Here is a 111,638-nt window from a genome sequence, read left to right on the forward strand (position 1 = left end):
GCCGCGCATAGCGGCGTGCATGTCTATAAATGGGATGCGGGCGATTATGACGCCTGCCACAAGGGCCTGACCCAGGTGGCGCGCGAATTGGGCCGCGTGGACGTCTTGGTGAACAACGCCGGAATTACGCGCGACGCCGTGCTGCACCGCCTGACCCCCGCCCAGTGGAACGAGGTGATCCAGACCAACCTCACCTCGTGCTTCAACATGTGCCGCGGCGTGATCGAAGGCATGCGCGAGGGCGGCTTTGGCCGCATCGTCAATATCAGCTCGATCAACGGTCAGGCGGGGCAGATCGGCCAAACCAATTACGCCGCCGCCAAGGCAGGCATGATCGGCTTTACCAAGGCCCTGGCGTTGGAAAATGCCGCCAAAGGCATCACCGTCAACGCCATCGCCCCCGGCTATATTGACACGGAGATGGTCCAAGCCGTGCCGGAAGATGTTCTTAAAAAGATCATCGCCAAGATCCCCGTAGGCCGGCTGGGCCAGCCGTCCGAGATCGTGCGCGGCGTGATGTTCCTGATCGCCGATGACGCCGGATTCATCACCGGCTCTACCTTGTCGCTCAATGGCGGCCAATATATGGACTAAAGGCGATGTGCCGCTGACTCGTATTTTTTAGACACGGCCAGCAAGCCTTGATTGGGTGCGAAGGCAGATTCATTCTAAACCAAAGCACCCTCGGCAAGGACAGGAGATGGACTCCCGCTTTCGCGGGAGTGACGCATAAAGAGAGGCTCGCTCACAACAAGCCATGCCGTGTTTCTATGCGCCACACTCTCGACAAGTCATGCCCGCGCAGGCGGCATCCATCACATGTCGTCCGTGCTGACGCTGAATCGCAGACTCTTTCCCAAGATTCGTCATACCACCACTTCATCAATTCTCGCCGATGATTCCTAGGCGGTGATGCGTCTGGGGGCTGGCCATTCCAAACTGGGGGCGGCTAGATTTTCGAGGGACTCGCTGTGCGGCGCTGCTGCCAGCCGCGCCATCTCACCGCGCATTTGCATGCACATATCGGTCAGGCTGTCATCGCTGGCCTGCATCAGATTCTGTGCGCCGCCGGCCCAGTCCAACAGCGCGCTCAAATGACGTCCTGGGCGATCCGATGTCGAGGCCATGGCTTGATCCTGCGGGAACAAGTCCATCACATCGGCGGCAGGAGTCATGTGTCGCACCAGGACATGCAGCAATTCGCATTCCAGATACGCCGCGCGCAGATACGCGATATCGGCATGGACGGGATCGCTGGGTTCTTGCAGGGAGGTCAGAATCTCGCCGATGGCCTGTGTGGCCATGACAAGCCCCGTTTCAACGCAAGGATCCGCCGCGCATAAGCATGGCGCGCCGAATTGGCGCGTGGGCGTGGCCACCGGCTCGCACGCATAACAGGCGTCTTGCACCGCGCTTTGCCAACGGTTCTGCGCGATCTTGGCCCGCGCTTGCAGATAGGGCAGCAAGGTGCGCGGGCTTAACGCCACCCGCTCGCTCTCGGTCAAATGCCGCGCCAATAACTTGGCCAAGGACGGGCCGTAATGGGTCTGCAAAACATTCATATCCATGGTCGTGATCCTTTCGGTGAGGATGGATGCATGTATGAAGAAGATCAGCGAGACTGAGTGCCCGTTCTTTTCGATGAGTGGGCGGAGATGTCATGCGCCCGACCATGTCCAAGCTCTTCCGCCAAGGCCAGAACGGCCTGGAAAAGGGCGTCGGCATCGTCAAAGCGTTGTTTGAGAATCTGGATGTAATCCTCGCGCGCCGGCCCCATCTCGCGGTTGACGTAGCTGTTGTGGAGCCAGAGACTCAATATCTTCCAGGCGGACTCGGCCAGGCCGCGCAGGAAGCTCAGCAGATCAACAACTGATCGCGGCTCCGCCGCATAAACGCGAATAGCGGTCTGCAGTTTCGACGCGACCTCTTCGCCCAGCCGCGCCGAAAGCGTCTCGTAGAATTGCTGCAAAGTTTCGCGTTCGTCGGCCTGTGCGGAAATAGGGAGAACGGCGTTGTCATTCCCTTGCTTGGGTAAATATGTCTGGCACACATCATGCGGCACATCTGAAAATCGCCTATCTCGTGAATGAACCATGGGCATGGCCTTGATCTCCCCGGTGCAATGACAGCAGGACAATCCGCTCTCTAGGTTGCAATCTAGCGCCAATTCGTTAAGAAATGGTTAACGAATATGCTATTAGAATAAAAAAAGTACGTTATTTTTGTATTCTGTTTCGAATGTATAATATGACGTATTTATAATAAAATATAACAATTACTTGCAAATATTGACATTTATATGTGTAGGAAATAGCGTTTTATTTGAAGACTCTTCGACTTACTCGCGATGGAGAGATCGCCATGATTAATGCCGGACAGGTCCGAGCCGCCCGGGCACTTGTCGCGTGGAGTCAGGATGTGTTGGCTGAAAAAGCCAATCTTTCCAAATCGACGCTCCAGAAAATCGAAACCGGCCTTATCGCGTCACCTCGGGCGGCGACGATGGAAGCTGTCCAGAAAGTGTTCGAATCTGCGGGAGTAGAGTTCTTGCCCAATTCGGGACTGCGGATGCGCGACTCGATGATTGTCACGTTGGAAGGCGATAGTGCGGGGCAGAAATTATTGGATGATGTTTACGAAACGCTGCGGGGCACGGGTGGCGAAGTCATTATATTTGGAGTCGAAGAAGATATCGCCAGCAGTGTTCTTGAAGAAGATTCTAATAAGAAAGGACAACATGATAAGTTAATATCTCATATTGATAGATTAAGGAAGGCAAAAATACGAGAGAAACTACTAATTAAGGAAGGTGATACGAACTTTATGGCACCTCAGCATTGGTATCGCTGGATGCCAGCCGAGTATTTTGCGCCCTATCCTATTTACGTTTATGGAAACAAAATCGTCATTGTTTATTGGGGGCCTCCATTCAAAGCGGTCATCTTCGAAAATTCCGAGATAGCCATCTCCATGCGTAAAGTGTTCGATTTTGTTTGGTCGAAATGTGAGCCGGCGCGAAAGCTTGAAGAAGATGACGGCTGAAAATGATGTTACCTAACATGAATAATTCGTTACGAAAGCGGCCCTATACGGCTGTTGTGTGCTCTGAAAGTATGTTGGAAGTGGGGCCAGATACGGACAGGGAATCGTGGGAAATGCAATTTGAGTCCTTGCCTAATGTCGAGCGCGTAACTCCAGAGCTTTGTCAGCCTATCAGGAAGTATTTGAGCAGCCTTTCTTCGGTCGATACTTACAGTATATCAATGGCTTATTATCTCTTTACTGGTCGCAAGGGTTTATGGGTTTTCTATGGTGATAGGGGATTCGGATTGGTGTGCTGGCATCCTAATGTTGAAGGTAGAATTCTTGTCTTCCTGCCAGGTGGCCTAGATACTGGAATTATTCATCAAATAATGGACTGTATGCCCCCTCCTCCAAAGGGAGCGCAGCTGTCGCGTGTACTACCTGAATGGTCTGATGCTTTGAGAAGGGAATGCGGCCTGCGGCCCTGCAAGGAAGAAATTTTAGATTGGATTTTCCCTTGCCATTTAATCGATGTCAAAGAAGTGGCTGGCCTGCAAGGTGGTCAATTTAGCAGTGTTCGTCTCTGGGTAAATAGAGCCAAGAGATACGGCGTTCAATACATGCCTTTTAGTTCTAAACTCCACGGAAGTTCCTGTGCCGACGTCACCTTGTCGTGGGCAAAGAACAGAAATGATTCCAGCCTCAATTTAGAAGACTATTGCAGCCCACATCTATACTTGCTTAAATTAAGCGGAACGCAAGAGCTATCTTTAGAAGGGCTAGCGTACCATATCGAGGGACATTTGAAGGGCTATGCCATATGGGAGAAATCGGCAGGTAAGATAAAAATTGCTAACTGCTTCGGGGGCGTTGTTGATCCTGGAATTAAAGGACTCATGGATTTTTCCGTATATGCTTTATGCCAGACCTTAGCCCGTCAGGGAGTGGATTTTGTGAACTTGGGTGGATCCGAAACCCATGGCCTTGATCAATTTAAACGCAAATTCCAGCCCAGCACCAGCTACCAGCTGTGTTCGATGGAGATAAGCAGCATCTAAGCGACGCTGATAGCCGCCTAACGGCCAGGCCCCCTTATCCCGCCGGACTCACCCTCACTGCGCCGCCGGCCCCGTCTTTAACGAGTCCGCCACGGCGTCCAGAAGTTCTTGCATGGAGAACGGCTTGGCCACGATGCGGTGGACCAGGACGTTCAGGTTATGGGCGCGCATGCGCTCTTGCGGATAGCCGGATATCATCACCACGCGCAGATCGGGCCAGTCGCGCGCCACGCGCAGGGCCAGGGCGATGCCGTCCATTTCGGGCATCACGATATCGGTCAGCAGCAGGTCATAGGTATTGCGCGTCAGCAGGGTCAATGCCTGCTGGCCGTCGCAAGCGGTGGTCACCTGATACCCGGCGCGGTCCAGACAGCGCGTGATGAAGGCACGCACCGAAGGCTCGTCCTCGGCCACCAGAATGCGCGCGATGCCGGGTTTGGGCCCAGGCTTTGGGGCGGAAAAGACGGGCGCGGCAGGGGGCGGATCAATGGGCGACAAGGCTAAGGGCGACACTCGCCACGCGCGTGTCCTCCGAGGTTAGGGCAAAACGAAACGGCATCTGCGCGCCTGCAGGCATGTCCTTGGCGTCTTGGGTCACGGCGCGATCTTCTTGGCGCAGGCTTTGGCCGCCGGCATCGCGCCACTCGATCTGCAGGCTCGGCACGGGCCGCGCGTCCTGGCCTCCATTGACGATCATTCCTTGGATCAGAACGCCTTTTCCTTCGCGTTGTATCTTAACGTCCTTTAGGCTCAGCCCTTGCAAGCGTGATGCGGTGGGCACACCCGCCAGATGGTACAGACCGGCCAAAGGTGGCGCGTTCGCAAAGGCGGTGTTGCGCAGCAACAGCAGACCCACGACCGCCGCCAGCAGCACGCCGATGGCGACAGGCAGCCACAAAGGCGAATGCGCCTCATGGCCACCGCCCATCAGGATATGGGAATCGTGCCGGGCGCGCGGCTGGCCCATATCCGCATCCACCCGCAGACCTTGCGGAATGGGGGGCATCTCGTCTTGCGGGATGTCCAATGACGGTTCTTCGGGCACATAGGAAGGCGGCGGGGCGGGCGCGAAAGCAGTCGCCGATTCGGCGCGCGACACGCCGCCGATCTCGCGCCATTTGAAACCGCAGCGCCCGCAGACCACCACGCGCGGTTTGCTCATCTTGTCGTCTGGGACAAGGAATTTCACCGCGCAACTGGGGCAGCGAATGATCATGTTCGAAGCGACTCGCCTGACTGCGGGAACAACAAGATAAAGTAAAGCACAGGCCAAGCCCCGATGAAAGGCGTCACCGCGCCGAGGCCAAAACCGATATAGGACGTTGACAGTCCAGTTTCATTTTGAGAGTATGGCGGGATGCCTATGACCAAAGACGATATTGAGCAGTCCATCCGCGCGGCGATCCCCGATGCGGTGATCGAGGTGCGCGATCTGCGCGGCGATGGCGAGCATTACGCCGCCAAAGTCTTGTCGCCTATGTTCCAAGGCCTGCCGCGCGTTCGCCAACACAAGATGGTCTATGACGCCTTCAAGGGCGGCATGGGCACCCAACTGCACGCTCTGTCTTTGACCACGGGCGTTCCCGATCCTTCCGCCGGAGGCTGATTCGCATGACCGAAGAAAACCCCCTCTTCGCTGGCTTTCGTCAAGATATCGCCGCGCATGACGTGGTGATGTATCTGAAAGGCACTCCCGAGACGCCGTTTTGCGGCTTTTCGTCGGCGGTGGTTCAGGTGATGAAAAAGCTGGGCGTCACCTTTCACGGCGTCAATGTGCTGGACGATCCGGCGATCTTCCCGGCCCTGAAGGAATTCTCGGATTGGCCCACATTGCCCCAGATTTATATCAAGGGCGAATTCGTCGGCGGCTGCGACATCCTGCGCGAAATGGCCGCCACGGGCGAATTACAGGCCATGCTGAAAGAAAAGGCCATCCCCTTTACCGCCGAGGCGGCGTAAGGGCGGGGGTCTCGACAGCGTTCACAAAGAGTGGAAGCGCGATTCAACCCCAGCGTAAACGGCGGGTGATGGATGCCGCATGCGCGGGCATGACTCGTCGAGAGGGGCGTTTTCATATGAATAGGGCACGCTTTGTTGTGAGCCTCCCTCCCCTCATGCGTCACTCCCGCGAAGGCGGGAGTCCATCTCCTGCCCTGGACGATGGTGCTGGATTCCAGAATAGAGTCTGCAATGTGAACCGCGCCTAAAGCGCGTCAACGCGGGAAAACAATTTCAAGAAATTGGCGGTGGTCGCGCTGGCCAGTTCGGCCAGGGGAACGCCTTTAAGCTCGGCCAGGGAGGCGGCGGTGTGGATGACATAGCCTGGCTCGTTCACCCGGCCCCGATGCGGGATGGGAGCCAGAAAGGGCGCGTCGGTCTCGATCAACAGGCGGTCTAAGGGAATGTCGCGGATAATCTCACGCAAAGCCTGGGCGTTGCGGAAGGTCAGGATTCCCGAACACGAGATGTAAAAGCCCATCTCGAGGGCGGCCATGGCCAAATCCCGGCCCGAGCTGAAGCAATGCAGCACGCCTTGCAGATCATTGCCGCCTTCCTGCTTCAGGATATGCGCGGTGTCGTCATCCGCCTCGCGCGTGTGCACGATGATGGGTAAGCCCGTCTCGCGCGCGACATGGATATGACGGCGAAAGCTTTCCTGCTGCACCTGGCGCGGGCTGTGTTCATAGTGGTAATCCAGGCCCGTCTCGCCGATGGCGGCCACGCGCGGATGGCGCGTCAGGGTTAGCAAATCTTGCGCCGAAGGCGACTCGCCCGCCTCGGCGCAGTGATGCGGATGCACCCCCACGCTGCACCAAACATCCGCCTCTTGATCGGCGATGGCCTGCACACCGGCATGGCGGCTGTAATGGGTGGCGATGGTCAGGAATCGCTGGACCCCCGCCGCGCGCGCGCGTTTGAGCACATCTTGGCGTTGCTCGGCCAGTTCCGGAAAGTCCAGGTGGCAATGGCTGTCGGCAAAAATCATCGGGGCAGCCTTTATTCCTCAATACGCGGGAACAACCCTTGCGGCGCGGGCAAACGGGTTCCGGGCGGCACCGTATGCGCCGGGTCCAAATGGCTAAAGCCGCGCGCATCGGCGGGCACGCCCAGTTGATCCAACAATCTTCCCATAGTCTCGGGCATGAAGGGGATCAACAAGATGCCCAGAATGCGCAGCGCCTCGGCCGAGGTGTTCAGCACCGTGCCCATGCGGGTGATATTGGTCTTACGCAAGGCCCAAGGGGCCTCTTGATCCAGATAGCGATTGGCCAGGCTCACGACATGCCATATCTCGTCCAGGGCCTTATGGAAGGCCAGATCGTCCATGGCGTCGCGCACGGCGGGCAGCAGGCCATAGGCAGGCCCTAAAAGGGCTTCGTCATGGGTGTGCAGCTCTTCGGGGTCAGGCATCACGCCATCGCAATTGCGCTGAATCTGCACCAAGACGCGCTGCGCCAGATTGCCCAGGTCATTGGCCAAATTGCCGTTGATGCGGTGGATCAACGCCGCTTTCGAGAAATCGCCGTCCTGGCCAAAAGGTACCTCGCGCATCAGGAAATAGCGCACGGGGTCCAACCCATAGCTGCGCACCAGCTCGATCGGGTCGATGACATTGCCCAAGGATTTAGACATTTTCTCGCCCTCGGCGGTCCACCAGCCATGGGCGAAGATGCCCTTATTGGGCAATTCCAAGCCTGCGGCCATCAAGAATGCCGGCCAATAGACGGCATGAAAGCGCAAGATGTCCTTCCCCACCACATGCAAGGCGTTGGGCCAGAAATGGCGATAAAGCGGGGCTTGCGTGTCGGGATAGCCCAAAGCGGCGATATAATTGGTCAAGGCGTCCATCCAGACATACATAATATGCCGTGGACCTTCCGATTTCTGATCGGGAACGGGGATGCCCCATGTGAAGGTGGTGCGCGAGATGGACAGATCGCGAAGTCCCGATTTCACGAAGCTGATAACCTCGTTGCGTCGAAAGGAAGGGCGGATGAAATCGGGGTGCTTTTGATAATGCTCTAACAAACGGTCTTGCCAAGCCGACAGGCGAAAGAAATAACTGGGTTCCTCCACCCATTCGCATTCCGCGCCGCTGGGCGCGATCTTGCGCCCGCCGGGTCCGTCACGCAATTCGTCCTCGGTATAGAACGCCTCGTCGCGCACGGCGTACCATCCGGCATAACTGCCCAGATAGATATCCCCCCGCTTTTCCAATTCGTTCCACAATGCCTGAGCCGCTTGGATATGGCGCGGCTCGGTCGTGCGGATGAAATCATCATTCGAGGTGCCCATGGCCTTGGCCAAAGCCTGGAAATTCTTGACCAGGTCGTCCACATAAGCCTTGGGGTCTTGCCCGGCATCCTGCGCGGCCTTGGCGACCTTTTGCCCGTGTTCGTCCGTGCCGGTCAGAAAACGGACGTCATGGCCATCCATGCGCATAAATCGCGCCAACACGTCGCAGGCGATGGTGGTATAGGCGCTGCCCAGATGCGGCTGGCCGTTGACGTAATAGATCGGGGTGGTGACGTAGAACGGCTTCTTGCTCATGGCTTTTTCAAGATTCCAAGGACATCCAGATCGGCAGCATAGCGCAACCCGACGCATCCGGCCAAATGCTTGTTAGACGCGACGAAAAACAGCCTGTTCTTAACTACGGCTCACAAATATTGGGGAATCGGCATAACATGCTGCGGGTTAAAAAGAATCTGCCTTTCAGCCTATGCCCGAAGGCGGAAGCCAACCCGAACAGGATATCCAATAGGCCAGCGGCATCCACGCCCCGTTGAAGCTGGAAAGTCAAAAGATGGTTCGGCAACGACAGGGATGAGCTGCCATTTTTAACTAACGCGCCATCAGCACGACAAAGAAGAAATAATAGGTTGCAGGCCAGGATGTTGGTGATAGAGGTGTTTTTTCTACACACCCCATCACCTTTCCCTGTGGCCATGCTCCGCCATCATCAACAGAATAATGGTCATGAACGTATTGGCCAGTAAAGCGGCCCCTGGTTAAATCTGATGGGTTACGATAAAGGTCTTGACCAAGATACCCCCCCAATCCAAGGCCCGTATTTAGCTGTTTGCACAGATCCAGCGAATCAATGGGCAAATACCCCACTAAATCCGGGATTAATTCGCCAAGCCCATGAAAAGTGGCGCTACCTTCAAACACAAATTTCCCACCGTCTGTTGTGTCAGACGTTGATGCCGTAATTGTTGGAAAGTTTATCCCGCCGCCGTTGACATCAAAGACATGGCAAGATTTATCGGATGGGGCATTTGAGTTTACATAACCGCTGACCATAGGGTTTTCAAAGCTGATTTGGGTATCTGTACAGCCATGCCCCACTACGCGCTGAACGGCGATGGTCAGTAAATTGGCTTGTTCAAGAATGGCGGATGCTTGGGCTTTGGCTTTGACGGCAGAGATATCGCCATTGAACACGCCCGACCCCGCCGCAATGGCAGCGGCCAAGACGGCCAGAATCGCGACCACCCACAGGATCGGCCCAATGGCTATGCCTGATTCAGACGCCGATGCCCAGCGCGGGGGGATGACGGTTTCAGCGCACACATCGGATCTCTGCAGGGATAGAGGTGACTTGGATATCCTAATTTGACCTATGAAAATCAATTTGTACAGGGACTTATGCTCAGGCTTGCGTGGTATTTGGGACGGGGTTTGCTGTGCGTGTGCTGCAGAGACCAACAAGAACGCCTACGAAACACTTTGCCATAACGCTCCCTCAATCCCGGTCCCCTGTCTTGAGCACCGCGATAAACGCCGATTGGGGGATTTCCACTTCGCCGAATTGGCGCATGCGTTTCTTGCCCTCTTTTTGCTTGTCCAGCAATTTGCGTTTGCGGGTGATGTCGCCGCCATAGCATTTGGCCAGCACGTCTTTTCGTAGAGCCGAGACGGTCTCGCGCGCGATGACGCGGCCACCGATGGCGGCTTGGATCGCTACTTTGAACAATTGGCGCGGGATCACGTCTTTCAGTCGTTCGCACAAATTGCGGCCACGCCGCTCGGCGGCGGTCTTATGGATGATCGAGGCCAGGGCGTCCACCGGCTCGTTATTCACCAGGATGTTCAGGCGCACCAGATCGCCCGTCTCGAACCCGTCCAGATGATAATCGAAGCTGGCATAGCCCCGGCTGATGGATTTCAGACGGTCGTGAAAGTCGAACACCACTTCGTTCAGCGGCAAGCGATAGACCAACAACACGCGGCTGCCCGTATAGGTCATCTCCACCTGCGTGCCGCGCCGCTCGGTGCATAGGGTCAGCACCCCGCCCAAATAGTCCGAGGGCAACAGCAAGGTGGCCTTGATCCATGGCTCGTCGATATGGTCGATGCGCACCGGATCGGGCATGTCGGCGGGGTTGTGCAGCTCTTGAATCGTGCCGTTATTCAGATGCAGGTGATAGACCACCGAAGGGGCGGTGGCGATCAGGTCCAGATTAAACTCGCGCTCCAGGCGTTCTTGAATGATCTCAAGATGCAGTAATCCCAAAAAGCCGCAACGGAACCCCAGCCCCAAAGCGGCGGAGCTTTCCATCTCGTAATGCAAGCTGGCATCGTTCAGCTCCAGCTTGGCCAGGCTTTCGCGCAGACGTTCGAAATCGGCGGCGTCGGCGGGAAAGAGGCTGCAAAACACCACCGGCACCGAGGGCTTAAAGCCGGGCAATGCCTCGGCGGCGGGGCGGCGTTCCTCGGTCAGCGTATCGCCCACGCGGGTGTCGCTGATGGTCTTGATGCCGGCGGTGATAAAGCCGATCTCGCCCGGACCCAATTCGTCTTTCAGCACTTTCTTAGGCGTAAAAATACCCACGCGATCCACGTCATGCGCCGCGCCGGTCGAGATGAAGCGGATCTTCTGGCCGACCTTAAGCACCCCGTCCACCACCCGCACCAGCACCACCACGCCCAGATACGGATCGTACCAGCTGTCCACCAGCAGGGCCTTTAGCGGCGCGTTGCGCTCGCCTTGGGGCGGCGGCAATCGCGTGACGATGGCTTCAAGCAGATCGTCGATTCCGATGCCGGTCTTGGCCGAGATGCGCAAGGCGTCCTTGGCGTCCAGGCCGATCACTTCTTCGATCTGCGCCGCGATGCGATCCGGCTCGGCCGAGGGCAAGTCGATCTTGTTCAGGACCGGCAAAATATCATGATCGGCGTCAATCGCCTGCCAGGCATTGGCCAGAGTCTGCGCCTCGACCCCTTGGCTGGCATCCACCACCAAGAGCGAGCCTTCGCAAGCCGCCAGGCTGCGGCTGACCTCATAGGAAAAATCCACATGGCCGGGCGTGTCCATCAGATTCAGCTGATAGGTCTGGCCATCTTTGGCGGCATAGGCCAAGCGCACCGTCTGCGCCTTGATGGTGATGCCGCGCTCGCGCTCGATATCCATCGAGTCCAGCACCTGCGCCTTCATCTCGCGCTGCTCCAACCCGCCGCACCGCTCGATCAGCCGGTCCGCCAGAGTGGACTTGCCATGGTCGATATGCGCCACGATGGCGAAATTGCGGATCAGAGATTGAGCGGACATCATGTTAACCTTTGGACACGGCGAAGCTTATGCGAGGAACCACGGCCTTCCTAGCAACTTCGTCCTGTAAGGTCGAGAAAAACAGGAAAAACGGCCCAGGCACGGCACGAAGCGGGCCGCCCCCCATCGCTTAGACCAGGAACCGGGGTCAATGAAGGGCCTCTTACGCCTGTTTTATTCCGCAAAGTTAGCGCGCCGCCCGGACGATAGCGAGCAAGGCATCGTCGATGCGGGTTTGCCAGCCCGATCCCTTGGCTTTGAAGAAGTCCAGCACTTCGGGCGATAAGCGCAAGGTTTGCGAGCGTTTGACGGGCGCCTTTTGGGGGCCGCGTTGGCCGCGATATCGCAACTCGCCGCGCTCATATGCCGCCACAAGATCGGGCATCGCCTCCCGCGCGGGACGCATCCGCTTGAGTTCCGCCTCGGTCAGGGGCGCATCGTCGGCGTACCGACGTGGTTTTTCAGCTTTCGACATAGGCTTTCTCCTCGGTTGTGTTGGCACGGCGCAGGCTGATAATCCGAATATTCTTGCCCCGGATAGTAAAAATCAGCGTGAAAAGCTTTCCGCCGAGATAGCCTGTGGCGGCGAATCTGGCCTCGCCATCGGTATGACGCGAACGATCCGTCAAGTGCGCACCACGCCAGTCAAAATCCACGGCAGAATCAAAGTCAATGCCGTGCTTGACTTTGTTCCTGGCGTTTTTGCCTTTGTCCCATTCGTATTCCATCAAGGACCATGATGCGTGAAATCGCGGCCCCGTGTCAATTTTTTTGTTGTAACTAAAAAATACTTAACATGTTGTGTTGTTGGCGACCCCGGCGGGATTCGAACCCACGACCACCTGCTTAGAAGGCAGGTGCTCTATCCAACTGAGCTACGGGGTCGCGCAAGGCTGGATCGGTTTATCGGCGGCTATTGTGCCTCAGTTGTCTTGAAATTCTGCAAATAATTTTTAGGGCCGATGGAAGAGGCCTGATGGGGCTGGATTTCATAGGTCCAGCCTTGGCGGACAGCGAAATCAACCGCTTGTTCGGCACTGGAAAAGCGCAAACGGCCATATAATTCGCCCATTGTGGTGCCCGATTGAGGCCACCCCATCAAGGGATCGGGCGGGGTGGGGCTGGCGGTGACGGGCTGGATGGTCCAAAAAACGCTCCGGCCGCGTCGGCCCGATTGCATGGCCGAGCCTGTCGGTTGCACAATGCGCACAGACAAAGCGGGGGAATCGGGCGTGATGCTCATGGCCCGCATGATAGCATAAAGGTCTTAAATGAACGAGAGCCTGGCCTTTCATGTGTTGGTGGTGGATGACGACGCGCGTTTGCGCGCGTTGATCGGGCGTTATTTGGAGGAACAGGGCTTTCTGGTCACCGCCGCCCAAGACGCCGCCGCCGCGCGCGCCGCCATGGAGCGCATGGCTTTTGACGCGATGGTGCTGGATGTCACGATGCCCGGCCCGGACGGCGTGGAACTGACCGCCGCCTTGCGCGCGGAGGGCCAGATGATTCCTATCATTTTGCTGACCGCGCGGGGCGAGCCGGACGACCGCATCCGAGGCCTCGAGGCGGGGGCGGATGATTACCTGTCCAAACCCTTCGAACCGCGCGAATTGGTGCTGCGATTATCGGCCATCTTGCGCCGCCTTGGGCCGAGCGTCTCTGCCGAGGCCGTCCCTGTCGCCACCTTTGGTGGTTGGCATTTTGACGTGCGGCGCGAAAGCTTAACCCGAGGGGATCAGACGGTGCGCCTGACGGCGGGAGAAGCCGGTCTATTGCGCGCGTTGATGGACAGCCTGGGGGTTCCGGTCAGCCGCGACCAATTGGCCGAACGCAGCGGCCAATTGGTCAATGTCCGCACAATCGATGTCCAAGTCACGCGCCTACGCCGCAAGATCGAAGCCGATCCGCGCCAGCCTCGCACCCTGCTAACCATGCGCGGTGAAGGCTATGTGCTGCTGCCGGACGACACAGCGATGTGAGGGGACTTTTCACCCCCCCAACAATCTGCCATGATGCGCACATTCATACCCTGCTTCATAAAAAGGGACGATACGCATGACCTCTCCGGAACAGGATAAGGAATCTTACCGCAAAGTTGTGATTCTGACAGGCATGTCCGGCGCGGGAATTACCACCGGCATGCGTGCTTTGGAGGATTTGGGATTTGAGGCCGTCAGCGGATTGCGGCTGGATTTGATCGAACCCCTGATCGAAAACGGTGCCGCCGATGGCAAGCCTTTGGCCATCAGTCTTGAGGCCCGAGTGCCGGGATTTTCCGCAGACCGCGTCGTCGATCTGATGAAGCGGTTGCGGGAGCGGAGAGATATTGGCCTTCATGCGGTTTTTCTGGACTGCCAAGATCCCGTATTGATGCGGCGCTATACTGAATCGCGTCGCCGCCATCCTATGACCGCCGATGGTGTCCCCGTGGCTGAAGGGATCGTCCGTGAGCGCGATCTGCTTGAACCTGTGCGTGAGGCCGTCTCGCGTACCATCAACACCTCAACGATGAGCTGCCATGACCTGCGCGGTAGCTTGCATGGCATTTATGGCCATCCCGGAGTACCGGGCCTGCATGTGCATGTGATGTCATTCTCTTACCGCCAGGGCCTGCCAGGCAGCGCCGATATCGTGCGCGATGTACGTTCGTTGCGCAATCCGTTTTGGGACCCGGAATTGAAGAAACTGACGGGACAGGATTCGCGCGTGGCCGACTATGTCAAGGAAGATGCTCTGTATCCGCCTCTTTTTGGGAACATGACATCGATACTAACCCTGGAATTGGAACGCTTTGACCGCGATGGGCGCGGCGACTTAACCGTCGCATTCGGCTGCACCGGCGGTCAGCATCGCTCGGTTTTCCTGGCCGAAGAACTAGCCAGATGGCTGCGTCAGAACACACAATATCCCGTCAGCCTACGCCACCGCGAATTGGATAGAGCCAATTAGTCATTGTCTAAGAACATCATCCCCCTACGACCCATCCAGAATTGCAGTTATTTATCGCTTCTTCGTCTCTGGGAGCATCGGAGCGGAAGAAGGCATAAAAAGAGCGATACGCTCTTCTCTATGACAGTGTGGGCGGCCATCTTTATACGCTTGCGAACAAGGCACTTGGCGAGTCGTCCTCGCTTTCCGCGTCCAGGCCTGGCAGGGCCAGGGCTAAGCCTGTGGGCGGGGTGCGGCCCAGATAACGCCAGCCGGGGGCTGTCAGCATGCGTCCGCGCGGCGTGCGCTGAATGAATCCCTGCTGCAGCAGATAAGGCTCGATCACGTCTTCGATCACGTCGCGTTGCTCGGCCATCGCGGCGGCCAACGTGTCCGCGCCGACGGGACCGCCGCCATAGGTCTCGGCCATCAGTCCCAGATACCTCCGGTCCAGGGCATCCAGGCCCAATTCGTCCACCTCCAGGCGGCGTAGGGCCGAGTCGGCTTGGGGGGCGTCGATGGGGCGGGGGCCTTCCAGGCTGGCAAAATCACGCACGCGGCGCAGCAAGCGCATGGCGATGCGCGGCGTCCCGCGCGAGCGACGGGCGATCTCCAACGCGCCGGCCTCGGTCATCTCGATGCCCAATAAGACCGCGCCGCGCGTGACGATCTCGCGCAGTTCCTCCGGCTCGTAAAAATTCATGCGCAGGGGAATGCCAAAGCGTTCGCGCAAGGGGCGGCTGACCAATCCCGCGCGGGTGGTTGCGCCCACCAAGGTGAAGGGCGGCAGGTCCAGACGCACGGTGCGTGCCGCCGGTCCTGTGCCGATAATCACGTCCAGGCGGAAATCCTCCATCGCCGGATACAAGATTTCCTCGACCGCCGGGTTCAGGCGGTGGATCTCGTCGATGAACAAAACATCGCGCGGATCCAGATTGGTCAGCAAGGCCGCCAAATCTCCGGCGCGGGTGATCAGCGGGCCGGAGGTCGCGCGTAGATTGGCCCCCATCTCCGCCGCTACGATATGCGCCAAAGTGGTCTTGCCCAGGCCGGGCGGACCGGCCAGCAACACATGGTCCAAAGCCTGGCCGCGACCGCATGCGGCGGTCATGAAGACGCGCAAATTCTCGCACAAGGATCTTTGGCCGATAAACCCGCCCAGGCGATCGGGCCGCAAGGCGGGCGAGACGGGGCCGGTTTCCTCGCCCGTTTGGGCCGTGGCGGTCACCAGGCGGCTGGGAGAGGCGGGTTTTTTAGGGCCGCTCATGCCGCCAACCTCTTGAGGCTGGCGCGCAGCACGTCATCCAACGCCGCGCCTTCGCCAAGGCTGACATAGATGGCACTGGCCGCCGCGAAAGCCTCGGGCCGCCTATATCCCAGCCCCACCAGGGCCGAGACGGCATCCGCCAAGACGCCTTGGGCGGCGGATGGCTCGGTACCGGCCAGCCCCACACGGGCGGCAGTCGATATGGGCGCGACCGAGACCAGGCCCGGCAGTCTTTCCCTCAATTCCGTCACCAATCGCGCGGCCAATTTGGGGCCGACGCCTTCGGCCATGCTCAGCGCGGCCTTGTCCTCGGTTGCCACCGCCGTCGCCAATCGCGCCGGGGGATGGGCGCTCAGCAACGCCAAGGCCACCCGCGCCCCCACGCCTTGCACGGTTTGCAACAGACGAAACACCTCGCGCTCGGTGGAGTCGGCAAAGCCATAAAGGCTGATGGCGTCCTCGCGCACTTGGGTTTCGATCAACAGGCTGACATCCGCGCCCGCGCCGCCCAGCTCGGCCACCACCCGCGCCGGGCATGCGACCACATACCCTACCCCGCCCACATCGATCAGGGCCGTGCCGCCTTGGGCCGAATCCAAACGTCCGGTGAGTTTGCCGATCATCCCCATTCCTTGCTGCGACGGTGGTGTGCGTGGCAGATGGCCACGGCCAGGGCGTCGCTGGCGTCCTTGGAGTCGATATTGGGCAGGCCCGGCAACAACAGGGTCACCATGGACTGAACCTGCGTCTTGTCGGCTTGGCCGTTGCCGGTCACGGTCTTTTTGACCACGGTAGCTGCATATTCCGATATCGTAATGCCAAGCCGGGCCGGAACCAACATGATCGCGCCGCGTGCCATGCCCAGTTTTAGGGCCGAGGACGGATTGCAATTGACAAAAATCTCTTCAACCGCCGCCTCGTCGGGGCGTAGGTCGCGAAGCACTTGGGTAAGCTCGTCATGCAGATGCTGCAAACGTTCAGCCATCGGTGCTTCGACACCGCCGCTGATGACTCCGCAATCGACGGGGCGCAACTGGTTGCCGGCCAGCTCCACCAGGCCCCATCCGGTATGGCGCAGGCCAGGGTCCAACCCAATGATGCGAATGACGGCGCGCTTCATGTCTAAAGACTCCACGGAATAGGGTATGTCCCCAGTGTGCGGGAGGCTTGCCCCGGAAGCAAGAGGAATGCGCCCCTTTTCAGGCGTTTAACCTTTATCCCGCATCAATCTGTTCTTTTCGCGTGACCATTCACGATCGCGGACGGAGGCGCGTTTGTCGGCTTTGTTCTTGCCTTTGGCCAAAGCCAGGATGACCTTGGCCAGGCCGCGCTTGTTGAACTGTATGGACAGGGGCACCAGGGTCATGCCATCGCGCCGCACCGCGCCCAGCAGCTTGTCCCTCTCGCGCCGATGCACCAATAAAGCGCGGGGACGGCGGGGTTCATGTTGTAGATGCGCTCCGGCCTGGCCGTATTCGGGGATATAGGCGTTGAACAGATACAAAGCGCCCTTCATCTCGCCCGCGAAGGCATCGGCCAAACTGGCGCGGCCTTGGCGCAGGGTTTTGACTTCGGTGCCGGTCAGGACGATGCCCGTCTCCAACTTTTCCTCGATGACATAGTCGAAAGTCGCGCGGCGATTTTGGGCCGCTTGCTTCTGCGCCTTGAAGCGCGTCGTTTTCTTGGGGTCAGCGGCCATGACGCGATCTTTCACTCCCGGCTTTTCCTAAGAAATGGCCAGGATGATTGACGTTGAGGACCACACAGGTCACAACAGAAAAGGCATTCTCTGCCATCGGGGCTTTCCCTGTTCGTAAAACGTATCGCCCAGCGGAGCGCATGACACCATGATCCTGGTCAGAAAGAACGTGATCCTACGAGCATTAGGCTTTTCGCATCATTTCGGCAAGGCGTTGCTGGCGGTTTTGTCTTTGCCTCTGTCTTTGTTCGTGACTGCACCAGCCATGGCGCAAAGCCTCTCGGCCCAGGATACGGCCATATATCGTGAGGCTTTCGCGTCTTTCGATGCCGGACGGCCCGGCGATGCCTTGGCTCAGGCCGCGCGCGCCAGCGATCCGACCTTGGCCCAGGTTCTGGTTGGTTTCGATATGGCCCGTCCGGAAACCCAGGCTTCCTTTGCCACGATGCAGGATTTCCTGGACCGGCATTCCGATTGGCCCTGGGCCGACGACATCCGGCGCGAGGCCGATCGCCGTTTGCCTTCGGGATTGCCGCCGCAACAGGTGGTGTCTTGGTTCGCATCGGCGCCCGCACAAAGCATGACGGGCCTGAACCGCCATGTCGACGCGTTGCGTCAGTTGGGTCAAGACCAGGCGGCGCGTGATCTGGTGCGCTTGCGCTGGGTGGATACCAATTACGGCCCCGAGGAAGAACGAGAGCTGCGTCAGCGTTACGGCGCGTGGCTGCGTCCATCCGATCATGCCGCGCGTTTGGATCGCCTGTTATGGGATGGACGCTCGGATGCGGCGCGTCGCTTGTTTCCCCTCGTATCATCGGGGTTGCGCGCCGTTGCCGAGGCGCGTCTGGCTTTGTCTTCGGAAAGTTCGCGGGCGATCAAGACTCTGGCCAAGGTTCCTGCCTCTTTAAGCAACCAACCCGGCTTGGTGTATGAGCGGGTGCGCTGGGCGCGCCGTAAGGGGCAGACACGTCAGGCCATTTCGTGGCTGGCACGGCAACCCTCTCATACCGATCACGAAAGCGAGTGGTGGACCGAAAGACATATTCTGATCCGCCGCCTTCTGGAGCAAGGCTCACGAAGCGAGGCCTATCGCTTGGCCGCTGCGCATGGCCTGACCGGCGGCGAAGATATGGTTGAGGCGGAGTTCCTGGCCGGATGGTTGGCTCTTCGCAGTCTGAACCAACCCAAAGTGGCATGGCGGCATTTCGATCGTCTGCAACGCGCGGCGGGTAGCACCTCGGCCCAGGCCCGGGCGGGATATTGGTTGGGGCGCACCGCCGAGGCCATGGGCAACGCCGATTTGGCGATGGCTTGGTATGGCAAGGCGGCGGCTTGGCGGGTGCTGTTTTACGGACAATTGGCGGGGATGAAGCTATCGGCCAATCCTGTCCTTGTCGCCGGGCAAGACCCCATCACCCAAGATGACGTCAACGCCTTCCAGGGCCGCTTTATGGTACGCGCCGTGCGGCAGCTGCAGCAGATACGCCACCAGCCTGACCGCGCCCGCACTCTGCTGCGCGCGGTGGGGATGAGCAGTCGTGACCGGGCCGCCTATGTCCAGGCGGTCGCCTTGGCGCACGAAATGGGTGTGCCTGAATTGGCCGTGCGCATCGCGCGCGATGGCGGACAAAAAGGCATGATGATGCCGGTCGAGGGCTATCCTACCTTGCGTATTCCTTTGCCATCTCGCCCCGAAGCGCCTTTGATCCACGCGATCATCCGTCAGGAAAGCGGCTTTCAGACCGATGCCAAAAGCCACGCCGGTGCGCGCGGTTTGATGCAATTGATGCCGGCCACGGCGCGTCAAACGGCCAGTCGCAACGGGTTGGATAACGACGTATCCGACCCCTCCGACAATATCCGTCTGGGCAGCGCCCATTTGGCGGAGCTGATCGATTCCTATGGTTCCTATCCGCTGTCCATCGCCGCCTATAACGCCGGTGGAGGGAATGTTGGTTCCATGCTGCGCCAATTTGGCGATCCACGCGGACGCGGCCTTGAGGCCATGGTGGATTGGATCGAGTCGATCCCTATTGGCGAGACCCGCAATTACGTCCATCGGGTGATGGAATCCTTGCAAGTGTATCGCGCGCGTTTGGGCGGAGGTCGTTCGACGTTGGGCTTAGAGCGTGATTTGACAGGAAAGTAAGGTAAGCATTGAAACTCGGATTAATTGCGCGTTAAACTCGTTCCATGATCAATGCGACCCTTCTTATCATTATTCTTGCGGCGATAGCCACCGGTGCCGTGGCTGGCGTGGCGCTGATGATGCATCTGCAACGTCGAGCCATGGCGCATGTTTTGTCAGATATGGCGCAGGCCGTAAAAAACCAGGGAGAATCTTTGCACAAAGTGGCGCAAGGCCTGGAAGCCATGCATGGCAATCATGGCCATTTGCAAGAACAGGTCAAGACCCTCTCACAGATCGTGCTGAAGCAAAAAAAGGAATTAGACACCTTGCGCCATGTGGTGTTGGACGAAGAAGTCTCACGCCCACACATGGCTTTGTTGAATTAAAATACCCAGGCTGAACCGCCAAAGACAGCCCGTTGTTTATAGACGCTCATAATGCCAGGGATGGCTGGCGTGGATCATTATTATCGCTTCACAAGCTCAATCCTAATAGGCCTTCCGGACGTTCCTTCTCGAGTTATCGAAAAAATAAACTCTGTTCCTTCTGCACTTCCTAAAATGGGTTCAGCCAGAGTAGACAGCAAACGATGATCAATGATCCGTCCCCCTCTAACGAGGAAAAGATGGCCTGTTTCAGTCATGTTGGTCTCAGCTTCCATCTCTTTCACGAGCGCAGGAGTAAGTGCCTTATCCGTAAATTGAGACAAGGAGGCATAAGGCGGACTCATGAGCAAGAAGGAGTGAGATGACGTCTTGAAAGAAACTTCCCCTTTTTGTCCGGTAAGATGGGTGGCTTCAACCTGGCGATCTATATCCCTTTGGGCCAGAGCCATATCTTCGATAGGCCAATGGGTCTTTCCTTTTATGTATCCTATGCCTACCGCCGCGAATAAAACAACGGCAGCCCAGATTTTAAACGCTTTATTCTTCATGTCCCGTTCTTTCATTCAGAGTATGGGAGAAGCCATGCTGCGATAGACGACGCACAGGCGTTCTTGGCAGTTCCGGCATCGACTGCCTACCATGCGAGATACAATCGCAACACTTAGCCTGTTAACTAAATACCCAGTACCGAGTCATCAGCGCTGATGACTTTTAGAGGATTTTCGTATATAGTCAAGCCACATAATTTCCATAACATTTGACGATGTGATCGAGAGGTGTGAGAGGCTGAGCATATTGTCGGCGTTTTTTGATATTGGCGAAGTCACGCTCGACGGGATTGAAGTCTGGACTGTAGGGCGGCAGGAAAAGGATGTGATGGCCATATTCGGTGGCGATGGCGGCTAGGTCTTTCTTTTTGTGGAAGGCCGCATTGTCCCAGATGATGGTTGAGTTGAGGTTCAACTCTTTGCAGAGCATATCGCGCGTCCAGTGATTGACAAGCTGGGCGTCGGCTGTTCCTTCAAACAGCATCGGCGCAAGAAAATATTTGCCGCGATGCGCCGCGATCAAACTTGTACGCGGACGGCGATGGCCCGAGTGATCGCCATAAACCTTCTGTCCTTGCCTGGTCCAGCCATAACGACGACAGGTTTCGGGAGCGAAGCCGGATTCATCGACATAGACGATGTTCTGCGAGCCCCGCATGGCGATGATCTCGCGCAAGGTGCGAAGATAGGCAATCCGCTTTTCCGGATCGCGCTCCTTGTATTCCAGTGTCTTTTTTTATGCGTGATCTTCATGGCTTTTAGAGCCATCCACACCGAATTGCCGTACACGCCAAAATGCGCCGCCCGTTCGCGTATGAGCGCATCGGGAAAGTCCCTCACATGCGCGCGCAAGGCCTCTTTATCCAGTTTTCTTCGTCGCGGCACACCTTTCTGCCGGGGCGCAAGATCGGACCGCGCCAGCCAGTCTCGAACACACCACAGGCTGATGTCGAAACGACGTGCCGCTTCACGCTGGCCGCCGCCGCCTCGTACATACGCCACCACCTTCTTCCGAAAATCAACGCTGTAGGTCATGTCTCAGACATACACCAATCCCTCATAAAATGTTATGGAAATTATCTGGTATGACTATAGTTGGCAATCGCGAGTCTTATAGCCCGCCAACGCGCGGCAAAGCCGACTCGCCGTAGCGGGGGGCGGCGCTTTCGGCCACTAAGCGTCTATCGTGACGAAACGAAACGATATCGCGCATCAGGCGACGTCGCATCATCGCCAGATACATGGGGCGTCCTTCTGGCCCCAGCGCCGCGCCGATATAGGGGTTATCCCTCCATAACTTGTATTCGGACAGGTCATGCAAGATGCATTCACGTTCAGCGCGCAGATCAAGAGAAGTTAACATGACACTGCCTCCTTTGTTTGTTCGCCAGTGTCGGGCGCGAACCCGGCCATCGTAACTATCGCAATCCAAAATGGTTAAGAAATCATGAGCAGCCATTGCGCAACAGTAAGAGATCGGGTAATGAAGAAATCGGTCATGGATCGTCCCTACAACGGGGGCGGGGGGTATTATTAGGAGTTTGACTGATGGTCAGCACGGATCTGCACGCAAAATACAACGCCTACCGTCATTGGCCCCGGCGCAAGACGCGGCCCGTTCGGGTGGGTTCGGTGATCGTGGGCGGAGATGCGCCGATCAGCGTTCAGACCATGACCAACACTCTAACCTCGGACGCCGAGGCCACCATCGCCCAAATCCGCGAGGCCGAAGAGGCGGGCGCGGATATCGTGCGCGTGTCGTGCCCGGATGAGGATTCGACGGCGGCCATGCCCAAGATCGTCAAGGCGTCGAAGGTGCCGATCATCGCCGACATTCATTTCCATTATAAGCGCGGCATCGAAGCCGCCGAGGCGGGCGCGGCCTGTCTGCGCATCAATCCGGGCAATATCGGCGACGTGTCGCGCGTGCGCGAAGTCATCAAGGCTGCCAAGGACCATGGCTGTTCCATGCGCATCGGCGTCAATGCCGGTTCGTTGGAACATGATCTGCTGGAAAAATACGGCGAGCCATGCCCCGAAGCCATGGTCGAGTCGGCCATGAAGCATATCCATATTCTAGAAGACAACGACTTCTTCGAATTCAAGATCAGCGTCAAGGCATCGGATGTGATGCTGGCCGTGGCCTCGTATCGCGCTTTGTCCGAGGCATGCGACTATCCCTTGCATATCGGCATCACCGAGGCCGGCCCCTTACGCGCGGGCACCGTCAAATCGGCGCTGGGGCTGGGGTCTTTGATGTGGCAGGGCATCGGCGATACGCTGCGCGTCTCGCTCTCCGCCCCCGTCTCGGAAGAGATCAAGGTTGGCTATGAGATCCTCAAATCCCTGGGTCTGCGCCGTCGCGGCGTGACCGTGGTGGCTTGCCCGTCTTGCGCGCGCCAGGCTTTTGACGTGATCAAGACCGTCACGGCCCTGGAAGAGCGCCTGTCCCATATCACGACACCGATGACTGTTTCGGTTCTGGGATGCATTGTGAACGGCCCGGGCGAGGCGCGGGAATCCGATATTGGCTTCACCGGCGGCGGTCGTGGCGTGCATCAGGTCTATATCGCGGGCGTGCCCGATCATCGGTTGGAAAACGGCGACATTGTCGAGCATCTGGCCGGCCTGGTCGAACGCAAAGCCGCCGAGATCGAAGCCCGCATGGCCATCGAGGCCGCCGCTGCCCCGGAAGAAGCGCGTAACGCCGCCTAGAGCCGCCTAGAACATTGCAAACAGATGGATCCCTTGGGATGCACGATTGCTCAAGCTGCGCTTGATCTGTTTGCAGACCTGTACGAACGGATTTTCGTACGGTAGATTAGGGGCTTGGAATTACCTCTATCCCTGCAGAGATCAGATGTGTGCGATGAAACCGCCTCCCCCCCCCCGCTGGGCATCGGCATCTGAACATGGTCCTGAATCAGGCATAGCCATCGGGCCGATCCTGTACATCGTGGCGATTCTGGCAGTCCTGGCCTCTGCCATCGCGGCGGGGTCGGGCGTGTTTAGTGGTGATAATTCGGCCATCAGCGCCAAGGCCCAGGCGGCAGCCATTCTCGAACAGGCCAATGAAGTGAAATTCGCCGTGGATAGGGTATTGGCAAAGGGCTGCGCGGACACGCAAATCAGCTTTGAGAACCCTATCGTCAGCGGCTATGTGAACCCCGATGCGCCGGCTGATAAGTCATGCCACGTTTTTGATGTCAATGGCGGTGGGATTGTATGGAAGAAACCCAGTGCCGATATTTACAGCGCAGTTATGACAGGGTTTACAAATGGATTATGGGTCTATCATGGGCATCTTTGCGTTGGTGGAGTTGGCTCAGCCACCAGAAACTATTCTGGGGGCGGTACGACCTGCAGGGGTGATGCAAGCCCTACCTCTCTGGTCATGGCTACGCATAGCATAAAGCCCAGTGTGTGTGACGCGCTGAATACGATGCTTGGTGTAGAGCTATTAAGCTCTGGGCATAATGACTCGAGCGGGGTTGGTATAGCCGGGAGCCAGTATTTCAAAGGGGCATACACAAAAGATGTCACCGGTGGCTATAACTCCCAAGCGACCATCGGTAAGATGATGGGATGTGCGCAAACGACTTCGAATGGTGGCTATACCTATTTCTATGCGGTTCTTATTCCGCGCTGAATTCTGCCGAACCGTCTTTTGGCTCGATGGATATCCCCCCTTCACAGGCGTCACCTGCCGGGTCCATCTTCGATTCTTGCCGATGACACTTTGATTTTAGAATGGGCTTCAACTTGCCCGCTAAAATTTTCCCTTGGCTTCCCCTACGCTCATCCTCTAAGATGATCGCCGGAGCGCGGGATGTTGCGCCGTCATGATGTGGGGGGTTGAGAAGGGCTGAAAGGCCACTCCCTCCGGCTTCTTCTGGCAGCCCGATCGTCCGCGCCCCCTGGTCCCTCAAGTGATGTGCGCGCCCCTTGTTCTTCAATGCCGGTCGCAGCGCGTGCTTACCAAAGGTCCGACCAGGCCCGTCAAGACGCTTTTTAAGGAATATCATGTGGTTCGGGTCGCACTTACTTCGCCCCAATCGCTGATCGAAAACACGGTTCCCGCGCGCTTGCAAGTGGCGCGCGTGGATTTTCGTGCCTTTTTTCCGTCATCTCCCTCACCCCATCTTGGCGCGTCGAGCACGCGTTCCGCCCCGGCAGGCGGGACAGGCGTACGGCGCACGCGCCCCATAAGGAACACCTATCATGACAAAACGCATGTTGATCGACGCCGCGCATCCCGAACAGACGCGCGTCGCCATCGTATCGGGCAATCGGCTTGAGGATCTCGATGTAGAGACCGCCAGCAGACGGCCCAACAAGGGCAATATCTTTCTGGCCAAAGTGATGCATGTCGAGCCGTCGCTGCAGGCCGTCTTCGTGGAATATGGCGGCACCCGCCATGGCTTTTTGGCCTTCGCGGAAATCCATCCCGACTATTACCGCATTCCCATCGCCGACCGCGATACGCAAGGTTTCGCCGAGAGCGAGTCGTTTGGCCATAGTGCCGCGCCTCACCTGTCCGCGCCTATGCCCGCCCCGATCGAGCCGACCGCCGCGCCCTTGCCGGGTGAGCGGGTGGTTCATGACCTGCCTGTGGCTGGGTTGCCGCCGGTGATCGAGACGACCTCGGCACCGTTATGCGGACATACCGGAAACTTCGTGCCGACCCAGGCGCAAAGCGAGATGCTGGCCGATCTTCTGCCCGTCGCTCCCGCGCCGTCTGAGCTGGAAGAGCAAATGAACGGCATGGCCACCTCACCCATCGAGACCGTGGGCGGCGGCGAAGAAGAGGAAGCCGAAGAGGTGCGCCGCGAGGCGCAAAGACGCCCGCGCCCGCGCGATTATAAGGTGCAAGAGGTGATCAAGCGCGGCCAGATCATGCTGGTCCAGGTGGTCAAGGAAGAGCGCGGCAATAAGGGCGCGGCCATGACCACCTATCTATCTCTGGCCGGGCGCTATTGCGTGTTGATGCCCAACACCGACGAAGGCGGCGGCATCTCGCGCAAGGTGATGCATCCCAACGAACGCCGCGCGATGAAGGAAGCGATGGAATCGCTGGGCGTGCCCGAAGGCATGTCGGTGATCCTGCGCACGGCGGGGGTCGGTCATCCCATCCCCGAGGTTCGGCGCGACTTCGAATATCTCGTGCGCTTGTGGGACAACATCCGCCAAGAGACGTTGCGTGCCATCGCGCCCGCGATGATCTATGAGGAAGCCAATCTCATCAAACGCGCCATCCGCGACATGTATACCCAAGACATTGATGAAGTCCTGGTCGAGGGCAAGGCCGGGCACGAGCTGGCCGAAGGCTTTATGACTTTGTTGACGCCCGGTGCCGTCCAGCGCGTGCGTTTGTATAACGAGCCGGAAATGCCACTGTTCTACCGCTTTCAGGTGGAAAGCCAGATCGAGGCTTTGCATGACCCGGTGGTGGCTTTGCGCTCGGGTGGTTATCTTGTCATCAATCCGACCGAGGCCTTGGTGGCTATCGACGTCAATTCGGGACGCGCCACGCGCGAACGCCATATCGAAGAGACGGCGTTCAAGACCAATTTGGAGGCGGCTGAGGAGGTCGCGCGTCAGTTGCGCTTGCGTGATTTGGCCGGATTGATCGTCATCGACTTCATCGATATGGAGGACGGGCGCAACAACGCCGCCGTCGAACGTCGTTTGAAGGAATCCATGCGCGGCGACCGCGCAAGGCTGCAAATCGGCCGCATCTCGCCCTTTGGTTTGCTGGAACTGTCGCGTCAGCGTTTGCGCCCCTCTCTGCTTGAAGCCCATTACGAGAAATGCCCGCATTGCGCGGCCTTGGGTTATGTGCGGTTGGTGGATTCGGCGGCCTTGTCGATCCTGCGCGCGGTCGAGGAAGAGGCCACGCGCCACCGCGCCGCCGAGATCGTCGTGCATGCGCCCGTGCCGGTCGTGATGTATCTGCTGAACCAGAAACGCTCGGCCGTTATCAGCGTCGAGGATCGTTATGGTTTGTCGGTGACGATGATCGGCGAGGCAGGTATGCCGCCTTCGCAATTCACCCTGGAGAAGCTGAAGACACGCAGCTCGGGCGAAGGCCGCGCGGCGGCGGTTTCGGCCGTGACCCAGGAAAGACTGCTTGCGGAAATGGAAGACTTCACCGCCGCCGCCGAAAGCGTGGAAGGCGAGGCGGCAACGTCCGAGCTTGCCGCCCCCGTTGGGAATGGCGAACGGCGCGGCTATGGGCCGGGATCGGCGCGCGGTGGTCGTGGCGGCGGTCGTTCAAGTGGCGGCAGTCGTGGCGGTCGTGCCCCTATGCGCGGTGGCGCGCCGGGCGAACGTCCCCCGCGCCCCGAAAGCTCGGGCGACTTGTTGCCCGTGGCCGAGGATCTTCGTGGACCGGATTCTCCTGTGGCGATTGAAGGCGCACAGCGTCCCAGCACTCAGACCGATGAAGGCGACGAGAATGGCGATCCGCAGCGTCGCCGTCGCCGTGGCCGCCGGGGCGGTCGTCGTCGTCGCAATGGTGGCGAAGGCGGGTATGAGGGATCATCGCCCAATGCCGAGGGCGTGCCGGGCGAAGCCCAGGCCGCAGGCGGCGAGTCTCAGTCTCAAGGCGTTTCTCGCGCAGCTCCCGCTTTGGCTCCTGCGCCGATGCCTGTCGCCGCGCGTCCGGCGCGTGTGCCGCCGCCGACGGTCCGTGCGCCGATGGCTCCACCGCCGGCCGCGCCCATCAGCGTTTTTGATTTGGACACCACGCCCAGGCTCGATACGCCAGGATCGCCGGCGTCCGAATCTGCGGATTCACCCTCCGGTCCGCCGAAAACGGGTTGGTGGCGTCGTCTGACGGGTGTTTAGGGGACGAGACGACCATGAAATTCCTGGCCGGATTGTTCTCGCTGGCCGTCTTGGCCTTGGTGATCGGTTTGGGGGCCGGTTTGTGGCTGCTGAATGATTTCAGCCGCGATTTGCCCGACCACTCTTTGTTGGCCGATTATCGTCCTCCGGTCCTGTCGCGCGTCTATTCGGGCGACGGTCGGCCTGTGGCCGTCTTTGCCGCCGAACAGCGGCAATTCGTGCCCATCAGCGCGATTCCGCGTCCGGTGATCGCGGCTTTCTTGTCCGCCGAGGACAAGGATTTTTATCATCATCAGGGCATTGATCCCTCGGGCATCGCGCGGGCGGTGTTGATCAATCTGCAAAATCTGGGCGGCGCGCGCCGTCCGGTGGGCGCGTCCACCATCACCCAGCAGGTGGCCAAGAATTTCTTGTTGGGCAACGAAGTCTCGATGAAACGCAAATTGCGCGAGATGCTGCTGGCGATGCGCATCGAACAGGCTCTTAACAAGGATCGCATTCTCGAGCTGTATCTGAACCAGATATTCTTGGGGCAGCGTTCCTATGGCGTGGCCACGGCGGCGCTGAATTACTTTAACAAGTCGCTCGACAACCTGACGATTGCCGAGGCGGCCTATCTGGCCAGCCTGCCTAAGGCTCCCAACAACTATAACATTCAGACCAACCACGATGCCGCTCTGGCGCGGCGCAATTGGGTGATTGGCCGCATGTTGGAAGACGGCGCCATCACAGCCGCCGATGCCGCCACCGCGCGGGCCGAGCCTTTGGTGCAGCGTCAACGCGCGCCCGAGGAAACCGTCTCGGCGGACTACTTCACGGAAGAGGTCCGCCGCATCCTGGTGGATCAGTTCGGTAGTAAGGCGGTGCTGGAAGGTGGCCTAACGGTTCGCACCAGTCTGTCGCCCGATCTGCAAAATGCGGCAGCGAAAGCCTTGCGCAAGACGCTGCTGGATTACGACCGCCAGCATAGCGGTTGGCGCGGCGCGGTCGGACGTTTGACCAGTTTCTCCAATTGGACGCAGCAATTATCGCGTCTGACGATGCCGCCCGGCGGCGAGATATGGCGTCTGGCCGCTGTGTTAGCGGTTGATGCCAATGGCGCGGCGATCGGCTTTGCCGATGGCTCGCGCGGCGGCATTCCCTGGTCCGAGCTGACCTGGGCGCGGCCGCGCCGCTCCGATGGCAGCTATGGTGCCGCGCCGCGTCATCCCCGCGAGGTGTTAAGCGAGGGCGAAGTGGTGATGGTCGAGGCGTTGCCGTCGCCCGAGCCAAACGCCAAGGCTCCGGCTCCCGTGGCCGGTTTGCCGCTTTATACCTTGCGCCAAGTGCCACTGGTGCAAGGCGCGTTGGTCGCCATCGATCCGCATACGGGGCGCATCCTGGCCATCGAAGGCGGGTTCAGCGCGCGCATCAGCAGCTTTAACCGCGCCACCCAAGCCTGGCGTCAGCCCGGTTCGGCCTTTAAGCCTTTCGTGTATTTGGCCGCGTTGGACAGCGGCTTCTCGCCTGCCAGCCTGGTTATGGACGCGCCGGTCAGTTTCGAGCAAGGTCCAGGCATGCCGTTATGGCAGCCGGAGAATTACGGCGATAAATATTATGGACCGACCACTTTGCGCGTCGGTCTTGAAAAGTCGCGCAACATCATCACGGTGCGCTTGGCGCATCATCTGGGCATGAACAAGATCGTCTCCTATGCCAAGGCCTTTGGTATCGCGGACGACATGCCCGAATTGCTGTCTTTTGCCCTGGGCGCGAAGGAAACCACGCCGCTGCGCCTGACCACGGCCTATGCGATGCTGGTCAATGGCGGACGCCGCGTGCAGCCCAGTTTTATCGACCAAGTGCAAGATCGTGACGGCCGCACGGTGTGGCGGCAGGATTCGCGCCCATGCCCCGATTGTAAGGCGGCCACCTATCTATCGGGCGCGATGCCTCCGGCTCTGCCCGATGCGCGCGCGGCGGTGGCCGATCCGCGCACCGTGTATCAGATCGTCTCGATGCTTGAAGGGGTCGCTTCGCGCGGGACGGCGGCGGGGGCCTTGGCCTCTTTCGGGCGACCGATCGCCGGCAAGACGGGCACCACCAATGACAGCAAAGACGCCTGGTTTATCGGATTCACCCCTGATTTGGTGACGGGCGTCTTCATCGGCTATGACGAGCCCAAAAGCCTGGGCGGACATGAAACGGGGGCCAGTCTGGCCGTTCCGGTCTTTCGTGACTTCATGGCCGCCGCCACGGCAGGCACCCAGCCCGTGCCGTTTCGTGTGCCTCCGGGCGTGCGCTTGGTGCGTGTGAATTCGGCGACGGGGCGTCCCTCCAAACCGGGGGAAAAAGGCACCATCTGGGAAGCCTTTTTACCCGGAACCGAGCCGGACCCCACTATCACCCCCGCCATCTTGGAAGAGGGCATCACCCCCGGCCAACCTATCGGTGGCGGCTTGGGCGGCGGTCAGCCCAATGCGGCCAGCCCCGACATGCCCTCGGGCACGGGCGGGCTGTATTAGGCGCTTCCCTCTCGGGATGCGCCAAACGCCGTAGCCCAAGCTTGTCCCAGCGCCGCATCGGCCTGGTCCATGGTGCAGGGAAGTCCCAGATCGGCCAGCGATGTCACGCCGTATTCGTCAAGGCCGCAGGGGACGATGCCGCGAAAATCGTCTAGGTTTGGGGATATGTTCAGCGATATGCCGTGCAAGGTGACGCCGTGGCGGATGCGTACGCCCAAGGCGGCGATCTTAAGCTCGCTGCGAGGGGTCTGGACCCAGATTCCGATGCGGTCTTCCCGGCGTTCGCCCTGCACTCCAAGCAATCCTAAAGCGGTAATCAGCCAGGTTTCCAGGCGTCTCACATAATCGCGCGGGTCGATGCCGCGCGCGCGTAAATCCAGCATCACATAGGCCACGCGCTGGCCGGGGCCGTGATAGGTCCATTTCCCGCCGCGTCCGGTGGTATGGATGGGCAGGCGGTCGGGTTGGCGCAGGTCTTCACGTTTCGCGCCGGTTCCTGCGGTGTATAGGGCCGGATGTTCAAGCAGCCAAACCATCTCGGGGCCTGTTTGCGCACGGATCGCGGCCACAACCGAATCCATGGCCTCAAGCGCGGCATCATACGAAACAGGCTGGGCGCTGCGACACCATAGGGTGTTTTCTTCGCCCGGCGGCGAGGCTATGGTGGTTATCTGCAGGCGCGTTGGCGTCATGTTGATCGTGTCAGTCATTTCCTCATCTTTGGGAGAGAATCTGCCATGGCCGTGCTTTCCAGCCAAGTGAATCAAACCAGCCCGATGAATTGTTTGCCTTTACCCCCGAGCGTGCCGCCGAACGCCGCCGGACCACAGGCGGCGCGTCCCGCGTCATGTCTTGGTCGCCCATTGCCATATGGTTCCTTGATGAAGTGATTGATAAATGCGGTCTCGATAGATGTTGCATTCGTCGCTTGTCAGCGTTCGGTTAAGCGAGCGTAAGACGACTCTCAGCAAGATATTCTTTTGTCCTTCCGTCATTCCCAGCCGCGCGCGCACCTGTTCCGAAAGATCGTCGTAACCCGTTGCGGAAAGCGTCTGGACGAGCTCCACGATATCGGCGTCATCGCCCAAAGCCTCTCGAACAATGTCTCCGATATCGTCATCGGTTGTGTCGTGGTCGAGGACGACCGATAAATCCCGCGTCACCGGCGGCATGGTCGAGACGGGAAGATAGGCATTCAAATCATTCATCTGGCCCAGAACGCGCGGATCTGTGGATCTTAATAAACGAATATCCGGAATGTTTTTCCGGATCATCAGAATCCGATCAAGCCCCAACCCCATCGCTAGGCCGGTCAGCGGCGTATCCGGTATATTCCTTTGAATGATCTGAGGATGAGCCAGGCCGCATTCTCCAACCTCGATCCATTCGCCATGCCATAGGGCGTCGATCTGTACGCCCTGTTGCGTATAAGGATGTGGGCTTTCGCTTGTGCGCCATGTTACGCCCGGCAATACCGCCTTCATCCATATCTCGATCATTTGGTGGAGGTCATGCACGCTCAATGCGGCGTTCTTTTTCAATCGCCAAAGATCAAGATGGTGCGGCTCGGCCGAATGTATCCGGTCCACGCAATCCCGCCGATAGGTCAGTCCGGGAAGAGCGATCAAGATATCGCCTGGAACGTTGCAGGCGATAGACTGCATGGCGTTGGGCACCATGGCCGATGCCTGAGTTCTCAGCAACGCGCCGTCGCAGACATAGCGTGTGTATCGCGCGCCCCGCGCAGCTCCGTCCGTTGGATAATTCAGGCGATCATAGTTGTCCGAGACGGTCACAATCGGGCTTTCCCGCCATTCCATGACGTCGCAGTCCCAGGCTTCTTTCAAAGACTGCAGAATCTGCGCCATCACCATTTGCATGGCATGATGGCCGTCCGCCGGATGGGTAAGGTCGCGCAAAGCGATAGCGTGCCTGAGCTGCTCAAGGCTGATTTTTCGTGTTTGCATGAGAGATGCTCCAAGATCAGAAAGGGCCAAGAAGCATGCCGTTCACCTGGAATCGGCATGCAAGCTGACGGGGTTTTTGCCCCTTGAGCCAATCTGGAATCTATGAAGAGCGGTTATGTATGCGTCAGACGGCCCCCTCCCAAGAACCAGCATGGCTCAAGGGGATGCTAAATCGCTGTTGGTGCGTCATAAGCCTGTACATGCCCGGATCGTAGCATATTTTTGCCTTTGCGCAAAAAAGCAGGTTTCTTTGATGCAATAGGCCGCATTGCGCCGAGCCACCGAAACACGTTATGAGATAGGGAACGATTCCTGTCTTTGGCGAGGCGAGCATGCGGATTCAACCGGTTATTCTTTCGGGGGGCGCGGGCACAAGGTTGTGGCCGGTGTCGCGTTCGGGGTATCCGAAACAGCTGCAGGCTTTGTGCAGCGACAAGACCCTGTTGCAAGAAACCGCGCGGCGTTTGCCTCCGGGCGACGTGATCGCTCAGCCCATGGTGATTTGTAACGCGGATCAGCGTTTTATCGTGGCCGAGCAATTGCGCGAAGTGGGGATTGAGCAGCCGCGCATTGTGTTGGAGCCAGCGGGGCGCAGCACGGCGCCGGCCATCGCCGTGGCGGCGTTGCTGTCCGAGCCGCAGGACGAGACGGTCTTGGTGATCCTGCCCGCCGATCAATACATTCCCGACGAGCCCGCCTTTCGCGAGGCGGTGACCAAGGCGGCGGGTCTGGCGGCGCAAGGGCGTTTGATGACTTTTGGGGTCCATCCGTCCTCGCCCCATACCGGTTATGGCTATATCCGCGCGGGCGAGGCGTGCGAGGGGGATGTCGGGGCCTTGCTGTTGGCCGAGTTCAAGGAAAAACCGAATCTGGAAACGGCCAAGGGCTATGTGGCCAGCGGCCAGTATTTCTGGAATTCGGGCATGTTCGTGTTCCGCGCCGACCGGTATTTGGCGGAATTACAGCGTTTGCAACCCGATATGCTGACCGCGTGCCGCGAGGCGGTTGCGCGTGGACGCCAAGACCTGGATTTCTTGCGCTTGGACGGCGATTCCTTTGGCCGATGCTCGGACCTGTCGGTGGATTACGCGGTGATGGAGCATGTGCAAGACGCGGGTGTGTTGCCGGTCTCTTTCGCCTGGAACGATGTCGGCGGCTGGCCCGCTTTGTGGGAGCTGGGCGAAAAGGACGAGCGAGGCAACGTGCTGCAAGGCGACGTGATCGCCAGCAACATCTCGAATTGCTATATCCGGGGCGACCATCGTTTGATCGCGGCGATCGGCCTGGAAGACATTCTGGTGGTGGAAACACCCGATGCCTTGCTGGTGGCCGATATCCATCAGGCGGAAAAGGTGAAAGAGATCGTGGCGCACCTTAAACGCGAGGGGCGCACGGAAGAGCATAGCCACGAACGCATCTGGCGTCCCTGGGGCTATTACCAGACCCTGGATATGGCCGAGCGTTTCCAGGTCAAGCTGATCATGGTCAAACCCGAAGGCAAGCTGAGCCTGCAAATGCACCATCACCGCGCCGAGCATTGGGTGATCGTCAGCGGCACGGCCAAGGTGACGCGCGGCGAGGAAGTCGCCCTGCTGGGTCCGAACGAATCCACCTATATCTCGATGGGCACCGCGCATCGCCTGGAAAATCCCGGCAAAGTGCCCTTATTCGTGATCGAGGTGCAATCGGGCGAATATCTGGGCGAGGACGATATCGTGCGCTTTGAGGATATCTATCGCCGGGCGGGTTGACGTTTTTGACAGCAGAACCTGATGCCTTCGATCCTCATCCGGATGGCTTGATTCTGCGGGTTCATGCCAAGCCGGGCCGTCGTAGCCGAGGCGGTGGCGGGGCAGGGCGGTTGGGGCTGGAAGCCGCCGCCGATGGCCGCTTGGCGTTGACGCTTCCCTTGGCCGCGCCTGCACAAGAAGGCCGGGCAAATGCCGAATTGATGGCGCGTCTGGCCGCGTTGTTCGGCGTTCCTCAATCAAGACTTAGCCTGTTGCAGGGCGCTCAAGGGCGCTGGAAGCGTGTCTTGATTCCTGGCGATCCCGATGCGCTTAAGGCCCGGTTGGCCGATGGAATCTCATCTAAGTCATGTGGATACAAGGGGTAAGGCGCTTGTTTGGTCGCTCCCGATTATTTCCGGGCGGGGCTGCATCCGTCCTTGGAATTTGTCCCGCGCGCCGATAAGATCAACGCAACGACAAGCCTTTATCGGGAGAGAGAACCCTATGCCAGCCGCCGCCTCCGCCATACCCTTGATGCCTAAGGCGACCGCCGTTTGGTTGGTCGAGAACACCGCCTTGACATTCGAACAGATCGCCGTGTTTTGCGCGCTGCATCCGTTGGAGGTTCAGGCCATCGCCGATGGCGAGGTGGCGACCGGCATGATCGGCGTCAACCCCATCAGCAACGGCCAGCTGACGCCCGAAGAGATCAAACGCTGCGAAGACGACTCGAAGGCGCGCTTGAAGATCAGCAAGGCCGATGTTCCTTTGCCCCAGTCGCGCAGTAAGGGGCCGCGTTATACGCCCATTACCAAGCGCAACGACAAGCCCGACGGCATTGCGTGGCTGCTGAAGCATCATGGCGAGCTTTCGGATGCGCAGATCGCGCGCCTGCTGGGCACGACCAAGGAAATGATCGACAAGGTGCGCGGTCGTACCCATTGGAACGCCGCCAATATCCATGCGCAGAACCCGGTGTTATCGGGCCTGTGCAAGCAGTCGGATTTGGACGCGGCCATCACCAAGGCCTTGGCTGCCCAGGCGCGCCTGGCGGCCTCGGTGCCGCCGGTCGCCAATGAGGACAATCCGCCTGCGGATGTGCCCATGGACGAGGATGAGGATTCGTAATCCGTGCCCAGATCGGACGCGCTGATTTGGTTGAGTTTTTGTTCGGCACGCCATTCTGCCGGAAGATGCGATGGGTATTCGCCCACAGTTTTTCAGGGCGGCTGACAAAGAAAGCTTAAGAAACTCTTGACGGATGGAGCGGGGTTTCCTAATATCTGGTCGCTTTCGAGGGTGGTGGTAGGCTGTGATCCGAAAGGTCGCAACCGCCTAGACGCAGCCTCGAAGGCCGCATGAGACGCCTTATTTCCTGGGTTTTTAGGAAAATGTCTGGTGCGGCCTTTGGTCACCGAAGCCGACATCTGGGCCTTGCGGCGATATCGCCGCCTGCCCGTTTTGCGTCGGATAGGTTTCGCCTGCGTCATCCACAAAGTCAGCCGTTGCAGGCTGCTCTTGAAGGTCAGGCTTCGTCCGGTGTCGCCTGTTCGCCGATCGTCTTCCGCAATGGGGAGAAACGAGACGCGGAATTCAGGCGAGGCCGGTTTGTGATGTTGGGTCAAAAGTCAAGACAGTAAGGGATCGGATCACAATGCCCACGATTAACCAGCTTGTCCGTCATGGCCGTGAGCCAGAGCGGACCCGCACCAAAGTCCCCGCTTTGCGTCAATGTCCGCAGCGGCGCGGCGTGTGTACCCGTGTGTACACCACGACGCCAAAGAAGCCGAACTCGGCCTTGCGTAAGGTTGCCCGCGTGCGCTTGACCAGCGGCTACGAGGTGATCTGCTACATTCCCGGCGAAGGTCACAATTTGCAGGAGCACTCTGTGGTCCTGATCCGTGGCGGCCGCGTGAAGGATTTGCCCGGCGTGCGTTATCACATCGTGCGTGGTTCGCTCGATACCCAAGGCGTCAAGGATCGCAAGCAACAGCGTTCCAAGTACGGCGCCAAGCGGCCGAAGTAATTAGGGGAGAGAACGGATCATGTCACGTCGTCGTGCAGCAGAAAAACGCGAAATTCTTCCCGATGCCCGCTATGGCAGCGTCACCGTAGCCAAGCTGATGAGCTGTCTGATGCTCCACGGCAAGAAATCGGCTGCGGAAACCATCGTCTATGGCGCTTTGGAGCATATGCAAACGGTCGTGCGCGGGGCGCGCGGCAATGCCGTGGCCATGCTGGAAGAAGCCTTGACGAATGTCCGCCCGCATCTGGAAGTGCGTTCGCGCCGCGTGGGCGGTGCCACCTATCAGGTTCCGGTGGAAGTACGCCCGACGCGCGCTTTGGCCTTGTCCTTGCGCTGGATCATCGGTTCGGCGCGCAAGAGGTCCGAGCACACGATGGATAAGCGTTTGGCGGGCGAGCTGCTGGATGCCTTGAACAATCGCGGCACCGCCGTGAAGAAGCGCGAAGATACACACCGTATGGCGGAAGCGAACAAGGCTTTCTCGCATTACCGCTGGTAATTGGGGAAGTAGGAGCTTTATATCATGGCACGCACCACACCCCTTGATCGTTATCGCAACATCGGCATCATGGCCCATATCGATGCGGGTAAGACGACGACGACCGAACGCATTCTGTTCTACACCGGCAAGTCCTATAAGATCGGCGAAGTGCATGAAGGCACCGCCACCATGGACTGGATGGAGCAGGAACAGGAACGCGGCATCACCATTACATCGGCGGCGACCACGACTTTTTGGAAACTGGCGGATCAATCCTATCGCATCAACATCATCGATACGCCCGGCCATGTCGATTTCACGATCGAGGTCGAGCGTTCGTTGCGCGTGCTGGACGGCGCGGTCACGGTGTTCGACGGCGTGGCGGGTGTGGAGCCTCAGTCTGAGACCGTGTGGCGTCAGGCCGATAAGTACCATGTGCCGCGTATGTGCTTCGTCAACAAGATGGACCGCATCGGCGCCAATTTTTACCGCTGCGTGGATATGATCAAGGGCCGCCTGGGCGCGGTGCCTTTGGTCGTGCAGCTGCCCATCGGGTCCGAGTCCGAGTTTGTCGGCATCGTCGATCTGGTCAAGATGAAGGCGATCGTCTGGAAGGATGAGAACCTGGGCGCGGAATTCTACGAAACCGAGATCCCCGCCGATCTGAAGGACAAAGCGCAAAGCTATCGCACGCAGCTGGTGGAAACCGCTGTCGAGATGGACGATGCGGCGATGGAAGCCTATCTGAACGGTCAAGAGCCCTCGATGGACACGTTGAAGGCCTGTATCCGTAAGGGTACGGTTGCCTTTAAGTTCGTGCCCGTTTTGTGCGGCTCGGCGTTCAAGAATAAGGGTGTACAGCCTTTGTTGGACGCGGTTGTTGAATTCTTGCCGTCACCTTTGGATAGGGGAGCCGTCAAGGGGCTTCGTCCCGACTCGACGGATGAAGATAGCCGTGCGGTCGATGATGCGGCTCCGTTCTCGGCGCTGGCGTTCAAGATCATGACCGATCCGTTTGTGGGCTCGCTGAGCTTTGCCCGCATTTATTCGGGCACGGTGCAAAGCGGCTCTTATATCCTGAATTCGGTGAAGGATGAGCGCGAGCGCGTGGGCCGCATGTTGTTGATGCATGCGAATACCCGCGAAGAGATCAAAGAGGCCCATGCGGGCGATATCGTGGCTTTCGCGGCGCTTAAATCCACCACGACGGGCGACACGCTGTGCGATACGGCCAAGCCGATCATTCTTGAGCGCATGGAGTTCCCCGATCCGGTCATCGAGGTCGCGGTGGAACCCAAGACCAAGGCCGACCAGGAAAAGATGGGCGTCGCCTTGCAGCGTTTGGCTCAAGAGGATCCGTCCTTCCGCGTGTCGGTGGATCACGAAAGCGGCCAGACGATCATCAAGGGTATGGGCGAATTGCACTTGGAAATCATCGTCGATCGCATGCGACGCGAATTCAAGGTGGAGGCCAATGTCGGTGCGCCGCAGGTGGCGTATCGTGAAACCATCACCCGCCGCGCCGAGATCGACTATACTCATAAGAAGCAAAGCGGCGGTTCGGGCCAGTTCGCGCGCATCACTCTGGTATTCGAGCCGCAAGAGCGCGGCGCGGGCTTTCTGTTCGAAAGCAAGATCGTGGGCGGCGTGGTTCCCAAGGAATTCATCCCCGGCGTCGTCAAAGGACTGGAATCGGCCAAGAACAACGGCATCATGGCGGGTTTCCCCACCATCGATTTCAAGATCCAGTTGGTCGATGGCGCGTATCACGATGTCGACTCCTCGGTGCTGGCGTTCGAAATCGCCGCGCGCGCGGCCTTTAAAGAAGGCATCGCCAAGGCGGGTCCCGTGTTGCTAGAGCCTGTCATGCGGGTCGAGGTCGTCACGCCCGAAGACTATATGGGCGATGTGATCGGCGATCTGAACAGCCGCCGTGGACAGATTACGGGTATGGATCAGCGCGGCAATGCGCGTGTGATCGACTCGGTGGTGCCTTTGTCCAGCATGTTCGGCTATGTCAACACGCTGCGTTCGATGACTCAAGGGCGCGCCAATTATTCGATGGAATTCCATCACTATGACCCGGTGCCTCAGAATCTGGCCACGGAAATCCGTGAAAAGACGCGCTAGGTGTGGGATGGTAGGGAACGGTAAAACGAGAAAAGCAGGTCACTAGGAAATCAGGTCTGGGAAACCCACAGGAACAACTCGAGAGAAACGACGGAGATCACCATGGCAAAGGCCAAATTCGAACGCAACAAGCCACATATCAACATCGGCACCATCGGCCATGTTGACCACGGTAAGACCACGCTGACCGCCGCGATCACCAAGGTGTCGCACAGCTTGGGCTTTGGTGAGTTCAAGGATTACAGCTCTATCGACAGCGCCCCGGAAGAGAAGGCGCGCGGTATCACCATCAACACGGCCCATGTGGAATACGAGACTCCCAATCGCCACTATGCCCATGTGGACTGCCCCGGCCACGCCGATTACGTGAAGAACATGATCACCGGCGCGGCGCAGATGGATGGTGCCATTCTGGTGGTCTCGGCTGCCGATGGTCCCATGCCTCAGACTCGTGAGCATATCTTGCTGGCCCGTCAGGTCGGCGTGCCCGCCATCGTCGTCTTCATGAACAAGATGGATATGGCCGATCCCGAGCTGGCCGAGCTGGTCGAGATGGAAGTGCGCGAGCTGCTGACCTCCTACCAGTTCCCCGGCGACAAGATCCCCATCATCAAGGGTTCGGCTCTGTGCGCCTTGGAAGACAAGGACGAGAAGCTGGGCAAGCAAGCCATTGTCGAGCTGTTGAAGGCGGTGGACGAATACATTCCCCAGCCTGTGCGCGACAAAGAGAAGCCCTTCTTGATGCCGATTGAGGACGTGTTCTCGATCTCGGGTCGCGGCACCGTGGTGACGGGGCGTTGCGAGCGCGGCATTGTGAAGGTCGGCGATGAAATCGAGATCGTCGGTTTGAAGGCCACTCAAAAGACCACGGTCACGGGCGTTGAAATGTTCCGCAAGCTCTTGGATCAAGGCGAGGCGGGCGACAATGTCGGCGTGCTGTTGCGCGGCACCAAGCGTGAAGATGTCGAGCGCGGCCAAGTCTTGGCCAAGCCCGGCAGCATCACGCCGCACACGCGCTTCAAGGCCGAGGCCTACATCCTGAACAAGGAAGAGGGTGGCCGTCATACGCCGTTCTTCACCAATTACCGTCCGCAGTTCTACTTCCGCACCACCGATGTGACGGGCGAAGTGACACTGCCCGAGGGTACGGAAATGGTGATGCCCGGCGACAACGTGTCGATGGAGATCAAGTTGATCCAACCGATCGCCATGGATGAAGGCTTGCGCTTCGCTATCCGCGAAGGCGGCCGCACCGTCGGCGCCGGTGTCGTCACTAAGGTTATTGAATAGTTCGGTAACATCAAGGCTAGAGGGAATCAGGTCATGCAAACGCAACATATTCGCATCAGGCTGAAATCTTACGATCACCGCGTCCTGGATCAGGCCGCGCGGGAGATCGTCAGCACGGCCAAGCGTACCGGTGCGCGTGTGCGTGGCCCGATTCCCATGCCTTTGTATATCGAGCGGTTTACGGTTAACACCAGCCCGCATGTCGATAAAAAGGCGCGCAATCAATATGAGATTCGCGAACACAAGCGTTTGCTCGATATTCTCGAGCCGACGCCGCAAACCATCGATGCGTTGATGAAGACGGATCTGGCCGCGGGTGTGGATGTGGAGATCGAGGCCTAACACGGTTTTCGGATCGTAAAGGGCATCAAGGAAGCAGGAAAGTTGAGGGGACGTGCTATGCGCACAGGTGTTTTGGCCAAGAAGATCGGAATGACCAGCGTTTTTCGCGACGATGGTTCTCATGTGCCGGTGACGGTGCTGCAACTGCAGTCCTGCCAGGTCGTCGCCGTTCGCACGGCCGAGAAGGATGGCTATACGGCTCTTCAGATTGGCGCGGGAATGCCCAAGGTCAAGAACATGACCAAGGCTCTGCGCGGCCACTTTGCCAAGTCAAAGGTCGAGCCGAAGACCCGTTTGGTGGAATTTCGCGTGACGCCCGAGGCTTTGCTGGATGTGGGGGCTGAAATCAGCGCCGCGCATTTCGTCGAAGGCCAATATGTGGATGTCACGGGCGTATCCATCGGACGCGGCTTTGCCGGTGCCATGAAGCGTCATAACTTTAAGGGTTTGCGCGCCACGCACGGCGTGTCCTTGTCCCACCGTTCGCACGGCTCCACGGGTAACCGTCAGGATCCGGGCAAGGTGTTCAAGGGCAAGAAGATGGCCGGTCATATGGGCGATGTGCGCGTGACCACGCAAAATCTGAAGGTCGTCTCGGTGGATGCCGAGCGCGGCTTGGTTCTGGTGCATGGCAACGTGCCCGGATCCGAACAAAGCTGGGTGCGTGTGCGGGATGCCGTGCGTCGTAAATTGCCCGAAGGCGCGCCGTTTCCGGCGGCGCTGAAGGAAAAAGCGGCGTAAGAAAGGGCTTGAAGGAGCGTTACGATGAAGGTCAAAATCCATAATATCGATAACAATGCCGTGGGCGAGCTGGACTTGGCCGACTCGGTTTTTGCCGTCACGCCGCGCCGGGACATCCTGTTCCGCATGGTCATGTGGCAGCAAGCCAAGGCGCGCGCCGGCACTCATAAAGCCAAGACGATCGCGGATATCTCGGGCACCACGCGCAAGCCGCATGCTCAAAAGGGCACCGGCCATGCACGTCAGGGCAGCCGTCGTTCGCCGCAATTCCGCAAGGGCGCGGTGATCTTTGGACCCGTGGTGCGTAGCCATGAACACGAACTGCCCAAGAAGGTGCGCGCCTTGGCCTTGCGCATGGCGTTGTCCGCCAAGCAGGCCGAAGGCAAGTTGATCGTGCTGGATCAGGCCGCTGTCCCCAATCACAAGACCAAGGAATTGGCCGGTAAGTTGGAAAAGATGGGCGTGTCGTCGGTGTTGGTCGTGGGCGGCGCGACGCTGGACGATAATTTCGTTCGGGCCGCGCGCAATCTACCTTTCGTGGATGTTCTGCCCACCCAAGGCGCGAATGTGTATGACATCATGCGCCGCGATACCTTGGTTCTGACCCAAGAGGCCGTCGCCAAGCTCGAGGAGCGGTTGGCATGACGCAACGAAGACGGCAAGAACAACGACGGAGTTTTGCCGGGCAAATCAAGTTCGGGCCGGGTGGTACGCCGCTGAATATGAGCGAAGTGTGTAATGATTTGGTCGGTAAACCGATTGTGGTCGAGCGGAAAACCAGGGTGTCAGTACAGGTGTCAGTACAGCGGCCTCAGTCGCTTAAACATGTAGAATTCGGCGCGCTGCGCTGTGGACAGGAGAGTTAAGAGATGAGCGGTCGTTGGTTGCACCGGAGCAAGCCGGAAAGAGTGGCGGGGGCTGATTCCTCGGTCCATTTTGGCACCTTGCTGTCGCCGGTGATCACGGAAAAGAGCAGCATGATCAGTGGCAACGGCCAGTATGTCTTCCGTGTGCCTTTGGCGGCCAGCAAGCCGCAGATCAAGGCCGCGGTCGAGGCCGTGTTCAAGGTCAAGGTCGAGGCGGTCAACACGTTGCGGAGCCTGGGCAAGACCAAGGCGCGCAAGGGTCGCAAGATCTTCCGTTCGGACAGCAAGAAGGCGGTTGTCACTTTGGCCGATGGCCAAAGCATCGACGTCGCCACCGGCGTCTGACGGGCTTTGAGGATAAGAGGAGATAGGCACAGATGGCATTAAAGACCTACAGCCCCAGATCGCCCGGCTTGCGTCAGCTGGTTCAGGTGGATCGTCGCACCCTGTGGAAGGGCGGCCCGGTCAAGAGCTTGACCGAAGGCTTGTCCTCACATGGCGGCCGTAACAACACGGGGCGCATCACCACGCGCCACCAGGGCGGCGGACACAAGCGCCGTTATCGTCTGGTGGACTTCAAGCGTCGTCACTTTAACGTGTCGGCCAAGGTCGAGCGTTTGGAATACGATCCCAATCGCACTGCCTGGATCGCCTTGATCCGCTATACGGATGGCACTTTGTCTTACATCCTGGCGCCCCAGCGCTTGGCCGTGGGCGACACGGTGGTCTCGGGCGAGAAGGTCGATATCAAGCCCGGCAATGCCATGCCTCTGAAGAGCATCCCGGTGGGCACTATCGTCCATAATGTGGAGCTGCGGGCGGGCGCGGGTGGCCAGATGGCGCGTTCGGCGGGCACTTATGTGCAGCTGGTCGGTCGCGACGGCGGCTATGCGCAGATCAAATTGTCCTCGGGCGAATTGCGGCGCGTGCGCGGTGAATGCATGGCCACGATCGGCGCGGTGTCCAACCCCGACCAGATCAATATTCAATTGGGCAAGGCCGGTCGTAATCGTTGGAAGGGCGTTCGCCCCAGCGTGCGCGGCGTGGCCATGAACCCGGTCGATCACCCTCATGGCGGCGGCGAGGGCAAGACCTCGGGCGGCCGTCATCCTGTGACGCCGTGGGGCAAGTGCACCAAGGGTATGAAGACTCGCAACAACAAGAAGGCGGATCGGATGATCATCCGCCGCCGTCGCAAGAAGTAGCAAGGAGGCCGCATCGTGGCTCGTTCAGTTTGGAAGGGACCGTTTGTGGATGGTTATCTGCTGGCCAAGGCGGAGAAGGTGCGGGCTTCGGGCCGCAACGAGATCATCCGTATTTGGTCGCGGCGTTCAACCATCCTGCCGCAATTCGTGGGTTTGACCTTTGGCGTGCACAACGGCAAGGAGTTCATCCCGGTGGCGGTGAATGAGAACATGATCGGCCATAAATTCGGTGAGTTTTCGCTGACGCGCACCTTCCGAGGCCATGCCGGCGACAAAAAAGCCAAAAAGGGCTGATGTGAAGGATAAAGGGGATATTCGATGAGCAAGACTAAGGCGTTGCCCACACATGACGAGGACCAGGCTATTGCCGTGGCCCACGCGCTGCGCAGCAGTCCGCGCAAGCTGAATCTGGTGGCGGCCAGCATTCGCGGCCAGCATGTCGCGCATGCGTTGAACCTTCTGGCCTTCAACCGTCGCCGTATCGCGCAGACGGTGCGCAAGGTTTTGCAGTCGGCCATCGCCAATGCCGAGAACAATCATGGACTGGACGTCGATCGTTTGGTGGTCAGCGAGGCTAGTGTCGGTCGCGCCTTCGCCTTAAAGCGTTTCCATGCGCGCGGTCGCGGTCGTGGCGCGAGCATCGAAAAGCCCTACAGCCATTTGCGCATCATCGTGACGGCAGAGGATGACGAGAACGGCTTGGGACGCAAGGCGTCCGGTCGCCGCGCCGCCCGCGCCGATGCCGGCGCGCCCAAGGCCAAAAAGGCCGAGCATAAAAAGACAGCCGACGCTTCGTCGGATCAACAGCAGCAAGCGGGGGCCTGAACGGTATGGGACAGAAGATTAACCCCATTGGATTTCGCATTGGTGTGATCCGTAGCCCGGACAGCCGGTGGCATCCGCAGCGGTCGTCCGTCTTCGGGCCCGCTTCCTACGGGGAATTGCTGCATAAAGATCTGCGCTTGCGTCAAATGCTGGAAAAGCGTCTGGGCAGCCAGGCCGGCATCAGCCGCATCGTGATCGAGCGTCCGGCCAAGAAGACCCGCGTGACGGTTTATTCCGCGCGTCCGGGCGTGGTGATCGGCAAGAAGGGCGCGGATATCGAAAAGCTGCGCACCGATCTGGCTAAGATGGCCGAAGTGGACGATATCAGCCTCAATCTGGTGGAAATCCGTAAGCCCGAGCTGGATGCGCGTCTGATCGCCGAGGGCATCGCCAACCAGTTGGAACGCCGCATCGCCTTTCGTCGCGCCATGAAGCGGGCCGTGCAATCGGCCATGCGTTTGGGGGCTTTGGGCATTCGCGTCAATTGCGGTGGCCGTCTGGGCGGCGCGGAAATCGCGCGCACGGAATGGTACCGCGAAGGCCGCGTGCCGTTGCAGACTCTGCGCGCCGATATCGATTACGGCACCGCCACCGCCAAGACGACTTACGGCGCATGCGGCGTCAAGGTCTGGGTGTTCAAGGGAGAAATCCTGGAGCATGACCCGATGGCTGTTGAAAAACGTGCCCAGGAACAGGGCAACAGGAGCTAAGAACACGAATGAACACCCGGATCGTGGCCCTTTATATGTGTGATATGCGGCGGATGCCGCAGGGCAAGGCCTGGGTTCAATCTCGAGCAATCGAGAACAACGACATGAACGGATATGGATCATGCTAAGTCCGAAGAAGACCAAATACCGTAAGGCCCATAAGGGGCGCATCCATGGTGCGGCCAAGGGCGGCACGGACCTAGCCTTTGGCTCGGTGGGCCTGAAGGCGGTGGAGCCAGAGCGTATCACCGCGCGTCAGATCGAGGCCGCGCGTCGCGCCCTGACCCGCCACATGAAACGCCAGGGCCGCGTGTGGATCCGCATTTTTCCGGATGTGCCGGTTTCGCGCAAACCCGCTGAAGTCCGTATGGGTTCGGGCAAGGGCGCCCCGGAATTCTGGGCCTGCCGCGTGCATCCAGGACGCATCATGTTCGAGGTGGACGGGGTGACCGAGACCGTGGCGCGCGAGGCCTTTGCCTTGGCCGCCGCGAAATTGCCTATCAAGACGCGCGTTGTGTTCCGCGAAGGCGGACATTGAGTGCGGATGTAAGTTTAGGTCAAACGACGTGAATGAATAAGAGAGTTTGAGGGAGTTGAACAACATGTCTGACAAGGGTGCCGATACCCGGGCCAAATCCGAAAAGGAACTGGCCGGCCAGCTGCAGGATCTGCGGCGCGAGAGCATGAATCTGCGCTTTCAACGCGCCACCGGCCAGTTGAAGAACACGGCCCGTGTGCGTGAGGCGCGTCGCGCCGCCGCGCGCATCCTGACGATCCAGAACCAGCGTCGCAGCGAAGCCGCGACGACCGGTTCAGGCAAGAGCAAGTAGGAGGAACGAACACATGCCCCATCGCATGCTTCAAGGAACCGTCGTTAGCGATAGCGCCGACAAGACCGTAACCGTCTTGGTCGAGCGCCGCGTGCGCCATCCCTTGTACAAGAAGTTCATGACCCGCTCGAAGAAGTACCTCGCACATGACGAGGGTAACATTCACAAAAAGGGCGAGAAGGTGACGATCGAAGAATGTCGTCCTCTGTCGCGCCGGAAGTGCTGGATGGTGGTCGAGGGCAACATGGAGTCGGCGGCCAAGGCTTGATGGCCAGGGCTTCATGGAACGAGCAGGGATAGTGAAGGAGTCGATACGATGATACAGATGCAAACCCACCTAGATGTGGCCGATAACAGCGGCGCGCGCGAGGTGATGTGCATCAAGGTGCTGGGTGGCTCAAAGCGTCGATACGCTGCTGAGGGGGACATTATCGTCGTCTCCATCAAAGATGCCATTCCGCGTGGCCGCGTCAAAAAAGGCGAGGTGCACAAGGCTTTGATCGTACGCACGCGCAAAGGTAAGAAGCGCGGCGACGGTACCTTGATCCGCTTTGATACCAACGCCGTGGTGTTGGTTAACAAGGACGGCGAGCCGATCGGCACGCGTATCTTTGGCCCGGTGGTGCGTGAATTGCGCGCCATGGGCTTTATGAAAGTCATTTCGTTGGCCCAGGAGGTGCTGTAACCATGGCCGCGCGTATTCGCAAATCGGACAAGGTGATCGTTTTGTCCGGTAAGGATAAGGGCCGGGTGGGCGAAGTCCTCCGGGTCATTCCGAAAGAAGATCGGGTCGTGGTGCAGGGCATCAATGTCGTCTCGCGCCACACACGCCCCAGCTGGAAGGATCCAGGCGGCATCAAGCGCGTTGAAGCGCCGATGCATGCGTCCAAGGTCACTCCGGTGGATCCCAAGACGGGCAAACCGACACGGGTTGGATTCAAAAAGTTGGAAGACGGGCGCAAGGTGCGCGTCGCCAAGCGTTCAGGTGAGGTTATTGATCGATGAACAAGAGCAAGGAAACAACGCCCGGCCAGGCGGCCGCTGCAAAGCCCGCCAAGAAACCGGCCGCCGCCAAGACCAAGGCCGCCGCTGTGTCGGAATCCGCCTCTGCCGAGCCTTCGGTTCAGTTGGATGCCAGCGGCAAGCCGCGCTTGCAGCTGCGCTATGAGCAGGTCATCAAATCGGCCCTGATCGAGCAATTCGGCTATGGCAATGCCATGCAGGCGCCGCGTCTTGAGAAGATCGTCATCAATATGGGCGTGGGCGGGGCGACTGCCGATAGCAAGCGACTGACCCAAGCCGTGGCCGATTTGGCCTTGATCGCGGGGCAAAAACCCGTGATCACGCATGCCAACAAGGCCATCGCGACCTTCAAACTGCGCGAAGGCATGGGCATTGGCTGCAAGGTCACCTTGCGTAGCCGCAAGATGTATGAGTTTCTGGATCGTCTGGTCAATATCGCATTGCCGCGCGTGCGCGACTTTCGCGGGGTTTCCGGGCGCAGCTTTGACGGTCGCGGCAACTATGCCATGGGCCTGAAGGAGCAGATCGTGTTTCCGGAAATCGACTATGACAAGATGGAATCTGTTCGCGGAATGGATATCATCTTTGTGACCACCGCCAAGACGGATGCCGAAGCCAAAGCCTTGCTTAAGGGCTTCGACATGCCGTTCTCGAATTGACGGTTTGAAAGGAAGAGGGAGCCAACATGGCCAAACTCAGCTCGGTAGAGAAAAACAAGCGCCGTCAGCGCATGGTCAAGTCCTATGGACCGCGCCGCAAGCGTTTGAAGGCGATCATCAGCAACCGCGCCTTGCCGATCGAAGAGCGGTTCGCCGCTCAGGTCAAATTGGCGCAGCTGCCCCGCAACAGCAGCCCGGTGCGCGTGCGCAACCGGTGTGAGCTGACGGGTCGGCCCAGAGGCTATTACCGGCGCTTCCGTCTTTGCCGCATCATGCTGCGCGAATTGGCACAACGCGGCATGTTGCCCGGCGTGACGAAATCAAGCTGGTAGTGTGAAGAAGATGACGTTGGGATCAAGGAACATCAGAGGGAAACGGACATGGCATTAAGCGATCCCTTGGGCGATATGCTGACACGCATCCGCAACGGCCAGAAGGCCCGCAAAGCGGAAGTACTCAGCCCGTCCTCGAAGCTGCGCCGCAGCGTGCTCGATGTGCTCAAGCGCGAGGGCTACATCCTCGGCTGGCACGAGGACGAGGAGGGCCAGTTACATATCACGCCTAAATACTTTGAGGGTCGCGGCGCGATCCAGTTGATCGAGCGCGTTTCGACGCCCGGTCGGCGAGTCTATGCCGCGATCAAAAAGTTGCCGCGCGTCAGCAACGGGCTGGGTATCTCCATCCTGTCCACGCCGCGCGGTGTGATGTCGGACAACGAGGCGCGCAGCGCCAATGTTGGCGGCGAAGTCTTGTGCAAAGTCTATTGATAAGGCGGGGTTGAGCGATCATGTCACGCATCGGTAAACACGCGATCACCGTCCCGTCTGGCGTGACGGTCGAGATCAAGGGGCAAAGCGTCTCCGCCAAGGGCAAGATGGGCGTATTGTCCATGAGTGTCATGGACGACGTGGGCGTCACGCTGGAAGATGGCCGGGTCAAGGTTGCCCCGCGCACCGCCTCTCGCGCCGGACGCATCATGTGGGCGACCACGCGCACGCTGGTGGCCAATATGGTCAAGGGCGTGTCCGATGGCTTCCGCAAGGTGCTGGAAATCGACGGTGTCGGTTACCGCGCCGCGGTGCAGGGGAACGAAGTGGTCTTGCAGCTGGGCTACAGCCACGAAGTGCGCTACGCCATCCCCGAAGGCATCGCCATCAAGGCCGATAAGCCGACGGTGCTAAGCATCAGCGGCATCGATTGCCAGCGCGTGGGGCAGGTGGCGGCGGAAATCCGCTCCATGCGCCCTCCCGAGCCTTACAAGGGCAAGGGCATCCACTATGAGGGTGAGCGCATCCGCCGTAAGGAAGGCAAGAAGAAGTAATCAACGCGCGCCGTCCTGAACGGAGGGCGCGAACAGGGTGAGGATAAGGTTATGAGCAGTGGAAAAGCGGTCCAAAGGCAACGTCGGGCGTCTCGCGTACGCAAGGTTCTGGCGCATCGGCGGCGGACGAAGCCGCAAGAGGCTCGTGTACGCCTGACGGTGTTCCGCGCCGACCGAAACATCTATGCCCAGGTCATTGACGACCGGACGCAGCAGACTTTGGCGTCGGCCTCGTCCTTGGATCTGAGGGATACGCTGAAAAGCGGCGCCAATAAGGACGCGGCGGCAGCCGTGGGCAAGCTGGTGGCCGAGCGCGCCTTGGCCGCCGATGTCAAGCAGGTGGCGTTCGATCGCGGCGGTCATCCCTATCATGGGCGTGTGAAGGCCCTGGCGGATGCGGCGCGCGAAGGCGGGCTGGAGTTTTAACCGGGAACGGAAATCGGTGTGAGGGCCTAGGCCTTCACGATACGACGCAGCAAGGGAACAAGCCTCATGGCAAGCAACGACAAGAGTAAAGACGCCGGCAAGTCCGAAAAAGCCGCCAAGCCCGCCGAGAAGAAGATCGGCGACAAAAAGCCCGAACGCAAGGCTTCCAAGCCTGCGGGCGCGGCGACGGGTGCCGCTAAACCGGCCGAGAAATCGGCTGGCGGCGAAGGCGCAGGCGCGACTGAGGCTCATGCCGGTCAGGGCCATGGTCATGGTCGCGGCGGCCGTGAAGGCGGCGGCGGCGGTCATGGGCGCGAGGGTGGCGGCGGTCGTCGTCGTCGCGATGGAGAGAACCGCGACCGCGACAACCGCGAAGGCGAAGAGCTGATCGAAAAGCTGGTCAGCATCAACCGCGTCTCGTCGGTGGTCAAGGGCGGTAAGCGCTTTAACTTTGCGGCTTTGGTGGTGGTGGGCGACGGCAAGGGCCGTGTCGGCCACGGCACCGGCAAGGCGCGTGAAGTGCCCGATGCCATTCGCAAGGCCACGGCCAGCGCGCGCGCGCGTTTGTTGCGCGTGCCGCTACGCGATGGTCGCACGCTGCATCATGACTCGCGCGGCCATTTCGGCTCGGGCAAGGTGGTGGTGCGCACGGCTCCCAGTGGTACCGGTATCATCGCGGGCGGTCCTATGCGCGCGGTGTTCGAGGCCTTGGGCGTCCATGACGTGGTGGCCAAGTCGGTGGGCAGCTCGAATCCGCACAACATGGTTCGTGCGACTTTCGATGCTTTGGCGAATGTCTCAAGCCCCCGTTTGGTGGCGGCGCGCCGTGGCAAGAAGGTCAGCGATATCCTGGGCCGTCGTCCCGACGAAGTCGGCGAAGGCAAAGAGGCGGCTCCCAAGGGCGCAGCCGCTTAATCGGCCAGGAATAACGGCAAAATAAGAGAAGGTAAGGGGACCAAGGATGACCGGGAAAAAGAGCAGTGGCGACAAGACGGTGACGGTGCGGCAGATCGCAAGCGGCACTGGCCGTAAGCCCGGCCAGGCTCAGACCCTGACGGGCCTGGGATTGGGCCGCATCGGCGCGCAGCGCGACTTGCAGGATACGCCTGCGGTGCGCGGCATGATCGCCAAGGTGCATCATCTGGTTGAAGTGGTAAGCGGAGCCAAGGGCGCGTAACCCTTTTCTTGGCGCATCCTGGCACAAAGACATCGCGGAGCGAGACGACAATGAAACTGAATGAATTGAAAGATAACAAAGGCGCGCGGCGCAAACCCTTCGCTCTGGGGCGCGGCATCGGCTCGGGCAAGGGCAAGACCTGCGGTCGCGGCGTGAAGGGTCAAAAGGCCCGCACCGGCGTGTCGATCAAGGGATTTGAAGGCGGCCAGATGCCCTTGCATCGCCGTCTGCCCAAGCGCGGCTTCCGCAACATCTTTGCTCGCGACTTGGCCGAGGTCAATTTGGGCCGTTTGCAAGAGGCTATCGAATCCGGCCTGGTGGACGCCAAAAAAGAAATCACCTCGCAGACTTTGATCAGCGTGGGCTTGGCCCGTCGTGCCAAGCACGGTGTGCGCCTGCTGGCCAAGGGTGAGATCAAGACGGCGGTCAAACTGGTCCTGGCCGGTGCCACCGCCGCCGCCAAAGCCGCCGTGGAAAAAGCCGGCGGCTCGATCACCCTTACCGGCGTGAAGGCTGAGGCGGCGGAATAGGTTTCTTCGCGCCTTCAGTCTAGGCACTGTTCGCAAAGAGCGGAAGCCTTGGTGGGTGCATGTGTGGACTTTATTCTAAACCAAAGTGCCATCGGCGAGGATAGGAGATGGACCCCCGCTTTCGCGAGGGTGACTCCCGTGAGGAGAGGAAGGAAGGCGCACAATAAGCCTTATTGCGCCTATTCTGATTCCACCCTCTCAACCAGTCATGCTTGCGCATGCGGGCATTCATCACCGGAATCCAGATTCCTTTTTAAGACACAGCGGCTTGCTCCTGTCCCCCGAGTTTTATCCAGGCGGGCTATGCTGGGAGACAGTTTTACTGCGATGTGTCTGTGTTTGTCGTACGCAGTGGGGGGATCTTGGCTTGCTCCCACATGGCATGGAAATGTATGCGGTAGGCGGCTGCAACGGCGGGGATATCGATCAAGATGATCATCGGCTCCATTTCCAACAGCATGATGGCCAGCTTTCCACCGACGACATAAAAGGGCACAGACTTGAAATCCTGTTTGCTGATCCAACGGTATTCCGCGTAATCGCTGGCGATGAAATTATAGTCGCCTTCTCGAACCAGAAATTTTCCACGCACATTTTTCAGGCGTTTCATGCCGTCCATATAGGCTTTGTCATGTTCGGGGCTGTACCAACGGGTGAATTGTCGTTCATCCACACCACTACTGAGCACTTCGCCGCCTTCGGCCGTCGCGGTTTCCAACACAATCTGCTTGAAGCGCACATATCCATCGCTATCCGATAGAACATAGACATTTTGCTGACGCATATGGACCCCGCCATTGGTGGGGTTGAATTCGACGCCGCCCGACTCAAGAGCTTGTTTGATAGACAGAATAGTGCTTTCGCGTGGTGTGTTTAGACGGCCTTCCACATTCACCAGCACGGATTTCGATAGCCCGGCTTTTTGGGCAAGATAAGCCTGGCTCCAACCAAGAAAACCCCTGGCGGCGCGTATTTGGGCAGCGGATATCATCGCGTCAAATTAACCAGATTTCTTGCGGCAATCCATACCAAAAGACCACAATAAGAAGACCATTGACTTATTTGGTAGTTTTTGGCATAAAAAGTTAGAAAGACTTCTTATCATGGTTTTTTGGACCTTAATGAGGATAGAACTTAATATTCCTCAGGGTTCCAGGCAACGTTTTTGGGGAGTGACAAGCTATGCCCAAACCCGCACACAACCATAACTGGCTACCAAGTAACGATACCGATTCCGAAGCCGAGATTCAAGAAGACTCGACGTTCACACGCGCTTTCGTTGCCCGGCTTCTCGATCGTTATGGAGCGGCCGCTACGCAACACATCCTGGACGAAATCGACCGCGCCGAGCGGGGAAAGGTCACGGGATTCGGTTTTCAACGCCCATTCCCATGGTGTCAATGAGCCAACAAAGGGAGAAAGTGAGATGAAAGGCTGCTACAAAATTTCAGTGATCCCAGAAGGCGCACCTCTGATGGATGAACCCTCGGCCCCAAAAACATTTCTCAGCAAATTATTGGATCAAGTCGGCGGGGCCGAGGCCCTCTTGAATGCGCCGGATGAAGAATTGGTGGCCTTGTGCGAATATGCGCGCCGCGAGATGTGCCGCGTGGCTGAGATTGATGCGTATGATCCGGATGTGGTGGTCAAGGAACATCCCAGCCTCTCTGTACAAGACCGAATGCCCCTGGGGGCCGGGCTTTCCGATGAAGCACAGCCAGCCCCCTCTATATGGGACAGGCCATTGCGATAGGCGGCGCGCTAACCGCCCAATCGTCCCCGCACCAGCGACTCGCGGCCCGGGCGGCTGCGTAAGGTGGGAAAGAGGATGACTTCGCGGATCGAGGGCGAGTCGGTCAACAGCATCACGATGCGATCGATGCCGATGCCCAGGCCGCCCGTGGGCGGCAGGCCGTATTCCAGGGCGATCACATAATCTTCGTCCATATACTGCGCTTCGTCGTCCCCCGCTTCGCGCTGGGCGACTTGCTCTTGAAAGCGCGAGAATTGCTCGAACGGATCGTTCAGCTCGGAATAGGCGTTGGCCATCTCCCAGCCATTGGCATAGCTCTCGAACCTCTCGGCCAAGCGCGGATTGGCGCGGTGCGTTTTGGTCAAGGGGCAAATGTCTTTGGGGAAATCCGTCACATGGGTGGGCTGAATAAGGGTGTGTTCCACCTTTTCGCCGAATACCGCCTCGACCACCTGGCCCCAATTGGCCTTGGGCGAGACGCCCACGCCGATCTTGGCGGCGGCCCCACGCGCGGCGGCGGGATCGTCCTGATAGGCGGCCAGGTCCAGGCCTGTATGCTCGGTCACCAAGTCCAGCATCGTGCGGCGCGGCCAGGGCGGGGTGAAGTCCAGAGTCCTCTCGCCATAGGGCAGCACATAGGTGCCATGTAGGGCCATGGCCGCGCCCGCGACCAATTCTTCGGTCACGGTCATCATGTCGGTGTAGTCGGCATAGGCTTGGTAAATCTCGATCGTCGTGAATTCGGGATTGTGCTTGACCGAAACTCCTTCGTTGCGGAACAGACGGCCCATTTCATAGACGCCTTCGGCAAGGCCACCGATCACCAGACGCTTCAGATACAGCTCGGGCGCGATGCGCAAGAACAGCTCCATATCCAGCGTGTTGTGATGCGTCACAAAGGGCTTGGCCGAGGTGCCGCCGGGGATCGGCTGTAAGACGGGGGTTTCGACCTCTAAGAACCCCTTTTCGTCCAGCGTCTGGCGGATATGGCGCAAGATACGGCTGCGCATGCGAAACACGTCGCGGCTGCGGTCATTGGCGATCAGATCGGCCTCGCGGCTGCGATAGCGCAATTCCACATCGGCCAGGCCGTAATGCTTGGAGGGCAAAGGACGCAAGGACTTGGTCAAAAGCTCCAGCCCCTGGGTGTCGATGGTCAGTTCCCCGCGCGGCGTGCGGCGTATGCTGCCCGTTACTCCCACAATATCGCCCATATCCAGATGCGGCAGCAGGTCCAGAACTTGCCGGGGCGTCGGATCCTTCAGCGAGGTGAATATCTGAATCTTGCCGCTGGCGTCTTCCAGATCCATAAACATGCCGCTGTTGCGCACCGAGCGCAAACGCCCCGCCACGCGCACAGCCTGCTGCGTGGTTTCGCCGGCGCCCAAGCCTTCATGCTCTTTTTGTAAGTCACCCGCTTTATGCGTAGGGCGAAAGATATGCACGAATGTAGGAATATTCGCCGCGCGCAAGGCGTCGTAATGATGCAGCTTGGCCTGACTGGCCTTGGCCAATTCGGCGTCATGCTCGGCGGAATCTTGCGCGGCGGCGGGAGTCTCAGTCATCAAATGATACCCTCAAAGGTTAGGGGGCGCATCGCCCCGCCATCCATATTCCAGATATTGGCGGCCTTGCGCAATCGCCAAAATCGCCTCGCGGATATAGGGAATGATGGTGTCGGGCAAGGGATCGGACGGGAAGAAGCCTATTCTGGCGCATTTATGCGGCTCGGCATTGACGATCTGGCCCCGCCATGCGCGGGTGGTAAAGAATAAATCGATACGCTCGCTGTCATGCGACAGGCGGTGCATGGTCAGACGCAAATACAAATCCTCGGGCCGTAAGACGATGCCCGCCTCTTCCTGCGCCTCGCGGCACATGGCGCTGGTGGCGGTTTCGTCGCCGTCCAGATGACCCGCGACCAACCCATACATCCCATCCGCATATCCGGTGTTCTGCCGCAGCATCAACAGGATATCGCCATGATCGTCCCATAACAGCAGATACACGGCGGGAGTCAGTTTGAATCGCGGGACGGACATGGGAATACCGTATAACTCACGAGGACGTTATGCCTATGTTACATCTGATTGATGCAAAACAGCAGGATGATGAATGTCATATTTAATTGCCATCGGCGGGCATGTGGAGGGAACGGGCAAGACCAGTTTGGCCTATGGGTTGCGCGGGGTTGAGCCTTTCGTGCGTGAGTTACGCAAAAACACTCTCTAATCTAGGCCAGGTCCTAGGTTTAACTACCCGAACATCCGCCCCACTTCCTCCACCGCCCGTCCCAGGGCTTCGACATCGTCCATGGTGTTGTAGAGGGCAAAGGAGGCGCGGGTGGTGCCAGGTAGGCCCAGGCGGTGCATCAGGGGTTGGGCGCAATGATGCCCGGCGCGTACGGCCACACCGTGATGGTCCAAGATGGTGCCGATATCATGCGGATGCGCGCCGTTCAGCACAAAGGACAGGATCGCCGCTTTGTCGGGCGCGGTGCCGACGATCCGCAGGCCCGGAATGCGCGAAAGCCTTTCCGTCGCGGCCTGCAACAAGGCGTGTTCATGCGCTGCAATGCGCTTTAGCCCCAAGACGGCCACATAATCCAAGGCCGCATGCAGGCCCACCGCTTCGGCGATGGGGGGGGTGCCCGCTTCGAAACGCGCGGGCGGCGCGGCATAGGTGGTGCGTTCGAAAGAGACCTCTTCGATCATATCGCCGCCGCCTTGCCAGGGCGGCATGGCGCGCAGATGCTCTTGCTTGCCATACAGCACGCCAATGCCCGTGGGGCCATAGATCTTATGGCCGGAAAAGACATAGAAATCGCAGCCCAGCCGGGCCACGTCCACCGGACCATGCCCCACCGCTTGGCACCCGTCCAACAGCAAGGCGATGCCGCGCGTGCGGCATAAAGCGGAAATTTCTTCGACCGGCAACACGGTGCCCAAGGCGTTCGAGACATGTGCCACGGCAAGCAGGCGCGTGCGCGGGGTCATGGCGGCCTCGATATCCTCCAGACGCAGCTCGCCCGAGTCTTGAATGGGCGCGATGCGCAGCGTGATGCCGATTTGCTCGCGCAGCATCTGCCAGGGAACGATATTGGCGTGATGCTCCAGCTCGGTCAGCACCACCTCGTCGCCCGCCTTTAGATTCGTGCGGCCCCAGCTTTGCGCCACCAGATTGATGGCCTCGGTCGCGCCGCGCGTAAAGACGATCTCATGCGCGTCCTGGGCATTCAGGAATTGGCGCACACGCTCGCGGGCGCGTTCATAGGCGATGGTCGCCCGCTGGCTCAGCAGATAAACCCCTCGGTGGATATTGGCGTAGTCCTGCTCGTAAAAGCGGTTCATGGCTTCCAGGACCGCGCGGGGTTTTTGCGCGCTGGCGGCGGTGTCCAAATAGACAAGGGGACGGCCATTCATTTTCCGCGACAGGATGGGAAAATCGCGCCGCATGGCCTCAACATTCAAGGGCGGTTGCGGGGTGCAGGGGAACAAAGCGTCCGACGCGGTCGCATCACATGTCATGGCGCATGCCTCCATCAGTCTTCCTCCCCGTTATCGGGCCAATCCATCCATGGACGCAACTGCGCCCATGCTTTGGCGGATAAGTCGGGCACGGCTTCTAACGCCTGCCGCGCAAAGGCCGCCGTCAATAAACGATGCGCCGCCGCCTCGGTCAGGCCCCGCGCGCGCAGATAGAACAAGGCATCCGCATCAAGCGTTCCGATGGCCGCGCCATGGGCGCAGCGCACGTCATCGGCGTTGATCTCCAATTCGGGCTTGGTATGGATGGCCGCGCCCTTGGCCAGCAACAATCCTTTATGGCTTTGGCTGGCATCGGCGCGCATGGCGCCTTTGGCCACCACGATCCGCCCTTGGAATGCCGCGCTGGACGTTCCATCGGCCAATGAACGGAAAACCTGGCGGCTGGTTGTGTGCGGCGCGTCGTGATGCATGAAGGTCAGGATTTGGGCGTGGTTGTCATGGTCTGGCATCAACACGCCGCCAAGATGAGCCTGTGCGCCGCGCGCTTCCAGATGCACATGCCGCTCGTGCCGAGTCAGGCGTCCGCCTTGGGTCAGGATCATCTCGTGCAAGGCGGCGTCTTGGTCCAGATGCGTCGTCTCGTGGGAAAGGGTGCGCATATCCGCGCTGCGCGGCTCGATCACCAGGCGATGCAAACGCGCTTGCGGCTGCAGCATTGTCTGGCGCATATGCGCCATCAGAATAGGCGCGCCGGGGGCGCATGAACGACGCTCAATCAACGTCAATTCGGCCCCGCGCCCCAGATGCAGGTTTATTCGATGCGCAAAAAAGGCGGGTTGCGTTTGTGCCGAAGCGCAAAAGACGATCTCGACCGGATCGGCCAAAACCGCGCCCGGATCCAGATGGATATCGATGCTTCGCGCGGTCGTTGCGGCCACGAAGGCCGGAATGGGGTCGGCGGATTCCGCGCCCATTTGGCCATGACGCAGATGTAGGCCCCGTTTTTCCAAAGCGTCCAAGGTGGAAAGCCGGGCGCATAGTCCCGCTTCATCCACCACGATGCGCAAACCGGATGACTCACCGACCAAAGGCAGGGGATCATGCGCCGATGCCGCGCCGAATTCCGCCTCGTTCAATCGCGCCACGGGAGTCCAACGCCAATCTTCCTGGCGCGGCGACGGCCAGGCGGGAATCTTATCCTGGGCAGGGCCGACCATCTGCGCCGCCCCCGTCACGCCGCCTCGCCATAGGCGGCATAGCCGGTGCGTTCCAGCTCTTTGGCCAGTTCGGGACCTCCCGATGCCTGGATGCGGCCATGGGCCAGCACATGCACGCGGTCGGGGACGATGTAATCCAACAAACGCTGATAATGGGTGATGACCAGAAAGGACCGATCCGGCGCGCGCAAGGCGTTCACCGAATCCGACACCACGCGCAAGGCGTCGATATCCAGGCCGCTATCGGTCTCGTCCAAGACGGCCATGCAGGGGCGCAGTAAGGCCATCTGCAGCGCCTCGTTGCGCTTTTTCTCGCCGCCTGAAAAACCCGCATTAACGCTGCGGCGAAGCATGTCTTCGGATAATCCCAGCAAGGCCGCCTGGGCGCGCACGGCTTGCAGCACCTGCAAGGCGTCCATCGGCGGCTCGCCGCGCGCCACGCGCAGGGCGTTCAAGCTTTCTTTCAAAAAGGTCATATTGGTGACGCCGGGAATCTCCACCGGATATTGAAACGCCAAAAACATGCCCGCCGCCGCGCGTTGCTCGGGCTCCATCGCCAACAGGTCCGCGCCGTTCAAACTCGCGCCGCCGCCGGTGATCTCATAGCCTTCGCGTCCGGCCAGGGCGTAAGACAGGGTGCTTTTCCCCGATCCGTTCGGCCCCATAATCGCATGCACCTGTCCCGCCGGAACGCAAAGAGTCAGTCCCTTAAGGACCTCTTTGCCCGCAACGGCCACGCGCAGATCATGGATATCAAGCATGGGATTCTCCCAAGACGTTCTGTGTGGCGGAGTTGGCGGACATGTTCACGGGCACGCCCAAAAGACGCGCGAGAGTCTGGGCGCGTTCGATGGTGATATCACGCTGAGCGCGCATCACAGGAAAAGGTTTAATGGATGAATCTTTGGGCGAGATATACACAGTCGCTGCAGAAGATTGAGGGTCGGTCTTGATAGCGACATGGCTGAGTTGGTCATAGGGGATCACAATATCTTTTGAGCGCAAGAAATGACCGAGAGCTTGAATACATAGTTGACCCTGATTGAACGTGATGCGGCAGGGATTCTTGCGTTTGGTTTGATAGGCGTTATTCATGGCCTTGATAACAGTCAAGACAGGAAACAGCACAAGCATGCTCCAAAAGAACAACGCCAAAAGATCGCTCCATTGAATGGAGATCGCCAAAAACGCGAGCACAATGATGAACCCGGTCTTTCCAAACAACAATTCCCTGGCTGTATCAATCAAAGAATCAAACACATTCCAAGGGAAGTTGCGCATTTCACGCAGCCATGCTTCTCCCCAAATCAGCGAGAAAGGAAATGAAACTCCGGGGGCATCCAAAGGATGCGGCTTATAGTTCGCAGATGAAGGAATGGGGAGAAAACGGGTCATATCGTCGCTGCCTTCACTTCATGAGATTGCGCGTATAAATCTGTCCGCATCGGTACGCCCAGAAGACGGGCGAGAGTCTCGGCGCGTTTTTGCGCGATAGGCTTTTTGGCACGCAAGATCGTAAGGCTGGGGTATCTTTGATCATTGGTCGTGATATGGACGGTGGACAGTAAGGATTGAGGGGATGATGTCTCGATCACCACGTCGCGTAGCTGCGCGCGGGGGATAAGAGCTACACTGTTTGGGTTCATCATAGACTCGAACAGGCCCAAACGCTCGATCCAGATATTGGCGGCGTCCAGCGTGACCTTATAGGGGCGTTCGCGTTGAAGCAGGAGGCATAAATCCCAAATCGTCAGCAGGACCAATCCCGGCAACAAGACGAGCAACCAAACCACCCATCCCAACGCCAGGCCGAACCAGGAATTGGTGGCGAATAAGGCCAGGCATTCTATAAACCCGGTCTCTGGACCGACGGATGGCAGTGACCAATCTCTTTTACCGCCGAACAGAATGCCCATCGGCCCCAACAAAATGGCGCGCGAATCTTCCAGCCATCCCTGGCCCCACACCAAGGAAAGAGGCAATGGCGGATTTTGCACGTCCAAGGGATGCTGCCCTTGGTGGCTGGTATGGGGGGAAGGGAGATGGATACGCATGGGATTCTAGCCTACCGAGCCTTCCAGGCTGATGCCCAGCAGCTTTTGCGCCTCGACGGCGAATTCCATGGGGAGTTCGGCCAAGACCTCGCGGCAGAATCCGTTGACGATCAGGGCCACGGCGGCTTCGGCGCTCAGGCCGCGCTGGCGGGCATAGAACATCTGTTCTTCGCTGATGCGGCTGGCGGTGGCCTCGTGTTCCAGATGGGCCGACGGATGGCGGCATTCGACCACCGGCACGGTATGCGCCCCGCAATCGGGACCGATCAGCAGACTGTCGCAGCGCGTGTGGTTGCGCGCGCCTTCGGCCCCGCCCAGCACGCTGACAAGGCCGCGATAGGTGTTTTGCGCGTGGCCTGCCGATATACCCTTGGAGATGATGGTCGATCGCGTGTTGCGTCCGATATGGATCATCTTGGTGCCAGTATCGGCCTGTTGACGATGGGCACTGACGGCCACCGAATAAAACTCGCCCACCGACTCGTCGCCTTGCAAGATGCAGCTGGGATATTTCCAGGTCAGGGCCGAGCCGGTCTCGACCTGCGTCCATGAGATGCGCGAGGCGCGGCCCCGGCACGCGCCGCGCTTGGTGACGAAGTTATAGATGCCGCCCACGCCCTGCTCGTTGCCCGGATACCAATTCTGCACCGTGGAATATTTGATGGTCGCGGATTCATGGGCCACCAATTCCACCACGGCGGCATGCAGCTGGTTCTCGTCGCGCTTGGGAGCCGTGCAGCCTTCCAGATAACTGACATAAGAGCCTTCATCGGCGATGATCAGCGTGCGTTCGAATTGGCCGGTGGCCTGTTCGTTGATGCGGAAATAGGTGGACAGCTCCATCGGGCAATGCACGCCCTTGGGGATATAGACGAAGGAACCGTCGGTATAGACCGCCGAATTCAACGCCGCGAAGAAGTTATCGCCCGGCGGCACCACGCTGCCCAGGTAACGCCGCACCAATTCGGGATGTTCGCGCACCGCGTCCGAGATGGGGCAAAAGATCACCCCGGCCTTGGCCAGGGTTTCGCGGAAGGTGGTGGCCACCGACACGCTGTCGAACACCGCATCCACCGCCACGGGCCTTGAACCTTCCGAGCGTTCGACTCCGGCCAGGATTTCCTGCTCACGCAAAGGAATGCCCAGCTTTTCGTAGGTGCGCAGCAGTTCGGGGTCCACCTCGTCCAGGCTTTTCAGCAGCTTGGGGCGTTTGGGGGCGGCGTAATAATGGCTGTCTTGATAGTCGATCGGCGCATAGGCCAGCTTGGCCCAATGCGGCTCGGTCATGCCCAGCCAATGCCGATAGGCGCGCAAACGCCACTCCAACAGCCATTCCGGCTCGCCCTTTTTGGCCGAGATGAAACGGACGATATCTTCGTTCAGGCCCTTGGGGGCCTTATCGGATTCGATATCGGTGACAAAGCCGTATTTATAGCCCTGGCCCACCAGGTCGCTGTTGGAATCGCGTGCGATAATGGTGGGCTGGGGCGCGGCGGTCATTTTGGTCCAGTGGAAGGCATAACGATTTTCATGCAAGCCGAGGGCAAAGGCCGCTGTGCCTGCATGGCCTTGACTTGCGCCCGCTCGCACCGGTTACGATGTGCCTCCATGCGATCATTATTCTGTGAGTTAACGTATGCTGCTAACATCATGCCTGCCAGCAAAAGTGCCATCCCTCCGGAAGATTGGGGATCAGCCCCGATGTGCCCTTTTTGACGAGAAATTCCAGTTTTCTCAGATGGTGCCATGGGGCCGGATTCAGAGTTCTTCATGATGCGTGTCTCCTATGATGTGGTGCTGTACTTATTTGTTACGACATAAATATACTTTCAGTCTATGCGAATGAGGGTGCTGTCTTCATGCGACATTGGTGGAAATGCGGTCATTTTGCATGGGATCACCGATGTGAATGCCGTCACGGGCCATGTCTTCCAGGCTGACTTTTTCAAGCGCGCCACGAATCGCGCGGTTCACTTCGCGCCAGTGGCCTCGGATGCTGCAATGACCGCTGATGCGGCACTTGGTCGTTCCGTCGATCGCGCAGGGTGTGAGGGCTGTTTGTCCTTCCATGATTTCAATGACTTGAGCTACCGAGATCATGGCAGATGGCCGCGCCAGATCATAGCCGCCCGAAGCGCCGCGCTGGGTAACCAAAAGCCCGCCGCGCGCCAATTGCTTCAGCACCTTGGCGACGGTGGCTTCGGGAAGGCGGCTTTCGCGCGCCAAATCGCCTGCCGAACGCCACACGCCCTTACCGGACATTTGGCACAGCAAAACGACCGCATAATCCGTCAATCGTCCGATCTTTAACATGTTTAATCAGGTACACTTTGGTCCTTGTTCTGTCAAGTGCTCTTTGCAACCGTCAAGAATATAAGAACCAAAGGGTGTATCATCCTTGATCCTCATCCTTGGGGCTGTCAATCTGCGCGCCATGGACGACACATTGCGAATCGCCGTTTTGCTGCCTTGCCGCGACGAGGAAGCCTCAATCGCCCAAGTGGTGCGGGATTTTCGCGCGGAATTGCCGGGCGCGTCGATTTATGTCTGCGACAACGCCTCAAGCGATGCCACCGCCGCACGAGCCTTTGATGCGGGGGCCTTGGTTTGCCGGGAAAGCCAGGCCGGCAAAGGCCATGCGGTGCGACGTTTATTTGCGGATACGGACGCCGATGTTTATGTGCTGTGCGATGGCGACGGCACCTATGATCCGGCGGCGGCGGTCCAGATGATCCGCGTCTTGCGGCGCGATCGGTTGGATATGGTGACCGGTCTGCGCGTGGCCACGGGGTCGGCGGCGTATCGCCGGGGGCATGCCTTTGGCAATCGGATGATGAACAAGATGGTCGCCGCTCTGTTTGGCGGACGTTTGGCCGATATGCTCTCGGGATATCGCGTGATGTCACACCGCTTTATTAAGTCCTTTCCCGCCCTGTCCTTGGGCTTTGAGATCGAGACCGAGCTGACCATCCACGCCTTGACCTTACATGTGCCGATGGCCGAGATGGAAACCGCCTATCTCCCGCGCCGCGAAGGATCGGCCAGCAAATTGCATACCTTGCGCGATGGTGCGCGCATCCTGTGGACGGTGTTGCGTCTATTAAAGGAGGAACGCCCATTAACCTTCTTCGGCGCGGCCAGCGGCGCGGTCTTGCTGTCAACTTTGATCTTGGTCATGCCCGTGTTGACCGAATATATGGATACGGGGCTGGTGCGGCGTTTTCCGACGGCCATCTTGGCCGCAAGCCTAGGCGTGCTGAGTTTTGTGTTGCTTACGGCAGGGTTAATTTTGAACAGCATGACCCGCGGCCGCATCGAGGCCAAGCGTTTACGCTATCTGGCATTACCTCCCCCCCCCGCCTTGGAAGAATATCCGACTTGACAGTTTCGCGCTCACCTGGCACCGATTCGCCATGACTGACGCATCGACCCTGCCTCTCGCTTGCGTGATCCTTGCCGCTGGCAAGGGATCGCGCCTGAAATCGGACCTGCCAAAAGTGTTGCACCCCGTGGCGGGTGAGGCCGTATTGGCTCATATCCTGCGCGCCTGCGGTGCCATGAACCCCCAGCGTCTGGTGTTGGTGGTTGGGCCGGATATGGAGGATGTGGAACAGGCCGCCGCGCCGCATGAATGTGTGGTGCAGACCAAGCAGTTGGGCACTGGCCATGCCGTGATGGCGGCCCGTGCCGCTTTGCAGGGCTTTGTAGGCGATGTGCTGGTGGTCTATGGCGACCATCCGTTGCTGACGCCCCACACCTTGCAGGCCTTGGTGGATGCGCGGCGTCAGTCCGGGGCGCAAGCCAGCGTCATGGGCTTTTGTCCGCCCGACCCGGCCTCTTACGGGCGCTTTATCACCGATGAAAGCGGGGCGCTGAAGGAGATCGTGGAATTCTCCGATGCCAGCCCTGAGCAAAAGGCCATCACTTTGGTGAATTGTGGTCTGATGACCTTGGTGGCACCGCAATGCTGGGACCAGTTGGCGCGTATCGACAACAAGAACGCCAAGGAAGAATATTATCTGACCGACCTTGTGAGCCTCATCAATCGGGAAGGGGGCTTGTGCGCGTACAGCGTCGCGCCTCTGGACGAAACGCCAGGGTTTAACGACCGCGCGCAGCTGGCCGAGGTCGAACGCGCGATGCAAGAACGCTTGCGCCGCCAGGCGATGGAACAGGGTGTGACCCTGGTCGCGCCCGAGACGGTGTTTTTATGCGCCGATACCAAACTGGGCCGCGACGTGATCATTCACCCGCATGTCGTGTTCGGGCCGGGCGTGGTGGTCGAGGATCGGGCGGAAATCGGTCCTTTCTGCCATGTGCAGCAACTGCGCGTGCGTAAGGGCACAAAACTCACGGTGACCCCCGATAGCGGTCCGCTCGTTCATGGGGACAGCGTGACGCCTTTTAGCGGTCCGCATCCGCGCTCCCGTTACGGCACTTGAAGCCAAGGGCGATGGTCGAGCCGCTGCACACACGGTTGGAGTCCCTCGCCGCCCGTGGCGTGGTGGTGGTGGATCCGCGCCAAACCTATCTGGATGAGCAGGTCGATTTGGGCCGCATCTGCCCGGGCGCGGTGCTGCATCCGGGGACGCGCTTGTCGGGCGCGCGCATCTTCATCGGTCCAGGAGCCAAAATCGGCACCGAAGGTCCGGCCAGCCTGGTTCAGTCCGTCATCGGGCCGGATGCCGAAATCGCCAGCGGCTATGTGGAAGGCGCGGTTTTGCTGCGCGCAGCTAAGATCGGCGGCAATGGCCATGTGCGGCCCGCTTGTCTGCTGGAGGAAGAGGCCTCGACCGCCCATGCCGTGGGCCTGAAGCACACCATTTTAATGAGCTTTGTCACGCTGGGATCGTTGATCAATCTGTGTGACGCCTTGCTGGCCGGCGGTACGTCGCGCGCGGATCATACGGAAGTCGGCAGCGGCTTTATCCATTTCAATTTCACCCCTTGGGGTAAGCGGGGCGATAAGGCCACGTCGTCTCTGGTGGGCGATGTGGTGCATGGCGTGTTCTTGCGCCAGCCGCGCGTGTTTTTGGGCGGGCTTTCCGGCATGGTCGGGCCGCAAAAGATCGGCTTTGGCGCGTTGACCGTCGCGGGGCAGGTTATTCGCGCCCCCGTGCCCGCTGGGCGCATCCATGGCGATGTGGCCCGGCGCGTCGATACGGCCTTTCGCTCGGATCTGGGCGATTGGCAGGGCCAGGACATCGCCCGATTGAATAAGGACTATATCGGCCAATTGGTTGCGCTGCGCGCCTGGTATGAACAGGTGCGTCTGGCGCGTATTCCCGCAACGCCCGAACACGCGACCGACCGAATCGTGATTCAAGAGGCGATGCGGGTTTTGGACTCGTGCGTGGATGAGCGCGTCAAACGCCTGAACGCCTTTTTGGAAGAGCGCGGCCTGACGCCATTGACGGTGACCTCGGATGCCCCGCTTTGTCCCTTGGACGTTACCCCCGACGGACGCGATCACGTCGATTGGGTGCGCGGCTTGAACGATGCTCAGATTGAAACTGGCATTGCTTGGTTGCAGACGGTGGCCCAAGGCGTCCATTCCGCCGCGTCCCGGAATTTTTCGTCATGAATCTTCTTTCTGGCCCCGTCGCGTATCAAGGGGTGGCCGGGGCCTATTCGGATATCGCGGTCAAGGCGATATTCGGCCCAGACGTTGCCACCTTGCCCTGCCCGACATTCGAAGCCGCCTTGACCGCCGTGCGCGAGCAGCGGGCTGAAATGGCCGTGATTCCGGTGGAGAACTCGGTGGCCGGACGGGTGGCCGATGTGCATGACCTGCTGCCGAATTGCGGTTTGTCGATCGTAGCCGAGCATTATCAGCCCATCCACCATCATCTGCTGGCAGTGCCAGGGGCCAAGCTGGAGCAGATTCAGCGCGTTCAAAGCCATATCCAGGCCCTAACCCAGTGCCGCACCTATCTGCGCCGGCATGGCATGACCCCCGTCGCAGGGGGCGATACGGCCAGCGCCGCCCAATATGTGGCCAAGGCCGTTGATCCCTATCTGGGGGCCATCGCCTCGGAAGAGGCAGGGCGGCTATATGGTCTGGAAAGCCTGGCCCATGACATTGCTGATCGTCCCGACAACACCACCCGCTTTCTGGTGATGGCGCGTGAGACCCCCTGGCCAAAGCCCGGGCAAGGGTTGTATGTCACCAGTCTGATTTTTCGGGTGCGTAGTGTTCCTGCTTCGTTGTATAAAGCCCTTGGCGGATTTGCGACACATGGGATCAACATCACCCGCTTGGAGAGCTATCTCGTTGACGGCTGCTTCCTCGCCGCGCAATTCTATGCCGATGTCGAAGGGCACCCGCAGGACCCGGCCATGGTATTGGCCTTGGAAGAGCTGGGATTCTTCGCTCAGACGGTGCGGGTCTTGGGGGTGTACGCGGCGCATGACGATCGCCGCGCGACCGTCTCGCCTCCGCCGGTTATGTGACGTTTCAAGGGATTTATTGATTGATGACCACCTTGCCAGCCACGCCCACAGACGCTCCCGCCGAGCCGGAGATCAGCTATCGCGCCAGCGGGGGTAAGCCATCCTTGCGCAAGGCGCGCGTGGATTTGGTAGAAGGCATGCGCCGTTGGCCGTTATGGATGCATCTGGCTTGGCAAGATATCCGTTTGCGCTATCGCGGTTCGATCTTGGGGCCGTTTTGGATCACGCTGAGCATGGGCATCATGATCGGTGCCATGGGCCTGATGTATAGTCAGTTGTTTAAGATGGAAACCAAGTCCTATATGCCGTTTCTGGCCACCGGGCTGTTGATGTGGACCTTTCTGGCCAGCCTGATCAACGAGGGCTGCGTGGCCTTTACCAATGCCGAAGGGTTCATCAAGCAGGTCCGTCTGCCGTTTTCCTTGCATGTCTATCGCGTGCTGGGGCGCAATTTGATCGTCCTGGCGCATAACGCGGTGATCTATGTGCTGGTGGCTTTGTTCTATGACATCACGCCCAGTTACACCCTGTTGTTCCTGCCTTTGTCCCTGATGATCATTTTGCTGAACGCGGCCTGGGTGATCTTTCTGCTGGGCATGTTTTGTGCGCGGTTTCGCGATATCGGGCCGATCGTAAGCAGTCTGGTGCAGGTGATCTTCTTCCTGACCCCGGTGATCTGGATGCCGGGCCAGTTGCGCGGGCACCAGGCCTGGGTGGCCGATCTGAACCCCTTTTATCATTTCATTGAATTGGTGCGTGCGCCGCTGCTGGATCAGCCGCTGCCGCCCATGGCGTTGCCGATGATTGCCGCAATCACGGTGGTCGGATGGGCGATCACGATTGTCGTGCTGCGACGCTGGCGTTCGCGCCTGGCCTATTGGGTCTGACGGGGAGAGACGGACGATGAGCGCTTCTACCCTAGTCAGTTTGCATAATCTGTCGATCCAGTTTCCGCTGTACAGCAAAAGCACGCGGTCGCTGAAAAAGACGCTGCTGAGCGGCCTGACGGGAGGTCGCATCCGCGAAGGCGACCACAATCGCATCGTGGTCGAGGCCCTCAGCGACATTACCTTTGACCTGAAGGAAGGCGACCGTCTGGGCTTGGTCGGCCATAACGGCGCGGGCAAGACGACCTTGCTGCGGGTGCTGAGCGGCGTTTACGAGCCCACGCGCGGCACCATCGCCATGCGCGGTCGCGTCGCGCCCTTGTTCGAGATCGGCTTGGGGCTGGAGGGTGACGCGACGGGGTTCGAGAATATCCGCCTGCGCGGCATGCTCTATGGCATGTCCCCGGGCGAGATGGACGCGCTTGCCCCCAGTATCGCCGAATTCAGCGGCTTGGGGCAGTATATGTCCATGCCGCTGCGCACCTATTCGACCGGCATGACCTTGCGCTTGGCCTTTTCCATCGCCACCTGCATGGATCCTGAAATTCTGTTGCTGGACGAATGGATCGCCACGGGTGACGCCGATTTCCTTAAACGCGCGCAACAGCGCATGGAGGAGATCGTGGGCCGCTCGAAGGTTCTGGTGTTGGCCTCGCATGATATGAAACTCATTCAACGCACCTGCAACAAGGTGTTGTGTCTGGATCATGGACGTGTCACGGCGTTCGGGCCGCCCAGCATCGTCTTGCCGTCTTTGGAAGAATCCCGTTCGGTAAGCGAGGGCATATGACCGCGTTTCGTATCTGGTGCGACATCAGCGAATTGGTGTTTTTCTTCAGCCGCGCCACGCGCCCGACGGGCGTGCATCGCTTTGCCTTGTCGTTACTGCATGAATTACGGGCCTTGCCGCCGGAATTGCGCGATCGTGTGAGCTTATTGCTGATCCGTCCCATGGATGGCGCGTTGCAAGAGGTGGATTGGGCGTTTTTGGACTTGATGAATGTTCGCATGCGTGAGGGCGGCGGCTCTGCACGAGGTATGACAATTCGCTCGAGCGATTCTGGTGGCAGCTTGGCACCTCCTTGCCACCGCAGTCGCAGCGTTTGGCATGATGTGCAGCGTACCGTCTATTCCCTTATTCCCGCCGCTTTGCGTCCAGCCTCGCGTGGGCTTGTTGTTGCTCTGGTTATGTTCGCGCGGGCGTTTTCGTCATGGGCGGCGCAACAAATTAGATATATGCGAACCAAGATCAAAAATCCTGGGCAGGTCGGGGGGAGCGCTGTATCTACGGATCAATCAACGGACAAGGGCTTTGCCCAGCGCGTGCGCGACATGTCGCGCATCGCCGCGCCTGATTCGGGTGATTGGATTTTGGATTTTGGCGCGACGTGGAATGTGCCAAGGCACGACGATATCTTAGCCCAGGCGCGGCAAAAACGCGGATTACGCATTGCTTGCATCATTTATGACCTTATCCCCATTGAACATCCGGATTTGGTCAGCCTGATGTTTCATCAATGGTTCGAGGATTGGCTGTATGGTCATGCGCAGCTGGTCGATCATATGCTGCCCATCTCGCAGCACACGGAAAAAGCGGCCTTGGCCTATCGTCAGGCAAGAGGTCTGCCACAGATTCCAAGCACCGTGATCTGCGGGGGCAGCGACTTTCTGCCCGCGCAAGATGCGCCAATGCCTGAGATATTGGCTGAAAAGCTCGTTGGTCCTTATGTCATCTCCGTGGGAACGATCGAGGCGCGGAAAAACCAAATCATGTTGTTCGAGGTCTGGAAACGCCTGGTGGCACGTCATGGCGACCGCGCGCCGCAATTGGTGCTGGTGGGTGCGCGCGGCTGGGGGGTGGACGATATGTTCGCCCGGCTAGAATCCTGCAATTGGCTGGGTGGTAAGGTCGTTTGGGCGCAGGGCGCGGACGATCTGACGCTTGCGGCGCTGTATCGCGGCTGTCTGTTTTCCATGTTCCCCAGCCAAGCCGAAGGTTGGGGCCTGCCGGTGGTCGAGGCTCTGGCCATGGGCAAGCTATGCCTGGCCTCCACCTCTACTTCGATCCCCGAGGCAGGCGGCGCGTTCGCCGATTACTTCGATCCCGACAGCGTGACCGAGGCTCTGGCCCTGGTCGAGCGCTATGCCTTTGACGACCAGGCGCGGCATCAGCGCGAGAACGAGATATCCAAAGGCTTCGAGCCCCGTTTGTGGAGCGCGGCGGCCCATGACTTGATGAAGGCTTTGGGCGTTCAGGCTTCTTAACGGGTTCTAGCCGCTGTGATTTAGAGAAGAGTTTGCCATTCAGCACAAGCGTGAAGGGCAGGTGCTGGATGCCTCGCGAGCATGACTCGTGGTGGGGTTAGGATTAAAAAGAATCGCGTGTCTTGTGGAAACTCTGTTCTTTCATCCTTGCTGAATTTACGCGCTGACGTTTTTCTCCCTCACGGAAGTCACCCTCGTGAAAACGAGGGTCCATCACCTGTCCTTGCCGATAGCGCTTTGGTTCAGACTATCCCTACCCTTGCCACCATCGGGAATCCCAAGCGCTGATGACAGCGCCTAGGCGGCTTCTTCCAGTAATCTATGCGCGTGTCCGGTATGGCGTGGGGTCTCGGCCTCTTGTGCAAGCTCTTCATTCATCAAAATATCATTTAAAAGACTGTGTATCCGTGCATGGTGGGGCGATAGATGCAAAGCGTATCCGAGGATGTCTTTGGCCTGTGCGTATCTTTCCATGCCGATCAGGGCTTCGGCCAAGCCTTGCAGGGCCGTTAGACTGTCGGGCCTTAGGCTCAGCGAGCGGGTGAACATCTCGGCGGCTTTGGCGTGGCGGCCTTGATGCAATAGGACGCTGCCCATGCCGTTCATGACGCAGGCATGGCGTGCGCCCAGGGCCATGGCCCGGGCAAAAGCCTGTCCGGCCTCTCTATGACGTTTCAAATGCAGCAGCATAATTCCGTGATCGGCGTGGTAATCGCCCTGCTCGGGGTCAAGGTTTAGGGCATGGGACAGCATCATTTCCGCCACTTCCAAATGCCCCTCATGTCCCAAACGATTGGCTAATCGGTGACAAATCGCGGCATTGTTAAGGACCGAGCCGTGGGAGTAATGAGATTTTTCGATGTGATGTAGGGATTCAATAAGGGCCGTGGGTTGCGTCATCATGGCGAAGACATCTCCATTTCAGTTACGTTATATACCGCACTGCAACAATATCATGGGGTGACCATAATGGATTGGTTTCATGATGAAAGTGATTAAGGTTAATGGATTATTTTCTTTTATACAGCCAATAACTAGGCGCACGTCCTGCCGCTAATGCTTTGGATTCATAGCGTGTTGTTGGCCAGTCCGATGTCGGATGTTGGTTAAAACGGCCCGGGCCAATCGGTGTTAGATCGGCATGGCAACGCAGTTGTGCATCCATCCAAGGGACCAATATGGGTTCGTCGCTGGCGGCGCGCAATTCACCGCCCGGACGCAGCAAGCGGACCAGTTGATCGAGATTCTCTCCACCCAAGAATCGCCGTTCGACATGCCGTGTCTTGGGCCAAGGGTCTGGGAACATGACGAAACAGCGTCCCAAACAACCATCGGGCAGATGGGGCAATAGGGGACGAACATCGTTGGGCAGGATGCGGATATGGGGCAGGTCTTGCCGGTCGATCTTGTCCAACAGGCTGGCCACGCCGTTTTGAAACGGCTCGGCCCCGATGATGCCGATATCAGGATAAGCCGCAGCTTGGGCTGCCAGATGCTCGCCGCCGCCAAATCCGACCTCCAACCACACATCTCGCACAGCGCCCGGTGGCCCGAATAAAAGGCGCGGATCGGGAATGTCCTGGAAGGGCGGCCCCGGCAAGACAAGGCGCGGCAATAAGCCATCCAATAATTCCTGCCGCCGTGGCCGTATGGGTCGCCCTTTGCGGCGACCAAAGAACTTGATCGGCTCGATATGTGTGTCTTCCATCGTCATGCCGCCAACCATCGTGCATGACGGGGGTGCGATGCAAGCCCAACGCATGTATCTCTTTGAGACAAGATGATGTTATGATTTAGAAACAAAATAGCAGTCAGAAAGAAGATGTGATGTAGTGGGAGATCGTAACAACTCATTCTTTGATATCGATAAAATTGAACAGAATTATCGGCTTGTGATGGAGAATTTCGAGAGGATCAACCGTCAAACCAATTGCAGCAGAGACGTCTTTGGCGAAGAGATCGCGGGCAATCTGCTATGCGGCTATGACTGGATCAACAGGCGTTTGGCGAAGAATCGCCATGAGTTCCTATCCCTCGATGAATTGTTAGAGATCAATATGATCGTGCATCTGGGGAACGCCCCATCCAAGCGTGCGGAATATGGCGCCTTTGTGAATGAGACGGGAGACAAGCTTTGTAAATACGCGCCTTCCCTTTTGAAATGGTACAGACGACACGAAAAAAAGGCCGAGGATCCCTATAAGATCGCCGCAGGTCTTTATGTGCGCGTGCTGGCCAGGCCGCAGCTGTATCTGGATGGCAACCACCGTACAGGCTCATTGATTGCGAATTGCTATTTGCTGATGAAAGGCGAAAATCCGTTCATTATGACTCCTCACAATGCGGTGGAGTTCCTTGATCTGGCATCGGATATCAAGTTCAAGAAAGACGATATCGGTTCGAAGTTTAAACGCGCCGTTGGTTGGCGTGATGAATTGGCAAGGATGCGGGCGTTTCTTAAGATCAATGCCTTGCCCTATACCACCTCAACCCCTTCGGTTGGGCCGCCGCGCCGGCCCAGTCGTCCGTGTTCCGTGGTTGCTGATCTTAGAGCTGGCATGGGCGACTGACTCGCGGCTAAGCTGACCGAACGGCTTTTCCCAGCGGGGAGTATCAAGCGATATGACACGATTCATCATCCTGTTCGGTTTCGTCATGCTTGGTTGGCCTGGAGTCTCTCTGGCACAGCACGAACATCATGCTCCCGATGCATCCATGGAATCTGCGCCAGGCATGGACTCGATGCCTGATATGGATATGTCCCAGATGGATCATTCGGGCATGGATCATGCTTCGCATGAAGGCCATGACATGCCTGCTTCGCAAGCCGCCGCGCCGCCGCAACCCGCCGGCACCAATGCCACGGAAATCACCGTGGCGGGGCAGACCTGGCAGCGTTTTGGCATCCGCAGCCAAAAGGTTGTGCGTGGTCCGTTGCAGCCGGTGATCGAAGCCTTTGGCAGTCTGACCTATGATGCGCAGCGCACGGCGCATATCCATACCCGCGCCAATGGCTGGGTGCGCAATCTGGTGCCGCGCGCTGTGGGACAGCGCGTGAGCAAAGGCGATTTGTTGTTCGAATATTTCTCGCCCGAGATCGCCAGCGCCTTCTTTGAATTCGTCCGGTCATCGGCCGCGGAAGGCGCGCGGCGCAAGCTTATATCCATGGGCGTGGCCGAGCGCCAGATTGGCGATATCGCCCGCACGCGCCAAGTGCCGGACGGGGTGCAAGTCTTCGCGCCGCAAGACGGCGCCGTGGTCACGTTGAACCTGGCCGAGGGCATGTATGTGACGCCCGACATGACATTGATATCCCTGGGCGACCCCAATCATTTATGGCTGGTGGCCGAGGTCTTTCCCGAACAATCCGCGCAGATTAAGCCCGGCCAAGAGGCGCAAATCCGCTTTTCCGACCGTCCCGATCTGACTCAGACCGCCTTGATTTCCTATCTCTATCCCGAGATCAACGCTCGCAGTCGCACTCTCAGCGTCCGTCTGATCCTGGACAATCCCGACCCAAGCCTGCGCCCCGGACAATATGCCCAGGTACAATTGACCATGCCCCCGCGCGAAGCCCTGTCCGTTCCCGCCGATGCGGTGATTCAAACGGGACAAGGCGCGCGCGTGATCCAGTCATTGGGCGAGGGCCGTCTGTTGCCGGTAGCGGTGCAGATCGGCGCGCGGGTGGGGGATGACATCGAAATCCTGAACGGACTTGATGAAGGCACCGAGGTGGTCACGAACGCCGCTTTTCTGATCGACAGCGAAAGCAGCGTACAGGCCGCGATGCGGCGCATGGGCGGAACTGGCGGCGGCATGGCCGGCCATCATCATTAATGGAGTCAGAAACCCATGATCGCCGCCATCATCCGTTGGGCCGTTGAGAAACGCTTTCTGGTCCTGTTGGCCAGCTTGGTCCTGGCAGGGGCTGGGATATGGGCTGTGCGCACCACACCGGTGGACGCTTTGCCGGATTTATCCGATGTGCAGGTCATCATCCGGACCAGTTGGGCGGGCCAAGCGCCACAGATTGTGGAAAACCAGGTCACCTATCCCATCGCCACCGCCATGCTGGCCGTGCCCAAGGCTACGGTGGTGCGCGGCACGTCGTTGTTTGGCGATAGTTATGTCTATGTGCTGTTTGCCGAAGGCACCGATATGTATTGGGCGCGGTCTCGCGTGCTGGAGCAGCTGAGCCAAATCGCCGGTCGATTGCCTGCGGGCGTTCAGCCCCTGCTGGGGCCGGATGCCACCGGCGTGGGCTGGATTTTCCAATACGCCTTGGTGGATCGCTCGGGTCGGCTGGACGCCGGACAGTTGCGCGCCTTACAAGATTGGTTCTTGCGCTTTGAGCTGCGCACCGTGCCGGGCGTGGCCGAGGTGGCGGCGCTGGGCGGGATGGTCAAGCAGTATCAAGTGATCGTCGATCCGCAGAAACTGCGTCTATACAACATCCCCCTGGACGAGGTGGAGCAGGCCATCCGCCGCGCCAATGGCGAAGCGGGCGGCTCGGTCATCGAGATGGCCGAAGCCGAATACATGGTACGCGCGGCCGGTTATCTGAAAGGCGTGGCGGATTTGCGCCGTGTGCCGGTGCATCTTGCCGAAGGCGGCGTGCCGATTCTGCTGGAGACGATCGCGGATATCCGCGAGGGGCCGGAAATGCGCCGAGGCGTGGGCGAGTTGGATGGCCAAGGCGAGGTGGCGGGCGGCGTGGTCGTGCTGCGCCAGGGCGGCAATGCCTTGGCCACGCTTAGGGCCCTGCATCAACGCCTGGACGAGCTGAAATCCAGCCTGCCCGAAGGCGTCCAGATCGTGACAACCTATGACCGCGCCCCGTTGATCGATCGCGCCATCGGCACGTTGCGTGAAAAGCTTGTCGAAGAATTCCTTGTGGTCGCCGCCGTGTGCTTGATTTTCTTGTGGCATTTGCGCTCGGCCTTGGTGGCCTTGATCGCTTTGCCGCTTGGCGTGCTGGCCGCGTTTTTGGTGATGCGTCTGCAAGGCGTGAACGCCGATATCATGTCTTTATCGGGCATCGCCATCGCCATCGGCGCTATGGTCGATGCGGCCATCGTCATGGTCGAAGGCATGCACAGGCGATTGGAAACCCATCCCCATCCCAGCCCCGAAGAACGATGGCGTCTTGTGATTGAAAGCGCCGTCGAAACCGGTCCGGCCCTGTTTTTCTCGTTGCTGATCATCACCGTCAGCTTTCTGCCCGTCTTCGCCCTGGAGGCGCAAGAAGGCCGGCTGTTCCATCCTCTGGCCTTCACCAAGACCTATGCCATGGCGGCCGCCGCCGGTTTGTCCGTGACTCTGGTGCCGGTGCTTATGGGCTATTTCGTGCGTGGGCGCATTCAGGCCGAGCATGAGAACCCGATCAACCGCGCCCTCATGGCCTTATATCGTCCCGCCTTGATGGCCAGTTTGCGCCGCCCGCGCTTGACTTTGGCTTTGGCGCTTGCGTTGATCCTGTCCGCCGCATGGCCGCTTGCGCATCTGGGCAGCGAGTTTATGCCCGATCTGGACGAAGGCGATGTGCTGTACATGCCCACGATGCTGCCGGGCGTGTCCATCGCCAAGGCGACTGAGGTTCTACAGCAGACGGATCGCTTGATCGCCACTTTGCCCGAAGTGATGCATGTCCATGGCAAAGTCGGCAGCGCCGAGACGGCCACCGACCCCGCACCCATGACGATGATCGAGACGGTCATTCGCCTGAAGCCCGTCGATCAATGGCGGCCCGGCATGACCATGGCCAAATTGCGGGCCGAGCTGGACGCCCTGGTGCGCGCGCCGGGAGTCAGCAATGTCTGGGTCATGCCCATTCGTAACCGCCTGGACATGCTGGCGACCGGGGTCAAGACTCCCGTGAGCATCAAGGTGGCCGGGCCTGATCTTGCCCGCATCGGTCAGGTCGCCCAGCAGATCGAACATGTCCTGCACGGCGTAGCGGGCACAAGCTCGGTCTATGCCGAGCGGGTCAGCGAAGGACGGTTTATTGACATCACCCCGGATCGCGGCCAGGCGGCGCGTTATGGCCTGAACATCGAGGATTTGAACGAGATCGTCCGCACGGCGATAGGCGGCATGAACGTGACCGAGACCATCGAAGGCGTCCGGCGCTTTCCCGTCAATTTGCGTTATCCGTCCTGGTACCGCGACAGCCCGCAAGCCCTTGGCGATCTTCCAATCGTGACGCGCGAAGGGGCGCATCTTCGCTTGGGCGAGGTGGCGCAGATCGCCATCACCGACGGTCCCGCCATGATCCGCAGCGAGAATGGCCGCCTGAATGGCTGGATCTTCGTGGATATCGCCGGCCGCGATTTGGGCGGCTATGTCGCCGATGCCAAACGCGCCGTGGCCCAAAACGTGAAGCTGCCCGAAGGAGTGTCCCTGTCTTGGTCGGGGCAATTCCAGTATCTAGAGCGGGCGCAGGCGCGCCTGACATTGATCGTGCCCGTGACCTTGGGGATCATCGTCTTGCTGCTGGCCTTGGCGTTAAAGCGCCCCATTCCCGTGTTGATCGTCATCGCCGGTCTGCCCATGGCCCTGACGGGCGGCGTGTGGTTTTTATATCTGCTGGGCTATCACCTGTCGGTGGCCGTGGTGGTGGGCTTTATCGCCCTGGCGGGGGTGTCCGCCGAAACCGTCATCGTGATGCTGCTCTATCTGGATATCGCCATGAAACGCGCCCGCGCCGCTATGCCCAAGGGCGAATTGTCGTCCGCGCAGATTGAAAGCGCCGTGGTGGAAGGCGCCCTTTTGCGCCTACGCCCAAAGGCCATGACAGTGCTGACCATCCTGGCCGGTCTCTTGCCGATTATGTTGGGTTCAGGCACAGGATCCGAAGTCATGCGCCGCATCGCCGCCCCGATGGTCGGCGGCATGGTCACGGCTATCTTGCTAACCTTACTGGCGGTTCCGGCGGCTTATTTGCTGGAGGCAAGACGGGCAAGCAAAGGTGCCTAAGAGAATTAATCTGACGGTGCCAATTCGATGCCCGGCGCTTGCCAGGGTGAACGGACACGGATGCCGGGGCGCAAACCGGGACGCCAGGCGTGATCGGTGCCGGTCAGCTTAAAAACTTCGCCGGGCAATGGCTGGATGCCCTCGGTTCCATAGGGGTTTGGACGCGGACGCGCACCGGCCAGGCTGGGCGCAGGGGCGGCGGCGAAAGACGGTGCGGTTGGCCGATCAATGCGGACAAACATCAGTTCGGCCACGGCTTCGGGCATCATGATTCTTTGCGGGGCGCGGCTAAGCCTTTGTTGCCGACGCCAAGTGACCGGATCGTTCTTCAGCAATTGCACGGGGCGCAAACCGGGTTGATTGCTTTGCTGCGCGGGAGAGTAACCGCGCAAGGCTGCGCGCGGCAGAGCGTAAACGCTGGGCTTGGGCTTTTTTACCGCCGAGGGTTCGGCTTTTCCAGAATCGGAAGTCGTCGAGGGACGGATGCTGGGTGGGAACACCATCAAACGCCATGACGCATTTGCAGGCGTGGTCGCAGATGCGTCATGAGCGCGGCCCTTATCAAGGGCATCATGGATAGGATTGTTGCCCGCAGCCAAGAAACGGCCCAGGGCGCTTCCCGCCAAGACGGGAGCCATGACCGGCATTGATTGGGGATGCGTGGCGGTCGCCAGATCATCATCCAACGCGGCGGAGCTTTCCTCGGGGGTCGGGCCGTGCGGCTCGGGCATATGCCAAGCAATACGTTGCACCGCCATGACTGGCCCGTCGGCCAGCCCCAGATTGCGCATCACTTCCGCCGCGCCGCTGCCGACTCCGGCAAGATCGGGGCGCAGAGGATGGCTGCTGGTCAAGGCATGCTCGGCCAATTCGCGCAGTTCATTCGCATCGATACGGCCATCGCTGACAATGTCTTGAACGTCTTGGCGCGTCAGTGTCATGGACTTCACCTTTGGCGCGGGTTGCGCCGATACTAATGTCGACGCTTTGAGTATAGCCGAAAAAGCCCGTTTTGTCCTTCAACCCATTGCCAAACCAATAAGGCCGGAAGATATAACACCAAATCACGCCCCCGGCGCAGCAAGGCTATCGCCAAAGCGGTCGGAGCGGATAGGCCCAGCAGGCCGCCGAACAGCAAAAACGCGCCCTCTTGCGCCCCCAGAGCGGCGGGAATGAAGAAAGCGGCGCTGGAAGCGGCCTGGATCATCGCCTCTAAAATCAAGGCGTCGGTCCAGGATAAGGGATGCCCCACCAGATGCGAGGCCACCACGATCTCGAACGCGCCCAGGCACCAGGCCAAAAATTCCCAAGCGGCGCATGCCGCCAAACGGCGCGGATCCTTGTATAAGGCCGCGATGGCGCGATCCAAGCGGCCTGTTTGTCGGGTCAAGGCGGCCAGTCGGTCCTGGCCCAAGAACAGCTTGGCCGCGCGCGCGATCAGCCCGAAGGCCCCGAAATGCTGGAACAGATATAGCCCCGCGACAAGGGGCAGCATCAACAACGCGCCTATTAAGAGGCGACCGGTCAGGCCGTCTTGCCCTCCCACTCTTCCTGCGAACAACGCCAGGCCCAAAAAGATAAAAGCCAGTAGCGCGAAGACCGATAACGTGGTCTCGACCACCAAGCTGGCCGCCGCCCAGCGTCCGCGCATTCCCGCGCGCATCATCAGGCGCGTGGCGGCGATTTCCCCGCCGATACGAGCCACCGGCAGCAAGCCGTTGACCGCCTCGCGCACCCAGGCGAACCACAGGAAATGCCCCCAGCCGCATCGTCCGCGACGCGGCACCAGAAGACGCCACCCCACCGCGCCCACGGCCAAAGCGGGCAGACGCGCCGCCGCGACCATCAACACGCCGATCCAGCCTGCCGCCGTCAACGCCTGAATCACGGCATCCGCGCCTTGGGCCACCACCAGCGCCGTGGCTGCGGCCAGGCCCAGCAGAGTCAGCGCGGCCACGCCCCATCGCCATCGCATGCGCGATCGGCGCGGTTCTTTTTTGCTGATCGACATATGCGCCTCGCTTGTGGTGGCGCGACGAAAAGTTATTTCTTTTTGCCTTTGGCTGCGCCGGGCTTGGCGGCGTCCTTGGCCTTGGCCAGCGTCTTGTTGACGCTGACGCCCTTGCCCGCGCCTGCGGCCGGAGCCGGGGCGGCATCGCTGACCGCCACGCCCGTGGTCAAGCCCTCGAAACGCTTCTTGAACTTGGCCAGCTGACCGCCACGATCAATGATGCGGCTTTGACCCGTCCATGCGGGATGCGACTTGGTGTCGATTTCCAACCGCATCGTGTCGCCCGCCTTGCCCCATGTGCTGTGCGTGACATAGGACTCGCCATCGGTCATCACAATGGTGATGGGATGGTAATCGGGGTGAATGCCTTGCTTCATGACCTGCCAACCTTACTGCCAACGTTGAATAGCCGGATAGACCGCACACGGCCTAGGCGGACTTTATAGGACACACACACGCCCCGGCGCAAGCCCGGCTTTACATGCCCTAAAAACCGGTTATTTACGCCGCCACTGGCCGTCCGCGCCCATGACATAGCTGCCAGAAGGCGACTCGGAGGTCAGTTTGGTGCCCGCGCGGGACTGGACGGCGGCTAAAGGTGCCGCGCTGTCGGCGGCGATCCGATGATAGGCGGCCAAACGGGCATCGTTGATCCGGGAGATCAAGGCCTGCAAGGCGGCATCCGAGGCGGACACCGCGCCGATCATGCCATCGGCCCTCTCGCCCACGCGGCCCGCCGATTTGGCCGAAGCCAAGTCTTGCGCGTCATCGGCCCTGGACAGGCCGGGCGTGGCCAAGCTTAGCACGGCCAAAAAAGCCAGCGCCGCGAGTCGGAACCCCATAGGACGGTGCATCAAGCGGTTCATTGTTTTCCTCCGGGCGTCACGCCAAAGATTTCAGGGTTCTTGGCAAAGGCGTCATCCAAGGCGCGATCAACCTTGATCCGCACTTCCTGTTGGATGTTGATATTCAGGTCGATACGGATCGGCTTGTCCGGGGCCTCGATCTTGACGGTGGGCGAACATGCGCCAAGGGCCACGGCCAAAAGGGCCGCCGCTCCTGTGAGCGACATAAGGGAGCGAGGTCTATGGCTCCTGATCATCGGGGGTCTCCTGACGCTTTTTTCCGCCGGGTGCAGGCTGCATCCGGGTCTCGAGATGATGTCCGATATTAGCCGCCTGGGAAGACGCGGTCAAAACATCCCATAACGCGCCGTTCAAGGTCACGTTCAAGATCACGGGCCGCCCTTCTTGCATGTTGGGATTGCGTCCCTCAAGACGCAGGTTCAGGCGTTGCCCTTGCGTGCCGGCATCCTCAAAGCTGAGTGCCGCCACGTCATAGCTGAAGGCGCGTAAGGCTTCGCGCAACAAGGTCAGGCTGGAGTCCTCGCCTTGCAAGAAAGCGGGGGGATGGGCGGGATCATAGCGCAGTTGCCCCGGCCCTTCGCTGGACAATTGACCGCCGGAAATATCCAAGTTCCCCCCCTTCCATCGCATGGGCAAGGTTCCGCTGAGCGTTCCTTGCGCTCCCAAGCCTTCGATATTCAGCAAATCCAATAAAGCACCAAGATCGGCCTTTTCTAAGGCAAGTTCCGTCTGCCATTCGCCGCCCGAGAGGGGAAGGGCGAAAGGTCGTGCCGAAATCAGGCCTTCGCTGCCCATGCGCGCTTCCAAGCGGTCGATTTGAATGGTGGATTCGGGCGTCCAACGCAAGGTGGTGGCCAGATCATGCAAGGGGGTGCCTTCCACGGTATCGACACGCAGATTCTGAGGCCCCTCGCTGACCAAGGGATCCAGGCGATTGAAGGCCAGGCGACCTTGCAAGCCGCGCCATGTATGCCCCGCCACGCGCAAATCGGCATGATCGATATCCAGGCGCAGCCAAGACAAGAAACCCGCAGCACCCCCCCAGGCCATGCGGGTTTGGATGACCACCACGCCTTGCATGTCCATTTTTGTGCCCAATCCGGGCAGTAGATCGGCCAAGGTCAAAACGGCCTTATCGTCGCCGCCGGAATAGGCCAGATCCAGACGCGCGCCATGCAGTTCTATGATGGCTTGCTGTCCGTCCTTGCCTGGGCGCAGTTCCACTTGTCCCAGGCTGTGCCATTTGGAGGTCTCTTTGCCAGCACCCGCGACCGAAAGCGTTCCGCTGACCCATGGGCCGCGTGTGGCGGTCACGTCAAGCTGTCCGGCAAAGCCCAGCGACGGCACATCGCCCGGCTTTCCGTTGGGTTTGGGCATGGCGGAAACCGCCACGCGCACCGGCCAGGAATGCTTGGCGTTTGCGCGATCATCCCATTCCAGATTGGCCAATAGGGCGTAGGGCTTTGTGGTCTCGGCCACGCCTTGCCAGGGTTTGCCCGAGGCTTTGCGGATATCAAGGCGCGTGACGATCCAATCGGCGGAAGCCATGGACCAAGGTTCGGCCACGACCATCTCGGCTGACTCCACCGATCCGGCCGGGGTGATGACCATGCGCGTGATCGTTTGCTTGCCGCGCAAATCCCCTTGTCCGCTCAATATGCCGGACAGGACCAACCGTCCCAGCTCATCGGGGGCCAGCCGGCCATCCAGACGCAAGCCCCAGCCTTGGGCATCCAACCGGATATCCGCCAATTCAACGGCGGGCCAGTGAGCGAATGACGCGCCGGCTTCTTCGCCCGTGGGCAGGGGCAGGCTGTCCAGACCGCCTGGCCCCAACCGCGCATGCAGTCCTTCAATCAAGATCGCCGGAATTTGGGGATCATAGCTTTGCAACAAAGCGGCATAAGGGATAGTGACCGATTGCAAAGACAGGCCGCTATCGGCGGCATCGGCCGAGCGCGTCAACTGAATATGGCGCAAACGCACCCCGCGCCATGTGAGGCTGGCCGACTCCACGCGCGCCAGCGTTAATCCGGCCTGCCACAAACGCGCCTCGGCCAGCGATTTCAATCCTTGCGGTATGGCCCAGGCCGCCAAAGCGACGGCACAGACCAATCCAGCCGCGATGACGCTCAGCCCTACACGAAAGCGGCGGCGAAGAAAGATGGGACGGCGTTGTGTCGGCACGTCAGAACTCCCAGGATGATCCCGATTCGGACGATATCACATCCCGCATATGGTGAAGCCGTGACGTTTTCCCCCTGGTGTCCAGGCTGCGTCTCACCGGTAATTGGGCATCATATGACGCAGTTCCAATATTCCGTGTGCTCGCGTCACAGGGCCTTCCTCAATCGGTGACGATTCTGGCCCCGTCCCCGCCTGCCGCCTTCACGCGCGGCAACAGGCTTTGCGCTTGGTTCATGGACGAAAAGGGCCCCAGCCGGACGCGGTAAAAAGTGCGTCCCCCGACTTGGGTACGCGCCACATCCACAGCGCCCATATGGCCCAGACGTTGACCAAAGCGGTTGGCGTTGCCAGAATCGCTGAACGATCCGGCTTGAATGAAATAACCGTCTTTGCTTGCGCTTGCCTTGGGCGCGGGCTGGGCGGCGGTCGTCATGGAGCGCGGTTTGCTGGGCAGCTTTAAAACGCGGGCGGGTGATGCAGCAAGCGGAGCCTCGGGCAAATCAAGGTCATCGGCGGAAACCGATGGAATGTCGCTGACCACCGGCACGGAGGGCGGTGCCACCACGGCGGCAGGAACCGAACGCGCGACCATCGCCCCGGCGCTTGGCGGGGGAGGAGCAAGTACCTGGCTCTGCACCGCTGTGCGCGGCGCGGCAGCCACCATAGGACCATCGGGCTGGGCGCTCCCTGCTTTGCGGGCGGCATCGGCAATGGCGCGGCTTTCCTGGGCCATGATCTGCACCCGCACCCGCGCCGTGCCGCTTTGTTCAAAGCCCAGCAATTGCGCGCCACGGCGGGATAAGTCGATCATGCGGCCTTCTTTGAATGGGCCTCGATCGTTAATGCGCACCACGACCGAACGGCTATTGCCCAGATTGGTCACCCGCACCAGGCTGGGCATGGGCAAAGTGGGATGCGCCGCCGTGATCTCGTTTTCGTCATAGATTTCGCCATTGGCGGTCATGCGCCCGTTAAAGCCCGGGCCGTACCACGAGGCGACGCCCGTCTGGTCATAGGTGTAATCTTCGCGCGGCGTGTACCACATGCCGTTGATCTGATACGGCTCACCCACGCGCCATGCGCCGCGTCCGGCTCCGCCACTGCCGCCTACCCCCCCTGGCGTGTCGCAAGCCGTCAAGGTTAACAGCAAGCTGGCCGTCAAGACGGCTCGAGCGTGCCGAACCAAGCCGCCGCGTAGGCGATTCATGGCCGCAAGACCAGGATTTCCAGGGGTTATGGACGATACGGACATGATAGGGATTCTCCGACAAGCTGGCGCATCGCAACGATCATTACCCTATGTCCTTTGCCCTCGTCACGCATCTTGTGGAGGGGGGTATCATGATACGATTGTCATATGAGAAAGGAACAGCTATAACAGCCCCCCAGTAGAGCGCGGGTGTAGCTCAGTTGGTTAGAGCGACGGCCTGTCACGCCGTAGGTCGCGGGTTCAAGTCCCGTCACTCGCGCCACTACTGTTTTTCTGGCTTTTGCGGCCTTTATCCCTGAACAGGGTCGGTCGGCGATGAAGAAAACATCTCTTACAAAACGTTATGACGCTCTGGTCCTAGGCGGCGGCCCCGCCGGTCAGGTGCTGGCTTGCGCTTTGGCACAATCGGGGGCGCATGTGGCGGTGCTGGATCGACAGGACCCGGCCATACCGCTGCAGGCTTGGCAAGATGGCCGCGCCTTGGCCCTGGCCTATGGCGGGTGGCGTTTTCTGGAGCAAATCGGCGTGGCGCGGCATATGCGCGCGCAAGTGGGGATGATCAACGATATTCGGGTCGCGGATGGCGCGTCGGCGGCGCATTTGGATTTTCTGCGACAGGATGGCCCCGGCACGCCGCTTGGCGTCATGGCCCGCATGGTCGATCTGCGCCGCGCCTTGGCGCATCGTATGCGCGAGGCATCGGGGAATTGCGATGTCCTGGCCCCTGTCGAAATCCACGCGCTTGAACGCGGCGCAGCGGGCGTAACGATCCGCCTGAACGACGGTCGAACGGTGCAAGCGCCTTTGCTGGTGGGCGCGGATGGACGCGACTCCTTTTGCCGCCGCGAGGCCGGGATCGGGGTCACGGATCGCCCCTATCATGAATATGGCGTGGTGGCCGAACTGGAACACAGCCTGGATCATCAGGGGATCGCGGTCGAACATTTCCTGCCCGGCGGCCCCTTTGCCACCCTTCCCTTGCCAGGACGGCATTGCGGGATCGTCTGGACATTGCCCAAAACGCGCGGCGAGGCGCTCGCCCAGGCCGATGACGAATCTTTCCAACGCCTGATGCAGCAGCGGGCGGGCGATTGGCTGGGCCAGGTGCGCGTGGTGCCGGGCAGCCGCTTTGCCTATCCCTTGACCTTGCGCTTGGCGCACCACCTGACCGCGCCGCGCCTGGCTTTGATGGGCGATGCCGCGCATGTGGTGCATCCGCTGGCCGGGCAAGGCTTTAATCTGGGCCTACGCGACGCGCAATGCTTGGCTGGGCTTGTGACCGAATATCTGCGCTTGGGCCTGGACCCCGGCGCGCCCGATCTGTTGACGAGCTATGCGCGCCGCCGCTGGCCGGATATCGCCGCCTTGGCGGTGGCCACGCACGGCCTTGACCGCCTCTTCGCCCCCAGCGCCGCCCCTGTCATGGCCCTGCGCCGCATGGGTTTGACGATGGTCCATCATCTGCCGATCATCAAACGAGTCTTAATCCGAAAGGCCATGGGGTTGGCAACGGCCTAACCTCGTCTTTCTAAAACCTGGGCGTTATTAAGCTTTTCTTCAAAAAGCTTGGTCACCATGACCGCATCATGAGCGATGAATCGATGCCTGCGCCCCCAGAGGGTTTGATCCTAAACGAGGAGCAACTACGCGCCTGGCAGGCGGTGCAAGCCGATCTGGCCGCCGTCAAGGCGCGGCTGGCACGGTTAGAGCGCACACGGCCTGGTGATGTGGATTTACTGCGCACACGGCCCGAATTCACGCGCGAAGTGGCGCGGATGCTGGCCTATGACGAACGTTATGGGTGTGTCTCGAGCGTCGTGTATTTCGACGTGATGGGCCTGGCCGAAAAAGAAGACTCCCTACGCGACTCGTTGGCGCAATGGATTGGCGAGACTTTACTGACCCATGTGCGCGGTTGCGACATCGTGGCGCGTCTGGCCCCTGACGAGTTTGGGGTGTTCCTGGTGCGATGCGGCCACGAAGATGCGGACAAAAAGGCACGGATGCTAACTGAATCGTTGGCACCGCATCTGCGGTCTTTCGGTCTTCAGGATATTGGATTTGAAACCTACAGCTTCGGAGAGCCAGCCGGGGAGACAGCCCAAGTGGCATCCCGCATGGCCGAACAAGCCATGCAAATCGTAGCGCCGCAAACTACGCGATGATGTCTGGAAGAATATCGCTTTCGATCTCGCGGATGGCATCGCGTACCTGAAGCTTGCGCCGCTTCAGGCGCTGCATCCGTACCTCGTCATGCCACGCCGTCGCCGATAGCGCCACGATGACATCGTCCAGGTCGCGGTGCTCGGTCTTTAAACGCTGCAAGTGACCTTGCACGCCGTTCACTTCTTCCAACGTCGCCATCATCGCATGTAAGCCGCTTGATTGAGGTGTTGACCTGACGGCATGCCTCCACCTTAAACAATCATGGGTGGCCTGCCTAAAGATTGCGTCCATACTAACACGATATTTCGCGTAAATCCATACAAGGAGAATAGATGCGATGCTAAAACATTATGGTGTTGGAGTTTGACAAACGGGCTGAAAACCGTTTATGGAATGACAGCAGGCGAAGTTAGCCCCGTCATCATGGGCTGCCAATCCACGAAACCCCCTGATTGAGGGGGCCTAATTGCAGGGAGAGAGTACATGCAAAACAAATGGATCGCCGTTATTGGATTGATCATGGCCTTGGCTGCCGGACCGGTCCAAGCGGCGGATACTTTGGCGCAGGCGATCAGTGAAGGCGCGGCGTCGGGCGATTACGCAGCGGTTGAAAGCTATGTCGGTGCCAATCCCTCATCGCAGGGGGAAGCCGCTCTGGCTTTGTTGCAGTCTGCCGCTGAACAGATGGCCACCAAGCCTGATGCAGCCTTAAAGGCGATTATTCTGGCTAATGCCTATGCAAGCAGTCTGACGGGTCCTGCGGCAGCGCAGGCGGCGGCTCTTATTGCCTCTCTAGCGAATTCTGCGGCGACCATGTCGGGGGCCAACCCCACTGTGGGTGCGCAGATCCTGGCGGCTCTAAGCTCTATGGCCTCTTTGCCTAATATCGCGGCGGCCTCCCCGGCTTTGTATGCCCAGGTTCTGGGGGCGGCAGCGGATTTTGTGGCTCTGGCTCAGCAAGACAACAACCAACCGCCCGGTCCCTTGCAACAGCAGGTGCTGTTGGCGCAGCAAGAAGCCGCGCGTCCGGGCACCAACCAAAGCCCGACAACCACAGCCAGCCAGGATTGATGATCCTATAGGCCTGGGCGCTTAGGCGCTGATGTTTGAAGGGGGGGGCGGCCTTATCCATGGCCGCCCCTTCTTTCTTAGGCGGGGCTATTATTAGATACGATTTCATAACAAGCTCTGTATCATCAGGATTATGGTGAAAGCAAAGGGCTTTTGAAAAAATCGTCTTTGAGGTCTATCACGGGTGAACATATTGGCACCGCAAACAGCCCCATAGGATGGGCAGGGATGGCCTGTAGGGAAAAATGCTAGTCCAAAGGAGCATCCAGACCATTTCAGGCCATCCACGCCCCGTTAAAACGGAAAAGTCAAAAGATGGTGAAGTCTAATTGACACTAATTAACCTTTAAAACGTAATAAAAATAATAAGATATACCCAATGGAGAAGGGAACCATGGCCCAATATAGTGAACACAACTACTCATTACACCCGGTGTGTACCCTGCATATGAGAATGGACTGTATATTCCTCGAAAATAATCAACTGTGTAATCCGAACCATACATCCCTTGTGTATCGTACATACTAACACCAATAAGTTTATTTATTTGAACACAAAGCTTTTCATCAGATATTGGAAGATATAAAACCAATTCATTGTCGCTAGTTCCAAGATTTGGAATTGCTGCGTATCCGCCAATAATATATGGAACAAAATCTGAAACCCACCACACGGCCCCCGCCCCGGAAATAATATTCGCACCTTTCGGTGGTTCTTTCCACACAATCCCACCGCCATTTATATCAAAAACATGGCAAGATTTATCAGATGGCGCATTCGAGTTTATATCGCGGTGCAGCCCATCGGTCATCCCGTCGCTAAAACGGTTTTCAAAGCTGATTTGCGCGTCTGTGCAGCCTTTCCCTAGCACTCTTTCCACGCCGAGTTTTACTTCATGGGCATATCCAAGAATGGCCGTTGCTTGGGCCTTGGCTTTGACGGCAGAGATATCGCCATTAAACTCACCCGACGCCGCCGAAATGGCAGCGGTTAGGACAGCCAGAATCGCCACGATGTACAGGATCGGGCCAATGGCAATGCCTAACTGAAGGCCATGTTCAGACGCCGATGCCCAGCGCGGGGGGGGGGGAGGCGATTTCAGTGCACACATCATGCTTCTGTAGCAACCGGAGATGATTTCGATTCATGAGGTTATTCCGCGAGAATCGGGTTGTCCACTGCAAACCCCCTTACATTCCTTCTTGGCGGCGAACAGGGGAATCAACGCTTTGAGTTTAGGTGCTGTAAAATCTCAGCCATGGCCTGTGGGCTGTCCCATTGGGCGCTGCCGGTTTGGCGCGCCAGGATGCGGCCATCGGGGGCGATCAACAGGGTTTGCGGCAAAGGCGAGGGCGCTTGGTCAGGCCGGGTTAGGCGACAGGATTCGGGGTGTCGTCCGACGGCGGCCAGGGCCGCGCTCATTTTTGCTGGCTCTGTGTCCGACGAAACGGCCATCACGCGCACCGAAACGCCGCTTGTGGCCAATCGCTCTTGAAGCCGCGCCAGTTCGGGCAATTCATACAGGCAAGGCAGGCACCAACTGGCCCAGTAATTGATCATAAGAGCGGTGGGTGGGACGGTCGGGGCCGGAAGAGTCAGGAATTGCCCGGAGTCCTGTTGGCAAGACAGGGAAAAAGATGTTGCGGATTCCTCGGTTTGCCAGTCCGGCATCGGTAAGGGGAAGGGACCAGCCAGGGCGGGCCAGGCGGCCAGGCTCATCAGCACCGGCAGCAAAAAGGCGGCGCGCCCACGCCTTGGTCTTGCCTGAAAGGTTGACAATAGTAAGAGACTCTTCATGTTCTAATCTTATAGCCCTAAATGAGGGGCTTTTGCCTATGTCACATCCCTAAGGGGTCGAATCATGAGTCCGATGTCCCTGTTGTCCCGCTTATGCCTATCGTCGCGCCGTGCGCGGCGGGGTATGGCGTTGGCTTTGCTGGTTCTGGCTTTGGGCGCGGGAGCTGCCTGCGGCAAAAAGCCCTCCCATGTGGATTGGCCCGAGGGCGCGCCGCAAGGGCGCGGCTATCCCGCGCCCGAATCCATGCCCCGCCCGTAACCTCTGGATCGATATCTGCGCATGATGCCCACACCTCGCCCACGCTCTTCCGATTTGGCCCCTACGCGCTCCATCCGCGCGCGGCGTTGGTTGATGGTGGCGCGGGTCGTGGTGGGGATCGAATCCCTTGCGCCGCGATTGGTAAGGCTGGGGGCGCTGTGGGTCCTTGTGGTCACGGCGGGGTGGTTGGGCCTTGGCGCGACCTTGTCTCCTTGGTCCTTGGGGATGGCGCAATTCCTGATTCTGGCGCTATCGGGCGCGATCCTGCTGCGTGATTTGGAAGGCTGGCGCTGGCCTGGGCCGCGCCAGGCCTTGCGTCGTCTGCAACGCGACAGCGCGTTGTCGCATCGTCCGCTTGAAACTTTGCATGATCGTCCGGCATCATCCGCGCCGGGTTTGGACGTGGTGTGGGAGCGGCATCAAAACATCGCGCGCGAGCGTATCGGTACGCTGCATCTGCGCGGACCGCATCTGGGCCGAATTTTACGTCAGGCTGATCCGCGCGGCCTGCGCCATGGCTTGGCCTTGGTATTGTTGGTGGCGGCCATGGCCGCATGGGGGCAATGGCCGCAGCGTTTGCGCGATATGGTGATTCCGCGCGAATTGGGGGTTGCCTCGGCCCAGCTTCAGGCTCAATTGGTGCCGCCCGGTTACAGCGGCCTATCGCCCATCGTCCTAAGGCCGGACCAACGCGGCGTGCTGGTCGCCCCTGCGGATTCCACCTTGGATGTCAGCGTGCTGGCTGATCATGGCGCGCGACCCAGTCTGGACATGCCCGGTGGCGGTTTTCTGCCCATGCCTGGCGCGCCCGATCAGGGCTATCGTTTGCGGTTGCCGGTCTTGGAATCGGGGACGGCGCAATTGAATCAAGGCGCACGTGTTCTGGGACAATGGTCCTTGCAGATCATGGCCAAGACCCCGCCCGTGATTTCTTGGATCACGCCGCCTCAGATCACCCCCAGCTTGAGCATGCAGATCGAAGCCAAGGTCTCGGATCGCTGGGGACTGGCGCAGATTCAAGCCGTGGTGTCGGATGTGGAGGGCGATGTGAATCGACCTGCCGTGACCTTGGATTTGCCCCGGCCCCCGACCCTCCATGGCGGCGATCAAAGCATTGGCGCGTTTCACGATCTAACAGGCACCACGCTGGCCGGACGCAAGGTGCGTGTTGTCTTGCGTGCCACCAACACAGCGGGGCTGGTGGGCGAAAGCCTGCCCGCCGAAATTACCTTGCCCGAGCGCGTCTTCAACCATCCTTTGGCTCAGGCCTTGGCCAGCTTGCGCGCGCGCCTGTTGACCAAGGGGGAATCCGAACGCGCCATGGCGGCCAATGCCTTGGTGGGATTGTCCACACAGCCCGAACGCTATGGACGCGACAAGGCCATCGGCTTGGCACTGCGCGCGGCGGGCATGCGGTTATGGCTGAATCGCACGCCTCGGGCCTTGGTCCAGGCAGCGGGGATCTTGTGGCCGGTGGCGGTACGCTTGGAGGAAGGCGCGTCTGGTCAAAGCCGCCAGCGTTTGGGCGCGGCGCAAGAGGCTTTGCAACGCGCCTTGGACAACCCGCAAGATATTCAGGCGATGCAACGCGCCTTTGAAGAACTGGAACAGGCTCTTGGCGAACATCTTCGCGTCATGGCCGCCGAATGGGCGGCGCGTGGGGCTTTGCCTGCCGACACCCTTCCTCCCGCCGCCGCCGTTATCACGCCTCAACAGTTGTCTTCCATGCTGACCGATGCGTGGCTGCGCGCGCGCTCAGGCGATCATGACGGAGCGATGCGGCGTTTGCAGGAATTGCGGCAGATGCTGGATCAATTAAGCTTGGGCGAGCCCTCGTCTGATGCATCCGCATCCCGTCCTTTGCCGCGCTGGGTGCCCGAGCTGGGTAAACTGGTCCAAGACCAGGACGATCTGAATCGTCGCACGGATTCCGCCTTACGCGCGGCGCATTCAGGTGCGGATATGAAAAATCATGACCGCATTGCGCGCGGCGAATTGGCGCGGGAACAAGAGTCCCTACGCGGTCGCCTTGGAGATGTGTTGGCCCAAGTGATGCGCGATGTCGGCAAGGATTCAAGCGTGCCGGATTCCCTGGGGCAGGCCGAACGCGCTATGAAGGCTGCGGGCGATCTGTTGACCGATCAGGACGCGGCCGGGGCGCAAGCGGCCCAGGGCGTCGCGGTCCAGGCTCTGCGCGAGGGACTTGACCACCTGCGCACCCAGGCTTCGGCGACGGAAAATGGCGGTCAGCAACGCGATCCCAATCAAATGGGCGGTGGACGCGATCCTTTGGGCCGTTTGCGCCATGGGCTGGGCGCTGGGTCCGATGGAGCGGGACGCATTCCCGATAGCTCGGCGGTGCATCGTTTGCGCCCCTGGATCGAAGAACTGCGCCGCCGCGCCAGCGATCCTGCGCGCGCGCCTGAAGAACGCGACTATCTGAACCGTCTGCTCAGCCCGTTTTGACGCCCAATCAATTGGATCCCAAGGGCAAGATTTCAGCGGCTTTTTCCTCGACGGCGTCGGGGTTCAAGTTAATTTCTGCCGCCACGGCCTCGACCACCATGCGGGAGGGCAGGGTATCGCCATCCTTGATGCCGGCCTGGATGGCGCGCGCGCAGGCGGCGTCTAGGGTCAGGATGGCCTTGTCCGGAAAGGTCCGATGGCGCATGAAATGCGCGGTCAGCCAAACGATCTTGCGGCACACATCATCGGGAATGGCGATGTTGTAATGCTTGATAAAATTGTCGCGGATGCCTTGCAAGATGACCAAAGTTTCCTGCTGATTGGGTTGCTCCAACTCGATCAACTGAAAGCGACGGACAACAGCCTGATCGGGAGTCACATAGTCTTGATACTCGTTGCGGGTCGTGGTGCCCACGACATACAGATTTCCCATGGTTAAATAGGATTTCATGATGTCCACGATTCCCGCCGCGCTGCTGGCCTTGCAGGTGGGCATGATGGTGTGGAATTCATCGATACAGATGATGATGGGCGGCATTTCGTGCGCATCGTTGCGCTCGGCGATGCCACGGATGAAGGGAATCAGGCGGCCTTCGAATTCAGAACGCTCTTTGGCTCCGGCGGCCATGCTGGTCAGGTCCAGTTCCAGCACGCGGGCGTCCTTAAGAAGGCGCGGGACATTATCGCTTACGATCTTGTGCGCCAAACCCACGAATAAAGCCGACTTACCCACGCCTGCCGGGCCGATCAGCATGGCATTCTTGCGCAGACGCTGTAGCAGGATCAGCTCAAGATGATTGATCTCTTCCTCGCGCCCGATAATGGGGTCGAACTTACCTTTGCGCACCATGGCGGTGATGTCGCGGGTAAAGCGGAAGATCAAGTCTTCCAGAAGATCGTCAGAGACCACATAATTCGCCATGAGCCACTCGCCTTGTCGCGTTGGAATCACCTGGCCTAGTCTCTGCCAGACCAGGGGCATGGAGCAAGCCTTCTGACGTCAAGGTTGACGATTGGGCGCGGATGAGGCCTCAATAAGGCCGAAACTTCCTGACGACGATGCCCCGGACGATGATTCGCTTTGAAAATGTCAGTTTGCGCTATGGCTTGCCGCCCGATGTGCTGCGCGATGTCAGTTTTGAGATCGAGCCAGGCTCGTTCCATTTCCTGACGGGACCCAGCGGCGCGGGTAAGTCCACCTTGTTGAGGCTGATGTATTTGGGATTGCGCCCAACGCGCGGACGGATCGTTCTGCTTGGCCAGGATATCACTAAAATCAAACGGGCCGAGCTTCCTTCCTTGCGTCGGCGTATCGGTATCGTGTTCCAAGATTGCCGCTTGTTGGACCATCTGAGCGTTCTGGACAATGTGGCCCTGCCCTTGCGTTTGGCGGGCGGCACCGAGGCCGAGGTGCGCAGTCATGTCAGCGAATTGTTGCGCTGGGTGGGGCTGGGGGCGCATATCGGTTCGCATCCGCGCGAGTTGTCGGGCGGGCAACAGCAACAAGCCGCCATCGCCCGCGCCGTGGTGGCGCGTCCCAGCCTGTTATTGGCCGACGAGCCGACGGGCAATGTCGATGACGAAAGCGCCATGAAGCTGATGCATCTGCTGACAGAGATCAACAAATTGGGCACCACGATCATTGTGGCCACCCACAACCGCAGCCTGATCCGCCGCATGGCCAAGCCGTGCTTCCGTCTGGAAGCCGGGCGTTTAGGCCTGTTGGATGACGCTGAAAAGGCCGCTTCATGACCATCTTGACCACCACGGACGAACTGGCGGCCTTTTGCCGCTCCTTGGCCGGCACCGAATATGTCACCGTCGATACCGAATTCATGCGCGACCGCACCTATTGGCCCAAATTATGCCTGGTGCAGCTGGGCGGTCCGAACGGGGCGGTGGCGGTGGATCCGTTGGCTGCGGGGATCGATCTGGCACCGCTTTTCGCGGTGATGGACGATCCATCGATTCTTAAGGTTTTTCATGCTGCGCGGCAGGATGTCGAGATTTTCTATCACCTGACGGGCCGGATTCCCGCGCCCTTGTTCGACACCCAGGTCGCGGCGATGGTGTGCGGGTTTGGCGAGCAAGTCAGTTACGAGGCCTTGGCCTCTCGCCTGGCGGATGCGCGTTTGGACAAGGCCAGCCGATTCACCGATTGGGCGCAGCGTCCCCTGACCGAGCGGCAGGTGATCTATGCGTTGTCGGACGTCACGCATTTGCGCGTGGTTTATGAATATATGCGCCGCCATTTGGACCAGACGGGGCGGGAATCATGGTTGGTTGAGGAATTGGCGGTGCTGACACAGCCCGCGACGTATCAAAACAACCCCCGCGAATCCTGGCAACGCCTGAAGGTGCGCGGCGGCGACGGCAAATTCCGCGCCGTCTTGCAAGAGCTGGCCGCCTGGCGGGAAGAGGAGGCTCAGCGCGTCGATATCCCGCGCGGGCGCGTATTGCGCGACGAATCCTTGCTTGAAATCGCCCATCATGCCCCCGATAGCGTCGAGGCTTTGTCCCGCACGCGCGGCGTCAGTGCGGGATTTGCCGAAGGGAAACATGGCACGGCCTTGCTCGACGCCGTGCGCCGCGCCTTGGCGCGCCCGTCAGCGGATTGGCCCCCGGCCCTTGAGGGCAGCGCGCGCCACGGCGTGTCGGAACGCGCCGCCGCGACGGTGGAATTGCTGCGCGTGTTGTTGCGCATGGTCAGCGAAGAGGAAGGCGTGGCCAGCCGCCTGGTCGCCTCGGCCCATGACCTGGATATGATCGCCATGGATGGCGAAAAGGCTCAAACCCCCGTCTTGCACGGCTGGCGTCACCAGATATTCGGCGAACAAGCTTTGGCACTGCGTCGCGGCGATCTGGCCCTGGCCATTGAAGGCGGACGGGTCAAGACATTGGCGACACGGCCCTAGGTGCCGCTCCGACAAAGGGTGAAAAGGGGCGTCGATTGCTGCGGTTTAGAAAAGATTCTCGTTTTCAGAACAAGCGTGAAGGGCAAATGACGGATTGCCTTCCCGTATGTGTAGGTATGTTTTGTGTAAGTGTGGACAACTCAGAAGGGAAGATCGTGGCTTGCAGATACCCCTGTCCGCACGCATCTTGTTGGGCTTATTGACAATTTCTTAAGAAAGTGTGCTCAATATCATCTGGATCGGTTGTTCCCTTACCAACTAAGGAGTGAGGATATGCGCACGTTTCCAGTCCTAGGACTTCTCTTGGCTTTCTTGGTGCCTGTCTTCGCTCATGCGGAGATGCCTGGGCAGCCCTGCGCTGCCGAGAGAATCGGGACGACCATGATGTCTGAGGATCGTCAAAGCATTATCGCCTGCCTCCTGACGGGGAAATCAGCGCCCTCAAACGTTCAGGAATGGAAATCTATGAGCTCGCAGGCTAAGAATCCTGCGTATTCTCTGAGTTGTCAGGACTGGCAGGCCAAAAACCATGAAAGCATGGATGCCTGCATCAGGGATGGCAGGTGGCATCTTGTCTATTCGCATGATGGAAGTGGTAGGCCCACATTCGGCAGCTATGCGCAGCTTATCTCCTATGCTCGTGACGGGGCCGATGTAAAATCCGGTGATCCGGGGGCAAGCGCAGGTGGAGTGCATGGTTGCGATGCATTCGGATGGAGCGCGGGCGTGGGAGTCTGCATGGGCACTTACCGTGTAGCTGGCAATGTCTACGCTGGTGCCGTTACGAAGAACGATGGCCAGGTTTATCTCGGCACCGCGGCCAGACGCTCGGACGGCAAGAAGATAAACGTGAATATCATCCCGACAAGCCCCACCGGAACCACGGCGATAGATGCGTTCATGCGCCCCGAACCCGCGGCGCTGGACTGGTATGTAAGGTTCTAAATCCTGATCGGGATCACGGATCCCGTTGCATGGCAGATGCAAGAGCGCGGCCCTTAATCGGGTCGCGCTTTTTTCTTTTGGGAAATCTCGATCCATGCTGTCGATGGGGCCTGTCGGTCAATAGGACGCCTCCATTGCGTCTGCACATCGTCAGCGGCATCAATGGGAAGTCAGACCTTTTCTAATCCCTGCATCATCTCGCGCCATGTGTGGATGACCAGGGCCAGAAGGGTAGAATGGGCGGGATTCGCCCGTAATTCCGACAACAAAGCCTCTAATTTGGGCCATAACGGCGTATGGGTCAGTATTTGCGCCAAAGATGCCGATCCCGAACCCGAAGCTTTTCTGGGTTGCCGGGTCAGCCAGTTTTGGACCAAATGGCGGTGCAAGGCGCTGATATCGCGTTCGAAGGCGGCGGCGGCCTCGTGTTCCCAGGCCGGACGTGTGCCAACAGGAGTTGCCAGATGCCGGGCGCTTTGGCGCAGCAACGGAACATCCAACAGGCGGCCAAATTCCGCATGCGCTTGGGCCACCTGTGCCAAGGGACGCCCGCAGGATTGGGCAAGCTGGGCCACTTCCGGCGCGCGGGTCAGGGCGTCTAAAAGGGCCAGGGATTCGGCCAAGGACGCGCCGGCCCCCGCCTCGATCCACGGCCCCAAGGCGGCTTGCGGGGCATGCAAGGCGCGAAGCGCCTGGATCGCCGTGGTCAGATGGCGGCGCTGGGCCGTCAAAGCGATGGAGCCGGGCATGGCGTCCAGGATGCACAAGATCATTTCCTGCGCGCCGCGCATCGTTTCTTGCACCATCATCGTCTGGGCGGCGGCGGGAATATGGTCGTCAAGCTCTTCGATGCCCTGCCAGATGGCGCGCATCTCCAATGTGTCGCGGGCCAGGATATAGGCGCGGGCGATATCCACCTCGCTCCGGCCCGTGCGCTCGGCCAACATCAAGGCGGCATGCGGCCCCAATCGGTTGACCAGGCAGTTGGTGACGACGGTGGCGGCGATCTCGCGGCGCAATTGATGACGCCCGATGGCCGGTTTCCATTCCTGGCGCATCGAAGGCGGGAAATACCCCCGCAGATCGGCCTCCATCCCCGGATCGTCGGGCAGGTCGCTGGCCAAAAGCTTGGTATACAGCGCGATCTTGGCATAGGCCAACAACACGGCCAGTTCAGGACGTGCAAGGCCCTCGCCATGCGCTTGACGCTGGGCGATCTCCTCCTCATCGGGCAAGCCTTCTAAGGCGCGGTCCAGCAATCCGGTCCGCTCCAACAGACGCATGCATCGCGCATGGACCGGCAACAAAGATCCCGCCATGGACTCGGCCACCGTCAGGGCCTGGGTTTGCAAGCTGTTGTCATGCAAAACCAAGGCGGCCACTTCGTCGGTCATGCGCGCCAATAGACGGTTACGCGCGGCCTCGGTCAGCTTGGCTTTGGCCATCTGGGCGTTGAACAGAATCTTCAGATTGACCTCGTGGTCCGAAGTATCCACCCCCGCCGAATTGTCGATGGCGTCGGTGTTGATCCGTCCCCCCGCGCGGGCAAAGCTGATACGCGCGAATTGGGTCAGGCCCAGATTGGCCCCCTCGCCGATCACCTTGGCGCGGACTTGTTGGGCGTCCACGCGAATGCCGTCATTGGCGCGATCCCCCGCTTGGGTGTGGCTTTCCGAGGTGTCCTTGATAAAGGTGCCGATGCCCCCGAACCACAACAGATCGACCGGCGCGGTCAGCAGGGCGCGGATCAGCTCGGCCGGAGTCATCCTCTCGGCAGATAGGCCAAAACGCGCACGAACGGCAGGCGATATGTTGATCGATTTGGCGGTACGCGCGAAGACCCCGCCGCCCGATGAGATGCGCTTGGTGTCGTAATCGGCCCAGGAACTGCGCGGCAGGGCGAATAAGCGTTGACGTTCGGCAAAAGACGCCACCGGATCGGGATCGGGGTCCAAGAAAATATGCCGATGATCGAAGGCGGCCAACAGACGTGTCGAAGGCACCAGCAGCATGCCGTTGCCGAACACGTCGCCCGACATATCGCCCACGCCCACGCAGGTCATGCCTTCGCGGTCGATATGGTGGCCCATATCGCGGAAATGGCGGCGCACGGCCACAAAGGCCCCGCGCGCGGTGATGCCCATGGCCTTGTGGTCGTACCCGGCAGAACCGCCCGAGGCAAAGGCGTCGCCCAGCCAGAATCCGCGCCGAACGGAAATCTCATTGGCGATATCCGAAAAGCTTGCCGTGCCCTTATCCGCCGCGACCACCAAATAGGGATCGTCGCCATCGCGGCGCACCGTTTGGCGCGGCGGCACGATCTTGCCGCCTCGGCGCGTATCGGTCAGGTCCAGCAGCGATTCCATGAACAGGCGGTAACAGGCCACGCCTTCTTCGGCCAAGCCGCCTTGGGCGGGCGGGCGTTTGACCACGAACCCGCCTTTCGAGCCGACCGGAACGATCACCGCGTTCTTGACCATCTGCGCCTTCATCAGGCCCAGAATCTCGGTGCGGAAATCCTCGCGCCGGTCCGACCAACGAATGCCCCCGCGCGCCACTTTACCGCCGCGCAGATGCACGGCCTCAAGGCGCGGACTGTACACGAAGGTTTCCACCAAAGGACGCGGCGCGGGCAGATCGGTGATGGAGCGACTATCGAATTTCAACGCCAAGCAGGGCCTGAACGCGCCCGTTTCATCCGTCTGGAAGTAATTGGTCCGCAGACAGGATTCGATCAAATTGGCCAAGCGTCGGATGATGGTGTCTTCGTCCAGATTCAATACGCTGGATAGGCGCTCTTCCAGTTCTTTGCGGCATGCTTGCGCGCGAACAGGATCGCCCTGAGGGCCAAGGCGCGGATCGTGCCCGGCCAAGAATAAATCCACCAAAAGACGCGCCAAAGCGGGCCAGGCCACAAGTGTCGAGGCCACGGTTTCGGGCGCATAGGGCGCGCGCATCTGCCGCATGGCGCGGGCCAAGGCGCGCAGCAAGGTCACCTCGCGCCCCGTCAAACGCGCGGCCAGCACCAGACGGTTGAATCCGTCATCCTCCATCCGCCCGTCAAGGACCTGATGCAAGGCGTCTTCGAATAACGGCTTGATGGCGGCAAGGTCCACCGGCCCACCTTGTTCGGTGCGGGTGTGGAAATCCTGTACCCACAACGCCGCCTCGCCCGGCAGGCCTACGCGCCACGGTCCGCCTTGGGCTTGGACGCGAAGCCCCATATTCTCGATAGTCGGCAGCACCGCCGATAGGGGCAAGGGCGCGCTTTGTCGATGGAAAAGTTGCAGACATAACGCGATGGCCGGGCCCGAGCCGGGCGGCTGGCTAAGATTGATTTCAAGCCGTCCATGCGTCCGCACACGGGCCAGATAGGCGATATCGCTGGCCGCCCGCGCCGCCGGAACGGTCTCGCGGTAAATCTCGTCAAAGGCCCCCGCATAGGTCGCCATGCCGTCCATGCCCAAGGCTTCGCCTTGCTGGGTGATCAAGGACTCGCGCAAACGGTCGTGCCATGAGGATGCCTGCTCGGCCAGCGCCTTTTCGATCACCTCGCGCGACGGCAGACGCCGCCCGGAACCGCCGGGCAAACGCATCTGCAACAGCACACGGGCCAAACCGGCATCGTCCAGATGGGTGTGAAACCCTTCCATCTGCCCGCCGGTCATTTCTTCCAGCACGTTTTGGAACCGGCGACGCAGACGGGTGTCGTATCTCTCGCGCGGGACATGGATCAGAAAGGTCAGATGGCAGCCGAACGGGTCCGCGCGTACCGAGACGGTCAAGCGTCCGCGCTCTTGCGCGCGCAGGATGCGCAAGGCGTGCTGAGCCAGATTTGCCGTGTTCAGGGCGAACAGCTCGTCGCGCGGATAGGTGTCCAGGATATGCGCCAGAGAGTGCCTCTCGTGCCGTCCCGGCGTTTTGGCGGCATGGGCCAAAGCCTCGCTGATTTTGCCGCGCAACAAAGGAATGGCACCCGCCGGGGTGCGATAGGCCAGCGACGAGAACAACCCCACAAGCAGGCGTTCGGTGGCTTTGCCCGTCGCATCGCGCACAAAGATGGCGTCCATAAAGACCGGACGATGCACGGGCGAACGCAAACTGGTCTTGGTGACCAAGACCGGCTCGACGCGATCGGCCATATCCAACAATGCGGCTGGCGCGCCGCCACCCGCGCCTTCGAATAAAGGCAAGCTGACCTCGCCTTGCAAAAGGCCAAGGCCCGAACCGGTCACCGGCACAAGACGTTTGTGGCCGCGCCGCGTTTCCAGCCGATAATCCAAGGCACCTAGGAAAACGAAATGGTCCTTATCCAGCCATTCTAAAAACGCGCAAGCCTCGGTCTGCTGGGGATGGCTGCAGCTATGTCCGGCCATCTGGCGCACGCGGTCGCGCATGCGGGGCCAGTCATGCACGGCACGGCGCACATGAGCCAGCGTGGCGTTCAAGGCGCGGCAGAGTTCCTCGCGTCTTTGTGCGCTGGGGATGCCGTCAATCTGCACATGCAAAAAGAACTCGCGCGGCGCGCCCATGGCCTTCTCGCCCCAGGTCAGCACGCAGCCGCGTTCGTCGCGGCGAATCGACAAAACCGGATGAGCTAAAGCCAAGATACGTAGATTCTGGCGGGTTAACTCGTTCAATAGGGAATCCAGCGCAAAGGGCATATCCTCGATCACCGCCTCGACGACGGTGCGCGCGGCTCCCGCCGGGGTCGCGGATTCGGGGCCCAGAACGCGCAAGGCAGCCTGGCCCGGCGCGCGACAACGCGCCAATTCACATAGGGAACGGGCGGCGGCGGCCATATCTTGTCCGGGCAGGTCGCCTTCACGCAAAGCATGGGTTAGCGCGGCTTCCAGTCCGGGTGCCGCGCGTGCCGATCGAGATGATGACGGGCGGGAAGATGAGGATATTTTTTTCATGTCTGGGCTTCACTCTGCCACGTCTTTGTGGCAAGTCAATCCGGAACAAGTCTAGACTGCCGGTCTGGCTTTCCCTTCAACCCTTTTTTTGGACCCCCGGTTGCCATGCTGTCCCTTGCCTTCCCTCCGATTGATCCCGTGGCGTTTTCGCTGGGGCCGATTGACGTGCGTTGGTATGCCTTGTCCTATGTGGTGGGCATGTTACTGGCATGGCGGTGGTACCGGGCTCTGGCTCCCAAATGGGGGATCGATCCTATCCATTATGACGATTTCCTCACCTGGGCGGTGATCGGCGTCATCCTGGGCGGACGCTTGGGCTATGTTTTGTTCTACAATCTGCCTCAATATCTGGCGCATCCGGCTGAGATTTTGCAGGTCTGGCGCGGCGGCATGTCGTTTCATGGCGGATTGATGGGGGTGGTCGTGGCGGCGATATGGTTTTGCCGTGCGCGCAAGATCAATCTGTTGGCCTTTGGCGACCCTCTGGCCGCCGCCGCGCCGATCGGCCTGTTTTTGGGACGCATCGCCAACTTCGTCAATGGTGAGCTATATGGCCGGGTCACCGATGCTCCTTGGGGTGTGGTCTTTCCCCATGGCGGGCCGTTGCCGCGCCATCCTAGCCAACTTTATGAAGCGGCCTTTGAGGGGGTGGGATTGTTCGTCCTGCTGAACCTGCTGGCGCGGTTGCCGTCATTCAAAGAGAAGCCCGGGCGGCTTCTGGGCGTCTTTCTGCTGGGTTATGCCCTGGCGCGCGCGGGGATGGAGTTTTTCCGCGAACCCGATGTTCAAATCGGTTTCCTGTGGGGAGGGGTCACGATGGGGCAGGTCTTGGCCGCCCCCATGATCGTGGTCGGGCTGTGGCTGATGGGACGCCGACATGCCCCCCGCAGCGCCTGACCCCGATTGGCTCGCGCGGTGGATCGCGCACCAAGGCGGCGTGGTTCGTTTGGATGCGTTCATGCGCTTGGCCTTGTCGCATCCCGAATATGGTTATTACTGCGCCGCCAATCCCATAGGCCGCGATTTCGTGACCGCCCCCGAGCTGAGCGGGTTGTTTGGTGCCGCCATCGGTTTGGCCCTAGCCCGGCTGTGGCAAGAGCAAGGCTGTCCGTCCCCTTTCATCTTGGCCGAGCTTGGCCCCGGTCGCGGTCGGCTGATGGCCGATATGCTGGCGGCGACGCGGGCGATGGTCCCGGGATTCGTCAAGGCCGCGCATATCCATCTGGTCGAGATCAGCCCCGTCTTGCGCGATGTGCAGCGTCAAGCTTTGACCGGATTCAATGTCGTCTGGCACGACACCTGCGCAGACTTGCCCGACGGTCCTTTGTGGCTGGTGGCCAATGAGTTCTTTGACGCCTTGCCCATTCGGCAAATCCTGCGCGGCGAGGATGGCGCATGGCGCGAACGCCTGGTGACGGTGGACTCGACGACGGACGCTTTATCCTTTGCTCTGGGACCGGCCGATCCACGCCTGGCCCTGCTGGTGCCCGAGGATATCCGCGCCCAAGCCCCCATCGGCTGGGTGGTCGAGCTGTGCCCCGCCGCCCAATCCATCGCCTTGGATATCGCCGCGCGCATCGCGCATAAAGGCGGGGCGGCCTTGATCGTGGATTATGGCTACACACGGCCATCGGGTGCGTCCAGCCTTCGCGCCATCCATCGCGGCGAACACGCCGATGTGTTAACTGCGCCCGGTCAAACGGATATCAGCGCCGGTGTGGATTTTGCCGCTTTGACGGCTCTTGGACAAAGAAGCGGGGCGCAAACCAGCGCGGTGCTCACACAAGCAAAGCTCCTATCGAATTTAGGCGTACAAGGCGACATCCATCATGCCTTGCGGCGCTTATGCGGCACGGATTCGCAAGCGGGAGAGATGGGCGGCGACATGCTGGCCTTGGCCTATCTGCCAAGCGACTTGACCCGAATCGATGCATTCTGCACAACAAAGCCATGATCGGATTGCTTACGGAACCTCATCTTGCCGCATTGCACGGCGTGCGTCATGGCTTCTTCACACGCGAGGGTGGAGTGAGTAATGGGCCGTATCGTTCGCTGAATTGCTCATCCGCTCTTTCAGACTCGCCCGCCGCCGTCGCCGAGAACCGCGCCTTGGTTGCGGGGCAGTTTGATGTGGGCGTGAACCACCTGTTCACCTTGCGCCAATGCCACTCTACCCGCGTATGCGTCATAGACCGTTCGTCCAGCGCACAGGCGCAGCCCGAGGCTGATGCCTTGGTAACCGCCGTGCCGGGGCTGATGCTGGGCGTGTTGACCGCCGATTGCGCCCCGGTGCTGATGGCCGATTCCGGTTCGGGAGTCGTGGCTGCCGTCCATGCCGGATGGCGCGGCGCGCTGGGCGGTGTGATCGAGGCGACCATCGATGTGATGGAAAGCATGGGCGCGCGCCGGGGTTGGATCCATGCCGCCGTGGGCCCGTGCATTCGCCAGCCATCCTACGAGGTGAACGGCGATTTCCGCGACCAATTCCTGGCTCATGACGAGGTCTGCCATCGATTCTTCATCCCTTCGCAGCGTCCTGGCAGTTTTCTGTTCGATCTTCCGGCCTATGTGTCTATACGCCTGCAATCTTGCGGCATCGCGGCGGGCAGCGTGCTGCCGCATGACACCTATGCCGACCCCGCCCGCTTTTTCAGCTATCGTCGCACCGCCCAGCGCGGAGAAGGCGAAGGTGGCCGCCAGATCTCGGCCATCATGTTGACGGGCGAGGAATAAGCCGCCAAAGAGGGGATCATGTCCGCCTTGAACCCCAGACCCGACACGATCTATGCCCTCTCCAGCGCGCCGGGCCGGGCGGGAGTGGCGGTTATTCGCGTATCGGGGCCGTGCGCGCAGGTAAGCCTATCCGCCTTGCGCGCTGGTCGTGCCGTGCCGCAACCGCGCCGCGCCGTGCTGACCGATTTCACCGATCCCGCATCGGGCGCGATTTTGGATAAGGGACTGGCCCTATGGTTTCCCGCGCCGCACAGTTTTACCGGCGAGGATGTGGCCGAGCTGCATGTGCATGGTGGACGGGCGGTGCTGGCCGCGATATTTGGCGCATTATCCTCGATGCCCGGTCTGCGTCCTGCCGAGCCGGGAGAATTCACCCGCCGCGCCTTTGACCATGGCCGCCTGGACTTGACCGAGGTCGAGGGTCTGGCCGATCTGATTGCTGCCGAGACTGAGGCTCAGCGTCGCCAAGCCTTGCGACAAATGGAAGGCGGATTATCGGAATTGGTCGAATCCTGGCGTCGCCAGGTGATCGCCTTATTGGCCCAGGTCGAGGCAGGATTGGACTTTCCCGACGAGGACGACGCGGCCGATCTGATCTTCCCGGCCCAGGCGGTGGGCGCCTTGCGCGATTCCATGGCCGCTTATCTGAAATCGGGGACCACGCGCGGCCAGCTGATCCGCCAGGGCGCGCGGGTGGTGTTGCTGGGGCCGCCCAATGTGGGCAAGTCTAGCCTGCTGAACGCCTTGTCCCGCAAAGAGGCGGCCATCGTCTCGCCCGTGCCGGGCACCACGCGCGACGCCATCGAGGTGCCTTTGGACCTTGGCGGCTATCCCGTCATTCTGACCGATACGGCGGGGCTTCGCGCCGAAGGCGACGCCATCGAGCAAGAAGGCATGCGCCGCGCCCTGGATCATGCCGATCGCGCCGATCTGGTCTTGCGCTTGATGGATCCCCTGGCCCCCGAGGCCCCTTTGACGGCGGGGAACGGTTTGATCGTCGTGACCAAGCGCGATATCGGCCCGCCCGATCCTCCCTTACACGGCCCGCATGTGCATTATGTGTCGGCGGTGACCGGAGCGGGGCTGGACGATCTGACATCGGCCATCGTGGCGCATATCAAACAGGCGGCGGAGACCGGCCTGGCCCAAGAATCGCCCGTGCTGACGCGCCACAGGCACCGCCTGGCCCTGCAAGACGCCATCGAGGGCCTCACCCGCTCATTATCCGCCCCCGCCGCCGAGCTGGCCGCCGAAGACCTGCGCCTATCCGCCCGCGCCCTGGAACGCCTGATAGGCCGCATCGATGTCGAGGATATCCTGGACGCTGTGTTCCGCGAATTCTGTATCGGAAAATAGGGGTCTGATTTTGGAACGCCCCACTATCAAACTACGTGGTCATCATTTGCTGTGTATGCTGACCTATATCGGTCAAGGATATACGCAGGTTTTCTCGGATTCTTTTTCAAACAAGATGAAGGGAATCAGCGAGGGTACGACAGAGATTGAAATTGTTTACGGGGCAAAAGACGATTTATGCCAAGTCCTGCAATGTGATCCGAGTTGCCCAGCGGATATCGCGAGGCATTGTTTAGAGGGAGATGCGGCGCGCCGCGATGACATGGCCCTGGCCACACTGAGCGCGTTTTTGCGCCTCCCTCTAAAATCCGGGTATAGACTGCGTTTAACGCCAGAGTATGTCAGAATTCTACGCCAAGAATTCGCCGCAGGGACTATCCGCCAAGCATGCGCCGGTTGCGAATGGTTCGATCTATGCACCGCCGTGGCGCGTGAGGGATATCGCAGCGTCAAACTTTTTCCCCCAAAATACCCATCGCTGACGATTTCATAGATGCGCTGTCTGAGAAACGCCCTTGAAGCCTCAATAACAATGATTTTCTTGTGCCCTATCTCTTACAGGAAGGCTTGAGGTCGGGCCGGGCTTGTGCTACCAAGATCATCTACACCTGCGAAAGGATTTTCCCATGCCGCCACGCCAGGACGGAGGAAGCATGTTCCAGCGCCGACCCAATCCCGCCACGCCCCAAATGCGGCAGCCTTCGTTGCGCGCTCCGGTGGCCGTGCGTCAGCCGGGAACGACCGAGGCGATGGTGGCTCCTGCGCCGACGGCGGTGCAAGGTCCGCGCAATTTGCGCGAGGCAGCGCGGCGTTTAGAGATGACCACCCAGCAGATGAGCCAACGCGGCATGGCCGATCGCGCCGGCAGCGCGGTGACGGCGGATATGCGCCGCTTGATCGTGGGTCCCAGCATCACCCTGGCGGGTGAGATTTCCGCATGCGACGCCCTGGTCGTCGAAGGCACGGTCGAGGCGCGCTTGCGCGACGGCCAGTTGATCGAAGTGGCGCAATCGGGCGTTTTTCGCGGCAGCGTCGAGATCGAAGACGCCGATATCGCCGGAACTTTTGAAGGCGAGCTGAGCGTGCGGCATAAATTGCGCGTGCGTTCCACCGGCCGCGTCACCGGCACGATCCGCTATGGCGAGATCGAGGTGCAAGCGGGTGGCCAGTTGGTCGGACAAATCCAAGTCATGAGCCGCACGGCAGCGCAGGCCTATAAGGAAGCGGCGCGTCAGGCGATGGACGAAGGCGTCGATGGCGCCCCCGGTGTCCTGGAAGGCGAGGTCATCACGCCAGATTATGACGAGGCCGTCGGCCAATAGCCTTGCACGGCCTCTTTTTTAAAAGAGGATCGAGAGAGAGATGAGTATTCAGCCGCGCCTGTGGGCGTTGATTGTTGCCGGTGGCACGGGCACACGTTTTGGCGGACAGGTCCCCAAGCAATATGTCGATCTGGCTGGAAAACCCACGATCCGCTGGTCGATCGAGGCTTTTTTGGCGTTGGAGGAAACCGCCGGGGTCATGGTTGCCATCGGCGCTGGCCAGGATGCGCCATTTGCCCAAGCAACGGCAGGTCTGGCCGATGTCATGACCACGTCCGGGGGCGCGACGCGCCAAGAATCCGTGCACAGAGGTCTTGAGGCTTTGGCCAAAGCCGGAGCGACGCCCGAAGATGTGGTGATGATCCACGATGCCGCGCGGCCCTTGATCCACTCTCGGGACATTCATCAAGTCTATGCGGCGCTGCTGCGCGATTCCGCGCGGGGCTATGCCTTGGGCTTTCCGCAAAGCGATGCCCTGAAGCATGCGGGTGCCGATGGTCTGGTGCAAGGCGAGCGCATCCGTAAAGAGACATGGGCCGTGCAGACGCCCCAGGGCTTTGCCCTGGGCGTTATCTTGGTCGCACATCGCGCTTTGGCCACGCAGGGCCTAACCCCGGGCGAGGATTCGCCCTCGGATGATCTGGCGGTGGCTACGCGCGGCGGGGTCGCTTGCGCCCTTATTCGTCCTGCCCATGTCAATATCAAGCTGACCGAGCAAACCGACACCGTGGCGATTGAAGAGCTGCTGCGCGTGCGCGCCACCGATAGCGCGATGTCGGGCCTGGCTCGACGCATGAAAGCCGCCTAAATTGAGCTTGGCTGCTTGTGCCTTGACGCCAAACGCGCCGAATGACGTTCTCGTTCATCTGATCGACTCGCTTTCTCCGGGCCAAGCGCCTGACCCTGATTTGCGCCGCTTCTATGATGTGGTCGAGCTGACCGAAGGCATGTACAACGCCACACTGCGCGCCACGGTGGACGGGCAATCATGGGTGATCCAGCGCCTGCATGTCGATTACCCGCCTGACCGCATCGAAGATTTTGCCTCGATTTCGAATGCGCTGGGACAAAAGGGCCTGGTGACTCCGCAATATCGACTGTTCAACGGCCTGCCCTGGCTGCGTCGACATGGTCATTATTATCGTTGCTATCCCTTTATCGAGGGGCAGAGCGGCTGTCCCGCGCCATCCGCCGCCACGGCGGGGGAATTGGGGCGGTTTTTACGTGTCTATCACCGGGCAGCGCGTGATTTGCACCCCTCTTTGTGGCCGCGCAGCGTGATCCCGCATTTCCACGATTTTGATCACTATATGGTTCGACTGGCCGAGTTGACCTATGCCGCGCCCAGCACTCAATGGGAGCATTTGGCGAGCCAAGCCCTCGACGCGCATGATGTCTATCGTGTCTGGCCGACGGCGGAGAAGCAACTGATCCATGGCGATCCGCGCGTCAACAACATCGTTTTCCGCGACGATCTACCCTATGCACTGGTGGATTTCGACACTTTCATGCCCGCCCATCCGGGAACGGATCTGGGCGATATGCTGCGTTCCTTATGCTGTCCGGCAGGTCCCGACAATCCGGTGGCTCAACACGATGCAGTGTTGGCCTGTGCCCAGGGCTATGACGCCCAATATCCAGATGCCGCCTTATGGGCCATGGCGCGCATCTCGTGGGAGCTGACGGCGCGCTTTCTGATCGATGCCGTGGAAGACCGGTATTTTGGCTGGGATGCAGCGCGTTATACATCGCGCGTGGCCTCGGACATGGCTTGCGCCACCGCCCAGGCCCAAGTGGCGCGATGGGCGCAGGAATGGCGCGTTTCCTAACGCTCCATTCCTCGGTCCTCACACGAGTCCTCTATTCGCCACGGGCGTAACGAGGCCAAGGTCGAGCATTTCACGCTCACCGGATAGGCTTACCTCACCCCCGTCCTGAAAAAACGAAGAGCCTTCTCTCAATTCCCTCGCGACTTGCTCCTTACGGGTAATATGGAATTGGAATGACTGCAGATTAGGTGCGAAAATTTTTCTAGGCATGGGAATCCTCCGTCTGCAGAGGATATATTGTTCCGCATATATGTTTCTGCGCCAAAATTAGATGGCGGTATTTGTTTCATTTTCTCTTCAACATATTAGAGGCATATCGAGCATGTATTCCCTGGTTCTTTTGAAGCCATGATTGACAATTCGGCCCCGGACATGAAAGCTTGGCCCAGCTACCATGGACAGAGGTCGTTTTGAATGAGCAACTGGTTGACGAATTTGGTGCGCCCGCGTATTCAGGCTTTGGTCAGCAAGCGCGAGGTGCCCGATAATCTGTGGGAGAAATGCCCCGGATGCGCCACCATGCTGTTTCACCGCGAACTGGCCGACAATGCGCGGGTTTGTCGCCATTGCGGACATCATCTGCGTTTGCCGGTCCTGCAGCGTTTGCAGATGCTGTTCGACGAGGGCCGTTATGCGTTGATCGACGTTCCGCAGGTGACGGCCGATCCGCTGCGCTTCCGGGATCAAAAGCGTTATATCGACCGGATCAAGGAATCGCGCGCCCGTACAGGACGCAACGACGCCATCTTGGTGGCCCAAGGGCTGATCGACGGTCAGGGCGTGGTGGTGGCGGCGTTTGATTTCAGCTTTATGGGCGGCTCGATGGGCATGGCGGTGGGCGAGGGCATCTTGACCGCCGCCGGCAAGGCCGTGGCCAATCGCATGTCTTTGCTGCTTATTCCCGCCTCGGGCGGCGCGCGCATGCAAGAGGGCGCCTTATCGCTGATGCAGATGCCGCGCACGGTGATCGCCGTGCAGATGGTCAAAGAGGCCGGCTTACCGGTCGTGGTGCTGTTCACCGACCCCACGACGGGCGGAGTCAGCGCCTCTTTTGCCATGCTGGGCGATATTCATATCAGCGAGCCGGGCGCGCAGATCGGTTTTGCCGGGGCGCGGGTGATCGAAAGCACGATCCGCGAGACCTTGCCTCAGGGTTTCCAGCGCGCCGAATATCTGTTGGAACACGGCATGGTCGACATGGTGGTGCCGCGCCACGAGCTAAAACAGCGCCTGGGTTATCTGTTCTCTTTGTTGCGTTCACGCAAATCCGGTCGTAACTTGCCCGCCATTTTGCCGCTGCCCGGCAACGGCAAAAACGCTCACGGCTCGGCCAAACGCGCGGCGCGCTGACGGCGCTATAGGCTAAGAATCCGACAAAGGTATCTTGTGGAAGGTGCATGAATCTTGGGAGCGGCGGCGGTTCGGTCTGCGGGAAACGGATGCTCAGCAAAGGGATTTATGACCAGTCAATGGCCTTCCCCCCCATTTTTAGGTCCGTGAGAACGTAGAGCCTGTTCTATAAAAGTTCACGAATAAGCGCTTTAGTGAAGAGCAGATATTCCAGGTTTATGAAGAAGCGCGCACTATTTAATCTTCGATCAAGGATTACATGGGCAGAGTGGGGAATCATGTGACCCCATAAGAAGGATCGGGGATGAGCGCCGTTCAGGTACAACCCGTCAAACTCAAACCCAGGCAACCCACGTCCCGCGCGGATATGGATCCGATCTCGGCCAAGCTTTCGGCCGAGCAAGCTTTGCACGACCATTTACGCCATCTGGACCGGCACCGGCAGGAACATATGGCCTTGCATATGCGTCTGTCTTTGCTGCAACCGGGACATCGGCGCGCGTCTTATCTGCGCGTGGCCACCGAGACATTCGAAGAAGCCATCCGTCCCCTGCCGGGCGGCCGCCTGTTTGTGCTGGCCAATCAAGATTTGATCTATGTGGGCAAGGCCGTGCATTGGCGCGCTTTGGCCTCGGCGGCGCAGCATGTGCGCGTGTTGTTCGAAGACGATCCCCTGACCCGCCAAGACGACTTCGACGGCGATGTCAGCCTGTGCGGCTGGTATCCGCTGGACACCACCTATGACGATCTCAATCTGATCGTCCAACGCATGGTGCGCGAGGCGTCGCGCGCGCGTCATCTGCCCGCCATGATGCGCCCGAAGAAAGAGGAATCGCGCGCCCCGATGGACGCCGAAGCCTTCTCGCGCTTGGCCCGCACCTTGGAGACCGCCGATGTGGACACCATGGTGCGGCATCAAAGCATCTGCGCCATGGCCACGCCAGACGGCGAGCCGCAGCCGATGTTCGAGGAAATCTTCATCGCCATCGACTCTCTGCGCGAGCGCGTCGCGCCGGGCCTGGATTTACATTCCGACCCGTGGCTGTTCCAGGCCCTGACGCGCAGTCTGGACGACCGTCTGCTGGCGCATCTGACGCGAGAGATCAAGCGGCGGCCCATAGGACCACTCAGCATCAACCTTCATGTCGAGACTCTGTTATCGCCCGAATTCCGCCGCTTTGAAGAACGCGTGGTGCCGCAGATGCGCGGACGCCTATTGATCGAAATCCACAAGCTGGATTTGATGGCCGAGATGAACTCGTTCCTGTTCATCCGCGACCGACTCAAAGCCCGTGGGCATCGTTTGTGCCTGGACGGGCTGACCCCGGCCACCTTGGGCTGCTTTAACCGCGAGGCGCTGGGCTTTGACTTCGTTAAGCTGTTATGGGCGGCGGACGGGTTGCAGCGCAGTAGGCCCCAGGCCCTGCCCGGCGTGCGCAGTCAGATCCAAGCCTGCGGCGGCGCGCATATCATCTTGTGCCGCTGCGACAGCGAAACCGCCCTGACCATCGGCCGCGACCTTGGCATCGTCTTGTTCGAAGGCCGCGAGGTTGAACGACGGCTTGGCTTGCGGGCGACAAGGTAACTCCGCACCCCCGCGCCCTTAGTTGCTTACGTTGATGGCCCCAACAACGGCTTGCCGAGACAGGGCCGGACGCTCGGTCATTTTACGGGCATTAAGCGCCCTGCAAGCAAGCATGGTCATGTCTCGCAGGTCATGGATCACCTTGGGGGGAGCATCTGTATAAGCCACCACGCGTATAAGGGACGGCAAGGCGCTCATCTGAACGCTGTAATGAAGAGAGGGAGAGAAAGACGCTGTATAGGGATAAAGCTCGAAAGCATGGCCGCATTTGACGCCGCCAGAAACCTTAGTCTGAGTAAATCTTGTGTCCTCATACACTGCCAAGTGCAGGCCTTCTTTCCATTTCAACCACATGGGCGCCAAGAATGCCCGGCGCGCTTTCAAGCCCGTGGTCAGGCGATGCATATTACGGATGAACTTCTTTTGGATATCTGCGATCACACCCATCAAATGGTCCGCATCTGCTTCGACGGCTTCTTTCAAATGCCGATAATTTTTTAGATGCAGATAGGGGTGCGTGTAGGGTCTTGCCCTGACTTCGCAAAATCGGTCTGCGTCATTAATACTGAATATTGGCTCGATATAGCCGCATTCCTTCCTTCTACCGTTCTGTCGATCAGGCTGCGCCCCGATAAGATGCATGCGCGATGAGTCCTGATCCGGAATAAGCCGATACACGCAAAAACGATCTGTGTTCATACGGATGTTCCTTGTGCCATGAGATGTTTATCGACCCTTCGGATCGACATCATGACATCGAAATTATGCAAATAAAAGTTAGCCCTGCGGAACAAGGCCAGGTTTCTTCTGCATGGGCAGATGGCCAAGAGGACGGCTGGCCGCTCTGACCAACTGTTGAAGGTCCTCACAGACATTTCTATTCAAATAGCACGCCACGGAAACCAAGGGACCGAGGCTGGTGCCTACCGACAAAAACCCGGTTTTGGTATTGTCCGGAACCGCCAGCCTTAAGCTGATCTGCCAAGACGGTTCTTGGGTGTCGTCTCCATGATCTTCTTGCCATCCCACGCGCACCCCCAACCGCTTGAGCCGCCACATTGTCCAGCGCATCGTCGATGGCTTTTTACCGACCACGACGCGCCGCATGTTTTCCTTGAACATCTGCGCGACACGTCTCATGTGCTTCTTGATCTTGACGGCTTTCCTTGCGCCCAAACGCTGGGCCACGTCTTCATGATATGTGACCTGATAAGGATATTCCTTGATCTTACCGACTACTTGGTAACGATGTACGCCTTGTCCCGATCTGGGGCCTTGAACGGCCTGCACGATATGCCAGTCGTCATAATCAGCCCCATCCCGAGGTGGGCGGATCGCATAAATTTCCTGTGATATGGAATCGGCTTGATCTATCTGTTTGATCATGTTCTGACCTTTCATGAGTGAATAATTGGATACGGCACGCTAACGATGACGCTAGTGTCGATACATAGAAATGTCGATAACGATATTGGTTTCATATCGGTATATATTTGGTCAATGATTCATACCGTCATCGCCCTCCGTTATGCGGGACTGAAATACCACGGATGACCCGGCGATATGTGGCTGGTCAGGATAAGACCATGATCCTTTTGCACAAGTCTTTGCTCAACTCGGATTGGACAGCTATGATGGCCGCTTGCGTATTCCAAAAGCCGAAAGCATGAGGGCAGCATGTCGTTGATCGAGGGCAGCACAGGGTCTTGGGAAATCGTGATCGGCCTTGAGGTCCATGCCCAGGTGGTCTCGCAATCTAAGCTGTTCTCGGGCGCGGCCACCGCCTTTGGCGCGTCGCCCAACAGCCAGGTCAGTTTGGTGGACGCCGCCATGCCGGGCATGTTGCCGGTCATCAACCGCGCTTGCGTCGAGCAAGCCGTGCGGACGGGTCTGGGCCTGAAGGCGCAGATCAACCTGCATTCCGTCTTCGATCGCAAGAACTATTTCTATCCCGACCTTCCCGCCGGATATCAGATCAGCCAGTACAAACAACCGATCGTGGGCGAAGGTCAAATCGTGCTGGATATGCCAGACGGCAGCGCCCGCACCATCGGCATCACGCGCTTGCATCTCGAGCAAGACGCCGGAAAGTCCCTGCACGACCAGCATCCGGGCCGCACTTATATCGATCTGAACCGCGCGGGCGTGGCGTTGATGGAGATCGTCTCGGAGCCTGATATGCGTTCGGCGGACGAGGCGGCGGCCTATGTGAAAAAGCTGCGTGCCATCTTGCGCTATCTGGGCACCTGCGACGGCAATATGGAGGAAGGCTCTTTGCGCTGCGACGTGAATGTCTCGGTGCGTCGTCCGGGCGCGGGCTTTGGCACGCGCTGCGAGATCAAGAACGTCAACTCCATCCGCTTTGTCCACCAAGCCGTGAATTACGAGGCGCGCCGTCAGATCGACGTGCTGGAATCGGGCGGCAGCATCCGTCAGGAAACCCGGTTGTGGGACACCGCCAAGGGCGAGACGCGATCCATGCGCAGTAAGGAAGAGGCGCATGATTACCGCTATTTCCCCGACCCCGACCTGCTGCCCTTGCGCCTGGATCCGTCTTGGGTCGAGCAAATCCGCCTGACTCTGCCCGAACTGCCCGACGATAAGAAACAACGCTTCATCAGCGCCTACGGCCTATCGGCTTATGATGCGGGGGTGTTGGTGGCCGAGCGGGAATCCGCCGATTATTATGAGGAAGTCGCTAAGGGCCGTGACGCCAAGCTGGCCGCCAATTGGGTGACGGGCGAATTGTTCGGCGCGTTGAATAAACTGGGCAAAGACATCGCCCAAAGCCCGGTTTCCGCCGCCGCCTTGGGCGGTCTGTTGGACCTGATGGCCGATGGCACCATCTCGGGCCGCATCGCCAAGGACGTGTTCTTGATCATGCTAGAGTCCGGCCAAGACGCCGCCGCCATCGTCGAGGCCAAGGGCCTGCGTCAAGTCAGCGATACCGGCGCGATCGAAAAGGCCGTGGACCAAATGCTGGCCGAGAATGCCGACAAACTGGCCGAATACCGCGCGGGCAAGGACAAGCTGTTCGGCTTCTTCGTCGGCCAAGCCATGAAAGCCACCGGCGGCAAGGCCAATCCCGGATTGCTCAATGAGATTCTGAAAAAGAAACTGGCGGGGTAGGGCCGTTCTGGGTGCTGTTCATAAAGCATGATGAATCTGCTCGGTACCGAAGGGCCTAGGTCAGCTTGCTCCAAACCTTTTGCGCTAAGTCACGATAAATCTGGCCCAGCGCACTGTCAGGCTCTAAGGCGGTCAGCGGCGTTCCCGCATCGCTGGCCAGGCGCAAGGCGGGATCGAGGGGGATTTCAGCCAGCAGATCGG

General features: G+C 59.5%; 121 protein-coding genes and 2 tRNA genes (2 of these 123 cut by a window edge). 73 read left to right on the forward strand and 50 right to left on the reverse strand.

The features are described 5' to 3' along the window. Positions 1 to 594 carry the 3' portion of an acetoacetyl-CoA reductase gene (phbB, locus tag IPI58_07605; protein QQR68701.1) on the forward strand. 129 nt of this gene lie to the left of the window's left edge, so the window shows 594 of its 723 coding nt (coding positions 130-723); the start codon falls outside the window, past its left edge; the stop codon is at positions 592 to 594. A 308-nt stretch (positions 595 to 902) separates the two neighbouring features. On the opposite strand, the gene IPI58_07610 is transcribed toward phbB, so the two are convergent. Continuing rightward, positions 903 to 1,568, reverse strand: coding sequence for a hypothetical protein (locus tag IPI58_07610; protein ID QQR68702.1), 666 nt, complete (start codon positions 1,566 to 1,568; stop codon positions 903 to 905). Between the two features lie 44 nt (positions 1,569 to 1,612). After that, on the reverse strand, positions 1,613 to 2,101 hold the full coding sequence (locus IPI58_07615) for a hypothetical protein (protein ID QQR68703.1): 489 nt from the start codon (positions 2,099 to 2,101) through the stop codon (positions 1,613 to 1,615). A 260-nt stretch (positions 2,102 to 2,361) separates the two neighbouring features. Here IPI58_07615 and IPI58_07620 point away from each other — a divergent pair, with 260 nt between their 5' ends. Both IPI58_07620 and IPI58_07625 read left to right on the forward strand, forming a co-directional pair. Next, a complete protein-coding gene (locus tag IPI58_07620) occupies positions 2,362 to 3,042 on the forward strand; it encodes a helix-turn-helix domain-containing protein (GenBank protein ID QQR68704.1) in 681 nt (226 codons plus the stop codon). A 17-nt stretch (positions 3,043 to 3,059) separates the two neighbouring features. Beyond that, positions 3,060 to 4,082, forward strand: coding sequence for a DUF2156 domain-containing protein (locus tag IPI58_07625; GenBank protein QQR68705.1), 1,023 nt, complete (start codon positions 3,060 to 3,062; stop codon positions 4,080 to 4,082). Between the two features lie 54 nt (positions 4,083 to 4,136). On the opposite strand, the gene IPI58_07630 is transcribed toward IPI58_07625, so the two are convergent. Continuing rightward, entirely contained in the window at positions 4,137 to 4,511 is a 375-nt protein-coding gene (locus tag IPI58_07630) for a response regulator (GenBank protein QQR70079.1), read from the reverse strand. A gap of 55 nt (positions 4,512 to 4,566) precedes the next feature. Then, the gene (locus IPI58_07635) at positions 4,567 to 5,298 is read right to left on the reverse strand and encodes a zinc-ribbon domain-containing protein (GenBank protein ID QQR70080.1); all 732 of its coding nucleotides are present in this window, start codon (positions 5,296 to 5,298) and stop codon (positions 4,567 to 4,569) included. A 141-nt stretch (positions 5,299 to 5,439) separates the two neighbouring features. Here IPI58_07635 and IPI58_07640 point away from each other — a divergent pair, with 141 nt between their 5' ends. Both IPI58_07640 and grxD read left to right on the forward strand, forming a co-directional pair. Beyond that, positions 5,440 to 5,688 carry a BolA family transcriptional regulator gene (locus tag IPI58_07640; GenBank protein QQR68706.1) on the forward strand — a complete coding sequence of 83 codons (249 nt, stop codon included), beginning with the start codon at positions 5,440 to 5,442 and terminating at the stop codon, positions 5,686 to 5,688. A gap of 5 nt (positions 5,689 to 5,693) precedes the next feature. After that, the gene (grxD, locus tag IPI58_07645; protein QQR68707.1) at positions 5,694 to 6,041 is read left to right on the forward strand and encodes a Grx4 family monothiol glutaredoxin; all 348 of its coding nucleotides are present in this window, start codon (positions 5,694 to 5,696) and stop codon (positions 6,039 to 6,041) included. Positions 6,042 to 6,285: 244 nt separating this feature from the next. Here grxD and IPI58_07650 read toward each other — a convergent pair whose 3' ends face one another. The 8 genes from IPI58_07650 to IPI58_07685 all read right to left on the reverse strand — a co-directional run bounded on the left by IPI58_07650 (position 6,286) and on the right by IPI58_07685 (position 12,880). Next, a complete protein-coding gene (locus IPI58_07650; GenBank protein ID QQR70081.1) occupies positions 6,286 to 7,065 on the reverse strand; it encodes a TatD family hydrolase in 780 nt (259 codons plus the stop codon). 14 nt (positions 7,066 to 7,079) lie between these two features. After that, on the reverse strand, positions 7,080 to 8,690 hold the full coding sequence (locus IPI58_07655; GenBank protein ID QQR68708.1) for a methionine--tRNA ligase: 1,611 nt from the start codon (positions 8,688 to 8,690) through the stop codon (positions 7,080 to 7,082). Between the two features lie 237 nt (positions 8,691 to 8,927). Beyond that, on the reverse strand, positions 8,928 to 9,659 hold the full coding sequence (locus tag IPI58_07660; GenBank protein ID QQR68709.1) for a hypothetical protein: 732 nt from the start codon (positions 9,657 to 9,659) through the stop codon (positions 8,928 to 8,930). Between the two features lie 172 nt (positions 9,660 to 9,831). Then, a complete protein-coding gene (gene lepA, locus IPI58_07665) occupies positions 9,832 to 11,637 on the reverse strand; it encodes an elongation factor 4 (GenBank protein QQR70082.1) in 1,806 nt (601 codons plus the stop codon). 187 nt (positions 11,638 to 11,824) lie between these two features. After that, on the reverse strand, positions 11,825 to 12,112 hold the full coding sequence (locus tag IPI58_07670; protein QQR68710.1) for a BrnA antitoxin family protein: 288 nt from the start codon (positions 12,110 to 12,112) through the stop codon (positions 11,825 to 11,827). Further along, positions 12,099 to 12,365: a BrnT family toxin gene (locus IPI58_07675; protein QQR68711.1), complete on the reverse strand. Its 267-nt coding sequence runs from the start codon at positions 12,363 to 12,365 to the stop codon at positions 12,099 to 12,101. Before IPI58_07675 ends, IPI58_07670 begins: the two co-directional genes overlap by 14 nt. An 80-nt stretch (positions 12,366 to 12,445) precedes the next feature. Then, positions 12,446 to 12,522: transfer RNA gene (locus IPI58_07680), tRNA-Arg, on the reverse strand. 28 nt (positions 12,523 to 12,550) lie between these two features. Continuing rightward, a complete protein-coding gene (locus tag IPI58_07685) occupies positions 12,551 to 12,880 on the reverse strand; it encodes an ETC complex I subunit (protein QQR68712.1) in 330 nt (109 codons plus the stop codon). A 28-nt stretch (positions 12,881 to 12,908) separates the two neighbouring features. On the opposite strand from IPI58_07685, the gene IPI58_07690 reads away from it, so the two are divergent. Continuing rightward, entirely contained in the window at positions 12,909 to 13,616 is a 708-nt protein-coding gene (locus tag IPI58_07690) for a response regulator (protein ID QQR68713.1), read from the forward strand. 76 nt (positions 13,617 to 13,692) lie between these two features. Further along, complete coding sequence (gene rapZ, locus IPI58_07695; protein ID QQR68714.1) at positions 13,693 to 14,586, forward strand: RNase adapter RapZ; 894 nt, start codon at positions 13,693 to 13,695, stop codon at positions 14,584 to 14,586. A gap of 142 nt (positions 14,587 to 14,728) precedes the next feature. Here rapZ and ruvB read toward each other — a convergent pair whose 3' ends face one another. The 4 genes from ruvB to smpB all read right to left on the reverse strand — a co-directional run bounded on the left by ruvB (position 14,729) and on the right by smpB (position 17,531). Beyond that, on the reverse strand, positions 14,729 to 15,832 hold the full coding sequence (ruvB, locus tag IPI58_07700; protein ID QQR68715.1) for a Holliday junction branch migration DNA helicase RuvB: 1,104 nt from the start codon (positions 15,830 to 15,832) through the stop codon (positions 14,729 to 14,731). Beyond that, complete coding sequence (gene ruvA, locus IPI58_07705; GenBank protein ID QQR68716.1) at positions 15,829 to 16,455, reverse strand: Holliday junction branch migration protein RuvA; 627 nt, start codon at positions 16,453 to 16,455, stop codon at positions 15,829 to 15,831. Before ruvA ends, ruvB begins: the two co-directional genes overlap by 4 nt. Next, positions 16,452 to 16,952 (reverse strand): crossover junction endodeoxyribonuclease RuvC, encoded by a 501-nt coding sequence (gene ruvC / locus IPI58_07710; GenBank protein QQR68717.1) that lies wholly within the window; start codon positions 16,950 to 16,952, stop codon positions 16,452 to 16,454. The genes ruvA and ruvC overlap by 4 nt, the downstream gene beginning before the upstream one ends. A gap of 87 nt (positions 16,953 to 17,039) precedes the next feature. Next, positions 17,040 to 17,531 carry an SsrA-binding protein SmpB gene (gene smpB / locus IPI58_07715; GenBank protein ID QQR68718.1) on the reverse strand — a complete coding sequence of 164 codons (492 nt, stop codon included), beginning with the start codon at positions 17,529 to 17,531 and terminating at the stop codon, positions 17,040 to 17,042. A gap of 148 nt (positions 17,532 to 17,679) precedes the next feature. On the opposite strand from smpB, the gene IPI58_07720 reads away from it, so the two are divergent. Together IPI58_07720 and IPI58_07725 are read left to right on the forward strand one after the other, a co-directional pair. Then, positions 17,680 to 19,680 carry a lytic transglycosylase domain-containing protein gene (locus IPI58_07720; protein ID QQR68719.1) on the forward strand — a complete coding sequence of 667 codons (2,001 nt, stop codon included), beginning with the start codon at positions 17,680 to 17,682 and terminating at the stop codon, positions 19,678 to 19,680. Positions 19,681 to 19,724: 44 nt separating this feature from the next. Continuing rightward, a complete protein-coding gene (locus tag IPI58_07725) occupies positions 19,725 to 20,048 on the forward strand; it encodes a hypothetical protein (protein QQR68720.1) in 324 nt (107 codons plus the stop codon). An 80-nt stretch (positions 20,049 to 20,128) separates the two neighbouring features. Here IPI58_07725 and IPI58_07730 read toward each other — a convergent pair whose 3' ends face one another. The 4 genes from IPI58_07730 to IPI58_07745 all read right to left on the reverse strand — a co-directional run bounded on the left by IPI58_07730 (position 20,129) and on the right by IPI58_07745 (position 21,959). After that, positions 20,129 to 20,596, reverse strand: a complete 468-nt coding sequence (locus IPI58_07730) for a hypothetical protein (GenBank protein ID QQR68721.1) — start codon at positions 20,594 to 20,596, stop codon at positions 20,129 to 20,131. A gap of 184 nt (positions 20,597 to 20,780) precedes the next feature. Then, positions 20,781 to 21,080, reverse strand: a complete 300-nt coding sequence (locus IPI58_07735) for a transposase (protein QQR68722.1) — start codon at positions 21,078 to 21,080, stop codon at positions 20,781 to 20,783. Positions 21,081 to 21,115: 35 nt separating this feature from the next. Next, positions 21,116 to 21,631 carry a hypothetical protein gene (locus IPI58_07740; protein QQR68723.1) on the reverse strand — a complete coding sequence of 172 codons (516 nt, stop codon included), beginning with the start codon at positions 21,629 to 21,631 and terminating at the stop codon, positions 21,116 to 21,118. A 76-nt stretch (positions 21,632 to 21,707) separates the two neighbouring features. Continuing rightward, positions 21,708 to 21,959 (reverse strand): hypothetical protein, encoded by a 252-nt coding sequence (locus IPI58_07745; protein ID QQR68724.1) that lies wholly within the window; start codon positions 21,957 to 21,959, stop codon positions 21,708 to 21,710. A gap of 185 nt (positions 21,960 to 22,144) precedes the next feature. Here IPI58_07745 and ispG point away from each other — a divergent pair, with 185 nt between their 5' ends. The 4 genes from ispG to IPI58_07765 all read left to right on the forward strand — a co-directional run bounded on the left by ispG (position 22,145) and on the right by IPI58_07765 (position 29,949). Next, positions 22,145 to 23,311, forward strand: coding sequence for a flavodoxin-dependent (E)-4-hydroxy-3-methylbut-2-enyl-diphosphate synthase (gene ispG / locus IPI58_07750; protein QQR68725.1), 1,167 nt, complete (start codon positions 22,145 to 22,147; stop codon positions 23,309 to 23,311). 154 nt (positions 23,312 to 23,465) lie between these two features. Next, a complete protein-coding gene (locus tag IPI58_07755) occupies positions 23,466 to 24,245 on the forward strand; it encodes a hypothetical protein (GenBank protein ID QQR68726.1) in 780 nt (259 codons plus the stop codon). A gap of 572 nt (positions 24,246 to 24,817) precedes the next feature. Next, positions 24,818 to 27,445, forward strand: a complete 2,628-nt coding sequence (locus tag IPI58_07760) for a ribonuclease E/G (protein ID QQR68727.1) — start codon at positions 24,818 to 24,820, stop codon at positions 27,443 to 27,445. A 14-nt stretch (positions 27,446 to 27,459) separates the two neighbouring features. Next, positions 27,460 to 29,949: a penicillin-binding protein 1A gene (locus tag IPI58_07765; GenBank protein QQR68728.1), complete on the forward strand. Its 2,490-nt coding sequence runs from the start codon at positions 27,460 to 27,462 to the stop codon at positions 29,947 to 29,949. On the opposite strand, the gene lipB is transcribed toward IPI58_07765, so the two are convergent. Beyond that, a complete protein-coding gene (gene lipB, locus IPI58_07770; GenBank protein ID QQR70083.1) occupies positions 29,946 to 30,641 on the reverse strand; it encodes a lipoyl(octanoyl) transferase LipB in 696 nt (231 codons plus the stop codon). The genes IPI58_07765 and lipB overlap by 4 nt on opposite strands. A 153-nt stretch (positions 30,642 to 30,794) precedes the next feature. After that, positions 30,795 to 31,916, reverse strand: coding sequence for a hypothetical protein (locus IPI58_07775; GenBank protein ID QQR68729.1), 1,122 nt, complete (start codon positions 31,914 to 31,916; stop codon positions 30,795 to 30,797). A gap of 332 nt (positions 31,917 to 32,248) precedes the next feature. Here IPI58_07775 and IPI58_07780 point away from each other — a divergent pair, with 332 nt between their 5' ends. The 29 genes from IPI58_07780 (at position 32,249) to IPI58_07920 (ending at position 50,228) form a co-directional block, all read left to right on the forward strand. Continuing rightward, the gene (locus tag IPI58_07780) at positions 32,249 to 33,667 is read left to right on the forward strand and encodes a mannose-1-phosphate guanylyltransferase/mannose-6-phosphate isomerase (protein QQR68730.1); all 1,419 of its coding nucleotides are present in this window, start codon (positions 32,249 to 32,251) and stop codon (positions 33,665 to 33,667) included. Positions 33,668 to 33,672: 5 nt separating this feature from the next. Continuing rightward, positions 33,673 to 34,032, forward strand: coding sequence for a DUF167 domain-containing protein (locus tag IPI58_07785; protein ID QQR68731.1), 360 nt, complete (start codon positions 33,673 to 33,675; stop codon positions 34,030 to 34,032). Between the two features lie 148 nt (positions 34,033 to 34,180). Beyond that, a complete protein-coding gene (locus IPI58_07790; GenBank protein ID QQR70084.1) occupies positions 34,181 to 34,774 on the forward strand; it encodes a DUF1013 domain-containing protein in 594 nt (197 codons plus the stop codon). A gap of 526 nt (positions 34,775 to 35,300) precedes the next feature. Continuing rightward, positions 35,301 to 35,672 (forward strand): 30S ribosomal protein S12, encoded by a 372-nt coding sequence (locus IPI58_07795; protein QQR68732.1) that lies wholly within the window; start codon positions 35,301 to 35,303, stop codon positions 35,670 to 35,672. Positions 35,673 to 35,691: 19 nt separating this feature from the next. Beyond that, a complete protein-coding gene (gene rpsG / locus IPI58_07800; GenBank protein QQR68733.1) occupies positions 35,692 to 36,171 on the forward strand; it encodes a 30S ribosomal protein S7 in 480 nt (159 codons plus the stop codon). 24 nt (positions 36,172 to 36,195) lie between these two features. After that, positions 36,196 to 38,283, forward strand: coding sequence for an elongation factor G (gene fusA, locus IPI58_07805; protein QQR68734.1), 2,088 nt, complete (start codon positions 36,196 to 36,198; stop codon positions 38,281 to 38,283). A gap of 102 nt (positions 38,284 to 38,385) precedes the next feature. After that, entirely contained in the window at positions 38,386 to 39,573 is a 1,188-nt protein-coding gene (gene tuf, locus IPI58_07810; protein QQR68735.1) for an elongation factor Tu, read from the forward strand. Positions 39,574 to 39,606: 33 nt separating this feature from the next. After that, complete coding sequence (gene rpsJ / locus IPI58_07815; protein QQR68736.1) at positions 39,607 to 39,915, forward strand: 30S ribosomal protein S10; 309 nt, start codon at positions 39,607 to 39,609, stop codon at positions 39,913 to 39,915. Between the two features lie 57 nt (positions 39,916 to 39,972). Beyond that, on the forward strand, positions 39,973 to 40,656 hold the full coding sequence (rplC, locus tag IPI58_07820) for a 50S ribosomal protein L3 (protein ID QQR68737.1): 684 nt from the start codon (positions 39,973 to 39,975) through the stop codon (positions 40,654 to 40,656). Between the two features lie 24 nt (positions 40,657 to 40,680). Then, positions 40,681 to 41,301 carry a 50S ribosomal protein L4 gene (gene rplD, locus IPI58_07825; GenBank protein ID QQR68738.1) on the forward strand — a complete coding sequence of 207 codons (621 nt, stop codon included), beginning with the start codon at positions 40,681 to 40,683 and terminating at the stop codon, positions 41,299 to 41,301. Then, the gene (locus IPI58_07830; protein QQR68739.1) at positions 41,298 to 41,522 is read left to right on the forward strand and encodes a hypothetical protein; all 225 of its coding nucleotides are present in this window, start codon (positions 41,298 to 41,300) and stop codon (positions 41,520 to 41,522) included. The genes rplD and IPI58_07830 overlap by 4 nt, the downstream gene beginning before the upstream one ends. Before the next feature lie 42 nt (positions 41,523 to 41,564). Continuing rightward, on the forward strand, positions 41,565 to 41,867 hold the full coding sequence (locus tag IPI58_07835; GenBank protein ID QQR70085.1) for a 50S ribosomal protein L23: 303 nt from the start codon (positions 41,565 to 41,567) through the stop codon (positions 41,865 to 41,867). Positions 41,868 to 41,899: 32 nt separating this feature from the next. Continuing rightward, the gene (gene rplB / locus IPI58_07840) at positions 41,900 to 42,727 is read left to right on the forward strand and encodes a 50S ribosomal protein L2 (GenBank protein ID QQR68740.1); all 828 of its coding nucleotides are present in this window, start codon (positions 41,900 to 41,902) and stop codon (positions 42,725 to 42,727) included. Positions 42,728 to 42,742: 15 nt separating this feature from the next. Next, on the forward strand, positions 42,743 to 43,021 hold the full coding sequence (rpsS, locus tag IPI58_07845) for a 30S ribosomal protein S19 (protein QQR68741.1): 279 nt from the start codon (positions 42,743 to 42,745) through the stop codon (positions 43,019 to 43,021). A gap of 24 nt (positions 43,022 to 43,045) precedes the next feature. Beyond that, positions 43,046 to 43,552, forward strand: a complete 507-nt coding sequence (rplV, locus tag IPI58_07850) for a 50S ribosomal protein L22 (protein ID QQR68742.1) — start codon at positions 43,046 to 43,048, stop codon at positions 43,550 to 43,552. Positions 43,553 to 43,557: 5 nt separating this feature from the next. Next, entirely contained in the window at positions 43,558 to 44,262 is a 705-nt protein-coding gene (rpsC, locus tag IPI58_07855; GenBank protein ID QQR68743.1) for a 30S ribosomal protein S3, read from the forward strand. Between the two features lie 121 nt (positions 44,263 to 44,383). Further along, positions 44,384 to 44,800 carry a 50S ribosomal protein L16 gene (gene rplP / locus IPI58_07860; GenBank protein ID QQR68744.1) on the forward strand — a complete coding sequence of 139 codons (417 nt, stop codon included), beginning with the start codon at positions 44,384 to 44,386 and terminating at the stop codon, positions 44,798 to 44,800. Between the two features lie 64 nt (positions 44,801 to 44,864). Beyond that, positions 44,865 to 45,092 (forward strand): 50S ribosomal protein L29, encoded by a 228-nt coding sequence (gene rpmC / locus IPI58_07865; protein QQR68745.1) that lies wholly within the window; start codon positions 44,865 to 44,867, stop codon positions 45,090 to 45,092. Positions 45,093 to 45,105: 13 nt separating this feature from the next. Continuing rightward, positions 45,106 to 45,360, forward strand: a complete 255-nt coding sequence (gene rpsQ / locus IPI58_07870) for a 30S ribosomal protein S17 (protein QQR68746.1) — start codon at positions 45,106 to 45,108, stop codon at positions 45,358 to 45,360. A gap of 48 nt (positions 45,361 to 45,408) precedes the next feature. Beyond that, a complete protein-coding gene (rplN, locus tag IPI58_07875; GenBank protein QQR68747.1) occupies positions 45,409 to 45,777 on the forward strand; it encodes a 50S ribosomal protein L14 in 369 nt (122 codons plus the stop codon). Between the two features lie 2 nt (positions 45,778 to 45,779). Next, positions 45,780 to 46,097 carry a 50S ribosomal protein L24 gene (gene rplX, locus IPI58_07880; protein ID QQR68748.1) on the forward strand — a complete coding sequence of 106 codons (318 nt, stop codon included), beginning with the start codon at positions 45,780 to 45,782 and terminating at the stop codon, positions 46,095 to 46,097. Beyond that, positions 46,094 to 46,774, forward strand: a complete 681-nt coding sequence (rplE, locus tag IPI58_07885) for a 50S ribosomal protein L5 (GenBank protein QQR68749.1) — start codon at positions 46,094 to 46,096, stop codon at positions 46,772 to 46,774. Before rplX ends, rplE begins: the two co-directional genes overlap by 4 nt. Before the next feature lie 26 nt (positions 46,775 to 46,800). Then, positions 46,801 to 47,106, forward strand: a complete 306-nt coding sequence (rpsN, locus tag IPI58_07890; protein QQR68750.1) for a 30S ribosomal protein S14 — start codon at positions 46,801 to 46,803, stop codon at positions 47,104 to 47,106. A 48-nt stretch (positions 47,107 to 47,154) separates the two neighbouring features. After that, positions 47,155 to 47,541 carry a 30S ribosomal protein S8 gene (rpsH, locus tag IPI58_07895; protein ID QQR68751.1) on the forward strand — a complete coding sequence of 129 codons (387 nt, stop codon included), beginning with the start codon at positions 47,155 to 47,157 and terminating at the stop codon, positions 47,539 to 47,541. Between the two features lie 20 nt (positions 47,542 to 47,561). After that, positions 47,562 to 48,095: a 50S ribosomal protein L6 gene (rplF, locus tag IPI58_07900; protein ID QQR68752.1), complete on the forward strand. Its 534-nt coding sequence runs from the start codon at positions 47,562 to 47,564 to the stop codon at positions 48,093 to 48,095. Positions 48,096 to 48,146: 51 nt separating this feature from the next. Continuing rightward, positions 48,147 to 48,521, forward strand: a complete 375-nt coding sequence (gene rplR / locus IPI58_07905; protein ID QQR68753.1) for a 50S ribosomal protein L18 — start codon at positions 48,147 to 48,149, stop codon at positions 48,519 to 48,521. A 66-nt stretch (positions 48,522 to 48,587) separates the two neighbouring features. Beyond that, positions 48,588 to 49,436: a 30S ribosomal protein S5 gene (gene rpsE / locus IPI58_07910; GenBank protein ID QQR68754.1), complete on the forward strand. Its 849-nt coding sequence runs from the start codon at positions 48,588 to 48,590 to the stop codon at positions 49,434 to 49,436. A gap of 46 nt (positions 49,437 to 49,482) precedes the next feature. After that, positions 49,483 to 49,698 carry a 50S ribosomal protein L30 gene (rpmD, locus tag IPI58_07915; protein ID QQR68755.1) on the forward strand — a complete coding sequence of 72 codons (216 nt, stop codon included), beginning with the start codon at positions 49,483 to 49,485 and terminating at the stop codon, positions 49,696 to 49,698. A gap of 50 nt (positions 49,699 to 49,748) precedes the next feature. Beyond that, the gene (locus IPI58_07920; protein ID QQR68756.1) at positions 49,749 to 50,228 is read left to right on the forward strand and encodes a 50S ribosomal protein L15; all 480 of its coding nucleotides are present in this window, start codon (positions 49,749 to 49,751) and stop codon (positions 50,226 to 50,228) included. Positions 50,229 to 50,547: 319 nt separating this feature from the next. On the opposite strand, the gene IPI58_07925 is transcribed toward IPI58_07920, so the two are convergent. Beyond that, positions 50,548 to 51,219 (reverse strand): XRE family transcriptional regulator, encoded by a 672-nt coding sequence (locus IPI58_07925; GenBank protein ID QQR68757.1) that lies wholly within the window; start codon positions 51,217 to 51,219, stop codon positions 50,548 to 50,550. Positions 51,220 to 51,702: 483 nt separating this feature from the next. On the opposite strand from IPI58_07925, the gene IPI58_07930 reads away from it, so the two are divergent. Beyond that, positions 51,703 to 51,981, forward strand: coding sequence for a hypothetical protein (locus tag IPI58_07930; GenBank protein ID QQR68758.1), 279 nt, complete (start codon positions 51,703 to 51,705; stop codon positions 51,979 to 51,981). Positions 51,982 to 51,989: 8 nt separating this feature from the next. Here IPI58_07930 and lysS read toward each other — a convergent pair whose 3' ends face one another. The 10 genes from lysS to IPI58_07980 form a co-directional block, all read right to left on the reverse strand. Further along, the gene (gene lysS / locus IPI58_07935; GenBank protein ID QQR68759.1) at positions 51,990 to 53,546 is read right to left on the reverse strand and encodes a lysine--tRNA ligase; all 1,557 of its coding nucleotides are present in this window, start codon (positions 53,544 to 53,546) and stop codon (positions 51,990 to 51,992) included. Positions 53,547 to 53,558: 12 nt separating this feature from the next. Then, positions 53,559 to 54,023, reverse strand: a complete 465-nt coding sequence (locus tag IPI58_07940) for an NUDIX domain-containing protein (protein QQR68760.1) — start codon at positions 54,021 to 54,023, stop codon at positions 53,559 to 53,561. A 213-nt stretch (positions 54,024 to 54,236) separates the two neighbouring features. After that, on the reverse strand, positions 54,237 to 55,508 hold the full coding sequence (locus IPI58_07945; protein QQR68761.1) for a cysteine desulfurase: 1,272 nt from the start codon (positions 55,506 to 55,508) through the stop codon (positions 54,237 to 54,239). 14 nt (positions 55,509 to 55,522) lie between these two features. After that, positions 55,523 to 56,704 carry a SufD family Fe-S cluster assembly protein gene (locus IPI58_07950; protein ID QQR68762.1) on the reverse strand — a complete coding sequence of 394 codons (1,182 nt, stop codon included), beginning with the start codon at positions 56,702 to 56,704 and terminating at the stop codon, positions 55,523 to 55,525. Further along, positions 56,701 to 57,447, reverse strand: coding sequence for a Fe-S cluster assembly ATPase SufC (gene sufC, locus IPI58_07955; GenBank protein ID QQR68763.1), 747 nt, complete (start codon positions 57,445 to 57,447; stop codon positions 56,701 to 56,703). Before sufC ends, IPI58_07950 begins: the two co-directional genes overlap by 4 nt. After that, positions 57,440 to 58,081: a hypothetical protein gene (locus IPI58_07960; GenBank protein ID QQR68764.1), complete on the reverse strand. Its 642-nt coding sequence runs from the start codon at positions 58,079 to 58,081 to the stop codon at positions 57,440 to 57,442. Before IPI58_07960 ends, sufC begins: the two co-directional genes overlap by 8 nt. Continuing rightward, entirely contained in the window at positions 58,078 to 58,740 is a 663-nt protein-coding gene (locus tag IPI58_07965; GenBank protein QQR68765.1) for a hypothetical protein, read from the reverse strand. Before IPI58_07965 ends, IPI58_07960 begins: the two co-directional genes overlap by 4 nt. A 6-nt stretch (positions 58,741 to 58,746) precedes the next feature. Further along, complete coding sequence (gene sufB, locus IPI58_07970) at positions 58,747 to 60,240, reverse strand: Fe-S cluster assembly protein SufB (GenBank protein QQR68766.1); 1,494 nt, start codon at positions 60,238 to 60,240, stop codon at positions 58,747 to 58,749. Next, on the reverse strand, positions 60,237 to 60,512 hold the full coding sequence (locus IPI58_07975) for a hypothetical protein (protein ID QQR68767.1): 276 nt from the start codon (positions 60,510 to 60,512) through the stop codon (positions 60,237 to 60,239). The genes sufB and IPI58_07975 overlap by 4 nt, the downstream gene beginning before the upstream one ends. 85 nt (positions 60,513 to 60,597) lie before the next feature. Further along, on the reverse strand, positions 60,598 to 61,053 hold the full coding sequence (locus IPI58_07980; protein ID QQR68768.1) for an SUF system Fe-S cluster assembly regulator: 456 nt from the start codon (positions 61,051 to 61,053) through the stop codon (positions 60,598 to 60,600). A 121-nt stretch (positions 61,054 to 61,174) separates the two neighbouring features. Here IPI58_07980 and IPI58_07985 point away from each other — a divergent pair, with 121 nt between their 5' ends. The 7 genes from IPI58_07985 to IPI58_08015 are packed head-to-tail and all read left to right on the forward strand — an operon-like array spanning position 61,175 to position 68,345. Then, a complete protein-coding gene (locus tag IPI58_07985; GenBank protein QQR70086.1) occupies positions 61,175 to 62,122 on the forward strand; it encodes a glycosyltransferase in 948 nt (315 codons plus the stop codon). Between the two features lie 31 nt (positions 62,123 to 62,153). After that, entirely contained in the window at positions 62,154 to 63,182 is a 1,029-nt protein-coding gene (locus IPI58_07990) for an NTP transferase domain-containing protein (protein QQR68769.1), read from the forward strand. Positions 63,183 to 63,193: 11 nt separating this feature from the next. Continuing rightward, positions 63,194 to 64,324: a UDP-N-acetylglucosamine pyrophosphorylase gene (locus tag IPI58_07995; protein ID QQR68770.1), complete on the forward strand. Its 1,131-nt coding sequence runs from the start codon at positions 63,194 to 63,196 to the stop codon at positions 64,322 to 64,324. Beyond that, positions 64,321 to 65,193 carry a prephenate dehydratase gene (locus tag IPI58_08000; GenBank protein ID QQR68771.1) on the forward strand — a complete coding sequence of 291 codons (873 nt, stop codon included), beginning with the start codon at positions 64,321 to 64,323 and terminating at the stop codon, positions 65,191 to 65,193. The genes IPI58_07995 and IPI58_08000 overlap by 4 nt, the downstream gene beginning before the upstream one ends. Before the next feature lie 23 nt (positions 65,194 to 65,216). Beyond that, a complete protein-coding gene (locus tag IPI58_08005; GenBank protein QQR68772.1) occupies positions 65,217 to 66,080 on the forward strand; it encodes an ABC transporter permease in 864 nt (287 codons plus the stop codon). Between the two features lie 16 nt (positions 66,081 to 66,096). Beyond that, positions 66,097 to 66,870 carry an ABC transporter ATP-binding protein gene (locus IPI58_08010; protein ID QQR68773.1) on the forward strand — a complete coding sequence of 258 codons (774 nt, stop codon included), beginning with the start codon at positions 66,097 to 66,099 and terminating at the stop codon, positions 66,868 to 66,870. Continuing rightward, positions 66,867 to 68,345 carry a glycosyltransferase family 4 protein gene (locus tag IPI58_08015; GenBank protein ID QQR68774.1) on the forward strand — a complete coding sequence of 493 codons (1,479 nt, stop codon included), beginning with the start codon at positions 66,867 to 66,869 and terminating at the stop codon, positions 68,343 to 68,345. Before IPI58_08010 ends, IPI58_08015 begins: the two co-directional genes overlap by 4 nt. 297 nt (positions 68,346 to 68,642) lie before the next feature. Here the strand turns inward: IPI58_08015 and IPI58_08020 are convergent, their stop codons facing one another. Further along, positions 68,643 to 69,248 (reverse strand): tetratricopeptide repeat protein, encoded by a 606-nt coding sequence (locus IPI58_08020; protein QQR68775.1) that lies wholly within the window; start codon positions 69,246 to 69,248, stop codon positions 68,643 to 68,645. Between the two features lie 106 nt (positions 69,249 to 69,354). Then, positions 69,355 to 70,053, reverse strand: a complete 699-nt coding sequence (gene trmB, locus IPI58_08025; protein ID QQR70087.1) for a tRNA (guanosine(46)-N7)-methyltransferase TrmB — start codon at positions 70,051 to 70,053, stop codon at positions 69,355 to 69,357. A gap of 124 nt (positions 70,054 to 70,177) precedes the next feature. Here trmB and IPI58_08030 point away from each other — a divergent pair, with 124 nt between their 5' ends. From IPI58_08030 to IPI58_08040, 3 genes are read left to right on the forward strand one after another with little or no spacing between them, the layout of a single operon-like run. Next, positions 70,178 to 70,915, forward strand: a complete 738-nt coding sequence (locus IPI58_08030) for a hypothetical protein (GenBank protein ID QQR68776.1) — start codon at positions 70,178 to 70,180, stop codon at positions 70,913 to 70,915. Positions 70,916 to 70,967: 52 nt separating this feature from the next. Then, entirely contained in the window at positions 70,968 to 72,182 is a 1,215-nt protein-coding gene (locus IPI58_08035; protein QQR68777.1) for an efflux RND transporter periplasmic adaptor subunit, read from the forward strand. Between the two features lie 15 nt (positions 72,183 to 72,197). After that, positions 72,198 to 75,320, forward strand: a complete 3,123-nt coding sequence (locus IPI58_08040; GenBank protein QQR68778.1) for an efflux RND transporter permease subunit — start codon at positions 72,198 to 72,200, stop codon at positions 75,318 to 75,320. 5 nt (positions 75,321 to 75,325) lie between these two features. Here the strand turns inward: IPI58_08040 and IPI58_08045 are convergent, their stop codons facing one another. The 7 genes from IPI58_08045 to IPI58_08075 all read right to left on the reverse strand — a co-directional run bounded on the left by IPI58_08045 (position 75,326) and on the right by IPI58_08075 (position 81,636). Beyond that, positions 75,326 to 76,261, reverse strand: a complete 936-nt coding sequence (locus IPI58_08045; GenBank protein QQR68779.1) for a hypothetical protein — start codon at positions 76,259 to 76,261, stop codon at positions 75,326 to 75,328. A 32-nt stretch (positions 76,262 to 76,293) separates the two neighbouring features. Then, complete coding sequence (locus tag IPI58_08050) at positions 76,294 to 77,331, reverse strand: flippase-like domain-containing protein (GenBank protein QQR68780.1); 1,038 nt, start codon at positions 77,329 to 77,331, stop codon at positions 76,294 to 76,296. A 32-nt stretch (positions 77,332 to 77,363) separates the two neighbouring features. Then, positions 77,364 to 77,708: a 50S ribosomal protein L31 gene (gene rpmE, locus IPI58_08055; protein QQR68781.1), complete on the reverse strand. Its 345-nt coding sequence runs from the start codon at positions 77,706 to 77,708 to the stop codon at positions 77,364 to 77,366. A 120-nt stretch (positions 77,709 to 77,828) separates the two neighbouring features. After that, positions 77,829 to 78,197 carry a YdbL family protein gene (locus IPI58_08060; protein QQR68782.1) on the reverse strand — a complete coding sequence of 123 codons (369 nt, stop codon included), beginning with the start codon at positions 78,195 to 78,197 and terminating at the stop codon, positions 77,829 to 77,831. Then, positions 78,194 to 78,403 (reverse strand): YnbE family lipoprotein, encoded by a 210-nt coding sequence (locus IPI58_08065; GenBank protein QQR68783.1) that lies wholly within the window; start codon positions 78,401 to 78,403, stop codon positions 78,194 to 78,196. Before IPI58_08065 ends, IPI58_08060 begins: the two co-directional genes overlap by 4 nt. 13 nt (positions 78,404 to 78,416) lie before the next feature. Next, positions 78,417 to 80,384 (reverse strand): YdbH domain-containing protein, encoded by a 1,968-nt coding sequence (locus IPI58_08070; GenBank protein QQR68784.1) that lies wholly within the window; start codon positions 80,382 to 80,384, stop codon positions 78,417 to 78,419. Positions 80,385 to 80,544: 160 nt separating this feature from the next. After that, positions 80,545 to 81,636 carry a septal ring lytic transglycosylase RlpA family protein gene (locus IPI58_08075; GenBank protein QQR68785.1) on the reverse strand — a complete coding sequence of 364 codons (1,092 nt, stop codon included), beginning with the start codon at positions 81,634 to 81,636 and terminating at the stop codon, positions 80,545 to 80,547. A 143-nt stretch (positions 81,637 to 81,779) separates the two neighbouring features. Here IPI58_08075 and IPI58_08080 point away from each other — a divergent pair. The 3 genes from IPI58_08080 (at position 81,780) to IPI58_08090 (ending at position 83,759) form a co-directional block, all read left to right on the forward strand. Beyond that, a tRNA-Asp gene (locus IPI58_08080) sits at positions 81,780 to 81,856 on the forward strand. 53 nt (positions 81,857 to 81,909) lie between these two features. Continuing rightward, positions 81,910 to 83,112 carry an FAD-dependent monooxygenase gene (locus IPI58_08085; GenBank protein ID QQR68786.1) on the forward strand — a complete coding sequence of 401 codons (1,203 nt, stop codon included), beginning with the start codon at positions 81,910 to 81,912 and terminating at the stop codon, positions 83,110 to 83,112. A 68-nt stretch (positions 83,113 to 83,180) separates the two neighbouring features. Then, positions 83,181 to 83,759, forward strand: a complete 579-nt coding sequence (locus tag IPI58_08090; GenBank protein ID QQR68787.1) for a diguanylate cyclase — start codon at positions 83,181 to 83,183, stop codon at positions 83,757 to 83,759. Here IPI58_08090 and IPI58_08095 read toward each other — a convergent pair. Beyond that, positions 83,749 to 83,958 carry a DUF465 domain-containing protein gene (locus tag IPI58_08095; GenBank protein QQR70088.1) on the reverse strand — a complete coding sequence of 70 codons (210 nt, stop codon included), beginning with the start codon at positions 83,956 to 83,958 and terminating at the stop codon, positions 83,749 to 83,751. The two genes, IPI58_08090 and IPI58_08095, sit on opposite strands and share 11 nt — an antisense overlap. Positions 83,959 to 84,243: 285 nt before the next feature. Here IPI58_08095 and IPI58_08100 point away from each other — a divergent pair, with 285 nt between their 5' ends. Then, positions 84,244 to 84,831 carry a hypothetical protein gene (locus tag IPI58_08100; GenBank protein QQR68788.1) on the forward strand — a complete coding sequence of 196 codons (588 nt, stop codon included), beginning with the start codon at positions 84,244 to 84,246 and terminating at the stop codon, positions 84,829 to 84,831. 335 nt (positions 84,832 to 85,166) lie between these two features. On the opposite strand, the gene IPI58_08105 is transcribed toward IPI58_08100, so the two are convergent. Further along, a complete protein-coding gene (locus IPI58_08105; GenBank protein QQR68789.1) occupies positions 85,167 to 85,844 on the reverse strand; it encodes a hypothetical protein in 678 nt (225 codons plus the stop codon). 209 nt (positions 85,845 to 86,053) lie between these two features. Continuing rightward, entirely contained in the window at positions 86,054 to 86,629 is a 576-nt protein-coding gene (locus tag IPI58_08110) for a TlpA family protein disulfide reductase (protein ID QQR68790.1), read from the reverse strand. A gap of 64 nt (positions 86,630 to 86,693) precedes the next feature. Between IPI58_08110 and IPI58_08115 the strand changes: the two genes are divergently transcribed. Next, positions 86,694 to 86,888, forward strand: coding sequence for a hypothetical protein (locus tag IPI58_08115; GenBank protein ID QQR68791.1), 195 nt, complete (start codon positions 86,694 to 86,696; stop codon positions 86,886 to 86,888). A gap of 21 nt (positions 86,889 to 86,909) precedes the next feature. Further along, complete coding sequence (locus IPI58_08120; protein ID QQR68792.1) at positions 86,910 to 89,354, forward strand: DUF4175 family protein; 2,445 nt, start codon at positions 86,910 to 86,912, stop codon at positions 89,352 to 89,354. 7 nt (positions 89,355 to 89,361) lie between these two features. Here the strand turns inward: IPI58_08120 and IPI58_08125 are convergent, their stop codons facing one another. Then, positions 89,362 to 90,276 (reverse strand): ATP-dependent Clp protease ATP-binding subunit, encoded by a 915-nt coding sequence (locus tag IPI58_08125; protein ID QQR68793.1) that lies wholly within the window; start codon positions 90,274 to 90,276, stop codon positions 89,362 to 89,364. Between the two features lie 149 nt (positions 90,277 to 90,425). Here IPI58_08125 and ftsE point away from each other — a divergent pair, with 149 nt between their 5' ends. The 3 genes from ftsE (at position 90,426) to IPI58_08140 (ending at position 93,214) form a co-directional block, all read left to right on the forward strand. Next, a complete protein-coding gene (gene ftsE / locus IPI58_08130; protein ID QQR68794.1) occupies positions 90,426 to 91,106 on the forward strand; it encodes a cell division ATP-binding protein FtsE in 681 nt (226 codons plus the stop codon). Beyond that, the gene (rnd, locus tag IPI58_08135) at positions 91,103 to 92,269 is read left to right on the forward strand and encodes a ribonuclease D (protein ID QQR68795.1); all 1,167 of its coding nucleotides are present in this window, start codon (positions 91,103 to 91,105) and stop codon (positions 92,267 to 92,269) included. The genes ftsE and rnd overlap by 4 nt, the downstream gene beginning before the upstream one ends. 273 nt (positions 92,270 to 92,542) lie before the next feature. After that, positions 92,543 to 93,214, forward strand: coding sequence for a hypothetical protein (locus tag IPI58_08140; GenBank protein ID QQR68796.1), 672 nt, complete (start codon positions 92,543 to 92,545; stop codon positions 93,212 to 93,214). Positions 93,215 to 93,384: 170 nt separating this feature from the next. Here the strand turns inward: IPI58_08140 and IPI58_08145 are convergent, their stop codons facing one another. After that, entirely contained in the window at positions 93,385 to 98,133 is a 4,749-nt protein-coding gene (locus IPI58_08145) for an NAD-glutamate dehydrogenase (GenBank protein ID QQR68797.1), read from the reverse strand. 105 nt (positions 98,134 to 98,238) lie between these two features. Between IPI58_08145 and IPI58_08150 the strand changes: the two genes are divergently transcribed. From IPI58_08150 to IPI58_08195, 10 genes are all read left to right on the forward strand, one after another. Further along, entirely contained in the window at positions 98,239 to 99,030 is a 792-nt protein-coding gene (locus tag IPI58_08150; GenBank protein QQR68798.1) for a prolipoprotein diacylglyceryl transferase, read from the forward strand. Next, a complete protein-coding gene (locus IPI58_08155) occupies positions 99,011 to 100,087 on the forward strand; it encodes an SAM-dependent methyltransferase (protein ID QQR68799.1) in 1,077 nt (358 codons plus the stop codon). The genes IPI58_08150 and IPI58_08155 overlap by 20 nt, the downstream gene beginning before the upstream one ends. Continuing rightward, the gene (gene pgeF / locus IPI58_08160) at positions 100,084 to 100,866 is read left to right on the forward strand and encodes a peptidoglycan editing factor PgeF (protein ID QQR68800.1); all 783 of its coding nucleotides are present in this window, start codon (positions 100,084 to 100,086) and stop codon (positions 100,864 to 100,866) included. Before IPI58_08155 ends, pgeF begins: the two co-directional genes overlap by 4 nt. 18 nt (positions 100,867 to 100,884) lie before the next feature. Further along, entirely contained in the window at positions 100,885 to 102,222 is a 1,338-nt protein-coding gene (gene mnmE, locus IPI58_08165; GenBank protein QQR68801.1) for a tRNA uridine-5-carboxymethylaminomethyl(34) synthesis GTPase MnmE, read from the forward strand. 10 nt (positions 102,223 to 102,232) lie between these two features. Continuing rightward, on the forward strand, positions 102,233 to 102,715 hold the full coding sequence (locus IPI58_08170) for a DUF1284 domain-containing protein (protein QQR68802.1): 483 nt from the start codon (positions 102,233 to 102,235) through the stop codon (positions 102,713 to 102,715). A 133-nt stretch (positions 102,716 to 102,848) separates the two neighbouring features. Then, positions 102,849 to 103,544 (forward strand): polymer-forming cytoskeletal protein, encoded by a 696-nt coding sequence (locus IPI58_08175; GenBank protein ID QQR68803.1) that lies wholly within the window; start codon positions 102,849 to 102,851, stop codon positions 103,542 to 103,544. A gap of 40 nt (positions 103,545 to 103,584) precedes the next feature. Beyond that, entirely contained in the window at positions 103,585 to 104,352 is a 768-nt protein-coding gene (locus IPI58_08180; GenBank protein QQR68804.1) for a 2-C-methyl-D-erythritol 4-phosphate cytidylyltransferase, read from the forward strand. 1 nt (position 104,353) lies between these two features. Further along, complete coding sequence (locus IPI58_08185; GenBank protein QQR68805.1) at positions 104,354 to 105,373, forward strand: aminoglycoside phosphotransferase family protein; 1,020 nt, start codon at positions 104,354 to 104,356, stop codon at positions 105,371 to 105,373. A gap of 414 nt (positions 105,374 to 105,787) precedes the next feature. Next, on the forward strand, positions 105,788 to 106,723 hold the full coding sequence (locus IPI58_08190; GenBank protein ID QQR68806.1) for an acetyl-CoA carboxylase carboxyltransferase subunit beta: 936 nt from the start codon (positions 105,788 to 105,790) through the stop codon (positions 106,721 to 106,723). Positions 106,724 to 107,027: 304 nt separating this feature from the next. Next, on the forward strand, positions 107,028 to 108,308 hold the full coding sequence (locus IPI58_08195; GenBank protein QQR68807.1) for a hypothetical protein: 1,281 nt from the start codon (positions 107,028 to 107,030) through the stop codon (positions 108,306 to 108,308). A gap of 18 nt (positions 108,309 to 108,326) precedes the next feature. Here the strand turns inward: IPI58_08195 and IPI58_08200 are convergent, their stop codons facing one another. After that, a complete protein-coding gene (locus IPI58_08200) occupies positions 108,327 to 109,007 on the reverse strand; it encodes a hypothetical protein (GenBank protein ID QQR68808.1) in 681 nt (226 codons plus the stop codon). 78 nt (positions 109,008 to 109,085) lie between these two features. After that, a complete protein-coding gene (locus tag IPI58_08205; GenBank protein QQR68809.1) occupies positions 109,086 to 109,694 on the reverse strand; it encodes a hypothetical protein in 609 nt (202 codons plus the stop codon). Between the two features lie 291 nt (positions 109,695 to 109,985). On the opposite strand from IPI58_08205, the gene gatB reads away from it, so the two are divergent. Next, entirely contained in the window at positions 109,986 to 111,437 is a 1,452-nt protein-coding gene (gene gatB, locus IPI58_08210) for an Asp-tRNA(Asn)/Glu-tRNA(Gln) amidotransferase subunit GatB (GenBank protein QQR68810.1), read from the forward strand. Between the two features lie 55 nt (positions 111,438 to 111,492). On the opposite strand, the gene IPI58_08215 is transcribed toward gatB, so the two are convergent. Next, positions 111,493 to 111,638: the final stretch of an Mrp/NBP35 family ATP-binding protein gene (locus IPI58_08215; protein QQR70089.1), read on the reverse strand. 613 nt of this gene lie beyond the right edge of the window; the window shows 146 of its 759 coding nt (coding positions 614-759); its start codon lies beyond the right edge, outside the window — the gene reads right to left on this strand; its stop codon occupies positions 111,493 to 111,495.

The organism is Alphaproteobacteria bacterium, assembly GCA_016699305.1.
Classification (GTDB): domain Bacteria; phylum Pseudomonadota; class Alphaproteobacteria.

Coding starts and splice junctions, on each gene's coding strand:
- rplE (QQR68749.1), top strand. CDS start 46,094: ATGAACAAGAGCAAGGAAACAACGCCCGGCCAGGCGGCCGCTGCAAAG.
- IPI58_07620 (QQR68704.1), top strand. CDS start 2,362: ATGATTAATGCCGGACAGGTCCGAGCCGCCCGGGCACTTGTCGCGTGG.
- IPI58_08015 (QQR68774.1), top strand. CDS start 66,867: ATGACCGCGTTTCGTATCTGGTGCGACATCAGCGAATTGGTGTTTTTC.
- IPI58_07965 (QQR68765.1), bottom strand. CDS start 58,740: ATGCGTATCCATCTCCCTTCCCCCCATACCAGCCACCAAGGGCAGCAT.
- gatB (QQR68810.1), top strand. CDS start 109,986: ATGTCGTTGATCGAGGGCAGCACAGGGTCTTGGGAAATCGTGATCGGC.
- IPI58_07765 (QQR68728.1), top strand. CDS start 27,460: ATGAAATTCCTGGCCGGATTGTTCTCGCTGGCCGTCTTGGCCTTGGTG.
- ispG (QQR68725.1), top strand. CDS start 22,145: ATGGTCAGCACGGATCTGCACGCAAAATACAACGCCTACCGTCATTGG.
- IPI58_08205 (QQR68809.1), bottom strand. CDS start 109,694: ATGATCAAACAGATAGATCAAGCCGATTCCATATCACAGGAAATTTAT.
- IPI58_07930 (QQR68758.1), top strand. CDS start 51,703: ATGGATGAACCCTCGGCCCCAAAAACATTTCTCAGCAAATTATTGGAT.
- IPI58_08145 (QQR68797.1), bottom strand. CDS start 98,133: ATGAAAAAAATATCCTCATCTTCCCGCCCGTCATCATCTCGATCGGCA.
- IPI58_08115 (QQR68791.1), top strand. CDS start 86,694: ATGAGTCCGATGTCCCTGTTGTCCCGCTTATGCCTATCGTCGCGCCGT.
- IPI58_08095 (QQR70088.1), bottom strand. CDS start 83,958: ATGGCGACGTTGGAAGAAGTGAACGGCGTGCAAGGTCACTTGCAGCGT.
- lipB (QQR70083.1), bottom strand. CDS start 30,641: ATGACGCCAACGCGCCTGCAGATAACCACCATAGCCTCGCCGCCGGGC.
- IPI58_08000 (QQR68771.1), top strand. CDS start 64,321: ATGAATCTTCTTTCTGGCCCCGTCGCGTATCAAGGGGTGGCCGGGGCC.
- IPI58_07720 (QQR68719.1), top strand. CDS start 17,680: ATGATCCTGGTCAGAAAGAACGTGATCCTACGAGCATTAGGCTTTTCG.
- lepA (QQR70082.1), bottom strand. CDS start 11,637: ATGTCCGCTCAATCTCTGATCCGCAATTTCGCCATCGTGGCGCATATC.
- IPI58_07990 (QQR68769.1), top strand. CDS start 62,154: ATGACTGACGCATCGACCCTGCCTCTCGCTTGCGTGATCCTTGCCGCT.
- trmB (QQR70087.1), bottom strand. CDS start 70,053: ATGGAAGACACACATATCGAGCCGATCAAGTTCTTTGGTCGCCGCAAA.
- IPI58_08045 (QQR68779.1), bottom strand. CDS start 76,261: ATGACACTGACGCGCCAAGACGTTCAAGACATTGTCAGCGATGGCCGT.
- rplF (QQR68752.1), top strand. CDS start 47,562: ATGTCACGCATCGGTAAACACGCGATCACCGTCCCGTCTGGCGTGACG.
- pgeF (QQR68800.1), top strand. CDS start 100,084: ATGATCGGATTGCTTACGGAACCTCATCTTGCCGCATTGCACGGCGTG.
- rpmE (QQR68781.1), bottom strand. CDS start 77,708: ATGAAGCAAGGCATTCACCCCGATTACCATCCCATCACCATTGTGATG.
- IPI58_07920 (QQR68756.1), top strand. CDS start 49,749: ATGAAACTGAATGAATTGAAAGATAACAAAGGCGCGCGGCGCAAACCC.
- rplD (QQR68738.1), top strand. CDS start 40,681: ATGAAGGTCAAAATCCATAATATCGATAACAATGCCGTGGGCGAGCTG.
- IPI58_07775 (QQR68729.1), bottom strand. CDS start 31,916: ATGCAAACACGAAAAATCAGCCTTGAGCAGCTCAGGCACGCTATCGCT.
- rplX (QQR68748.1), top strand. CDS start 45,780: ATGGCCGCGCGTATTCGCAAATCGGACAAGGTGATCGTTTTGTCCGGT.
- ftsE (QQR68794.1), top strand. CDS start 90,426: ATGATTCGCTTTGAAAATGTCAGTTTGCGCTATGGCTTGCCGCCCGAT.
- IPI58_08200 (QQR68808.1), bottom strand. CDS start 109,007: ATGAACACAGATCGTTTTTGCGTGTATCGGCTTATTCCGGATCAGGAC.
- IPI58_08050 (QQR68780.1), bottom strand. CDS start 77,331: ATGTCGATCAGCAAAAAAGAACCGCGCCGATCGCGCATGCGATGGCGA.
- IPI58_07735 (QQR68722.1), bottom strand. CDS start 21,080: ATGCTGTTTGAAGGAACAGCCGACGCCCAGCTTGTCAATCACTGGACG.
- smpB (QQR68718.1), bottom strand. CDS start 17,531: ATGGCCGCTGACCCCAAGAAAACGACGCGCTTCAAGGCGCAGAAGCAA.
- rplR (QQR68753.1), top strand. CDS start 48,147: ATGAGCAGTGGAAAAGCGGTCCAAAGGCAACGTCGGGCGTCTCGCGTA.
- IPI58_08040 (QQR68778.1), top strand. CDS start 72,198: ATGATCGCCGCCATCATCCGTTGGGCCGTTGAGAAACGCTTTCTGGTC.
- ruvB (QQR68715.1), bottom strand. CDS start 15,832: ATGAGCGGCCCTAAAAAACCCGCCTCTCCCAGCCGCCTGGTGACCGCC.
- IPI58_08140 (QQR68796.1), top strand. CDS start 92,543: ATGCGCACGTTTCCAGTCCTAGGACTTCTCTTGGCTTTCTTGGTGCCT.
- rnd (QQR68795.1), top strand. CDS start 91,103: ATGACCATCTTGACCACCACGGACGAACTGGCGGCCTTTTGCCGCTCC.
- rplC (QQR68737.1), top strand. CDS start 39,973: ATGCGCACAGGTGTTTTGGCCAAGAAGATCGGAATGACCAGCGTTTTT.
- IPI58_07685 (QQR68712.1), bottom strand. CDS start 12,880: ATGAGCATCACGCCCGATTCCCCCGCTTTGTCTGTGCGCATTGTGCAA.
- IPI58_07795 (QQR68732.1), top strand. CDS start 35,301: ATGCCCACGATTAACCAGCTTGTCCGTCATGGCCGTGAGCCAGAGCGG.
- tuf (QQR68735.1), top strand. CDS start 38,386: ATGGCAAAGGCCAAATTCGAACGCAACAAGCCACATATCAACATCGGC.
- rapZ (QQR68714.1), top strand. CDS start 13,693: ATGACCTCTCCGGAACAGGATAAGGAATCTTACCGCAAAGTTGTGATT.
- IPI58_08090 (QQR68787.1), top strand. CDS start 83,181: ATGAGCGATGAATCGATGCCTGCGCCCCCAGAGGGTTTGATCCTAAAC.
- sufC (QQR68763.1), bottom strand. CDS start 57,447: ATGCTTGATATCCATGATCTGCGCGTGGCCGTTGCGGGCAAAGAGGTC.
- IPI58_07940 (QQR68760.1), bottom strand. CDS start 54,023: ATGTCCGTCCCGCGATTCAAACTGACTCCCGCCGTGTATCTGCTGTTA.
- fusA (QQR68734.1), top strand. CDS start 36,196: ATGGCACGCACCACACCCCTTGATCGTTATCGCAACATCGGCATCATG.
- IPI58_08065 (QQR68783.1), bottom strand. CDS start 78,403: ATGTCGCTCACAGGAGCGGCGGCCCTTTTGGCCGTGGCCCTTGGCGCA.
- IPI58_07625 (QQR68705.1), top strand. CDS start 3,060: ATGAATAATTCGTTACGAAAGCGGCCCTATACGGCTGTTGTGTGCTCT.
- IPI58_07980 (QQR68768.1), bottom strand. CDS start 61,053: ATGTTAAAGATCGGACGATTGACGGATTATGCGGTCGTTTTGCTGTGC.
- IPI58_08175 (QQR68803.1), top strand. CDS start 102,849: ATGCCGCCACGCCAGGACGGAGGAAGCATGTTCCAGCGCCGACCCAAT.
- IPI58_07635 (QQR70080.1), bottom strand. CDS start 5,298: ATGATCATTCGCTGCCCCAGTTGCGCGGTGAAATTCCTTGTCCCAGAC.
- rplB (QQR68740.1), top strand. CDS start 41,900: ATGGCATTAAAGACCTACAGCCCCAGATCGCCCGGCTTGCGTCAGCTG.
- IPI58_07730 (QQR68721.1), bottom strand. CDS start 20,596: ATGAAGAATAAAGCGTTTAAAATCTGGGCTGCCGTTGTTTTATTCGCG.
- IPI58_07675 (QQR68711.1), bottom strand. CDS start 12,365: ATGGAATACGAATGGGACAAAGGCAAAAACGCCAGGAACAAAGTCAAG.
- IPI58_08035 (QQR68777.1), top strand. CDS start 70,968: ATGACACGATTCATCATCCTGTTCGGTTTCGTCATGCTTGGTTGGCCT.
- IPI58_08150 (QQR68798.1), top strand. CDS start 98,239: ATGCTGTCCCTTGCCTTCCCTCCGATTGATCCCGTGGCGTTTTCGCTG.
- IPI58_07975 (QQR68767.1), bottom strand. CDS start 60,512: ATGAAGAACTCTGAATCCGGCCCCATGGCACCATCTGAGAAAACTGGA.
- rplP (QQR68744.1), top strand. CDS start 44,384: ATGCTAAGTCCGAAGAAGACCAAATACCGTAAGGCCCATAAGGGGCGC.
- IPI58_07760 (QQR68727.1), top strand. CDS start 24,818: ATGACAAAACGCATGTTGATCGACGCCGCGCATCCCGAACAGACGCGC.
- IPI58_07745 (QQR68724.1), bottom strand. CDS start 21,959: ATGTTAACTTCTCTTGATCTGCGCGCTGAACGTGAATGCATCTTGCAT.
- rpsC (QQR68743.1), top strand. CDS start 43,558: ATGGGACAGAAGATTAACCCCATTGGATTTCGCATTGGTGTGATCCGT.
- rpsH (QQR68751.1), top strand. CDS start 47,155: ATGGCATTAAGCGATCCCTTGGGCGATATGCTGACACGCATCCGCAAC.
- IPI58_07615 (QQR68703.1), bottom strand. CDS start 2,101: ATGCCCATGGTTCATTCACGAGATAGGCGATTTTCAGATGTGCCGCAT.
- mnmE (QQR68801.1), top strand. CDS start 100,885: ATGTCCGCCTTGAACCCCAGACCCGACACGATCTATGCCCTCTCCAGC.
- rpsQ (QQR68746.1), top strand. CDS start 45,106: ATGCCCCATCGCATGCTTCAAGGAACCGTCGTTAGCGATAGCGCCGAC.
- IPI58_08155 (QQR68799.1), top strand. CDS start 99,011: ATGCCCCCCGCAGCGCCTGACCCCGATTGGCTCGCGCGGTGGATCGCG.
- IPI58_07985 (QQR70086.1), top strand. CDS start 61,175: ATGGACGACACATTGCGAATCGCCGTTTTGCTGCCTTGCCGCGACGAG.
- IPI58_08125 (QQR68793.1), bottom strand. CDS start 90,276: ATGGCGAATTATGTGGTCTCTGACGATCTTCTGGAAGACTTGATCTTC.
- IPI58_07945 (QQR68761.1), bottom strand. CDS start 55,508: ATGACATGTGATGCGACCGCGTCGGACGCTTTGTTCCCCTGCACCCCG.
- rpmD (QQR68755.1), top strand. CDS start 49,483: ATGACCGGGAAAAAGAGCAGTGGCGACAAGACGGTGACGGTGCGGCAG.
- IPI58_07790 (QQR70084.1), top strand. CDS start 34,181: ATGCCTAAGGCGACCGCCGTTTGGTTGGTCGAGAACACCGCCTTGACA.
- IPI58_08120 (QQR68792.1), top strand. CDS start 86,910: ATGATGCCCACACCTCGCCCACGCTCTTCCGATTTGGCCCCTACGCGC.
- IPI58_07995 (QQR68770.1), top strand. CDS start 63,194: ATGGTCGAGCCGCTGCACACACGGTTGGAGTCCCTCGCCGCCCGTGGC.
- IPI58_07640 (QQR68706.1), top strand. CDS start 5,440: ATGCCTATGACCAAAGACGATATTGAGCAGTCCATCCGCGCGGCGATC.
- ruvC (QQR68717.1), bottom strand. CDS start 16,952: ATGAAGCGCGCCGTCATTCGCATCATTGGGTTGGACCCTGGCCTGCGC.
- IPI58_07725 (QQR68720.1), top strand. CDS start 19,725: ATGATCAATGCGACCCTTCTTATCATTATTCTTGCGGCGATAGCCACC.
- rpsN (QQR68750.1), top strand. CDS start 46,801: ATGGCCAAACTCAGCTCGGTAGAGAAAAACAAGCGCCGTCAGCGCATG.
- IPI58_08190 (QQR68806.1), top strand. CDS start 105,788: ATGAGCAACTGGTTGACGAATTTGGTGCGCCCGCGTATTCAGGCTTTG.
- IPI58_08085 (QQR68786.1), top strand. CDS start 81,910: ATGAAGAAAACATCTCTTACAAAACGTTATGACGCTCTGGTCCTAGGC.
- IPI58_07610 (QQR68702.1), bottom strand. CDS start 1,568: ATGGATATGAATGTTTTGCAGACCCATTACGGCCCGTCCTTGGCCAAG.
- IPI58_07740 (QQR68723.1), bottom strand. CDS start 21,631: ATGACCTACAGCGTTGATTTTCGGAAGAAGGTGGTGGCGTATGTACGA.
- sufB (QQR68766.1), bottom strand. CDS start 60,240: ATGACCGCCGCGCCCCAGCCCACCATTATCGCACGCGATTCCAACAGC.
- ruvA (QQR68716.1), bottom strand. CDS start 16,455: ATGATCGGCAAACTCACCGGACGTTTGGATTCGGCCCAAGGCGGCACG.
- IPI58_07830 (QQR68739.1), top strand. CDS start 41,298: ATGACGCAACGAAGACGGCAAGAACAACGACGGAGTTTTGCCGGGCAA.
- IPI58_08005 (QQR68772.1), top strand. CDS start 65,217: ATGACCACCTTGCCAGCCACGCCCACAGACGCTCCCGCCGAGCCGGAG.
- IPI58_08110 (QQR68790.1), bottom strand. CDS start 86,629: ATGAAGAGTCTCTTACTATTGTCAACCTTTCAGGCAAGACCAAGGCGT.
- IPI58_08010 (QQR68773.1), top strand. CDS start 66,097: ATGAGCGCTTCTACCCTAGTCAGTTTGCATAATCTGTCGATCCAGTTT.
- rplN (QQR68747.1), top strand. CDS start 45,409: ATGATACAGATGCAAACCCACCTAGATGTGGCCGATAACAGCGGCGCG.
- IPI58_08180 (QQR68804.1), top strand. CDS start 103,585: ATGAGTATTCAGCCGCGCCTGTGGGCGTTGATTGTTGCCGGTGGCACG.
- IPI58_08100 (QQR68788.1), top strand. CDS start 84,244: ATGCAAAACAAATGGATCGCCGTTATTGGATTGATCATGGCCTTGGCT.
- rpsE (QQR68754.1), top strand. CDS start 48,588: ATGGCAAGCAACGACAAGAGTAAAGACGCCGGCAAGTCCGAAAAAGCC.
- IPI58_08195 (QQR68807.1), top strand. CDS start 107,028: ATGAGCGCCGTTCAGGTACAACCCGTCAAACTCAAACCCAGGCAACCC.
- IPI58_07670 (QQR68710.1), bottom strand. CDS start 12,112: ATGTCGAAAGCTGAAAAACCACGTCGGTACGCCGACGATGCGCCCCTG.
- IPI58_08075 (QQR68785.1), bottom strand. CDS start 81,636: ATGTCCGTATCGTCCATAACCCCTGGAAATCCTGGTCTTGCGGCCATG.
- IPI58_08060 (QQR68782.1), bottom strand. CDS start 78,197: ATGAACCGCTTGATGCACCGTCCTATGGGGTTCCGACTCGCGGCGCTG.
- rplV (QQR68742.1), top strand. CDS start 43,046: ATGAGCAAGACTAAGGCGTTGCCCACACATGACGAGGACCAGGCTATT.
- IPI58_07690 (QQR68713.1), top strand. CDS start 12,909: ATGAACGAGAGCCTGGCCTTTCATGTGTTGGTGGTGGATGACGACGCG.
- rpmC (QQR68745.1), top strand. CDS start 44,865: ATGTCTGACAAGGGTGCCGATACCCGGGCCAAATCCGAAAAGGAACTG.
- IPI58_07925 (QQR68757.1), bottom strand. CDS start 51,219: ATGATATCCGCTGCCCAAATACGCGCCGCCAGGGGTTTTCTTGGTTGG.
- IPI58_07655 (QQR68708.1), bottom strand. CDS start 8,690: ATGCGTCGGGTTGCGCTATGCTGCCGATCTGGATGTCCTTGGAATCTT.
- grxD (QQR68707.1), top strand. CDS start 5,694: ATGACCGAAGAAAACCCCCTCTTCGCTGGCTTTCGTCAAGATATCGCC.
- rpsJ (QQR68736.1), top strand. CDS start 39,607: ATGCAAACGCAACATATTCGCATCAGGCTGAAATCTTACGATCACCGC.
- IPI58_07755 (QQR68726.1), top strand. CDS start 23,466: ATGAAACCGCCTCCCCCCCCCCGCTGGGCATCGGCATCTGAACATGGT.
- IPI58_07780 (QQR68730.1), top strand. CDS start 32,249: ATGCGGATTCAACCGGTTATTCTTTCGGGGGGCGCGGGCACAAGGTTG.
- IPI58_08020 (QQR68775.1), bottom strand. CDS start 69,248: ATGATGACGCAACCCACGGCCCTTATTGAATCCCTACATCACATCGAA.
- lysS (QQR68759.1), bottom strand. CDS start 53,546: ATGACTGAGACTCCCGCCGCCGCGCAAGATTCCGCCGAGCATGACGCC.
- rpsG (QQR68733.1), top strand. CDS start 35,692: ATGTCACGTCGTCGTGCAGCAGAAAAACGCGAAATTCTTCCCGATGCC.
- IPI58_07960 (QQR68764.1), bottom strand. CDS start 58,081: ATGACCCGTTTTCTCCCCATTCCTTCATCTGCGAACTATAAGCCGCAT.